Raw genomic sequence first — 114,293 nt, 5'->3', positions numbered from 1 at the left:
AAAAGACCAGCGCTTTGCGGATCTGCGCGTCCGGGAGATCCTGATAGCCGCAGTCATTCTTCAGATAAACGAAGACCGCCGTCAGATCGGCCAGATCTTCCGCTTCGGATTCGCTCAGGGCAAAGCTGGTGGAGGAGAAGCCAAGAAGTCCCGTCAACAGCAGGACCTTGATGCTTTGCTTCATAGTCATTCTCTTCAAGGGATATTGCTCATGACGTTAGCACAGTTGCTGTGAGGTTTTCGATTAATTTGCCGCGCCGGGCGGCGGGGCCGCCTTTTTTCGTCAGATTCTCACGGGGAGACTTGACCTTCCCATAAGGTCAGGGTTTAGGCTGTCTGTTCCGATGCCACAAGGATGACTCCCATGCAACGTCGCCACTTCCTGAAACTCACCGCCGCACTGAGTGCAGCCGGAGCCTTACCGCTCTGGAGCCGTTCGCTGATGGCGGCCAGCCGCCCGCTGTTACCGATTCCCTCGCTGCTGGAACCCGATGCCCGCGGCAGCTACAGCCTGACGGCGATGCAGGGCACGACCCAATGGAATGGCAAAGCGGTGCCGACCTGGGGCTACAACGGCAGCCTGCTGGGGCCGGTGCTGAAGCTGCAGAGTGGCAAACCGGTAACGGTTAACATCCATAACCGCCTGCGTGAAGCGACCACGCTGCACTGGCACGGGCTGGAGATTCCGGGAGCGGTGGATGGCGGCCCGCAGGCGATGATTGCGCCGGGCGGCTCGCGGCAGGTTTCCTTTACCCCCGATCAGCCTGCGGCGACCTGCTGGTATCATCCGCATCTGCATGGCAAAACCGGGCATCAGGTGGCCCAGGGGCTGGCGGGGCTGATCCTGCTGGAGGATAAAGAGAGCGGCACACTGCGGCTGCCCTCGCAGTGGGGCGTGGATGATGTGCCGCTGATCTTTCAGGATAAGCAGCTCACCCGGGATGGCAGCCGAATCGACTATCAGCTCGACGTCATGCGCGCCGCGGTAGGCTGGTTTGGCGACATGATGCTGACCAACGGCGTGCAGTACCCGCAGCATGCGGTGCCGCGCGGCTGGCTGAGGCTGCGCCTGCTCAACGGCTGTAATGCCCGTTCCCTGCAGATCGCCGCCAGCGATCGCCGTCCTCTCTATGTGATCGCCAGCGACGGTGGCCTGCTGGCCGAGCCGGTAAAGCTCGACGCGCTGCCGATCCTGCCGGGTGAACGCTTCGAGGTGATGATCGATACCTCGGACGGTCAGGCCTTCGATCTGGTGACGCTGCCCACAGAGCAGATGGGCATGACGCTGCCGCCCTTTGATCAGCCGCTGCCGCTGGTGCAGATCCTGCCGCTGCGGGTGATGGCGAGCGCCACGCTGCCGGATCGGCTGGCGACGCTGCCCGCGCTGCCGGCCACCGACGGCCTGACCACGCGCTGGCTGCAGCTGATGATGGACCCGCAGCTGGACCAGCAGGGCATGCAGGCGCTGATGCAGCGCTACGGTGAAAAGGCAATGGGCAAGGGCGGGCACGGGCATCACGCGATGCCGCCGAAGCAGGCGAAGGCCGCAGAGCAGCCGATGCCGGCAATGGATCACGGGGATCACAGCATGCATGACATGCCCGGCATGGCGCAGCCCGCCGGGTACGATTTCCGTAACGGCAATAAGATCAACGGCAAGGCCTTCGATATGACGACACCCGCGTTCGCCGTGAAACTGGGTGAGAGTGAGACGTGGACGATTTCAGGCGAAGGCGACGCGATGCTGCATCCGTTCCACATTCACGGTACGCAGTTCCGCATCCTCTCCGAGAACGGCAAACCGCCCGCCGCACACCGGCAGGGCTGGAAAGATATGGTTAACGTCGACGGCGGGCGCAGCGAAGTGCTGGTTCGCTTCAACTATGTCGCCGCCGCCGAACACGCTTACATGGCCCACTGTCATCTGCTGGAGCATGAAGACACCGGCATGATGCTGGGCTTTACCGTGAGCTGATTACGCCTGTTCCAGCGCCAGCTTCACATCCTCGATCAGGTCACCGGCGTTCTCGATGCCAATCGACAGCCGCACCGTGGCATCCGTGATGCCAATGCGCTGACGCACCGCCTGCGGCACGCCGGAGTGGGTGGTGCTGCCAGGGTGGCTGGCCAGGGACTCCGTACCGCCCAGGCTGACCGCCTGCTTAAACAGCGTCAGGGCATTGAGAAAACGGAACGCAGCGGGCTGACCGCCGGTAATATCAAACGAGAAGGTTGACCCGGCGCCGCTGCACTGCTCGTGGTAGGTTTTTCCTTCGGCGCTTTCCGCCTCCAGATAGGGCAGCCAGTGCAGCTTCGCCACCTTCGGGTGATCGCGCAGAAACGCGGCGACCGCCTCCGCATTGTGAAAGGCTTTCTCCATCCGCAGCGACAGCGTTTCCAGCGAGCGGCTGAGCATCCAGCTGGAGTGGGGATCGAGCTGGGTGCCGATGGCGCTGCGCAACGCGCGCACTTTTGCCATCAGCGCCTTGCTGCCCATCGCCGCACCGGCAATCAGGTCAGAGTGGCCACCCACATATTTCGTCAGCGAGTAGAGCGACAGATCCGCGCCCAGCGTCAGTGGCTGCTGGAACAGCGGGCCGAGCAGGGTGTTGTCGCAGGCGATAACGGGACGCGAACCCTGCTGCTGTTCAATCTCATCGGCCACCCGCGCGATCAGGCGGATATTCACCAGGCTGTTAGTCGGGTTCGCCGGGGTTTCAATCAGGATCACCGCCACCCGGCCCCGGCTCATGGCCTGCTGCGCCGCCTCACGGACTTTCGCCTCATCGTTGCCGTCGCTGAAGCCCACGGCGTTGATGTCCAGATTGTGCAGCGTTTTGCTGATCAGCGTCTCGGTGCCGCCATAGAGCGGCTGAGAGTGCAGGATCACCTCACCCGGACGGGCAAACGCCAGCAGGGTGGTGGAGATCGCGGCCATACCGGATGAGAAGAGCGAACAGCTCTCAGCCTGCTCATAGATCGCCAGACGATCTTCGACAATCTCGCTGTTAGGATGGTTAAAGCGGGAGTAGACCAGACCGCCCGATTTGCCTGCCGGGGGTTCACGGCGACCGGAGACGTAATCAAAAAAGTCCCGTCCCTCTTCGGCGCTGTCGAAAACAAAGGTCGAGGTCAGAAAGACCGGCGGCTTCACCGCGCCCTCAGAGAGACGCGGATCATAGCCATAGTTCAGCATCTGAGTTTCGGGGTGCAGCGGTCTGTCGCCGATATGCGTTTTTTTGCCTGATGATGAAGTCATTGTAATCTCCGGCCAGCGGGACGAGTAGGGTAACGATCTGTTGGATAAAGGCTACCACGCAGCGAATCATGCCGGTAAATGCCGGAATGTTCTAAGGTAATGCGCAATCCGGCCAGCGGCGTAAAACGGGCGAGAATTTTTTTGACGTAATCGTTTGCTTCGGGCGTCACCGCGCCGACGCGGCGGCGTCTGTGGTAGACTTCGGGGCTTTCTGACGTAACCGGGCTGAACGCAATGAAACACACTGTTGAAGTGATGATCCCTGAACAGGCAATCGCCACGCGCATCGCTGAACTGGGCAAAGAGATTAACGACCACTACCGCGACAGCGGCAGCGACATGGTACTGGTGGGGCTGCTGCGCGGCTCCTTTATGTTCATGGCGGATCTCTGCCGCGCCATCGACGTGCCGCATGAGGTCGACTTTATGACCGCTTCCAGTTACGGCAGCGGCATGTCCAGCTCGCGCGATGTGAAAATCCTGAAAGATCTGGATGAAGATATCCGGGGCAAAGATGTGCTGATCGTCGAAGACATCATCGACTCCGGCAATACGCTGAGCAAAGTGCGTGAGATCCTGCAGCTGCGTCAGCCAAAATCACTGGCGATCTGCACCCTGCTGGATAAGCCAGAGCGCCGTGAAGTTGAGGTCAGCGTCGAGTACGTCGGCTTTGCCATTCCTGACGAGTTCGTGGTCGGCTTCGGTATCGACTATGCGCAGCACTATCGCCACCTGCCTTACATCGGCAAAGTGGTCCCGCTGGAATCCTGATACTGCCTTAACCGCACATTCTTCCAAGGCCTGCAGCCATTGCCTGGTGTAGGCTATGTCGCGCTTTACGCCGCGTTCGACTCAGGCGTCGCTGTTCATCTGCAGGTTAGCCATGCCGTGACGGTAGCGCTGTTCGAGGATCTCCCGGCTGTTGGCCGTGACATCAAGGTTACGCAGACAGCCATCCTGAATACCGTATACCCAGCCGTGCAGGGAGACAGTCTGTCCGCGTTTCCAGGCCGACTGCAGCACGGTTGAGTGCCCCAGGTTGTAGACTTGTTCAATAACGTTGATTTCGCACAGTTTGTCCAGGCGCTTATCCGGCGGGAGTTCCCCCAGCAACACGCTATGCTTGTACCAGAGGTCGCGGATGTGCAGCAGCCAGTTGTCGATTAAGCCCAGCTCCGGGTTATCCATCGCCGCCTGCACGCCGCCGCAGCCGTAGTGGCCGCACACAATAACGTGTTCCACTTCCAGTACTTCGATGGCGTATTGCACCACCGAAAGACAGTTCAGATCGGTGTGGATCACCAGATTGGCCACGTTGCGGTGAACAAAGAGTTCGCCCGGCTCCAGTCCGGTCAGACGTTCGGCGGGGACGCGGCTGTCCGAGCAGCCAATCCACAGGAAGCGCGGTTTTTGTGCCTGGGCGAGCCGCTCAAAAAAGCCGGGATCTTCTTCAATCAGTAATTTTGACCATTCACGGTTGTTACTGATCAGGGTGTTGATATCTGTCATGGCGTTGAGCGACCGGTTACTGCGCAGAGTGCGCGCGCGTACTATAGGCCAGGGCCTGATAAATTTAAACGGCATTGTAATGCCATCAAAACAGGGTATGGATGCAGAATGACATATGCACTGGAACTTTCCGGGCTGACCAAGACCTATGCCGGCGGCGTTCAGGCGCTGAAGGGCATCGATCTTAACGTCGAAGCCGGTGACTTTTATGCGCTGCTGGGGCCAAACGGCGCCGGTAAATCGACCACCATCGGCATTATCAGTTCGCTGGTGAACAAAACCGGCGGCAGCGTGCGGGTGTTTGGCTACGATCTGGAAAAAGATGTGGTCAACGCCAAACGCCAGCTGGGCCTGGTGCCGCAGGAGTTTAACTTCAACCCGTTTGAGACGGTGATGCAGATCGTCGTCAATCAGGCGGGCTACTACGGCGTCGAGCGTCGTGAGGCCAACCAGCGGGCGGAAAAATACCTGAAGCAGCTCGATCTGTGGGGCAAACGCGGTGAACGTGCGCGGATGCTCTCCGGCGGGATGAAACGCCGCCTGATGATCGCCCGTGCGCTGATGCATGAGCCGAAGGTGCTGATTCTGGATGAGCCGACTGCCGGGGTCGATATCGAACTGCGGCGTTCCATGTGGGTCTTCCTGAAAGATCTCAACGCCAAAGGCACGACGATTATCCTCACCACCCACTATCTGGAAGAGGCGGAGATGCTCTGCCGCAACATCGGCATTATCCAGAGCGGTGAGCTGGTGGAGAACACCTCCATGAAAGCGCTGCTCTCCAAGCTCAAATCAGAAACCTTTATCCTCGATCTGGCCCCGCGCAGTCCGCTGCCGACGCTGGAGGGGTTCCAGTATCGTCTGACCGATACCTCTACGCTGGAAGTGGAAGTGCTGCGTGAGCAGGGGCTGAACAGCGTCTTCAGCCAGCTCAGTGCGCAGGGCGTACAGGTATTGAGTATGCGCAACAAAGCTAACCGTCTGGAAGAGCTGTTTGTGGGTCTGACGACGCAGGGAAAAACAGGAGTTAAAGCATGACACATCTCTACTGGGTGGCGCTGAAAAGCATCTGGGCCAAAGAGGTTAACCGTTTTGCCCGCATCTGGATCCAGACGCTGGTGCCGCCGGTAATTACCATGACGCTCTATTTCATCATCTTTGGCAACCTGATCGGGTCGCGCATCGGTGAAATGCACGGCTTCAGCTATATGCAGTTCATCGTGCCGGGACTGATCATGATGGCGGTCATCACCAACGCCTATGCCAACGTGGCATCCTCGTTCTTCAGCGCTAAGTTCCAGCGCAATATCGAAGAGCTGCTGGTCGCACCGGTTCCCACTCACATTATCATCGCGGGCTATGTCGGCGGCGGCGTGGCGCGGGGCGTCTGCGTGGGCGTTCTGGTCACGGCGATCTCGCTGTTCTTTGTGCCGTTCCATGTCCACTCGTGGGCGATGGTGGCGGTAACCCTGCTGCTGACCGCGATTCTGTTCTCTCTGGCGGGTCTGCTGAACGCCGTCTTTGCGCGCACCTTCGACGATATCAGCCTGATCCCGACCTTTGTGCTGACCCCGCTGACCTATCTGGGCGGCGTATTCTACTCGCTGAGCCTGCTGCCACCGATCTGGCAGGCGATCTCCAAACTTAACCCGATCGTTTATATGATTAGCGGATTCCGTTACGGTTTTCTCGGCATTAATGACGTGCCGCTGGTCTTTACTCTCTCAGTACTGGTGGCCTTTATTGTGGTCTTTTACGGGCTGGTCTATGCGCTGATTCAGCGCGGTCGCGGATTACGCACCTGACGACAGCGAAAATAGCGGGGCCACGCAGCAATAAGCGCGTGGCCTTTTTTTTGTCTGTTTAAACAGCAATCGTTGCGGTTGTCACTGGCCTTAAAAAACACCTCCGCGCCAGGGCCATCTGTTTATTTTTTCCTCTGCAGCCACGCGCTGCCTCGCTTTGCTCCCCGCTGTCAGTGAAATAACCCTAAGTTTTATCTGATATTACACAGGGGGGTGTCGCTATCTTAATGATTCTCAAATGATAAATATTTTTTAAGATTAGCCCTAACGCCAGGCGGTTGTTTATTTTATTTCGAGTGATCAGAATACGATGCGAATAAGCTTATTCCTCCGCTCAGGGAAAAAAGAGTGGGTCCGGGGTGTTTTCAATAATAAAAATGGCTTCCGAATCAGGGCCAGTTTTTAATCAAAGGCAGGATAAGATGAATCGTATAACGTGGATCGACAATCTGCGGGGATTGAGTATTCTCGCAATCATTTTTTTGCACAGTACTATCGCCGTACATAATAACGCCGGACATTTTACCGCCTTCAGCAGCCTGTTAAATGAGATGCTGGCACCGGTCAGGCTGGGACTGATGTTCTTTGTTTCGGGGTTATTTGTCGATGCCGGATTAAGAAAAGGTCTGGGTCCTTTTTTTAATAACAAAGTACGCAGTATTCTCTATCCGTTCATGGTCTGGGTCGCGGTTTATGGCGGGTTAAAAATCCTGTTCAGCTCGATGGCGAATACCCCGCAATCACCGATGAATATTATTCTCTCTCACCTGACCGGTGGCGGCGATATGACCTGGTTCCTGCATTCGCTGTTTATTTTCTTTATTGTGATTATCTTCGCGCGTCATCTGCCGTTTCTGCTGGTGTTTGCCCTCTGCATGGCGCTGAGCTGGGCTCTGCCGGCGCTTGACCCGGAGGGGGTGTTTGCCAGCTTCGACAATACCCATATCAACAAATCGCTCTATCTGTTTGTTTTCTTCTATCTCGGTGATTACGTGGTGAGAAAGCAGGTCGATATTGCGGAAAAAGTTCAGCACGGCCCGACGCTGCTTATTTCGCTGGTCAGTTTTATCGTGCTCTCCTGCCTGAATATCTTTGTGCTGGATCGTCACGCTCAGGCATTATTGTCACCGCTGGCGCTGCTGTCGGTGCCGCTGTTCGTCTGGATTGCGCTGAAGCTGAAGTCGGAACTGGTCTACTACATTGGCGTGAATTCGATTGTCTTTTACCTGTCGCATTATCTGGCGATTCAGTTCTTCAGTAAGATTGTGAAATTTGAAAGCCCGTCAGCCTGGGTGAACGACGTGAAGTTTATTTCGGCGTTTCTGGTGGCACTGGCGTTGCCGTGGACATTGTGTCTGATGAGAAAACGCGGCTGGTTTAATTTCCTCTTCACGATGAAGAAATCATCGAAGCCGATGACGAGCAAGGCGGCGTAATCCGTCGCCATGAAAAAGGCCGGCCGTTTAACGGGCCGGCCTTTTTTTATCAGGCAATCTGCACCGGCACTGCTTTTGCCAGACGCTTCATCTGATTATCACCTTCAAAATAGGCGACTTTGGGCTGCCACTGACGCGCTTCGGCATCGTCAACCTGCACGTAAGAGCAGATAATTAAAATATCACCTTCGCAGGCGCAGCGGGCGGCCGCACCGTTGACCGAAATAATCTTAGAGCCGCGTTCAGCCGCGATAGCGTAGGTAGAAAAACGCTGACCGTTGGTGACGTTATAAATATCGATCGCTTCATATTGCAGAATGCCGGAAGCCTCCAGGAAATCCTGATCGATAGCGCAGGAACCTTCATAATTGAGGTCCGCCTGTGTCACCTTGACGCGGTGCAATTTGCCTTGCAGAACTGTGCGAATCATAGCCAGAAACCTTGTCAGAGAAAGAAAATAACCTGCCGCAGGGGGAATTACTGCGTCAGGTCAACGGTTTGATTATCGATCAGGCGGGCATTACCCAGCCAGGCGGCCATCAGCACCACCGCGCGCTGGCTGTCCACCGTCAGCGGCTGCAGCGTTTCCGCGTCGCAGATCGCCAGGCCATCCGGACGCAAGCCCTGTGCCAGCAGCGCGTCACTGGCCGCCTCGACGATCTCTTCGATGTGACGCTCGCCGTTCTCCAGCCGCGTCGCCATCTGATTCATCACCTGGCTCAGCACCGGAGCCAGCCTGCGCTCTTCAGCCGTCAGGTAGCCGTTGCGTGAACTCAGCGCCAGGCCATCTTTCGCCCGTACGGTTGGCACGCCAACAATCTCAATGTCGAAGCCCATATCGGCCACCATCTTACGAATGATAGCCAGCTGCTGAAAATCCTTTTCGCCGAAACAGGCAATATCGGGCTGGACCAGATTAAAGAGTTTACTGACGATGGTGGCGACGCCGCGGAAATGGCCGGGACGGGTGGCCCCTTCCAGCAGGGAAGAGAGCACCGGCACCTCAACGAAGGTCTGATTCTGCGCGCCCTGCGGATAGACTTCGGCAGGCGAGGGGGCAAAGACCACGTCAACCTGATGACGGTTCAGCTTTTCGCAATCTTCCTGCAGCGTGCGCGGGTAGCGCGCCAGATCGTCGGCACGATCGAACTGCATCGGATTCACAAAGATCGAGACGATGACGATGTCGCCGCGCGCCCGCGCTTCATCCACCAGCGTCAGATGCCCTTCATGCAGATTGCCCATGGTCGGCACCAGCGCAATGCGTTTACCCTGCTGACGCCAGCGACGGACTTCCTGGCGCAGCATCAGCAGCGTTTCAATGATCAACACGATGACTCTCCCGGATTACTGGAAACTGTGCTCGGCCGCCGGATAGATTCCGGCCTCGACGTCGGCGATATAGCGGCGAATGGCTGCGCGAACGTCGCCGGTCTCCGCCAGGAAATTTTTGGCAAACTTAGGGATATGGCCGCCGGTCACGCCGAGCGCATCATGCATCACCAGAATCTGCCCGTCGGTGACGTTACCGGCCCCGATGCCGATCACCGGAATGGTGAGCGCGTCGGTAATGCGCTGCGCCAAGGAGACCGGAACGCACTCCAGCACCATCAGCTGTGCGCCTGCGGCTTCCAGCGCCAGTGCATCCGCCAGCAGCTGCTCGGCGCCTGCGTCGTCCCGGCCCTGTACTTTATAGCCGCCGAAGATATTCACCGACTGCGGCGTCAGGCCGAGATGCCCGCACACCGGCACCGCCCGCTCGGTCAGCATCTGCACGCTTTCCGCCAGCCAGCTGCCGCCTTCCAGCTTCACCATGTTGGCTCCGGCTCGCATCAGCTGCGCGGCGCTGTCGAAGGTCTGCGCTGGGGTGGCGTAACTCATGAACGGCAGATCGGCGAGCAGCAGGGCCTGCGGCGCGCCACGGCGAACCGCGGCGGTGTGATAAGCGATGTCGCTGACCGTCACCGGCAGGGTGGAATCATGCCCCTGCACCGTCATCCCTAACGAATCACCGACCAGCAGAACCTGAATGCCTTCCTCGGCAAACAGACGGGCAAAACTGAAATCGTAGGCGGTCAGCGTGGCGAACTTTTTCCCGCTGGCCCTGGCCTGACGCAGATGTGAAATCGTGGTAGGTTTCATGGCGCTCTCAACTCAGGAATTCGGATGCGCGCAGTTTACTGGATAGCGTGAAAGAGCGGAATCACAGATGTGCGTTTGTCGCGTCAGCCGTGCCACAGCACGATGCTGCGGGTGTCGAGCGCCGTCAGAAAGGGGCGAAGCGGGCGGCCATCCGGCAGGCAGGCATCCGGTGCGATCGCCAGCAGCGGCACCAGCATAAAGGCGCGGTTAAGCAGGTCATAATGCGGCACAGTCAGCCGCGGCGTAGTGATAAGCGCCTCGCCAAACAGCATTACATCGATATCCAGCGTGCGCGGTCCCCAGCGTTCCGCTTTGCGTACCCGGCCATGCTCATGTTCGATGCGCTGGGTATGATCCAGCAGCGCCTCTGCGCTGAGATCGGTCTCCAGCGCCACGGCGGCGTTGAGAAAATCGGGCTGATCGGGCGGGCCATAGGGGGGGGTGCGATAAAACGGAGAGGTTGCGATGCGCTGCGTCTGCGGCAGCGCATCGAGTGCGGTCAGCGCTGCATCAACCTGATGCAGCGGATCGGCCAGATTACTGCCTAGCGCGAGGTAGACCCGTGTCATGAGACGTTGTGGTTGTCGCGACGGGGGGCGGAAGAGCGGCGGCGCGGACGGCGCGAGCGGTTGCGTGGCACCGGATCGTCGCCCAGGTTATTCAGCATGTTTTTCTGCTGGGGCGGAGCCGCCACCTGGAACTCGCCCCACCACTGGCTCAGGCGCAGCAGTTCCGGGTTATTCTCGACCTCTGCGCGCAGCGCCAGCAGATCGTAAGCGGCGCGGAACTTCGGATGCTCCATCAGCTTCCAGGCGCGTTTACCGTGACGACGCGACATGCGCAGCTGCAGCAGCCAGATATCGCGGATCAGCGAGGTGATACGCTTCGGAATCGCCAGCGCGCGGCACGCTTCGTCCAGCGTGTCGTTCATCGCCATTGCAAAGGCTTCGAAGTAGGTCAGGCCGCTCTCCTGCGCGATGCGCTCTGCCGCTTCAAGCTGCGGATACCAGAACATCGCGGCAAACAGGAACGCCGGGTTAACACGCATCTCATTATGAATACGGTTATCGGTGTTCTTCAGCACCTGCGCGACCATCCGCTCCATGTGGCTGTCGCTGTTCTCCGTGAAGTTGCGCGCCAGGGTCGGGAACAGCGGCTGGAACAGCTGATATTCACAGAGTTTGAGATAAGTGCTGTAGCCGTAACCCGCCTGCAGCAGCTTCAGCGACTCTTCAAACAGGCGAGCAGGCGGAATGTCACGCAGCAGCGAGGCGAGACGCGGGATTGGCTCGGCGGTTTCCGGCGCGATGCTCATGTTGAGCTTAGCGGCGAAGCGCGCGACGCGCAGCATGCGGACCGGATCTTCGCGATAGCGGGTTTCCGGATCGCCAATCAGACGGATAATGCCCGCTTCCAGATCGCTGATGCCGCCCACATAGTCACGGACGGTGAAATCGGCCACGCTGTAGTAGAGGCTGTTGATCGTCAGATCGCGGCGCTGGGCGTCATCTTCGATAGAGCCGAAGATGTTGTCGCGCAGCAGCATCCCGCTCTGGGCACGCTGCGAACTGTTGCGATCCTCATCGGGCTCTTCCGCCTGATGGTGACCACGGAAGGTGGCGACTTCGATCACCTCCGGGCCAAACATCACGTGAGCCAGACGGAAACGGCGACCGACCAGGCGGCAGTTGCGGAACAGCTTGCGCATCTGCTCTGGCGTGGCATTGGTCGTGACGTCGAAATCTTTGGGTTTTTGCCCCAGTAGCAAATCGCGCACGCCACCGCCTACCAGATAGGCTTCATAACCGGCTTTATTCAGGCGATAGAGCACTTTGAGGGCATTTTCGCTGATGTCTTTACGTGAGATGGTATGGCTTTCACGAGGGATGATGGTCATAAGACGCTCTGGTTCAACCTCTGCTGGGGCTTCCTCTTCATCTCGCTTCAGGACTTTCCGGCAAAAATTAGCTACTCGGGTAAAAATGGGACACCTCGACAGTGGCAATAAGGGTGTAGGTAAAATCAGCGGCTAATCATAGCCTGTTGAGAACCGTTTGAGAATGCTGTTGTCTGTGCATCCGGTTTCAGGGCGTTCTCCTGCGGCATCAAAGCGATATTCCACTGTGCCACCGCATCAGACAGCAGTTTCTCCTGCGTTAAGTCCTGCCATCCGCAGGAAACCGGCTGCCCGAGGAAGCGTAACGCCGCCACCAGCAGCGGCCGGGCATCGCCATCCGGCAGGGCGGGGGCGTGATTCTGCTTCGATAACTTATTGCCATCGTGATTCAGCGCCAGCGGCAGATGCATCCAGTCGGGCACCGGCCAGCCAAACTGCTGATAGAGCGCAATCTGGCGCACGGTCGGTTCGATTAAATCTGCGCCGCGCACCACTTCGGTGATGCCCTGAAAGTGATCGTCGACCACGACCGCCAGATTATAGGCAAACAGGCCATCCCGGCGATGAATGATAAAATCTTCCTGCGCCAGCGCGCGCTCCGCCGCTGTCCGGCCGCGCAGCCGATCCTCAAACGCCAGAACCGGCGCATGCTGGCGTAAACGCAGCGCGGCATTCTCCGGCCCGCGCTGCCGGTCACGGCAGTAGCCATCATAGAAGCCACCGATCTGCTGGATGCGGCGTCGGGTACAGGTGCAGTAATAGCTCTGCCGATGCGTCCGCAGCCAGGCCAGCGCCTCGCGATAGGCATCATGACGCTGAGACTGCCAGAGCACCTCGCCATCCCACGTTAAGCCATACTGCTCCAGTTGGTGCAGGATACGGCTGGCGGCGCCCGGCACTTCGCGTGGTGGATCGATATCTTCAATCCTCACCCGCCAGAGGCCATTCTGCGCGCGCGCGCTCAGGTAACTGCCCAGCGCAGCAATCAGCGAGCCAAAGTGAAGTTCACCAGAAGGGGAGGGGGCGAAACGGCCGATACAGGAGGATGACATAGGGGTCAGAAGTGACCACGCAGGGAGCGAAACAGCAGATGCTCCGCTGCGTGGTAACAGGCTGGACGCGGCATCAGCCGGCCATTTGTTTCTCACGAATTTCTGCTAACGTCTTGCAGTCGATGCAGAGATCGGCTGTCGGACGCGCTTCGAGACGGCGGATACCGATCTCAACGCCACAGGAATCGCAATAGCCGAAGTCGTCATCTTCAACTTTCTTCAGCGTCTTCTCGATCTTTTTGATCAGTTTACGTTCGCGATCGCGGTTACGCAGTTCCAGGCTGAACTCCTCTTCCTGTGCGGCACGGTCAACCGGGTCCGGGAAGTTGGCAGCTTCATCCTGCATGTGCGATACGGTACGATCGACTTCGTCCCGCAATTGATTACGCCAGGCTTCCAGAATCTTACGAAAATGGGTCAGCTGCGCGTCGTTCATATACTCTTCGCCAGCCTTCACCTGATAAGGTTCGACTCCGGCGATAGCGAGAATACTCAGGGACGATGTTTTACGGTTTTGACCTTCTTGCATGTTGCTTCTCCTGGATAACACGCACTATACCCTTTCACTGACGTCTCGCAGGGGCGTAACTGCCAGCCTGCATCTGACCTCTGCGGGGTACATCGATCCCCCATTGGGGAAAAAAACAGGCCGCTATAAATAACAGAAGCAGTCAGGGTTGGCAATTCTTCATGAACACACCTTGACAAGCCTGTGAGGAACAGCGTATTCAGCGTCTCGCTCAGAACATTCTTAGCACATAAAATTGCAAAAGATATTACAAGGTTACGTTAATCGGCGATTTAAGAAACATCCCCTGCGCCGACAGCGCGGCCTGAAACGCTAAAACCTCTACGCCCTCCTGCTGCGCCTGAGCCAGTTGTTCTGCATACGCCGCATCGATGTGACGTGCCGGGGAAACGTCCTCAATCCCCGAGTGCAGAACGGCAAACAACAAAACGGCCCGATGGCCCTCTGCCGCCACTGTCGCCAGTTCGCGCAGATGCTTTTGGCCTCGAATCGTCACCGCATCCGGAAAATACCCTTTGCCTTCATGTAAAAGAGTGACGGATTTGACCTCAATATAGCAGTTGCGCCGGCCCTCTGCCTTGAGCAGGAAATCAATTCTGCTTTTTTCAGTACCATATTTAACTTCGGCCTGACGCTGGCTGTAGCCGGCCAGTGCAGGCAGCCGGTTCTGATCCAGCGCTTCCGCCACCAGCAGGTTGGCGCGCAGGGTATTGACGCAGATCCAGTGGCCCTGCTGCGTTTCGGTCAGCTCCCAGCTGTGGGGGTATTTGCGCGTCAGGCTGTCGGAGGTGGAGTACCAGACCCGATCGCCCGGCGTCGCGCAGCCGGTCATGGCACCGGTGTTGGCGCAGTGGATCGTCAGCACCTCACCGTCGGGCGTCATGACATCGGCCAGAAAGCGCTTGTAACGGGCGATCAGGCGGGCAGGTTTAAGGGGCGGAGAGAAGTGCATGGGGATCCTGAGAAGAGAGTGGCCAGCTGGCCAGTGCGCGATAGCGGGTCCGGCCCCGGCTGTACTCAGAGGCGAACAGTGAAAAACGGGAAACGCGGAAACGCCAGTGAAAGCCGCGCGGCGGTAACGCTACCGGCTGCGTGGCGTGGCGTAACAGCGTGATGTGCGGATGAAACGGCTGCGGGCTCTGATGACAGCCATGCCGGGCGGCCTGCGCCCGCAGCAGGCTGGCGAGCTGCAACAGACCGCGTGGCGCGCGCTGGCAGCCGAGCCAGACCACGCCGGGGCGCGGCCAGTGTCCGGCATCATCCAGATCGAGATCAAAGCCGGGCTGAACGATGCGCGACGCCAGGGTCTGCAGGCGCTGTGAGGTCTCCGGCGTCACCTCACCCAGAAATGCCAGCGTCAGGTGCAGATTCGCCGCAGCGACCGGCACGCCCGCCCCGGCCGGAAAGGTGTCGGCCCGCCAGCGCACCAGCGCCTGCTGCATATCGTCAGGCAGGCTGAGGGCAAAAAATAAGCGTTGTGTCGCCATGGCGCTCTCCGGCAAATATCACGGATGGATGCTACAATGCGCGCCATCTTAGCACAGGCAGAAGCGGAGTTTGCTGTGAGCGATTTACCGGTCAGCGCGGTGCTGCCTGACCTCCTGGCGGCGCTGAAAGACGCCTCTCAAATCCTGCTGGCCGCCCCCACGGGGGCGGGCAAATCAACCTGGCTGCCGCTGCAGCTGTTACAGCAGGCGGGGCTGCCGGGACGGATCATTATGCTGGAGCCGCGTCGGCTGGCGGCACGTAACGTGGCGCAGCGGCTGGCAGAGCAGCTGGGCGAGCAGCCGGGGGGCACGGTCGGGTTCCGGATGCGTGGCGAAAGCTGCGTCGGGCCCCAGACCCGGCTGGAAGTGGTCACCGAAGGGATGCTCACGCGCCTGCTGCAGCAGGATCCGATGCTGGAGGGCGTGTCGCTGGTGATCCTCGACGAATTTCATGAACGCAGCCTGCAGGCCGATCTGGCGCTGGCGCTGCTGCTCGACGTGCAGCAGGGGCTGCGCGACGATCTGAAGATCCTGCTGATGTCCGCCACGCTGGACAATGCCCGGCTGGCGGCACGGCTGCCCGATGCGCCGCTGATCGTCTCAGAAGGGCGCAGCTATCCGGTCGAGCGGCGCTACGCATCGCTGAATCAGACGGTGCGTTTCGAAGAGGCGGTTGCGCGGGAGGTCGCCCAGCTGTTGCGGGACGAGCGCGGCTCGCTGCTGCTGTTTCTGCCCGGCGTGGCGGAGATCGAGCGGGTGAAGCGCGAGCTGGAATCCCGAATCGGTGACGATGTGGATCTGACTCCGCTCTATGGCGCGCTGCCGCTGGCGGCGCAGCGACAGGCGATTCTGCCCGCTGCCGCCGGACGCCGTAAGGTGGTACTCGCCACCAATATCGCCGAGACGAGCCTGACCATTGAGGGGATCCGTCTGGTGGTCGACAGCGCCCTGGAGCGCAGCGCCCTGTTTGACGCCCGCAGCGGCGTCACGCGCCTGCAGACCCAGCGGATCAGTCAGGCCTCGATGATCCAGCGTGCAGGCCGTGCGGGGCGCCTGATGCCGGGGATCTGCCTGCATTTACTGCCTCAGGAGCAGGCCGCGCGTGCCGCGGCGCAGAGTGAACCGGAGATCGTTAACAGCGATCTCTCGTCGCTGTGGCTGGATCTCCTGCAGTGGGGCTGCACGCAGCCGGAACAACTGCAGTGGCTGGATGCTCCGCCCGTCCGTCATCTGCACGCGGCGCAACAGCAGCTGACCCGGCTGGGCGCGCTGGACAGCCACGGCCTGCTGAATCCGCTGGGACGGCGCATGGCGCAGCTGGGCTGCGATCCCCGCCTGGCGGCGCTGCTCTGTGCCGCAGGAGACGATCCGGATGCGGTCGCCAGCGCCGCGCTGCTGGTGGCGATTCTGGAAGATCCGCCGCGCAGCGGCAGCGCCGATCTGCGTGATGCGCTGCACCGGCCTCAGCCGCAGTGGCAGTGGCGGGCGCAGCAGTGGCAGCAGCGGCTCCGTATCCGGGGCGGTCGGGTCGATGACGATCGCTTTGCCGCCCTGCTGGCGGCAGGATTCGGCGATCGGCTGGCGCGGCGGCGCGATCAGAGCGGACGCTATCAGCTGGCTAACGGGCTGGGCGCCAGGCTTGATGAGCAGGATGGCCTGACGCGCAGTGAATGGCTGATTGTCCCGGCGCTGCTGCAGACCAGCGCTACGCCGGATGCCCGGATGCTGCTGGCGCTGCCGGTCGATATTGACGCCCTGTGCCAGCAGCTACCGGCCCTGGTGGAGCGCCGGACCGAAGTGGAGTGGGATGAAGAGAAAGGCACGCTGCGCGCGTTGAGGCGCGAGCAGATCGGCGCGCTGGTGCTGAAAACGCAGCCGATGGCGCGGCCGGAGCCGGCGGTGCTGCATGCGGCCATGCTGCGCTGGATCGCCGAAAAGGGGCTGTCGGTGCTGGGCTGGACGCCGGAGGCTGAGCAGCTGCGCCTGCGCATCCAGTGCGCGGCGCAGTGGCTGCCGGAAGAGCACTGGCCCGCCACCGATGACAGCACGCTGCTTGAGAGCCTGTCGCAGTGGCTGCTGCCGCAGATGTCAGCCGTACGCGATCTTCGCAGCCTGCAGGCGGTGAACCTGACCACCGCACTCTTACATTTACTCACATGGTCACAGCGCCAGCGGCTGGATAGTGCGCTGCCAACTCATTACACTGTGCCGACCGGAAGCCGGCTGCCCATTCGCTACGATGCGGATAAGCCGCCCGCCCTGGCGGTGCGGATTCAGGAGATGTTTGGCGAAGCGCGTAATCCGGCGGTCGCCGACGGACGCGTTCCGCTGGTGCTGGAGCTGTTATCGCCCGCCCAGCGCCCGCTGCAGATCACCCGCGATCTGGCGGCGTTCTGGCGGGGAGCCTGGCCGGAGGTCAGGAAAGAGATGAAAGGGCGCTATCCTAAACATCTCTGGCCAGAGGATCCGGCCACCGCCTTGCCCACAAGGCGGACCAAAAAAATGTCCCCGCAGGGTTGAGTCCACTGGATCGAATTCAGAGGGTTCTGCCATGCGGCACGCGAGAAAGCAGTTAGAGTAGCGGCGCTGCCGTAAGCACTGCCTGGAGAAGAAAAGTAATGTCTGGGAACGATCGCGAACCAATTGGGCGCAAAGGTAAAGCGTTGCCGCCGCGCAGCAGTACGGGCCGGGGACGACGCAGGGATATCGAACAGGATATCGGTCAGGACGATTTTAATGATGACGAGGAGGAAGCGCCGGTGCCACGTAAAGGTAAAGGTGGAAAACCGCCGCGCGGCAAACGCCGTTGGCTGGGATGGATAATTAAACTGTTCCTGGTGTTTGTGGTGGTGATGGCCGCGTGGGGCATCTACCTCGACTCGGAAATTCGCAGCCGGATCGACGGTAAAGTGTGGCAACTGCCCGCCACCGTCTATGGCCGCATGGTCAGCCTGGAACCGGGCATGGCCTACAACAAAAGTGAAATGGTGGCGCTGCTGGAGGGTACCCAGTATCGCGAAGTCTCCCGGATCACCCGCCCTGGCGAGTTTTCGGTTAAAGGCAACACGATTGAACTGCTGCGTCGTCCGTTTGATTTCCCCGACAGTAAAGAGGGGCAGATCCACGCGCGCATGAGCTTCACGAAGGATGAGCTGAGCGAGATTAAGAACCTCGAAACCGGCCGCGATTTTGGCTTTTTCCGCCTCGATCCGCGCCTGATCACCATGCTGCAGTCACCGAACGGTGAACAGCGACTCTTCGTTCCGCGCAGCGGCTTCCCGGATCTGCTGGTCGATACGCTGATCGCCACCGAAGACCGTCACTTCTACGAGCATGATGGCATCAGCCCCTACTCGATTGGTCGCGCCTTCCTGGCGAACATCACGGCCGGTAAAGCGGTGCAGGGCGGCAGTACCCTGACGCAGCAGCTGGTGAAGAACCTGTTCCTCACCAACGAGCGTTCGCTGTGGCGTAAAGCGCGTGAAGCCTATATGGCGGTGATCATGGATGCGCGCTACAGCAAAGATCGCATTCTGGAGCTTTACCTGAACGAGGTCTATCTCGGTCAGGCGGGCAGCGATCAGATCCGCGGTTTCCCGCTGGCGAGCCTCTACTACTTTGGCCGTCCGGTTGATGAACTGAGTCTGGATCAGCAGGCGATGCTGGTCGGCATGGTGAAAGGGGCGTCACTCTACAATCCGTGGCGCAACCCGAAACTGGCGCTGGAGCGTCGCAACCTGGTGCTGCGTCTGCTGCAGCAGCAGAAAGTGATCGATCAGGAGCTGTATGACATGCTCTCGGCGCGTCCGCTGGGCGTGCAGCCGAAGGGCGGCGTCATCACGCCACAGCCTGCTTTTATGCAGATGGTGCGCAATGAACTGCAGGCGAAGCTGGGCGACAAGGTCAAGGATCTCTCCGGCGTGAAAATCTTCACCACGCTGGATCCGGTCTCCCAGGATGCGGCTGAAAAAGCGGTGATTGATGGCATTCCGACGCTGAAAAAACAGCGTGGCCTGAAAGATCTGGAAACGGCGATGGTGGTGGTCGACCGCTTCAGCGGCGAAGTGCGTGCGATGGTCGGCGGGGCAGATCCGCAGTATGCCGGTTATAACCGTGCGCTGCAGGCGCGCCGCTCTATCGGTTCGCTGGCGAAACCAGCGACCTATCTCACCGCGCTGAGCCAGCCCAACAGCTACCGGCTGAACAGCTGGATTGCGGATGAGCCGATTGCGCTGAAGCAGCCTAACGGCAGCATCTGGAAGCCCATGAACGACGACCGTCGCTTCAGCGGTAAAGTGATGCTGGTGGATGCACTGACCAACTCCATGAACGTTCCGACGGTCAACCTCGGGATGACGCTGGGGCTGGATGCGGTGGTGGAGACATGGAACAAACTGGGCGTGCCGAAAGATCAGCTGCATCCGGTTCCGGCGATGCTGCTGGGTGCCCTGAACCTGACGCCGGTTGAAGTGGCGCAGGCGTTCCAGTCGATCGCCAGCGGCGGCAACCGTGCGTCGCTCTCCGCGGTGCGTTCGGTGATTGCGGAAGATGGCAGCGTGCTCTATCAGAGCTATCCGCAGGCGCAGCGTGTTGAACCGGCGCAGGCCGCTTATCTGACGCTCTACACCATGCAGCAGGTTGCCGATCACGGTACCGCCCGTGCGCTGGGCGCGCGTTTCCCGAATGCGCATCTGGCCGGTAAAACCGGGACCACCAACGACCTGGTCGACAGCTGGTTTGCCGGTATTGATGGCAAAGAAGTGGCGATCACCTGGGTGGGACGCGACAACAACCAGCCGACCAAACTTTACGGCGCCAGCGGGGCGATGCAGCTCTATCGTCGCTACCTGGATATCCAGGCACCAATGCCGTTACAGCTGACGCCGCCGGAAGATGTGTCGATGATGAATGTGGACTCTGCCGGTAACTTCGTCTGCGGCACGGGCAGCAGCACCTGGCGTTCGCTGCCGGTGTGGGCGCTGGATCCAAATGCGCTGTGTCAGCAGCAGCAGCAACAGATTCAGCAGCAGCAACAGCTGTTCGATCAGCAGCAGCAGCAGCAGCAACAACAGCAGCAACAGCAGCCGCAGGAGCAGAAGGATAGCGACGGCGTAGCGGGCTGGATAAAAGATATGTTTGGCAAATAAATCGGTCTGACCGGTTAAAAAGGGCGCTTCGGCGCCCTTTTTTTATGCCTGACGATCCTGCGCGTACTGGCCTGCGCAGGCTGTCACAGCGGGGATTTCCGCTTGCAGTGCCGGAGGCCTTTCGCATATTATCGAAACGTTATAATAATCATTATCGTTTCGATTCGCTTGACTGCGCCTACTGTCCAGAGACACTTTTATGAACGTGCGAACGACTTTTTCTGACAACACCCAAAAAACCTTTTCCCGTCCTCTTCTGGGCATCCTGATCACCCTCAGTCTCAGCGCCAGCCTTCACGCGGCGCAGCCGGAAACCCTGGTCGTCTCGGCCGATGGCGGCAGCGGCGTCGAAGCGGAAAACCCCTGGGGCCCGGCGCCAACGGTAGCGGCCAAACGCAGCGCCACGGGCACCAAAACTGATACGCCGATCGAAAAAAATCCGCAGTCTGTCTCCGTGGTGACCCGCGAAGAGATGGCAATGCGCAACGTCACCAGCGTCAAAGGGGCGTTTAACTACACGCCTGGCGTGCTGACCGGAAACCGTGGCAGCTCAGACGTTTATGATGCCCTGTCGATTCGTGGCTTCAGCGAAACCAATACCAATCAGTATCTCGATGGCCTGAAACTGCAGGGGGATAACTACTCTGAGTTTGCCATTGATCCCTACTTCCTGGAGCGCGCCGAACTGCTGCGCGGTCCGGTTTCGGTGCTGTATGGCAAAAGCAATCCCGGCGGCGTGGTTGCGCTGGTGAGCAAGCGGCCGACGACGGAAACCCTGCGTGAAGTGCAGTTCCAGATGGGCAACGACAATCTCTTCTCGACCGGCTTCGACTTCGGTGGCGCGCTGGATGATGACGGCGTCTACAGCTATCGACTGACCGGCCAGGCGCGCAGTCAGGATGCGCAGCAGGCGATGAACAAAGAGAAGCGCTACACCATCGCTCCCGCGTTCAGCTGGCGTCCCGACGATCGCACCCGCATCGATCTGCTGACCTATTTCCAGAACGAGCCGGAAACCGGCTATTACGGCTGGCTGCCGCGGCAGGGCACCGTCGTGCCTATTACCCGCGCCGACGGCAGCGAGTACAAACTGCCGACTGACTTCGATGAAGGCGAGCAGAGCAACAAAATTTCGCGCACCACCAAAATGGTGGGTTATAACGCTGAGCACAGCCTCAACGACACCTGGACGGTGCGTCAGAATCTGCGTTATGCCGATCTGCGTACCGACTATCGCAGCATCTACGGCAACGGTTTTATCCCGGCTACCCAGGAGATCACCCGTGGCTCCGCGACCTCGCACGAGAAGCTGAACCAGTTCGCGGTGGATAACCAGGCGCAGGCAAAATTTGCTACCGGCCAGGTGGATCATACGCTGCTGCTGGGCGTGGATTATCAGCGAACGCGTAACGATATTGATGCCGCCTTCGGGAGTGCAGCCCCTCTGAATGCCATTAATCCGCAGTACGGCAATGACGCAAATGTCGGGGCACCTTTCCCCTATCAGTATCTGAATAAGCAGGAGCAGACTGGCCTGTATACGCAGGATCAGATGGAGTGGAACCGCTGGGTGCTGACGTTGGGTGGCCGCTACGATTATGCAATGACCTCTGCGCTGAACCGTAATGGTGATTCCGAAATTAAAAACCACGATCAGGCGTTTACCTGGCGCGGGGGTCTTAACTACGTTTTCGACAATGGGATCGCGCCCTATTTCAGCTACAGCGAATCCTTCATTCCTACGGCAGGTACAACATCTGGCGGGCAGCCTTTTGATCCGTCCCGCGCGAAGCAGTATGAAGCGGGGGTGAAATATGTGCCGAAAGATCGTCCGGTGGTGCTTACCGCCGCGCTTTATCAGCTGACGAAAACCAAAAACCTGACTGCCGATCCGAACAATGTGCTTTTCAGCGTGCAGAGCGGTGAAATCCGGTCGCGCGGCGTGGAGCTGGAGGCGAAAGCGGCGCTGAATGCCAACGTTAACCTGACGGCCGCTTACACCTACACCGATGCTGAATACACCAAAGACACGCAGCTGCAGGGCCGGACCCCGGTGAGCGTTCCCGAACACATGGCCTCGCTCTGGAGTGATTATACCTTCCATGAGACCGCCTTGTCGGGCGTGACGGTGGGCGCGGGTGTGCGTTATGTCGGCGAGAGCCAGGGGCTTTACAGCACAGGCGCGCAGCAGAACCAGAACTTTAAGGTAGCCGGTTACACCACGGTGGATGCGGCGCTGAAATATGACCTGGGCCGTTTCGGCCTGCCGGGATCAACCGTCGGCGTCAACGTCAACAATCTGTTCAACCGTGACTACGTCGCCAGCTGCTATCGTGAATACGCCTGCTACTGGGGCGCGGAGCGTAAGATTGTTGGTACCGCGACCTTCAGATTCTGATTTAACCGGGCGCACCAGCGCCCGTTCGTGACAGGGATAACCATGCCGCATCCTCACCCAGAAGAGTCGACCTTTACACTGGACAACGCCGGTTTTGAGGTGCCGGGCCGCACGCTGCTTCAGCCGCTGTCGCTGACCTTTCCGCCGGGCAAAATGACGGCCCTGATCGGTCATAACGGCTCCGGCAAGTCGACGCTGCTGAAGATGCTGGGCCGTCACCATGCGGCCAGCCACGGCGAGGTGCGGCTGAATCAGCAGCCGGTCGGGCTCTGGAGCAGTAAAGCCTTTGCCCGTGAGGTCGCCTATCTGCCACAGCAGTTACCGGCAGCCGAAGGGATGACGGTTCGCGAACTGGTGGCGATTGGCCGCTACCCCTGGCATGGCGCGCTGGGGCGTTTTGGTCAGGAGGATCGCGACAGAGTCGATGAGGCGATTGCGCAGGTCGGGCTGAAGCCCTTTGCCGGACGGCTGGTCGACAGCCTGTCGGGCGGCGAACGTCAGCGCGCCTGGCTGGCAATGATGGTGGCGCAGAACAGCCGCTGTCTGCTGCTGGACGAACCGACGTCGGCGCTGGATATCGCCCATCAGGTCGAGGTGCTGGCGCTGATAAAAACGCTGAGCCAGCAGCGAGGATTAACGGTGATTGCGGTGCTGCACGATATCAATATGGCGGCGCGCTACTGCGATCATCTGGTGGCGCTGCGTCAGGGCGCGATGATCGCCGAGGGTGACGCAGACGCCATTATGCAGGCTGACGTGCTGGCGGCGATTTATGGCATCCCGATGGGCATCCTGCCGCATCCGCAGGGCGGCGCGCCGGTCAGTTTTGTCTGTTAAGGAAGTATGATGCCCGATCTTTATCGCCGCAGGCTGATGCTGGCGCTGGCGGCCTCACCGCTGTTTTGTGCTCTTCCCCTGCGTGCCGCTGCGCCCCAGACCGGTCGTATTATCGCGCTGGAGTGGTTACCCACCGAGCTTCTGCTGGCGCTGGGGATCACGCCATACGGCGTGGCCGATCTGCACAACTACAACATCTGGGTCGGCCAGCCGCCGCTGCCCGCTGGCGTGATCGATGTGGGTCTGCGCACCGAACCGAACCTTGAGCTGATGGCGCAGATGCAGCCGTCGCTGATCCTCTGCTCCAACGGCTACGGCCCCGCGAAAGATAAACTGCAACGCATTGCGCCAGCGATGGGATTCGACCTTCACAGCGGCGACGGTAAGCCCTTGACCGCCGCGCGGGCGTCCCTGCGTCAGCTGGCGGCGCGCCTGGGGATCAGCGACCGCGCGGAGCAGCATCTGCGTGAGGTCGATGCGGAACTGGCGGCGGCGCGTCAGCGGCTGGCACCCTATGCCGGACGCACGATCCTGCTGATGTCGCTGCTCGACAGCCGTCACGCCATCACCTTTGGTAAAAACAGCCTGTTTCTCGAAGTGATGACCCTGCTGGGCCTGAAAAATGGCTGGCACGGCGAAACCAATTTCTGGGGGAGTGCGGTGATCGGCATCGAACAGCTGGCGCAGGTGGGCGACGTCGAGACCCTCTGTTTCGACCATGACAACGACATGGAGATGCAGCAACTGATGCGCAGCCCGCTGTGGCAGGCGCTGCCGTTTGTGCGCAGCGGACGCTTTCAGCGCGTGCCGGCCGTCTGGTATTACGGTGCCACGCTCTCGGCGCTGCACTTTGTTCGCGTGCTGGAACGCGCGCTGGAGAGACACTGATGCGTCATGCTCTGCTTCCCGCTGGCCTCCTGAGCCTGCTGTTTCTGCTGGCGCTGAGCCTCACCCTGACGAATCTGCATCAGGCGCTGCCGCAGGCTGACTGGTGGCAGGCGCTCTGGTCACCGGCCGTCGATAACCTGCCGCAGATGGTGTTTCACTACAGCCTGCTGCCGCGCACGGTGCTGGCGCTGCTGGTGGGCGCCGGTCTGGGCCTGGCCGGTCTGCTGTTTCAGCAGATCCTGCGTAATCCGCTGGCGGAGCCGACCACGCTGGGCGTCTCGTCCGGCGCCCAGCTGGGTATTACTGTCGCCACGCTGTGGCATCTGCCGGGCGGGGTGCTGGCGCAGCAGTTTGCGGCGCTGAGCGGTGCGCTGCTGGTGGGCGCTATGGTCTTTGGCGTCGCCTGGGGCCGACGGCTGTCGCCCGTCACGCTGATCCTGGCCGGGCTGGTGCTGAGCCTCTACAGCGGTGCGGTTAATCAGATCTTTGCGATCTTCAATCACGATCAGCTGCAGAACATGTTTCTCTGGAGCACCGGTGCGCTGAATCAGATGGGCTGGGAGAATGTGCAGCAGCTCTGGCCGCGCCTGCTGCTGGCGTTTGTCGTGGCGCTGGCGCTGCTGCGTCCGCTGACGCTGATGGGGCTGGATGACACGGTGGCGAAAAATCTGGGGCTGTCACTGTCGATCGCGCGGATTGGCGGGCTGGGGCTGGCGATCCTGCTCAGCGCCCAGCTGGTGAACGTCGCCGGGATTATTGGCTTTATCGGGCTGTTTGCGCCGCTGCTGGCGAAGCTGCTGGGCGGACGGCGGCTCATCAGCCGGATGATACTGGCGCCGCTGACGGGGGCGCTGCTGCTCTGGCTGGCGGACAGTTGTGTGCTGTGGCTCAGCCAGCACTGGCGCGACATCCCGACCGGCACGGCCACGGCTCTGCTCGGCGTCCCCCTTCTTCTGTGGCTGCTGCCGCGCCTGCGCACCGGCTCTGTGCCACCCGCGCTGCATCAGGGCGACAGGGTGCCCGCCGAGCGGCAGAACCTGCTGCGCTGGCTGCTGATCGGCCTGATTGTGCTGGGGCTGCTGGTATGGGGCGGGCTGGCGTTCGGGCGTGATGCGCTGGGCTGGCGTGTCTCCGCCGGTGAGCTGCTGCACGCGCTGCTTCCGTGGCGTGCACCACGGGTGCTGGCCGCGCTGGTGACTGGTCTGATGCTGGGCGTGGCCGGGAGTCTGATCCAGCGGCTGACCGGCAATCCTATGGCCAGTCCGGAAGTGCTGGGTATCAGTTCGGGCGCCGCCTGCGGCGTCGTCGTCATGATGTTTTTTGTCCCCGGTGATGCCGTAGCCTGGCTGCTGCCCGCCGGGGCGCTGGGTGCGGCGCTGACGCTGCTGGTGATCATGGCGGTCGCCAGCCGGGGCGGCTTCGCGCCGGAGCGGCTGCTGCTGGCGGGTATGGCGCTCAACAGCGCCTTTGTCACGCTGCTGATGCTGCTGCTGGCCAGCGGCGATCCGCGAATGGGCGGGCTGCTGACCTGGATCTCCGGTTCGACCTATAACATCAGCGGGACGCAGGCGATCCAGAGCGCGTTCTGCGCACTGCTGCTGGTGGGGCTGGCTCCACTGGCCACACGCTGGCTGACGCTGCTGCCGCTGGGCAGCGCGACCGCACGGTCGGCAGGCATGGCGTTAACGCCTGCGCGGCTGAGCCTGCTGCTGCTGGCCGCGGCGCTGACCGCCAGCGCGACCCTGACTATCGGTCCGCTGAGTTTTGTCGGTTTGATGGCGCCGCACATGGCGCGGATGCTGGGCTTCCGGCGAGCCCTGCCGCAGCTGCTGCTGTCGGGGCTGCTGGGTGGTGGTTTGATGGTGCTGGCGGACTGGTGCGGCCGGATGCTGGCGTTCCCGGATCAGATCCCGGCCGGGCTGATGGCGACGTTTTTAGGTGCGCCCTACTTTATCTGGCTGCTCAGGCGTTCGGGTTAAGAGGACAAAGCAGGCCGGTTTCAGAGGGCGGCCCGATCCAGCTCAGGGGGGTCTGACAACAACAGAGACGCTCAATGCGTCGGGTCAGCGTAGAAAAGCGTCGCAGGCACAGCGCGGGACGGATGAAGCGGGGATGACGGCTTGCGCGCCTTTCCGGCGGGACCCTGTCTCCTGTGCTGCCACCCTCACACACCCGAGCGGGGCAAACCTGATCAAAGCAAAAGACCGGCTGCTGCCGGTCTTTGTCTTTTACGCTGATGAAATTACAGCTTCGCGAAACAGCGACGCGCGGCGTCGACGGTGTGCTGAATATCCGCTTCGCTGTGGGCCAGCGACATAAAGCCCGCTTCATAGGCTGAGGGCGCAAAGTAAACGCCTTCTTCCAGCATCAGGTGGAAGAAGGTTTTAAAGCGCTCCACGTCGCAGCGTGTCACATCGGCGTAAGAGGTCACGCTGTCAGCTTCGGTGAAGAACAGGCCGAACATGCCGCCAACGTGGTTAATCACCAGCGGGATATTCTGCTGCCGGGCGGCCTCGCGCAGACCTTCCGCCAGCTGGCGGGTCAGGGCATCCAGTTTCTCATGGGTGCCCGGCTGCGCGATCTGCGACAGGCAGGCGTAGCCCGCAGCCATCGCGATCGGGTTACCGGAGAGCGTGCCCGCCTGATAAACCGGCCCGGTCGGGGCCAGCGCGGCCATCACGTCGCGACGGCCACCGAAGGCGCCGACCGGCATCCCGCCACCGATGATTTTTCCGAGGCAGGTCAGATCGGGACGCACGTGGTAATGCGCCTGGGCACCGCCCAGCGCAACGCGGAAACCGGTCATCACTTCATCGATAATCAGCAGCGCGCCGAACTCATCGCAGATCGCACGCAGGCCCGGCAGGAAGTCCGGCTGTGGCGGAATGCAGTTCATGTTGCCGGCGACCGGCTCCACGATAATAGCCGCGATATCTTCAGGATATTGCGCAAAGGCGCTGCGTACCGAATCGAGATCGTTAAAGGTGCAGGTCAGGGTATGTTTGGCGAAATCGGCCGGAACGCCCGGCGAGTTTGGCTGACCCAGCGTCAGTGCACCGGATCCGGCCTTCACCAGCAGGTGGTCGGCGTGGCCGTGGTAGCAGCCCTCAAACTTGATGATTTTATCGCGCCCGGTAAAGCCACGCGCCAGGCGGATGGCGCTCATGGTTGCTTCGGTGCCGGAGTTCACCATCCGCACCATCTCCATGCTCGGCACCAGCTCGCACACCAGCTGCGCCATCGTCACTTCCATTTCGGTCGGTGCGCCAAAGCTTAGCCCGCGCTGCGCGGCTTCGATCACCGCATCGCGGATTGCGCGGTTGTTATGGCCCAGCACCATCGGGCCCCAGGATCCGACATAGTCGATATAGGCTTTGCCATCGGCGTCATAGAGGTAAGCGCCATCGGCATGTTCAATAAACAGCGGAACGCCGCCCACACCGGTAAATGCGCGTACTGGCGAGTTTACCCCACCCGGGATCAGGCGTTGTGCCTCGGCAAACAGTTGTTCGGACTTACTCATTTTCGGCTCCAGCGGTTCAGAAAAATATCGCCCCATTCTACGGAAGAGGGGCAGCAGACGGAAGGCAGATTCACCCGCAGCGCCCTTTAGCGCGCGGAAAGCGGCACAGAGTGCGAAGGGCAGAGCTTGATTGCGCTGAGGTGCTGACTGATAATAGCGTAATTGAGGTCGTTTTCTGACCTGGGCGTTTACCGGAGTAAAACATGAGTGATGAAGTAGCAGCACTGCCGTTGCAGTTTACCGACGCCGCAGCCACCAAGGTGAAGAACCTGATTGCCGACGAAGAGAACCCGGCGCTGAAACTGCGCGTTTATATCACCGGTGGCGGTTGCAGCGGTTTCCAGTATGGCTTCACCTTTGATGACCAGCTGAACGATGGCGATATGACGATTGAAAAGCAGGGCGTCTCCCTGGTCGTTGACCCGATGAGCCTGCAGTATCTGGTGGGCGGTTCGGTGGATTATACGGAAGGTCTGGAAGGTTCGCGCTTTATCGTGACCAACCCGAATGCCAAAACCACCTGCGGGTGTGGCTCCTCCTTCAGTATCTGATCGTGCAGGCCGTCATCCAGACGGCCTTGCTTACCATTCGATCGTAATCAGCCGATTACGCTGCGTTACGCTTCCCTGCCTCTGAATCTGACTCTCTGTCACGCGCGGCTGCGCATCCGGCTGTCTGCCACAGGCTATCTGCGGCGCGGGCTGGCGCGGAGCCGTGCTGATTTCACAGCGTGAATAGATAACAAGTCTGGCACCGATAGAGCCATTAATCGATCCCGCAATCGCCGTACCGGCGAGCGATAGCCCTATGGCCAGCAGCAGTGCTCTGGTCATATTCAGTTCCTGGTGTCGTAAAGGCGCATAAGCGCTGAAAGGACGGCGAGCATACGTGGCGCGTCCGTCTCTGTTAGTGTTTAACGGCAAAAACTGTAGGGACTTTAATCAATTTGTGGATTTAGTGCTCAGGATGCAGGGCCGCACAGAGCTGCCGGGCCGCCAGCAGCAGACGCGGGCCTGGCCGGCTGAGCCAGTCTTCGTTGATGGCGATCACCGGCACGCTGAGCTGAGGCTGCCAGAATGCGCGGATGTTCTCCGCCTGGCGGGCGCTACCCGCGATCACAATCGCCTGCGGATGGCGCATCAGCACCTGCTCGCGGCTGACCTGCGGCCAGCTGACGCGGCTCTCTGCAAAGATGTTGCTGCCGCCGCATAACCTGATCACCGCATCCTGCAGCGTGGCACCGGAGGCCGTAAACAGCGGCTGCTGACCAAACTGCAGAAAAAGCGGAACGGCGGTGAGGTGACCGTAGCGCTGACGCAGCGCGTCTGCCTGCCCGCGCAGCTGCTGTGCAGCCTGCCTGGCCTGGCCCGGCTCCGGGCTCCAGCGGCCCAGATCGGCCAGCGCCGTGAACATCTCATCCAGCGTCTGCGGATCGATCCATTTCACGGTCACCCCGAGCTGCTGCAGCTGCGCAATCTGACGCTGCGGATTGCCCCCGCGCCAGGCCAGCACCAGATCCGGCTTCAGCTGCAGAATACGTTCGGCCCGGATGCCCTGCCAGTTCGCGACCTGTTCAATCTGTTTCGCCTGCGGCGGATAGTCGGACCAGGCGCTGACCGCAATCGGGGTGATCCCGGCGGCAAAGGCGAGTTCGGTCAGGTGGGGGGCGAGGGTGATCACACGGGGCGGGGAGGCGAGCAGGCTGCCGCTGAACAGCAGCAGCCAGCAGAAGAGCAGCGTTTTAGCCACGCGCCAGATGCGCCAGCAGGTTCTCCACCATCAGCGAAGATTGCTTCGCCGCAACGCTCAAGAACTCATCGAAGCTGAGGTGAGATTCCTGATCGGCGACGTCGGAGATGGCGCGCACCACCACGAACGGCACCTGGAACTGGTGGCAGACGTGGCCGATCGCGGTCGCTTCCATCTCAACGGCAATCGCCTGCGGGAACTGATGACGGATACGCGCCAGCGGCGCTGCACCGTTGATAAAGGCATCACCACTCACCACCAGTCCGCGCACGGCATTCAGGTTCAGCTGTTTGATGCAGGCTTCCGCCGCTGCGACAAGCGTGCTGTCGGCAACAAAGGCGGCCGGACAACCTGCCATCTGGCCTGGCTCATACCCAAACGCGGTAACGTCCGCATCGTGATAGCGCACCTCTTCGGACACCACGATATCGCCAACGCTGAGAGTGGCGGCTAAGCCGCCCGCCGAACCGGTGTTGATCACCACGTCGGGCTTGCAGAGCTGCAGCAGCAGCGTGGTGCCCAGCGCGGCCGAGGTTTTACCAATGCCCGATTTCAGCAGTGCCACCTCAACACCCTGCAGGGTGCCGGTGTAAATTTCGCAACCGGCCAGCGACAGCGTCTGACGGTTTTCAATTTTGTCGCGCAGCAGGGTAACTTCCTGCTCCATCGCGCCGATGATGCCTGCTTTCATAATGAGTTCCGCTAATGTAAAGATTCAAAATTTAGGGCATAGTCTAACATGGCAGTCCGGGGATTAATTCACGAAAAAGTCAGGGGTAATTCATGTCGGCGATCAATTTCAGGAAGAAGATCAGCTTCTCGCGCCCTTATACCAGTCGTAAAGATCCGGAAGGCGAATATTACATTACGCGTCATTTTGAGAGCGACCGCGGACGGATTATCAATTCCGCCGCCATCCGCCGCCTGCAGCAGAAAACGCAGGTCTTTCCGCTGGAGCGCAACGCCGCCGTCCGCTCCCGCCTGACGCACTCGCTGGAGGTGCAGCAGACCGGCCGTTACATCACTAAAGAGATCCTGCAAACCCTGAAGATGCAGGGCGGGCTGGCGCAGTATGGCCTGGATGAGCTGGAAGGGGCGTTTGAAAGCCTGATAGAGATGGCCTGCCTGCTTCACGACGTCGGCAACCCGCCGTTTGGTCATTTTGGCGAGGCGGCCATTAACGACTGGTTCGAAGAGCACCTCGCCGCCGAGCTGGTGGACCCGCTGGTGGCGGGCGTGGAAGGCGAGGAGCAGCGCAGGGCATTCGATCAACTCAATGCGATGATTCGCCAGGATCTCTGCCATTTCGAGGGCAACGCGCAGGCTATCCGCATGGTGCACACGCTGCTGCAACTCAATCTCAGCTATTCGCAGGTCGCCTGCATCCTGAAATATACCGCACCCGCCTGGTGGCAGGGTGAAAAGCCCGCCGAATTTAGCGTATTAATGAAAAAGCCGGGCTTTTATCTCTCCGAGCAGGATTATATTGCTGACCTGCGCGCCGCCACCAATATGGAAGAACATCATCGCTTTCCGCTCACCTATATAATGGAAGCCGCCGATGATATCTCCTACTGTATTGCAGATTTGGATGATGCTGTAGAAAAAGATATCTTTAATGTTGAAAGTTTGTATGAGTTTCTGAATAAAGCCTGGGGACCGGTTAAAAATAATGACGCTTTCAGCCGGACGATTGGCGAAGCCTGGCGTGAAGCCTGCAGTAAAAAACGCCGCAGCCGCAGCGATCAATTTTTTATGTCATTACGCGTAAATGTTCAGAGCGTACTGGTCAGCTACGCCGTGAAACGTTTTGTCGATAATCTGCCGGCCATATTCGCGGGAAGTTTCAATCATGCGCTGCTGGAAGATGAGGGAGAGGAGGGGCGTCTGCTGCAGCTGTTCAAGACCGTCGCGCGCCAGCAGGTGTTTAACCACTCGGAAGTCGAGCAGCTGGAGCTGCAGGGCTATCGGGTGATCAGAGGCTTACTGGAGATCTACGCGCCGCTGATGCGCCTGAATTACGAAGCCTTTACCACGCTGATAAATGAAGATTTCCTGCGCCAGCACCCGATCGAAACCCGGCTTTTCCATAAGCTCTCCGGCAAACATCGCAAAGCGTATCTGCATAAGATGCGTAATCTGGTGGTGGAACATAAATATCAACGGCTGTTGTGGGAGCGTTATTATCGCTTCCGGCTTATTCAGGATTATATCAGCGGAATGACCGACCTCTACGCCTGGGATGAGTACCGCCGACTGATGGCCGTAGAATAAGCCACCGATTGTAAAGAGCGCGAATAAATTTTTACCTTTAGCTTAAACTTTTAAAGGAACTTCGCGCTAAAACATTTATCTCACCTTTCGACCACAGCAATGGTCTGAACAGTAATCTTATTGAGAAACGAAAAAATGAAAACAAAGACCTTAATGTTAAGTGCGCTGGCTCTGAGCCTGAGCATGGCCCTCGCCCCTGTTACTGTTTCTGCTGCACAAACGGCCTCATCCGACAGTCAGCAACAGCCAAGTCTGGCTCCCATGCTGGAGAAGGTCATGCCCTCTGTGGTCAGTATCAGCGTCGAGGGGACCACCACGGTGAAAACCCCGCGTATGCCGCAACAGTTCCAGCAATTCTTTGGCGATAACTCGCCTTTCTGCCAGGACGGTTCACCGTTCCAGGGCTCACCGATGTGCCAGAGCGGTGAGGGCGGCGGCGCGCCTGCGCCAGATACGCAGCAGGAAAAATTCCGGGCGCTGGGTTCGGGCGTCATCATTAATGCCGAAAAAGGCTATGTGGTTACCAACAACCACGTGGTCAACAATGCGACCAAAATTCAGGTACAGCTCAGCGACGGCCGTCGTTACGACGCCAAAGTAATCGGGAAAGACCCCAGCTCAGACATCGCGCTGGTTCAGCTGAAAGATGCTAAAAACCTGACCGCGGTGAAAATTGCCGACTCCGACAACCTGCGCGTGGGCGACTACACCGTGGCGATCGGTAACCCTTATGGCCTGGGCGAAACCGTGACGTCCGGTATCGTCTCGGCGCTGGGCCGCAGCGGCCTGAACGTGGAAAACTACGAAAACTTCATCCAGACGGATGCGGCGATCAACCGGGGTAACTCCGGTGGTGCGCTGGTTAACCTCAACGGTGAGCTGATCGGGATTAACACCGCCATCCTGGCGCCGGACGGCGGCAACATCGGTATCGGCTTTGCGATCCCGAGTAACATGGTGAAAAACCTGACGGCTCAGATGGTTGAGTTTGGTCAGGTGAAACGCGGCGAACTGGGCGTGCAGGGTACGGAGCTGAACTCCGAGCTGGCAAAAGCGATGAAGGTCGATGCACAGCGCGGCGCCTTTGTCAGCCAGGTGCTGCCGGATTCGGCGGCGGCCAAAGCGGGCATCAAAGCGGGTGACGTCATCGTTTCAATGAACGGCAAACCGCTGAGCAGCTTCGCATCCCTGCGCGCCGAAGTGGGTTCACTGCCGGTGGGCACCACGCTGAAGCTGGGCCTGCTGCGTGACGGCAAACCGGTCGATGTCTCCGTTCAGCTGCAGCAGAGCAGCCAGGCGAAAGTGCAGTCCGCCACCATCTATAACGGCATTGAAGGGGCGGATCTCAGCAATGTCGAAACCGGTGACAAGGGCGTCCGCGTGGACAATGTGAAACCGGGCAGCGCCGCAGCGCGCATCGGCCTGAAAAAGGGCGATGTGATCCAGGGCGTTAACCAGCAGGTGGTGACCAACCTGGGTGAACTGCGCAAAGTGCTGGATACCAAACCTTCCGTGCTGGCGCTGAATGTGAAACGCGGTGACAGCAGCATCTATCTGCTGATGCAGTAACGGGTTATCCCTCATACACAGGCGGACTGCGGTCCGCCTTTTTTGTGCCCGCGCTCTACCCCGCCAGAGTGTGATGCTGACCGCAGATTCAGTAAATGCCTCCCCGGCTCTGTGCAATTGCACAATGCTCTGCGCCGGGCGCATGCGTATTCTGTTTCTCCCCCCTCTTTATCAGGAGTTATGGATGGCGACCTATCACCTTGATGCCCGGCTGGCACAGGATATCGTGGCACGCACCATGAAGATTATTGACAGCAACGTCAACGTGATGGATGCGCGCGGCCGGATCATCGGCAGCGGTGACCGGGAGCGCATTGGGGAGTTGCACGAAGGCGCTCTGCTGGTGCTCTCGCAGGGGCGGGTGGTCGATATCGACGAGGCGGTGGCTAAACATCTTCATGGCGTACGGCCCGGCATTAACCTGCCGCTGCGGATCGATGGCGACATCGTCGGCGTGATTGGCCTGACGGGCGAGCCGGTAGCTCTGCGTCACTATGGCGAGCTGGTCTGTATGACGGCGGAGATGATGCTGGAACAGGCGCGGCTGCTGCATATGCTGGCGCAGGATAGCCGTCTGCGTGAGGAGCTGGTGCTGAACCTGATCCGCAGCGATACCCTGTCGCCGCAGCTGACCGAATGGGCGCAGCGCCTGGGTATCGACCTCAATCAGCCGCGGGTGGTGGCGGTACTGGAGATCGACAGCGGTCAGCTCGGCGTCGACAGCGCGATGTCGGAGTTGCAGCAGCTGCAGACCCTGCTGACGACCCCGGAGCGCGATAATCTGATTGCCATCGTGTCGCTGACGGAGATGGTGGTGCTGAAGCCCGCCCTGAATGCGCATGGACGTTATGACCAGGAGGATCACCGTCGTCGCGTCGAGCAGCTGCTGCAGCGCATGAAAGAGAGCGGTCACCTGCGGATGCGCATCGCGCTGGGCAACTTTTTCAGCGGGCCGGGCAGCATCGCGCGCTCCTACCGGACGGCGCGGACGACAATGATGGTCGGTAAGCAGCGGATGCCTGAGGTGCGCAGCTATTTTTATCAGGATCTGGTGCTGCCGGTGCTGCTCGACAGCCTGCGCGGTGGCTGGCAGGCCAATGAACTCGCCCGGCCTCTGGCAAAACTCAGGAGTATGGATAACAACGGCCTGCTGCGCCGGACGCTGATCGCCTGGTTCACCCACAACGTTCAGCCGGGCGCCACGGCGCGCGCGCTGTTTATTCATCGCAACACGCTTGAATACCGGCTGAACCGGATTTCAGAGCTGACCGGGCTTAATCTGGGGCAGTTCGACGACCGGCTGCTGCTCTATGTGGCGTTACAGCTGGATGAACAGGGGTGAGGAGAGCGGACATAAAAAAGGCCAGCAACGCTGGCCTCCGCTGTCGGCGAAAAAATTAACGACCGTTACGGGTCAGTTTTTCCAGATCCGACTCGATTTCAGTGATCTTGTGCGAGACCACACTCTCCAGATGACGCAGGTCATCCAGGATCTTACGTTTCAGATCCACTTCAACCTGGTCACGCTGGCAAATCTGGTCCAGCTCATCGATGACATAACGCAGATTCGGGCTGATTTCCTGCACTTCTTTGTAGCCCTGGGTCGCGTGATCGGCCACAACTGTTTTGCGCTGGCGCGGATATTTGAATTTCACGCTCTTCGCGAAAAACTCGCCTTTATCTTTGCGGAAGTAGATTTTCAGAATGTCGTTGTTGGCTTCCTGACGCAGGCTGTAGCGGTCAATGTCGTCCGGATTGCTGATTCCTAAGCTTTTCAGATTGTCATACATAGCGTTGTTTCCATCAAAAGTGAGAAGCGCGCAGTTTTGTTCATGACGTCAGACAACTGTAGACATAAAGCAGCGGGATGAACATTGCGCGACAGGATTTAACTGGCGCGGATTATGACCTGGATGAAAACTAAACGCACCCGATCATTCGCAACGCGAAGCAGGTGGATTGAGAATGGATGTAAAGAAAAGATGACGGGCTGGTTTCCAGCCCGTCACTGCAATCAGTCGATGGTGCGCAGCAGTTCGTTGATGCCGGTTTTGCTGAGGGTTTTCGCATCCACCTTCTTCACGATCACGGCACAGTAGAGGCTGTAGCTGCCATCTTTGGACGGCAGGTTACCGGAAACCACTACGGAACCGGCAGGAACGCGGCCATAGTGAACTTCGCCGGTTTCGCGGTCATAGATTTTGGTGCTCTGACCGATGTAGACGCCCATGGAGATCACTGAGCCTTCTTCAACGATCACGCCTTCCACGATTTCAGAGCGTGCGCCGATGAAGCAGTTGTCTTCAATGATGGTCGGGTTAGCCTGCAGCGGCTCCAGCACGCCGCCGATACCGACGCCGCCAGAGAGGTGAACGTTCTTACCGATCTGCGCACAGGAGCCCACGGTCGCCCAGGTGTCCACCATGGTGCCTTCATCGACGAAAGCGCCGATGTTGACGTAAGAAGGCATCAGCACCGTGTTGCGGGCGATGAACGCACCCTGACGCACTGCCGCAGGCGGCACCACGCGGAAACCGGCTTCTTTGAAGCGCGCCTCGTCCCAGCCCGCAAATTTCATCGGCACCTTGTCGTAAAAACGGGTCTCAGCGCCTTCCATCACCTGGTTGTCATTGATGCGGAAAGAGAGCAGCACTGCTTTCTTCAGCCACTGATGCGTTACCCACTCGCCGTCGATCTTCTCAGAAACGCGCAGTGCACCGCTGTCCAGCAGAGAGATTACCTGGTTGATGGCATCACGGGTTTCGCTGTCCACGCTGGTCGGGGTGATGTCAGCGCGACGTTCGAAGGCGGATTCAATAACGCTCTGTAACTGTTGCATATTTTTTTCCTGATCTGTCATGTACGATGCCGGGCAATACCCCGGCACAAGTAAAAAGATAAAGGGTTACCAGTCGGGTCGGGTCACACTTTATCGTTTGGATTAAGGGCCTCTGTCAACCGTTGTTGCAACGCTTTACGCATTTCTTCATTCAGCGCCTGCCGTTCGCTGTTGGCCAGAATAAACAAATCCTCAACCCGCTCGCCAATGGTGCTGATGCGGGCGCCGTGCAGTGAAACCCCCAGATCGGCGAAGACTTCCCCGACCCGCGCCAGCAGACCGGGCTGATCCAGCGCCACCAGCTCCAGATAGCTGCGGCGGTCGGTGTGCGTCGGCAGGAAGTTGACCTCGGTATCCACGCTGAAATGTTTGAGCCGGGCCGACGGACGGCGGGTGCGCGGCGGCACCCACTCGGACTGGGTGATCGCCTGCTCCAGCGCCTGAATGATCATCGGATGACGATCCGGCGAGAGCGGGCTGCCATCCGGCTCCAGCACGATAAAGGTATCCATCGCCATGCCGTCGCGGCTGGTGAAGATTTGTGCGTCGTGCACGCTGAGATTGCGGCGGTCCAGCTCTCCGGCGACGGCGGCAAACAGATGTGGCCGATCGGGACTCCAGATGAAAATTTCGGTGCCGCCGCGCGTGGCGTGCGGGCTGACCAGCACCAGCGGTTTTTTCAGATCGTGAACCAGCAGGTGGCGGGCGTGCCAGGCAATCTGATTCGGCGTATGGCGCAGGAAATAGTCGGCGCGACAGCGGTTCCAGATCTGATGCAGCCGCTCCTCATCGATGTTATCCATCCGCAGCAGTGCCAGCGCCTGCAGGCGATGATGACGCACCCGCTCGCGCAGATCCGGGCTGTTCTCCATGCCGCGTCGCAGCTGCTTCTCGGTGGCGAAAAAGAGCTCGCGCAGCAGGCTCTGCTTCCAGCTGTTCCAGAGGCTTTCGTTGGTGGCGCAGATGTCGGCCACGGTCAGGCAGACCAGATAGCGCAGCCGGTTCTCATTCTGCATCACCTCGGCGAACTGCTGGATCACCGTCGGGTCCTGAATGTCGCGCCGCTGCGCCGTGACCGACATCAGCAGATGGTGCCGCACCAGCCAGGCCACCAGCTGCGTCTCCCGCGAGTTCAGGCCGTGCATCTCTGCGAAGTCGAGCGCATCCTGCGCGCCGAGAATCGAGTGATCGCCGTTGCGCCCCTTGGCAATGTCGTGCAGCAGGGCGGCCATCAGCAGCAGCTCCTGCTGCGGCAGACGCGGCCATAACTCCACGCACAGCGGATGCTGCGGCCGGGTCGCTTCGCTGGCAAAGCTCTCCAGCTTCTGCAGAACGCGAATGGTGTGCTCATCGACGGTGTAGGCGTGAAACAGATCGAACTGCATCTGTCCGACGATATGCCCCCACAGCGGCGTATACGCCCACAACACGCTGTGGCGGTGCATCGGCACCAGCGCCCGGCTGACCGCGCCGGGATGGCGCAGGATCGCCATAAAGGTGCGTCGCGCCTCCGGGATCTGACACAGTGGCTGACTGAGATGGCGGCGTGCATGGCGCAGATGGCGCAGGGTCGTGGAGTAGATGCCTTTGATGCTGTCGTTGCGCACCATGACGTAGAACATGCGCAGAATAGCCTGCGGTTCGCGTCTGAACAGCGTTTCGTCACGCAGGTCGATCAGGTCGCCGCGCAGCTGAAAATCGTCATCGATGGGGCGCGGCTTCTCGCTGGTGGAGAGCGCCAGAATCGCCTCATCAAACAGCTGCAGCAGCATCTGATTCAGTTCGCCGATGCGCCGCGTGACCCGATAAAAATCCTTCATCATCCGCTCAACCGGCTCATTGCCTTCGCCCTGATAGTTCAGGCGCTGGGCCACGCTGAGCTGGCGATCGAACAGCAGACGGTTGTCGTAGCGGGGCAGGGAGAGATGCAGGGCAAAGCGGATACGCCAGAGAAACGCCTGACATTCGTTGAGTTCGCTGCGTTCCGCGTCGGTAAGGAAACCAAAGCCGACCATCTCGTCCAGCGTGGTGGCCCCGAAATGGCGTCGGGCGACCCACTGCAGCGTATGGATATCCCGCAGGCCGCCGGGGCTGCTCTTGATATCCGGCTCCAGGTTGTAGCTGGTGCCGTGATAACGCTTGTGGCGCTCCTGCTGCTCCTCAATTTTGGCCGCAAAAAAGGTGGAGGAGGGCCAGAAGCCGTCGCTGAAGATGTTCTTCTGTAACTCCAGAAACAGCGCTACATCGCCGGTAAGCATCCGGGACTCAATCAGGTTGGTGGCCACGGTGAGATCAGAGAGCCCCTCCAGCAGGCACTCCTCCAGCGTGCGGACGCTATGGCCCACCTCCAGCCGGAGATCCCACATCAGCGTCAGCAGCTCGCTGGTGCGCTGTGCGGCCTGTTCGTCCAGCGGCTGACGGCTGAGGATCAGGACATCAATATCTGAGAGCGGATGCAGCTCGGCCCGGCCATAGCCGCCCACGGCGACCAGCGCGATCGCCGGCATCTCCGCAAAGCCAAAAAAGCGCCACAGGCGGCACAGCAGCCGATCGATAAACAGCGTGCGCGCATCAATCAGCGGCTCTACCGCTTCACCCGCATCAAACGCGGCAGCCAGATGCTGCTGAAACTGTTCCAGCCGCAGCTTCAGGCTGTCGCGGGTCAGCTGGTCGTCACTCCATCCGGCCGGGGAATCGGCCAGACCGCTCTTCACATCTTCCGACAGACTCACGCTCATGCAGCTCTTCTCTTTTTTAGCCAAAAAAAAGCCGGCTCAGCGCCGGCTTGATCTGTATTCGGGGAATTACCCTTCGGCGACGAGCACAGCAGGCAGCGTGTCATCGTTACGCAGGGTTAAAATCTCACAGCCGTTTTCCGTCACCACAATAGTATGCTCATACTGCGCGGACAAGCTGCGATCTTTGGTTTTTACCGTCCAGCCATCTTTCATGGTGCGGATGCGGTAATCGCCGGCGTTGACCATCGGCTCGACCGTAAAGGTCATGCCCGCCTGCAGCACCACGCCGCTGTCGTCGGCATCGTAGTGCAGTACCTGAGGCTCTTCGTGGAACCCCTTGCCAATGCCGTGGCCGCAATATTCACGCACCACGGAGAAGTCGTTCGCTTCAACATACTTCTGAATCGCGCGGCCCAGCTCGCGCAGGCGGATGCCGGGCTTAATCAGACGCAGGGAAAGGTAGAGGCTCTCCTGGGTGATGCGGCACAGGCGCTCGCCCTGAATCGTCGGCTTGCCGACGATAAACATCTTAGAGGTGTCGCCGTGATACTCATCTTTAATAACGGTGACATCGATATTGACGATGTCGCCATCTTTTAACGGGCGATCGTCGCTGGGAATACCGTGACAGACCACTTCGTTCACCGAAATGCAGACCGACTTTGGAAAGCCGTGATAGCCCAGACAGGCAGAAACCGCCTGCTGCTTTTGCGTGATGTGCTCGTGGCAGATGCGATCCAGCTCACCGGTTGTTACACCCGGCTGAACGTGGGGTTCGATCATCTCCAGCACTTCGGCGGCCAGGCGGCCCGCGATGCGCATTTTTTCGATTTCTTCAGGGGTTTTGATTGAAATTGCCATTAAATTAATCCGCATTTGTCGATATTTTCGACAATAATGAACTCTGTGCTGTCATGTTAGCAGTCCGTAAATGGGCTGCCAAATAGAGAACGCACTGGCCCCGGGCCGCGATCATTTATTGGCGTCCCCTGGCTGGTTGTGGTATAAAGCGCGCCGACGATTCTCTGTATGGCCGTTCCGGTCAGCAGGAAACGCATAACTCTCATTATGTGTAATAAAACACACATGTATCGACACATACGCCGGGGTGCCTTGAAAGAGGTCGGTCGTATGGGATACATGGAGGCCCAACCCCAATCAAAATTCAGAGGTAATCATGGCAACTGTTTCCATGCGCGACATGCTCCAGGCGGGTGTTCACTTCGGTCACCAGACCCGTTACTGGAACCCAAAAATGAAGCCATTCATCTTTGGTGCGCGCAACAAGGTTCACATCATCAACCTTGAGAAAACTGTCCCTATGTTCAACGAAGCGCTGGCTGAGCTGAACAAGATCGCTTCCCGTAAAGGTAAGATCCTGATCGTAGGTACCAAACGCGCTGCTGCTGAAGCGGTAAAAGAGTCTGCACTGAGCTGCGACCAGTTCTTCGTCAACCACCGCTGGTTAGGTGGCATGCTGACTAACTGGAAAACTGTTCGTCAGTCAATCAAGCGTCTGAAAGATCTGGAGACTCAGTCTCAGGATGGTACTTTCGACAAACTGACCAAAAAAGAAGCGCTGATGCGTGCGCGTGAGCTGGCCAAGCTGGAAAACAGCCTGGGCGGTATCAAAGACATGGGCGGTCTGCCAGACGCACTGTTTGTTGTTGATGCCGATCACGAACACATCGCAATCAAAGAAGCAAACAACCTGGGTATCCCGGTATTTGCTATCGTTGATACCAACTCTGATCCAGATGGCGTTGATTTCGTTATCCCAGGTAACGACGATGCGATCCGTGCTGTAAGCCTGTACCTGACTGCCGTTGCGACTACCGTTCGTGAAGGCCGCTCTCAGGACCTGGCTGAGCAAGCTGAAGAAGCGTCTTTAGAAAACGCTTAATAAGGTTTGCTCTGCATAAGAGCCCTTAGCATTCAGATGTGATCTGTAAGGGGCCTATACTGGCCCCTTTATTTTATCTAAGTCTGTCACGCTCCCAACCGGACGGCGGGACAGAAAAATTTTCCGCAAATAAGTGTCTGCTGGTGCACACGTACACAGGCACGAACCGAGGATTCTGGAATGGCTGACATTACCGCTGCATTGGTAAAAGAACTGCGTGAGCGTACTGGCGCTGGCATGATGGACTGCAAAAAAGCGCTGACTGAAGCGAACGGCGACATTGAGCTGGCGATTGAGAACATGCGTAAGTCTGGCGCAATCAAAGCAGCGAAAAAAGCAGGCAACGTTGCTGCTGATGGCGTAATCAAAACCAAGATCGTTGGCGACTACGGCGTGATTCTGGAAGTAAACTGCCAGACTGACTTCGTGGCTAAAGATGGCGGTTTCCAGGCATTCGCAGACAAAGTTCTGGAAGCAGCTGCTGCCGATCGCGTAACCGACGTTGAAGTTCTGAAAGCGCAGTTCGAAGAAGAGCGCGTTGCACTGGTTGCTAAAATCGGTGAGAACATCAACATCCGTCGCGTTGCTATCCTGGAAGGCGCAGAGCTGGGCAGCTACCTGCACGGCGCACGTATCGGCGTTCTGGTTTCCGCAACCGGCGCGAACGAAGATCTGATCAAACAGATCGCGATGCACGTTGCTGCAAGCAAGCCTGAGTTCGTTAAGCCAGAAGACGTTTCTGCTGACGTGGTTGAGAAAGAGTACCAGGTTCAGCTGGACATCGCGATGCAGTCTGGCAAGCCAAAAGAGATCGCAGAGAAGATGGTTGAAGGCCGTATGAAGAAATTCACCGGCGAAGTCTCTCTGACCGGTCAGGCTTTCGTTATCGACCCAAGCAAAACCGTTGGCCAGGCTCTGAAAGAGCAGGGCGCTGACGTAATCAACTTCATCCGCTTCGAAGTGGGCGAAGGCATCGAGAAAGTTGAGTCTGACTTCGCTGCAGAAGTTGCAGCCATGTCCAAACAGTCTTAATGCTCTGAAAGAACCGCCAGATGGCGGTTCTTTTTTGTCTGTGCACCGCAACAGGCACGTTTTCAGTTTCATCCCAATAGCAATTTCATCGCGTTAAGCGGATGATCGATCAGAATTTACGTCTCTTTTACACCCAATCTTCCAGGAAGAACTGACCATGGCGACCAACGCAAAACCTGTTTATCAACGTATCCTGCTTAAACTCAGCGGTGAAGCCCTGCAAGGCGCTGAAGGTTTTGGTATCGACGCGAGTGTGCTTGACCGTATGGCACAAGAGGTAAAAGAGCTGGTTGAGCTGGGCATCCAGGTTGGCGTTGTGATTGGCGGTGGTAACCTGTTCCGTGGCGCAGGCCTGGCGCAGGCGGGAATGAATCGCGTCGTAGGCGACCACATGGGTATGCTGGCAACCGTCATGAACGGTCTGGCGATGCGTGATGCGCTGCACCGCGCCTATGTGAATGCACGCCTGATGTCAGCGATTCCACTGAATGGCGTCTGTGACAACTACAGCTGGGCAGAGGCGATCAGCCTGCTGCGCAATAACCGCGTGGTAATCTTCTCCGCCGGTACCGGCAACCCGTTCTTCACCACGGACTCTGCGGCGTGTCTGCGCGGCATCGAGATTGAGGCAGACGTGGTGCTGAAGGCGACCAAGGTCGATGGCGTCTACTCTGCTGACCCGGTGAAAAACCCGGACGCAACCCTCTATGAGCAGCTGACCTATGCCGAAGTGCTGGATCAGGAGCTGAAAGTGATGGATCTCGCGGCCTTCACCCTGGCGCGTGACCACAAATTACCTATCCGTGTTTTCAACATGAACAAGCCTGGCGCGCTGCGTCGCGTAGTAATGGGTGAAAAAGAAGGCACCCTGATTACGCATTAATACCCGAGGCGAGATAAAATAAGGTATATTCTGTCAGCGCGATGATAATGCATCGCGCACCAGTCAGGATTATCGATGATTATCGATCCCGCTTCCGGTTACGCCGGAACTGGCCAGGTCAAACCGAATCCAAGGGTTTCAACGTGATTAACGACATCAAAAAAGATGCTGATACGCGCATGGAAAAATGCGTGGAAGCATTCAAAACCACCATCGGCAAAGTGCGCACCGGTCGTGCTTCACCTTCGCTGCTCGACGGCATCGTCGTCGAATATTACGGCACGCCGACGCCACTGCGTCAGCTGGCTTCCGTTACCGTGGAAGATTCACGCACGCTGAAAATCAACGTGTTCGATCGTTCACTGAGTGCGGCAGTCGAAAAAGCGATCATGAAGTCCGATCTCGGCCTGAACCCAAGTTCAGCCGGCACCGACATTCGTGTTCCGCTGCCCGCGCTGACAGAAGAGCGTCGTAAAGATCTGATCAAAATCGTGCGCGGCGAAGCCGAGCAGGGCCGTGTGTCGGTACGTAACGTCCGTCGCGATGCCAACGATAAGATCAAAGCGCTGCTGAAAGATAAAGAGATCAGCGAAGACGACGAACGTCGTGCGCAGGATGAAGTGCAAAAAATGACCGATGCGTACATCAAGAAAGTCGATGCCGCACTGTCAGAAAAAGAGACGGAGCTGATGGATTTCTGATCCCATCACTGCCCGACAAAACGCCGTACAGAGAGGTATTCGTATGAATGCGACATCTGGCGGCGTTTTACATTGTGCCCGCGGGCACGCTGACTTCACACGGATAGCCTCATGAAGCGATTAACTCTGCTGGGATCTACCGGCTCGATCGGCACCAGTACGCTGGCGGTGGTTCGCGCCAATCCGGCGCTTTATCAGATCACGGCGCTGGTCGCCGGTCACAACGTCTCGCTGATGGCCGAACAGTGTGCGACCTTCAGACCCCGCTACGCCTGTATGGCAGACGACGCCTCTGCGGCGGCATTGCGTGAGCGACTGAGAGCAATCAGCGTCGAAACTGAAGTGCTCTCCGGCGTTCAGGCTGCCTGCGAACTGGCCGCGCTGGACGAGGTGGATCAGGTGATGGCGGCGATTGTGGGCGCGTCGGGCCTGCTGCCGACTCTGGCGGCCATTCGCGCGGGCAAAACGGTCCTGCTGGCCAACAAAGAATCGCTTGTCACCTGCGGCCGTTTGTTTATGGAGGCGGTGCGTCATCATCACGCACAGTTACTACCGGTCGACAGCGAGCATAACGCCATTTTTCAGAGTTTACCCGCTACCATCCAGCATCAGTTAGGTTACGCTGACCTGCAGGATAATGGCATTGAGTCGATTATCCTTACGGGATCGGGTGGTCCTTTTCGTGACACAGCGTTAGCGGATCTCAGCGCCATGTCGCCGGATCAGGCCTGTGCACATCCGAACTGGTCGATGGGGCGAAAAATCTCTGTCGATTCGGCCACCATGATGAATAAAGGTCTCGAGTACATTGAAGCCCGTTGGTTGTTTAATGCCAGTGCAGCGCAGATGGAAGTGATCCTTCACCCTCAGTCGGTGATCCACTCCATGGTGCGATACTGCGATGGCAGCGTGCTGGCTCAGTTAGGTTCTCCTGATATGCGTACGCCGATTGCTCACAGCATGGCCTGGCCTTCGCGTATTCATGCAGGCGTGACACCGCTGGATTTTACCCGCATGTCGGCGCTGACCTTTGCAGAACCTGACTTCAGCCGCTATCCCTGCCTGAAACTGGCCATTGATGCCTGTGACGCAGGGCAGGCGGCGACCACCACGCTTAATGCCGCCAACGAGGTTGCCGTCGCGGCTTTCCTGAATCACCAGATCCGCTTCACCGACATTGCCGCCCTGAACAGCGCGGTGATGGCGGCACAGGCGTGTCCGGAACCGGATTCGGTGGACGCTGTCCTTGAAATCGATCGCATCGCACGCGCGCGGGCGACAGAAATGTTGCCGCGCTTCACGTCGTGAGGGCGATCGTTATGAGGCCATTTGTTCGCTTCAGGTGAAAATGGTATAGTCGCTGGCTCGCGTTTCACGGTCTGTCACCGAATTCGGTGTGGCCCGGTACCCAGAGGGTGTCGGGATTTGAATCGGGCGCAATGTATTCAGAAACCACAGCATTTCTGATGAAAGGAATTGGTTAAGCGTTATGTCGTCTAACAATCACAACAACACTGATGACCAGCAGGGAAACGGTCCGCGTCACGTCGCTATCATCATGGATGGCAATGGTCGCTGGGCCAAAAATCAGGGAAAATTGCGGATTTCCGGCCACAAGGCGGGCGTTAAATCGGTACGCCGTGCCGTCAGCTTTGCGGTCAGCAACAATCTTGAAGCCTTGACGCTTTACGCCTTCAGCAGTGAAAACTGGAGTCGGCCGGCGCAGGAAGTCACTGCGTTGATGGAACTGTTTGTCTGGGCGCTGGATAGCGAAGTCAAAAGCCTGCACAAACATAACGTCCGTCTGCGCGTCATCGGCGATACCAGCCGTTTCAGCCCGCGTATTCAGGAACGTATTCGCCGTTCTGAGACGCTGACTGCAAATAATAGTGGCCTGACGCTCAACATTGCTGCCAACTATGGCGGCCGTTGGGATATTATCGAAGGCGTGAAAAAACTGGCTGAACAGGTTCAGGAAGGATTACTGCGACCTGACCAGATTACCGAAGAGAGCCTGACGTCGCAGCTCTGCATGCAGGAGCTGGCGCCAGTGGATTTAGTGATAAGGACCGGGGGAGAGCATCGGATTAGCAACTTCCTGCTGTGGCAGATTGCCTATGCTGAATTCTATTTTACCGATGTGCTCTGGCCGGATTTCGATGAACACGTTTTTGAAGGTGCACTGAATGCATTCTCTCTGCGGGAGCGTCGTTTTGGCGGCGCTGCACCAGGCGGCGCCTGAGCAATCTGGGGGTAACCTTTGCTGAAGTCTCGTCTGATTACCGCGTTGATATTAATTCCGCTGGTAATAGCTGCACTGTTCTGGTTACCGCCCGTAGGTTTCGCACTGACAACGATTGTTATCTGCATGCTGGCCGCCTGGGAATGGGGGCAGTTTGCAGGGATGGCATCACGCCAGCAGCGCGTCTGGCTGGCTGTACTTTGTGGTCTGCTGCTGGCGCTGATGCAGTTTACGCTGCCACCCTATCAGCACTCGGTGCATCTGCCCCAGATCGCGACATCGCTTTGGGCGTCGCTGGTGTGGTGGGTCGTTGCCCTGCTGCTGGTGCTCTCCTATCCCGCTTCTGCGGCCTTCTGGCGTCATTCGCGTCCGCTCCGTTTACTCTTTGGCGTCTTAACGCTGGTGCCCTTTTTCTGGGGCATGGTGGCGCTGCGTCAGTATCACTATGAAACCGATCACTTCGCCGGAGCCTGGTGGCTGCTGTTTGTGCTGCTGCTGGTATGGGGCGCGGATTCAGGTGCCTACATGTTTGGCAAGATGTTCGGCAAACACAAGCTGGCCCCAAAGGTCTCACCGGGGAAAACCTGGGAAGGGTTTCTGGGCGGCCTCGCCTCTTCTGCGCTGATTGCGCTGCTGTTTGCCTCGCTGGCACCGCTTACGGTTTCGGTGGGCACGCTGGTGATCTGTGCGGTGATTTCGACGCTGGCCTCGGTGCTGGGCGATCTCACGGAGAGCATGTTTAAACGTGAAGCGGGCATCAAGGACAGCGGCAATCTGATCCCGGGTCACGGTGGCATTCTTGACCGCATCGATAGTCTGACTGCGGCGGTGCCGGTGTTTGCCTGTTTACTGCTTCTGGTGTTCCGCACCCTCTAAGGACAGGCAAAGATGTTGAGCATACTCTGGAGTTTTGTCGCCTTTATCGTTGCGCTGGGCGTACTGATTACGGTTCATGAGTTTGGCCACTTCTGGGTCGCTCGTCGCTGTGGCGTGAAAGTTGAGCGCTTTTCCATCGGCTTCGGCAAGGCGCTCTGGCAGCGCCGTGACCGCCACGGCACCGAATATGTCATCGCGCTGATTCCGCTCGGTGGCTACGTCAAAATGCTCGACGAACGCGTTGAAAGCGTACCGGCCGAGCTGCGCCATCAGGCTTTTAACAACAAAGCCGTCTGGCAACGCGCCTCCATCATCGCGGCGGGTCCCGTCGCGAACTTCATCTTCGCCATCTTCGCCTACTGGGTTGTGTTCATTCACGGCGTGCCCGGCGTGCGCCCGGTAATCGGTGAAATTTTAAACGGTTCGGTGGCTGCGGAAGCTCAAATTACGCCCGGCATGGAACTTAAGGCGGTTGACGGTATCGAAACGCCTGACTGGGATGCTGTGCGTATGGCGCTGGTCGGTAAAATCGGGGACAGCACCACCACCCTGACCGTGGCCCGATTTGGCGAAGAGGCGACACAGCAGAAGCAGCTGGATTTGCGTAACTGGCAGTTTGAGCCGGACAAGCAGGATCCGGTTGTTGCGCTGGGGATTCAGCCGCGCGGTCCGCAGATTGAGACCACGCTGGCCGAAGTGCAGGCGAACTCGCCAGCCAGTGAAGCCGGTTTGCAAGCGGGCGACAGGATCGTTAAAGTCGATGGTCAGCCATTATCGCAGTGGCAGTCCTTTGTCACCCAGGTCCGGGATAATCCGGGCAAAAGCATGGCGCTTGAGGTGGATCGCGGCGGCGACTCGATTGCGCTGACGATGACGCCGGAAGCGAAAGCGGGCAGTAAGGCGGGATTTGCGGGTGTCATTCCGCGCGTTATCCCGCTGCCGGAAGAGTACAAAACGGTAAGGCAGTATGGCGCGTTTGCCGCTATCGGTGAGGCCAGTGTAAAAACCTGGCAGCTGATGAAGCTCACCGTGTCCATGCTGGGCAAGTTAATAACCGGCGATGTGAAGCTGAACAACCTGAGCGGGCCGATTTCGATTGCGCAGGGTGCAGGGTTGTCAGCAGAGTACGGGTTGATTTACTACCTGATGTTCCTGGCGCTGATTAGCGTCAACCTGGGCATCATCAACCTGTTCCCTCTGCCGGTTTTAGATGGTGGGCATCTGCTCTTCCTGGCGATCGAAAAGATCAAAGGTGGACCGGTGTCCGAGCGAGTTCAGGACTTTAGTTATCGCATCGGCTCAATTCTGCTGGTGCTGTTAATGGGGCTTGCACTTTTCAATGATTTCTCACGTTTGTAACCGCTGGAACGCGAACATTCGAGGGATGTGTTAGGAAAACGCATAACAACGATGGCGATGAAAAAGTTGCTCATAGCGTCGCTGCTGTTTAGCAGCGCCACCGTTTACGGTGCAGACGATTTCGTGGTGAAGGATATTCATTTCGAAGGGCTGCAGCGAGTCGCCGTCGGCGCGGCTCTGCTGAGCATGCCAGTACGGGTTGGCGATACGGTGAATGACGATGACGTCAGAAACACCATTCGCTCGCTGTTCGCGACTGGCAACTTTGAGGATGTTCAGGTCCTGCGAGACGGTACAACACTGATTGTCCAGGTCAAAGAACGTCCTACCATTGCCAGCATTACCTTCACCGGTAACAAAGCGGTGAAAGAGGATCAGCTCAAACAGAATCTGGAAGCCTCTGGTGTGCGTGTCGGCGAAGCGCTGGACCGTACCACCATCTCCTCTATCGAGAAGGGCCTGGAAGATTTCTACTACAGCGTCGGGAAATATACCGCGAACGTGAAAGCCGTGGTCACGCCGCTGCCGCGTAACCGTGTCGACCTGAAGCTGGTCTTTACCGAAGGTGTCTCTGCCAAGATTCAGCAGATCAACATCGTCGGTAACAAAGCCTTTAGCTCCGACGAGCTGATCTCCCGTTTCCAGCTGCGCGACGAAGTGCCGTGGTGGAACGTGGTGGGCGATCGTAAATACCAGAAACAGAAGCTGGCGGGCGACCTCGAAACCCTGCGCAGCTTCTACCTGGATCGCGGTTATGCACGCTTCAACATCGATTCTACTCAGGTCAGCCTGACGCCCGATAAAAAAGGCATCTACATCACGGTGAACATCACCGAAGGCGACCAGTACAAAATCGCGGGCGTGATCGTCAATGGCAGCATGGCAGGCCACTCAGCAGAAATTGAACATCTGACCAAGATTCCGTCAGGCGAGCTCTATAACGGCGCCAAAGTGACGAAGATGGAAGATGACATCAAGAAACTGCTGGGCCGCTACGGCTATGCCTATCCGCGCGTGGCGACACAGCCGGAAATCAACGACGCCGATAAGACCGTAAAACTGCATATCAACGTGGATGCGGGTAACCGCTACTACGTGCGCAACGTCCGCTTCGAAGGCAACGACACCTCGAAAGATTCGGTGCTGCGTCGCGAAATGCGCCAGATGGAAGGCGCATGGCTGGGCAGCGACCTGGTTGAGCAGGGTAAAGAGCGTCTGAACCGTACCGGTTACTTCGAAACTGTGGATGTGGACACCCAGCGCGTGCCAGGCTCGCCGGACCAGGTGGATGTTGTCTACAAGGTGAAAGAGCGTAACACCGGGACCTTTAACTTCGGCGTCGGCTACGGCACCGAAAGTGGCGTGAGCTTCCAGGTCGGGGTGACGCAGGATAACTGGCTGGGCACCGGTAATACCGTCGGCATCAGCGGCACCAAGAACGACTACCAGACCTACGCGGAATTCTCACTGACCGACCCGTACTTCACCGTTGACGGTGTCAGTCTGGGTGGCCGTCTGTTCTATAACGACTTTAAAGCGGACAACGCGGACCTCTCTGACTATACCAACAAAAGTTATGGTCTGGATGGTACGCTCGGCTTCCCGGTTAACGAAAACAACACTCTGCGTGTCGGTCTGGGCTATGTCCACAATGACCTCTCTAACATGCAGCCGCAGGTGGCGATGTGGCGTTATCTTGACTCGGTTGGCAAGCCGCAGCAGCTTAACGACAAAGGCGAATTCTCTGCGGATGACTTCACCTTTAACTACGGCTGGACGTACAACACCCTGGACCGCGGCTTCTTCCCGACGTCGGGTAACCGCACCAACCTGAACGGTAAGGTGACGATTCCAGGCTCAGACAACAGCTTCTATAAGGCGACGCTGGATACCCAGCAATATATGCCGATTAACCAGGATCGTACCTGGGTGCTGCTGGGCCGTGGCCGCGTGGGCTATGGTGATGGACTCGGCGGCAAAGAGATGCCGTTCTATGAGAACTTCTATGCCGGTGGTTCAAGCACCGTACGTGGCTTCCAGTCCAACACCATTGGTCCTAAAGCCGCCTACTACAATAACAACTCGTCCAACTGCCGGATTGCCGATCCAAATGGCGTCTGTAAGTCTGACGATGCGGTCGGGGGTAACGCGATGGCGATCGCCAGCCTTGAGCTGATTACGCCAACGCCGTTCCTGAGCGAGAAGTATGCTAACTCGGTACGTACGTCGGTGTTTGTCGACGCCGGTACCGCGTGGGATACCCATTGGGAAAATACCGCCGAAACGCGTGCTGCGGGCATTCCTGATTACAGCGATCCAAACAACATCCGTGTTTCAAGCGGTGTAGCGCTGCAGTGGATGTCACCGCTTGGCCCGCTGGTGTTCTCATACGCCCAGCCGATGAAGAAAGTCGAGGGAGACAAATCAGAGCAGTTCCAGTTTAACATTGGTAAAACCTGGTAATGTTCTGAGCATGGATGCAAGCTGAAGTCTTGCTGCCGGACAGCACCCGCTGCTGTTCCGGTGCAAACACTGTGTCGCTGACACAAACGTTGATGGTAAGGAGTTTATAGTGAAAAAGTTGTTGTGTGCCGCAGGTCTGGGTCTTGCTTTAGCGGTTTCCGCTGGTGTTCAGGCTGCTGACAAAATTGCAGTGGTAAACGTGTCCAGCATTTTCCAACAGTTACCGCAACGTGCGACTGTTGCTAAACAGCTGGAAAACGAGTTCAAAGGCCGTGCAACTGAGCTGCAGAGCCAGGAACGCGATCTGCAAACCAAAATGCAGCGTCTGCAGCGTGACGGTTCGACCATGAAGGCCAGCGAGCGCAGCCGCATGGAGAAAGATGTCATGTCACAGCGTGAAGCTTTCTCTTCAAAAGCACAGGCGTTTGAGCAGGATAACCGCCGTCGTCAGATGGAAGAGCGTAACAAGCTGCTGAGCCGTATTCAGGATGCCGTGAAGAAAGTCGCGGACAGCGATGGCTATGACGTGGTGATCGACGCGAACGCGGTGGCTTATGCATCAAACGCAAAAGACATCACGGCTGACGTGCTGAAACAGGTTAAATAATTCATGTCATCTATTCGACTGGCTGATTTAGCCCAGCAGTTGGATGCAGAATTGCACGGAGATGGCGATATCGTCATCTCCGGCATTGCTTCTATGCAATCCGCCACAACTGGCCAAATCACTTTTCTTGCAAACAGCCGTTACCGCGAGCAACTCGCCCTGATTAAGGCCTCAGCCGTGGTGCTGACGGAAGCGGATCTGGCGTGGTGCAACACCGCGGCGCTGGTAGTGAAAAATCCCTACCTGACCTACGCGCGTATGGCACAGATACTCGACACCACCCCTCAGCCGGCGCAGAACATTGCGCCCAGCGCGGTGATCGACCCCTCAGCCCGTCTCGGCAGCAATGTCGCGATCGGCGCAAACGCCGTGATCGAAGCGGACGTTGAGCTGGGCGATAACGTGGTAATTGGGGCGGGATGCTTTATCGGCAAAAAAACCCGTATCGGCAGCGGAACCCGTCTCTGGGCCAACGTTTCCGTCTATCACGAGATCGTCATCGGCCAGGATTGTCTGATTCAGTCAGGCACGGTCATTGGTTCTGATGGATTTGGATATGCCAACGATCGCGGTAACTGGGTGAAAATCCCGCAGTTAGGCGCGGTTATTATCGGCGATCGCGTGGAAATAGGTGCCTGCACAACCATCGATCGCGGTGCGCTGGATAACACTCTGATCGGCAATGGTGTTATCATAGACAACCAGTGCCAGATCGCCCACAACGTAGTTATTGGCGACAATACTGCGGTTGCAGGCGGTGTGATCATGGCGGGTAGTTTGAAAATTGGGCGTTACTGTATGATTGGCGGTGCCAGCGTCATTAACGGCCATATGGAAATCTGTGACAAAGTAACGGTGACCGGTATGGGTATGGTCATGCGTCCTATCACAGAGCCGGGTGTTTACTCATCCGGCATTCCGCTGCAACCCAACAAAACCTGGCGCAAAACTGCAGCGCTGGTGATGAACATCGATGACATGAGCAAACGCTTAAAAGCCATCGAGCGCAAGGTCGGCAAAGACGACTAACCGCCATCCCCAAACTGACCGGCTTTCATAATAAAAATGTTAAGCAGGGAAGCCCGGCGCCACAGAACCTATTTGCGGCCTGCGGAAGATCATTTGATCTGTGCAGGCCGTGTTATTGATGTCATCAGATTTTTAGGACAGGAAGAGTATTTTGACTACTGAAACTCATACTCTGAAAATTGAAGAGATTTTAGAGCTGCTGCCGCACCGCTATCCGTTTCTGCTGGTAGACCGTGTGCTTGAATTCGAAGAGCACAAATACCTGCGTGCAGTGAAGAACGTTTCTGTTAATGAACCGTTTTTCCAGGGGCACTTCCCTGGTAAACCGATTTTTCCTGGCGTTCTGATCCTGGAAGCGATGGCGCAGGCTACCGGTATTCTGGCGTTTAAAAGCGTGGGTAAACTGGAGCCAGGCGAACTCTATTACTTTGCCGGTATCGACAGTGCCCGTTTCAAACGCCCTGTGGTACCAGGCGACCAAATGATCATGGAAGTGACTTTCGAGAAAACCCGCCGTGGTCTGACCCGCTTCAAAGGCGTGGCGACTGTCGACGGTAAAATCGTTTGTGAAGCGACCATGATGTGTGCCCGCAGCCGGGAGGCATAATTCGTGATTGATCCAACCGCCACTATCCATCCCAGTTCTGTCATCGAAGAGGGCGCTGTCATTGGCGCCCGTGTTCACATTGGCCCGTTTTGCTTTATTGGCGCGAATGTTGAGATCGGTGAAGGAACGGTACTGAAGTCACACGTTGTGGTGAACGGCCACACGCGTATCGGCAAAGATAACCAGATCTATCAGTTCGCCTCGATCGGTGAAGTGAATCAGGATCTGAAATATGCCGGTGAGCCAACACGGGTTGAGATCGGCGATCGCAACCGCATCCGTGAAAGCGTGACGATTCATCGTGGCACCACCCAGGGTGGCCATGTCACCACGGTGGGCAGCGATAATCTGCTGATGGTAAACGTCCACATCGCGCATGACTGCGTGATTGGCAACCGCTGCATCTTCGCGAACAACGCCACCCTGGGTGGTCACGTCACGGTCGATGATTTCGCCATTATTGGCGGCATGACAGCGGTCCATCAGTGGTGCACCATCGGTGCGCATGTGATGGTTGGCGGCTGTTCCGGCGTGGCACAGGATGTCCCGCCTTACGTGATTGCGCAGGGCAACCACGCGACGCCGTTCGGGATCAATATCGAAGGTCTCAAGCGCCGTGGCTTCAGCAAAGAGTCGTTGCACGCTATCCGCAACGCCTACAAGCTGCTCTACCGCAGCGGCAGAACGCTGGAGGAAGTGAAGCCAGAGATCGAAGCCATCGCGCAGCAGCACAGCGAAGTGCAGCCTTTCTACGACTTCTTCAGCCGTTCTACCCGTGGATTAATCCGTTAATCCATGTCAGCGCGTCCTTTAACGATTGCCCTGGTCGCCGGAGAAACCTCCGGCGATATTCTTGGTGCCGGTCTGATCCGTGCCCTGAAAGCCCGTCATCCGGATGCACGCTTCGTGGGTGTGGCGGGGCCGCTGATGCAGGCGGAAGGGTGCGAAGCCTGGTATGAGATGGAAGAGCTGGCGGTGATGGGGATCGTCGAGGTGCTGGGCCGCCTGCGGCGGCTGCTGAACATCCGCCGCGATCTGACGCAGCGTTTCACCGCACTCCGGCCCGACGTCTTTGTCGGGATTGATGCGCCCGATTTTAATATCACGCTGGAAGGCAACCTCAAACGCGCGGGCATCTGCACCATCCACTATGTCAGCCCTTCGGTGTGGGCATGGCGGCAAAAGCGCGTCTTCAAGATCGGCCGCAATACCGATCTGGTGCTGGCATTCCTGCCGTTTGAAAAAGCCTTCTACGATCGTTTTAACGTTCCCTGCCGCTTTATCGGTCATACGATGGCGGATGCGATGCCGCTGCAGCCCGATAAGCTGGCCGCCCGGCGCCATCTGGGGATCGCCGACGATGCGCTCTGTCTAGCCCTGTTGCCGGGCAGCCGCGGCGCGGAAGTGGAGATGCTCAGCGCGGACTTCCTGAAAACGGCCCGCCTGCTGCGTCGTCACTATCCGGCGCTGGAGATCGTGGTGCCGCTGGTGAATGCCCGCCGTCGCGAACAGTTTGAGAAGATCAAGGCCGTAACGGCACCGGAGCTGCCAATGCATCTGCTGGATGGGCAGGGCCGGGAGGCGATGATCGCGAGCGATGCCGCACTGCTGGCATCCGGCACTGCCGCTCTGGAGTGCATGCTGGCAAAATGTCCGATGGTGGTGGGGTATCGTATGAAGCCTGCCACGTTCTGGCTGGCGAAACGGCTGGTCAAAACGCCTTACGTCTCGCTGCCGAATCTGCTGGCCGGGCGTGAGCTGGTCAAAGAGTTACTGCAGGATGCGTGTCAGCCTGAAGCGCTGGCGGCGGCGTTAGATCCGCTGCTGCACGCCGGGCCTGAACGCGAAACGCTGCTGCAGACGTTTCATGAATTACATCAACAGATCCGCTGGAACGCCGATGAGCAGGCAGCGGATGCGGTACTGGAGCTGGTGAATGCCTGATTTTATCTACCCTGTTGCCAGCCTGATTGCGGGTGTGGACGAAGTGGGGCGTGGGCCGCTGGTGGGTGCGGTCGTCACCGCGGCCGTGATCCTCGACCCGGCGAATCCGATTGCCGGGCTGGCCGACTCGAAGAAACTGTCGGAAAAGCGCCGTCTGGCGCTGTATGACGAGATCAAAGAGAAGGCGCTGGCCTGGAGCCTGGGCCGTGCAGAGCCTGAGGAGATCGACCAGCTCAATATTCTGCATGCCACTATGCTGGCGATGCAGCGCGCCGTGGCGGGCCTGTCGATCCAGCCGGACTATGTGCTGATCGATGGAAATCGCTGCCCGGCGCTGCCGATGCCTTCCCAGGCGGTGGTGAAAGGGGATAGTCTGGTGGCCGAAATCAGCGCGGCGTCGATCATCGCCAAAGTGTCGCGCGACCGCGAAATGGCCGAACTCGATCGGCTGTTCCCGGAGTATGGTTTTGCGCAGCACAAAGGTTATCCGACCGCGCTGCATATGGAAAAACTGACGCAACATGGCGCCACGCCGCATCACCGTCGCAGTTTTGCGCCCGTTCGCAATGCACTGCTCGATGCTGAAGTCCTGGCTGCGCGCCAGCCCCTGACGCTGTAATAGCCTGACGCTGTTTTAACCGGAAACTGATATGGCTGAACCCCGTTTTATACATCTGCGTGTCCACAGTGACTATTCAATGGTTGATGGCCTGGCGAAAACCGGGCCGCTGATCAAGAAGGCGGCTGCGCTTGGCATGCCCGCTATCGCCATTACCGACTTCACCAACCTCTGTGGGCTGGTCAAATTTTACGGTGGCGCACACGGCGCAGGGATAAAACCGGTCATCGGTGCCGACTTCAACGTCGCCAGCGAGCTGATGGGGGATGAACTTACCCAGCTCACCGTACTGGCGGCGAACAATACCGGCTATCAGAATCTGACGCTGCTGATCTCCCGCGCCTATCAGCGCGGCTACGGCGTGGACGGGCCGGTTATCGATCGCGACTGGCTGATTGAGCTGCAGGAAGGGCTGATTCTGCTCTCAGGTGGGCGACGTGGCGACGTGGGCCGCAGCCTGCTGCGGGGCAACAGCGCTCTGGTGTCACAATGCCTGGCCTTCTATCAGCAGCACTTCCCCGATCGCTACTACCTGGAACTGATCCGCACCGGCCGTCAGGATGAAGAAAGTTATCTGCACGCGGCCGTGGAACTGGCGATTGCTGAAGGCATCCCGGTGGTCGCCACCAACGAAGTCTGCTTTATCAACGCCGAAGACTTTGATGCGCATGAGATCCGCGTCGCCATCCACGACGGCTATACGCTGGACGATCCCAAACGTCCGCGCAACTACAGTCCTCAGCAATATATGCGCAGCGAAGCGGAGATGTGCGAGCTTTTCTCGGACATCCCGGAAGCGCTGGAAAACAGCGTAGAGATTGCTAAGCGTTGTAACGTCACGGTCCGGCTGGGCGAGTACTTCCTGCCGCAGTTCCCGACCGGTGACATGACCACCGAAGATTATCTGGTGGTGAAATCCCGCGAGGGGCTGGAAGAGCGTCTTGAGTTCCTGTTCCCGGACGAAGCCGAGCGCGCGGCAAAACGCCCGGAATATGATGAACGTCTGGAGGTTGAGCTTAACGTTATCAACCAGATGGGATTCCCCGGCTACTTCCTGATCGTAATGGAGTTTATCCAGTGGTCGAAGGATAACGGCGTGCCGGTCGGACCGGGCCGTGGTTCCGGTGCCGGTTCACTGGTGGCCTATGCGCTGAAAATCACCGATATCGATCCGCTGGAATTTGACCTGCTGTTCGAACGTTTCCTGAACCCGGAACGTGTATCAATGCCCGACTTCGACGTCGACTTCTGTATGGAGAAGCGTGACCAGGTCATTGAGCACGTCGCCGATATGTACGGACGTGAAGCGGTTTCTCAGATCATCACCTTCGGTACCATGGCGGCGAAAGCGGTTATCCGCGACGTCGGCCGCGTGCTGGGGCACCCCTACGGCTTTGTGGATCGCATCTCAAAACTGATCCCGCCCGATCCCGGCATGACGCTGGAAAAAGCCTTTATTGCGGAACCGCAGCTGCCTGCGATGTATGACGCAGACGAAGAGGTGAAGGCGCTGATCGACATGGCGCGCAAGCTGGAAGGGGTCACGCGTAACGCCGGGAAACATGCGGGCGGCGTGGTGATTGCGCCCACAAAGATTACCGATTTTGCGCCGCTCTACTGCGATGAGCATGGCCAGTTCCCGGTGACCCAGTTCGATAAAAACGATGTGGAATATGCCGGCCTGGTGAAGTTTGACTTCCTGGGGCTGCGTACGCTGACCATCATCGACTGGGCGCTGAAGATGATCAACCCGCGCCGGGAAAAGCAGGGGCTGGAGCCGATCGACATCGCCTCTATCCCGCTGGATGATAAGAAAAGCTTCGATATGCTGCAGCGCTCGGAAACCACGGCGGTGTTCCAGCTTGAATCGCGCGGCATGAAAGATCTGATCAAACGTCTGAAGCCCGACTGCTTCGAAGATATGATCGCCCTGGTGGCGCTGTTCCGTCCTGGCCCGCTGCAGTCCGGCATGGTAGATAACTTTATCGACCGTAAGCATGGCCGGGAGGCGATCTCCTATCCCGATATCCAGTGGCAGCATGAAAGCCTGAAACCGGTTCTGGAACCGACCTACGGCATCATCCTCTATCAGGAGCAGGTGATGCAGATCGCGCAGGTGCTCTCCGGGTATACCCTGGGCGGCGCAGATATGCTGCGTCGCGCCATGGGGAAAAAGAAACCCGAGGAGATGGCCAAGCAGCGATCGGTGTTCCGCGACGGTGCCGAAAGCATGGGGATCGACGGCGAACTGTCGATGAAGATCTTCGATCTGGTAGAAAAATTTGCAGGTTACGGCTTTAACAAGTCACACTCTGCGGCTTACGCCCTGGTCTCCTATCAGACGCTGTGGCTGAAGGCGCACTATCCGGCCGAGTTCATGGCCGCCGTGATGACCGCAGATATGGACAACACCGAGAAAGTGGTGGGGCTGGTGGATGAGTGCTGGCGTATGGGGCTGAAGGTCCTGCCGCCCGATATCAACTCCGGTCTTTACCCCTTCCATGTCAACGACGCGGGCGAAATCGTTTACGGCATCGGTGCGATCAAGGGCGTGGGTGAAGGTCCGATCGAGGCGATCATCGACGCACGAAACGAAGGCGGTTACTTCCGGGAGCTGTTTGATCTCTGCGCCCGCACCGACACCAAAAAGATTAACCGCCGGGTGATGGAAAAACTGATTATGTCCGGGGCCTTTGACCGCCTCGGACCGCACCGCGCGGCGCTGATGAGTTCGCTCGGCGACGCACTGAAAGCGGCCGATCAGCACGCGAAAGCGGAAGCGATCGGTCAGGCAGACATGTTTGGCGTGCTGGCTGAAGAGCCGGAGCAGATCGAGAAATCCTACGCCAGCGTGACGCCGTGGCCCGAACAGGTGCAGCTGGATGGTGAGCGGGAAACGCTGGGACTCTATCTCACCGGCCATCCGATCAACCAGTATCTGAAAGAAATTGAGCGTTACGTTGGCGGGGTGCGGCTGAAAGATATGCATCCTACCGATCGGGGTAAAATTACCGTGGCGGCCGGTCTGGTGATCGCGGCGCGGGTAATGGTGACCAAACGCGGCAACCGAATTGGTATCTGTACTCTGGACGATCGTTCCGGTCGTCTTGAGGTGATGTTATTTACCGATGCGTTAGATAAATACCAGCAGCTGCTGGAGAAAGACCGAATCCTGATCGTCAGCGGACAGGTCAGCTTTGATGACTTCAGCGGTGGCCTTAAAATGACCGCCCGTGAAGTCATGGACATCGACGAAGCGCGCGAAAAATACGCGCGCGGACTTGCTATCTCGCTGACGGACAGGCAAATTGATGACCAGCTATTAAACCGACTCCGTCAGTCCCTGGAACCTCATCGCTCAGGGACTATTCCGGTGCATCTCTATTATCAGAGAGCCGACGCGCGAGCGAAGCTGCGCTTTGGTGCAGCGTGGCGAATTTCGCCCAGCGATCGTTTACTTAACGATCTGCGCTCGCTGATTGGATCGGAGCAGGTGGAACTGGAGTTTGACTAGAACAGGAACATTATGAGTCTTAATTACCTGGATTTTGAACAGCCAATTGCAGAACTGGAAGCGAAGATCGATTCGCTGACGTCGATTGGTCGTCAGGATGATAAACACGTTAATCTGGATGAAGAAGTTCAGCGTCTGCGCGAGAAAAGCGTTGAGCTGACCCGTAAAATCTTCGCCGATTTAGGCGCATGGCAGATCGCTCAACTGGCGCGCCACCCTCTGCGTCCTTATACCTTTGACTACGTCCGCAATGCGTTTGACGATTTCGATGAGCTGGCGGGTGACCGCGCTTATGCGGATGACAAAGCGATTGTGGGCGGCATTGCGCGCCTTGATGGCCGTCCGGTGATGATCATCGGCCACCAGAAAGGGCGCGAGACCAAAGAGAAAATCCGCCGTAACTTCGGCATGCCCGCACCGGAAGGCTATCGCAAAGCGCTGCGCCTGATGGAGATGGCTGAGCGTTTCAACATGCCGGTTATCACCTTCATCGACACCCCGGGTGCGTATCCGGGCGTGGGCGCGGAAGAGCGTGGACAGTCTGAAGCGATTGCCCGCAACCTGCGTGAAATGTCTGGCCTGAAAGTGCCGGTGATCTGTACGGTCATCGGTGAGGGCGGTTCAGGCGGTGCGCTGGCGATCGGCGTGGGCGATAAAGTGAATATGCTGCAGTACAGCACCTATTCCGTTATCTCGCCGGAAGGCTGTGCCTCAATTCTATGGAAGAGCGCGGACAAAGCCCCGCTGGCCGCAGAAGCGATGGGCATCACCGCTAACCGTCTGAAAGAGCTGAAGCTGATTGACGCCGTGATCCCGGAGCCTCTGGGTGGCGCGCACCGTCGTCCGGTCGATATGGCGCAGTCGCTGAAACAGCAGCTGCTGGCCGATCTGGCCGAACTCGACGAACTCAGCACGGAAGAGCTGCTGGATCGTCGTTATCAGCGACTGATGAGCTACGGCTACGCCTGATTTCTCGTCGCCTTAAAAGCGGACTCCGGTCCGCTTTTTTTATGCCTCCGGTTTACCGCCACATCTGATCCCCCCTTTTTCAGCGCCATCCGATCGCCCTCTGGCTACACCTTCCGCGGGTTAGCGGTTATGCTTGATCGGTTCCATCACAATCAGGGAGAGGGCTTTGAATATTCTGGCGATCATGGGCGCGCACGGCGTGTTTTATAAAGATGAACCGTTACGCGAACTCGACGCGGCGTTAAATCTGCAAGGCTTCCAGCTGCTATACCCAAAGAACAGTGACGACCTGCTGAAACTGATCGAGCACAATCCGCGTATCAGTGGCGTCATCTTCGACTGGGATGCGCACAACAGTCCGGAACTGTGCGGCGAGATCAATCAGCTCAACGAATACCTGCCACTCTACGCATTTATTAACACCCACTCGCAGATGGACATCAGTATCAATGAGATCCGCATGCCGCTGCACTTCTTCGAGTATGCGCTGAATGCCGCCGACGATATCGCGCTGCATATCCGCCAGTACACGGATGATTACATCGAACACATTACGCCACCGCTGACCCGGGCGCTGTTCACCTATGTGAAAGAGGGGAAATATACCTTCTGTACGCCGGGACATATGGCGGGGACGGCCTTTCAGAAGAGCCCGGTTGGCTGTCTGTTCTACGATTTCTTTGGGGCGAACACCCTGAAGTCAGACATCTCCATTTCCGTCACCGAGCTGGGATCGCTGCTGGATCACACCGGCCCGCATCTGGAAGCCGAAGAGTATATCGCCCGCACCTTTGGCGCCGAGCAGAGCTACATGGTGACCAACGGCACCTCCACGTCGAATAAGATCGTCGGGATGTATGCCGCCTCTGCCGGCAGCACGGTGCTGATCGACCGCAACTGCCATAAGTCGCTGACTCATTTGCTGATGATGAGCGATCTGATCCCTGTCTGGCTGAAACCAACCCGCAATGCGCTGGGGATCCTGGGCGGCATTCCAAAACAGGAGTTCACCCGCGAGAGCATCGCCAGGAAAGTGGCCGCCACCGATCGCGCCAGCTGGCCGGTGCATGCGGTGATCACTAACTCGACCTATGACGGGCTGCTCTATAACACGCAGTACATCAAGGAGACGCTCGATGTGCCGTCGATTCATTTCGATTCGGCTTGGGTGCCTTACACCAATTTCCATCCGATCTATACCGGTAAAAGCGGCATGAGCGGCGATCGCATTCCGGGTAAAGTGGTCTATGAAACGCAGTCGACCCATAAACTGCTGGCCGCGTTTTCGCAGGCTTCGCTGATTCACATTAAAGGCGATTACGACGAACAGACCTTTAACGAAGCCTATATGATGCACACCACCACCTCGCCCAATTACGCCATCGTCTCGTCGATTGAAACGGCCGCCGCAATGCTGCGTGGTAATCCCGGCAGACGGCTGATCAATCGTTCGGTGGAGCGGGCGCTGCACTTCCGTCGTGAGATCCAGCGCCTGCGCGAAGAGTCCGACAGCTGGTTCTTCGATATCTGGCAGCCGGAAGAGATCGATGAAGCTCAGTGCTGGCCGATCCAGCCGGGCGACGAAGCGTGGCACGGCTTCACGCAGGCCGATCGCGATCATATGTATCTCGATCCGATCAAGGTGACGATCCTGACGCCGGGCATGAGCGAGCTGGGTGAGATGGCGGAAGAGGGGATCCCGGCGGCGCTGGTGGCGAAGTTCCTCGACGAGCGCGGCATCGTGGTGGAGAAAACCGGTCCCTATAACCTGCTGTTCCTGTTCAGCATCGGCATCGATAAAACCAAGGCGATGAGCGTGCTGCGTGGCCTGACCGAGTTCAAGCGCGCCTACGATCTCAATCTGCGGGTCAAAAACATGCTGCCGGATCTCTACGCGGAAGATCCCGATTTCTATCGCAACATGCGGATTCAGACGCTGGCGCAGGGGATCCATCAGCTGATCCGCCATCACGATCTGCCCCGGCTGATGCTACAGGCTTTTGATGTGCTGCCCGAAATGAAGATGACGCCGCACCAGGCTTTCCAGCAGCAGGTCAGAGGCAATATCGAAACGGTGGATCTCAGCGCGCTGGTGGGCCGGGTCTCGGCCAACATGATTCTGCCTTACCCGCCAGGCGTGCCGCTGGTGATGCCGGGAGAGATGATCACCGAAAAAAGCCGCGCGGTGCTCGATTTCCTGCTGATGCTGTGCAGCATCGGTCGGCACTATCCGGGCTTCGAAACCGATATTCACGGCGCGACCCTGACGGAAGAGGGTGAGTATCGCGTCCGTGTGCTGAAAAATAACCCCGAATAATCGTCAGATGACGCTCAGCGGCAGGCGGTCTGCGGATCGCCTGCCCGTATCAGGATATTAACCATGTTGCAGTTAACCGCTATTCACCACATCGCTATCATTGCCTCCGATTACGCACGCAGCAAAGCCTTCTACTGTGACGTGCTGGGATTTCGCCTGATGGGCGAGCATTACCGAGAAGCACGCGACTCCTGGAAGGGCGATCTGGCCCTGCAGGATCGCTATACCATTGAGCTGTTCTCGTTTCCTGAACCCCCGGCCCGCGTCTCACATCCTGAAGCGTGCGGGCTGCGGCACCTGGCCTTCACCGTGCCGGATGTCGCCGCCGCCGTTGCGGCCCTGGCCGACAAAGGGGTGATCTGCGAACCCATCCGCATCGACGAACTGACGGGTAAAGCGTGCACGTTCTTTGCCGATCCGGACGGTTTGCCGCTGGAGCTTTATCAGGCGTAAAATAGCGCGCTCAGCGGGCCACATCCGGTGGCCCGATCGTCTGGATTCTGTCATGTCTGCTCCCGCTTTTGATGCCCTGTTGCCATCCGATGCCGCGCTGGTGGTCGCCTTCAGCGGTGGACTCGACTCCACCGTGCTGCTGCACCAGCTTCGCGCCTGGCAGCAGCAGCATCCCGAGTCGTCTCTGCGGGCACTGCATGTGCATCATGGACTCAGCCCGAATGCCGATCGCTGGGCGGCCCACTGTCAGGCGCGCTGTGCGGAGTGGCAGCTGCCGTGTGACGTTCTGCGCGTCAGCGTGGATGGCCGCGACAGCGGCATCGAAGCGGCGGCCCGTGCTGCGCGCTATCAGGCGCTGAGTGCGGCACTGCAACCGGGCGAGATACTACTCACCGCGCAGCATCTCGATGACCAGTGCGAAACCTTTCTGCTGGCGCTGAAGCGTGGCAGCGGGCCGGCCGGACTGGCGGCGATGCCCGCAAGGCGCATGCTGGGATCGCATCCGCTGGTTCGTCCGCTGCTGAATCAGTCGCGACAGGTGCTTGAAGCCTACGCCGATCGTCATCAGCTGGTCTGGATCGAGGATGAGAGCAATCAGGATCTTCGCTACGACCGCAATTTCCTGCGGCAGCAGCTGCTGCCTGCACTCCATCAGCGCTGGCCACATTTTGCCGCCGCCGCCGCCCGAAGTGCGGCGTTGTGCAGCGAGCAGGAGCAGTTGCTGGATGAGCTGCTGGCCGACGCGCTGTCCGCGCTGATCCAGCCAGACGGCAGCCTCTGTTTTACGCCGCTGCTGCGCATGAGTGAGCCGCGGGCGAATGCCTTATTACGCCGCTGGATCGCCGGGCAGGGCGGGGCGATGCCCTCCCGCGATGCGCTGAAACGTATCCAGGAGGAAGTGATGGCGAGCCGGGAAGATGCGCAGCCGCGGCTAAGGCTGGGCCAGGCTGAAGTGCGGCGTTACCGCCAGCAGCTCTACTGGCTGCCGTTGCAGGCGTCACTGCGCGACCGCGTGCTGGCATGGCCCGATCTCAGCCAGCCGCTGACGCTACCGCAGCACCTCGGCTCGCTGCGCGCCAGCCAGGCGGTGGGCCAGTTGCGCTTTCCGCGGCCGGATGAGCAGGTCAGCGTGCGGTTTCATGCTCAGGGCCACGTCCATCTGGCGGGACGCCATGGCGGCAGGGAGATGAAAAAGGTGTGGCAGGCGTTACAGATACCGCCGTGGCAGCGCGACCGGCTGCCGTTAATTTTTTACAACCAGACGCTGATCTCCGCCCCGGGCCTCTTCGTTACCCGGGAGGGCGCGGCCATTGATGCGCCGGGCTGGCAGGTGGTGTGGGATCGGGCGTCCGGTCCGGGAGAAGAAGAATGAAACAGTGGCTTATCGTTTCTCTGGTCGCCATCACCCTGCCGGTGTGGGCGGCGGGTGACGCTCAGCGCGGCGCAGAGAAAGCGGGCAGTTGCCTGGCCTGTCATGGCGCACAAGGAAAAGCCGCGGCGCCGATCTATCCGAATCTGGCCGGGCAGAATGCCGCCTATCTGGAACTGGCGTTGCAGGCTTACAAAAAGGGCGAGCGCAATGGTGGTCAGGCTGAGGTGATGAAAGCGTTTGTGGCGGGATTGAGCGACAGCGACATGGCGGATCTGGCGGCGTACTACGGGTCATTACAGCCCGGAGATTAACCGGGCGGGAAGCTCCCGCCCGAGGTGCGTGGATTACTCGGCGCTGACAACCACCGTACCCAGCTCAGGGTGGGTGAAGCTGGCGATATGGTCGAGACGTAAATCACGATGTTCACTGGCCAGATCGATAGAGAGATATTCGACGTTCTTGCGCGAGAAGATCTCTCTGGCTTTCGCCTTCAGCTGCTCGCCATCTTTCATTTCCAGCGACAGCATCCAGTTGTTCTGGCAGGCGAGCTCCAGATTATCGTAATCATCGCAATTGATGGGTTGGTACGCTTCATTTATCAACATAGTCGCTCACCAATAAGTTAGCAGCGGCCCAGGCCGCCTGTTCCCTGACAGAAGAGTTTAGCTCACTATTTGCGGCAATATCATTAAGCGCCTTCAATGCGCAGCCAATCGCATCCGGTATGTAACCTAAATCCCCGCTGCCGATTTCGGCATATTTCCGGCGAACTAACTCACAATAATTTTGCACATGGCCCTCCTCATCAGAGCGTAAATACCCTGGTTAACTGGCGACTATATCATAGCCATTCGGAGGAAATCAGCCCGTGTAAAGCAGGAAGCGTGCGCAAATCACTGCTAAAGTGACAGATTCCGCTGGCTGAGGCGGAAAGCGCCGGAGCACAAAAGGTTAAGTTGATGAACAGGTTATCAGAGGTTGATGTCATGAAGCAGTGGGGAGGGGATCGATGATTATGCTGTCCCGTCTGGTTGAGATCCCGGACAGTGAGATTGAGCTGACGGCGATACGTGCGCAGGGCGCGGGTGGGCAACATGTCAATAAAGCGAGCACGGCTATCCATCTGCGTTTTGACATTGCTGCCTCTTCGCTGCCCGCCTTCTATAAAGAGCGGCTGCTCTCCGCCAGCCATCATCTGATTACCGGTGAGGGGGTGGTGGTGATCAAGGCGCAGGAGTATCGCAGTCAGGAGATGAATCGCGAAGCGGCGCTGCAGCGTCTGGTCAATCTGATCCGCGAACTGAGCACGGTGGAAAAAGCGCGTCGCGCCACGCGGCCAACCCGCGCGTCGAAAGATCGTCGTCTGGAAGGCAAAGCGCGTCGCAGCACGACCAAAGCGATGCGCGGCAAAGTGCAATAAAAAACGCCCCACAGAGGGGGCGTCAGAGAACGTATCACGGCAGGGACGAGCCACGAAGAGATCCCCTCAGGTAGCGGGGTCAGATCCGAACGTGGCTGAAACTCTCTATGGCCACTTTCCTCTTCTGATCCCATGCCCTTCGCGTTGAACGCATCCGTTGCGGCCGGGTTCAGCCCGCGCTGACCCGGGCCAGGAACTTACTTATTCAGCGCCTTCAGCAGGAACGCAACGATTTCATCCTGCTTGATCATCTGCTTCTCGCCGCCACGACGGGATTTATATTCAATCTCCTGGTTGTCGAGATTGCGATCGCCGATGACGATGGTGTGGGGCACACCGATCAGTTCCATATCTGCGAACATCACGCCCGGACGCTCTTTACGGTCATCCAGGATCACCTCAACGCCTTTAGCGCGCAGAGTGGCATACAGCTCTTCCGCCAGCTCTTTTACGCGGAACGATTTCTGCATATTCATTGGCAGAATAGCAACCTCGAAAGGTGCCAGCGCGTCCGGCCAGATGATGCCGCGCTCGTCGTGGTTCTGCTCAATCGCAGCCGCGACTACGCGGGTGATGCCGATGCCGTAGCAGCCCATGCTCATCACCTGGTTACGGCCATCTTCGCCCTGTACAGAGGCTTTCAGCGCGTCAGAATATTTGGTGCCGAGCTGGAAAATATGACCCACTTCGATGCCGCGTTTGATCTGCAGCGTGCCTTTGCCATCCGGGCTTAAATCGCCTTCAACCACGTTACGGATATCGGCAACGCTGGCCAGCGGCAGATCGCGCTCCCAGTTGATGCCGAAGTAGTGCTTACCGTCGACGTTAGCACCGGCACTGAAATCACTCATCTTCGCCACGGTACGGTCAGCGATGATTGGCATCTGCAGGCCTACCGGGCCGATTGAGCCAGGTCCGGCACCCACGGCGGCGCGAATCTCTTCTTCTGTCGCGAACACCAGCGGTGACGCGACGATAGCCGACTTCTCCGCTTTGATTTCGTTGAGCTGATGATCGCCGCGAACCAGCAGGGCAACCAGCGCATGACCGCTCTCTTCGGCGCCTTTCACAATCAGCGTTTTTACGGTTTTTTCTACCGGCACACTGAACTGCTCGACCAGTTCCGCGATGGTTTTTGCGTCTGGCGTCTCGACCAGGGTCATCGCCTGTGAAGGGGCTGCACGTTCACCCGCTGGCGCAACGGCTTCGGCCAGCTCGATGTTGGCGGCGTAGTCTGACTCGGTAGAGAAGATCACATCATCTTCACCGCTCTGGGCCAGAACCTGGAACTCATGCGAAGCGCTGCCGCCGATTGAGCCGGTGTCGGCCTGCACGGCGCGGAAATCCAGCCCCATCCGGCTGAAGATCTGGCTATAGGCACGGTACATCGCATCGTAGGTTTCCTGCAGCGATTCCTGCGAAACGTGGAAGGAGTAAGCGTCTTTCATGGTGAATTCGCGTGAGCGCATCACACCGAAACGCGGGCGCACTTCATCGCGGAATTTGGTCTGAATCTGATACAGATTGAGGGGCAGCTGCTTATAAGAGCTTAGCTCATTGCGGATCAGGTCAGTGACCACCTCTTCATGCGTCGGACCCAGCACGAACGGACGCTCGTGGCGATCCGCGATGCGCAACAGTTCCGGGCCATACTCCTCCCAGCGACCGCTCTCCTGCCACAGGTCGGCGGGCTGCACAACCGGCATTAAAATCTCAACCGCGCCCGCGTTGTTCATCTCTTCGCGAACGATATTTTCAACTTTTTTCAGTACGCGGACCCCGGTCGGTAACCAGGTGTAGAGGCCGGAAGCCAGTTTGCGGATCATACCGGCGCGCAGCATCAGCTGGTGGCTGATCACTTCAGCGTCGGAAGGCGTCTCTTTCTGAGTAGAGAGCAGATATTGAGTAGTGCGCATTGATTACGGTTCCAGTTAATCGGAAAGTCACAGACAGAATTTTGCTGGCGGCTAGTGTACCAGTGAGATCACCGGCTCAAAAGCGGGTTTTAACGCGGGTCGATAGCGATCACTTCCGTGCCGGCATCATCAACACGCCAGCGGACATTAAAATCCATCAGCCAGGCCGCATATTCCCGATCCAGGGTTTCGCCCTTGCGATAAGCGGGACGGGGATCCTGAGCCAGCACCTCACGGATAAAACGGGCCAGCTCGGGATAGCGCGACTGCTGCTGAAGCTGCTGCTGCGCCTGCGCGGAAAAACGCACCGGCATATCCGCCGCCGGGGCCGTCGGGGCAAAACCCGCACGGGCATCGGGCACGGCTTCGGCAAAGGGCAGGTAGGGCTTGATATCCACTACCGGGGTGCCGTCGACCAGATCCAGACTGCCCAGCTGCAGGATCACCTGCTGTTTTTCAAGCCTGATCCCCTTAAGCTCGACCAGCGACATGCCGATGGGATTCGGACGGAACGTCGAGCGGGTGGCAAACACCCCCATCCGCGCATTGCCGCCCAGCCGCGGAGGACGAACGGTCGGACGCCAGCCGCCCGCCATCGTCTGATGGAAGACAAACAGCAGCCAGAGATGGCTGAAATCTTCCAGCCCGCGCACCGCCTCCGGCTGATTGTAGGGCGCCTGCAGGTGGAGTTCGCCGACGCCATCCTGAACCAGGCCGGGCTGGCGCGGAACGGCAAACTTCTCCTTCCAGGGGGAACGGATCACCCCAATCTGCGCGAAGGCAAATTCACTCATTGATTGCTGACTTTGAGTGCAGAGCCCTGACATACCGCCTGGCGATAGCAGCCTGGCGTGCCGGTCACGATTTCACACTTATGGAGCAGCACCGCATTCGCTTTCATCTGTGACGCTTTGATCTGCAGGCGTTTACGGGCAGTGGCGATATTGGCTGGCGAGTTCTGGTTGCTGAGCTGGCAATCTTCAGCGGAGACTTCGCCGAGATCGCGGAAGGGTTTGCTGACCAGATCGGCGGCGTCGGTATAGAGCTTAACCGGAGCCGGACGTGCCGCAGGTTTGCGGGTCGGTTCACTGGATGGCTGCGGCCGGGACGGTGCGCTGCTTATCGGGTGATACTCATGAACACACCCTGTCAGCATCAATGCTAACAAGCAGAGCGGTAAAAAACGCATGGCAACATCCTCAGGTTTCAAAAAAGTGGCGTTATTGAAACAAGGACAAGAATAAATAACAAGTCGGGGAGGGGGGGCAGTAACAGAAAGGGCGACATCGCGCCGCCCTCAGGGAGATGAATCGCTGAATTACCAGCCTTTCACGGCGCCGCCGTTGAAGACTTTGTTCGCGGCTTCGTTGACTTCGTCAGACTGGTAAGCCTGCACGAATTTCTTCACGTTTTCCGCATCTTTGTTATCTTCGCGCGCCACGATCAGGTTCACGTAAGGGGAATCTTTATCTTCAACGAAGATACCATCTTTGGCAGGCGTCAGGCCGATCTGGCTGGCGTAAGTGGTGTTGATCACCGCCAGTGCGATTTGCTGATCGTCCAGTGAGCGTGGCAGCTGAGGCGCTTCCAGCTCAACAATTTTCAGATGCTTTGGATTCTCGGTGATGTCCAGCGCCGTCGGCAGCAGGCCAGTACCCTCTTTCAGTTTGATCAGACCCACTTTCTGCAGCAGCAGCAGGGTACGTCCCAGGTTGGTCGGATCGTTGGGAATCGCGATCTGTGCGCCATCCTGCAGCTCGTCCAGAGATTTGATCTTCTTGGAGTAGCCTGCAATCGGGTAAACGAAGGAGTTACCAACGGACACCAGTTTGTAGCCACGATCCTTGATCTGCTGATCCAGATAAGGCTTATGCTGGAAGGCGTTAACGTCGATGTCGCCTTTGCTCAGCGCTTCGTTCGGCAGGACATAGTCGTTGAAGGTCACCAGCTCAACGTCCAGACCATACTTATCTTTAGCGACTTTCTGCGCGGCTTCAGCAACCTGCTGCTCAGCGCCGACAATCACGCCGACTTTGATATGGTTAGGATCTTTCTCTTTTTGATCGCATCCTGCCAGCGCAATCGCGCCAATCAGTGCACCCACAGCGGCAATTTTCTTGAATCTGAAAGACATATCCTTTCCTTAATATTGTGATATTGCTGGCTTACTTATGGGACACAGCACGTACGATGCGGTCGCCACAGAACTGAATGAGATACACCAAAACCACTAACAACACCAATACTGTATTCATCACGGTCGCGTTGTATCCGATATAACCATACTGATAGCCGATCTGGCCCAGACCACCGGCTCCGACCGCGCCACCCATGGCGGAGTAACCGACCAGGGTAATCAGGGTAATGGTCGCCGCATTCACCAGGCCCGGCATCGCTTCCGGCAGCAGGACTTTACGGATGATCTGCATCGGCGTGGCACCCATGGCGCGTGACGCTTCAATCAGGCCGGTGGGCAGTTCCAGCAGGGCGTTCTCTACCATACGCGCGATAAAGGGCGCGGCACCGACGGTTAAAGGCACGATGGCCGCCTGAAGTCCGATTGAGGTGCCCACAATGACGCGCGTGAAGGGGATCATCCACACCAGTAAGATAATGAAAGGAATGGAGCGGAAGATATTCACCAGCGCGGAGAGCACACGGTAAAGCCCCTGATTCTGCAGAATCTGTCCCGGACGGGTGACATAGAGCAGAACCCCGACCGGCAGACCCAGTACGAAACCGAAAAAGCCTGAGACGAAGGTCATCATCAGCGTTTCCCACACGCCCCGTCCCAGCAACCAAATCATCGCTTCAGACATAACCTAACACCTCTACTTTCACATGATTCTCCTGCAGCCAGGCGATGGCCTGGCGGGTATCGCGCTCTGTACCGTGCATCTCGGCGAGCATAATGCCGAACTTCACGCCACCGGCGTAATCCATCTGAGCACTGATAATGTTGTTGTTGACGTTATAACGGCGCGCCGCTTCGGAAAGCAGGGGAGCATCCACCGATTTACCGGTGAACTCCAGTCGCAGCAGCGGCACGGTGCCCTCAGCGGCGGTGGCCGACAAACGCTGCTGATAATCGTCCGGGATATCCAGATGCAGCGTGGACTGAATAAACTGCTGCGCCAGTGGCGTTTTAGGATGTGAGAAGACCTCGCTGACGCTATCTTTCTCAATCAGCTCACCCTGGCTGATGACCGCAACCTGATCACAGATGCGTTTCACCACATCCATCTCATGGGTGATCAGCAGAATGGTCAGCCCCAGACGACGGTTAATGTCTTTCAGCAGCTCCAGGATAGCGCGGGTGGTCGCCGGGTCCAGTGCGCTGGTGGCTTCATCACACAGCAGCACTTTCGGGTTACTCGCCAGCGCACGGGCAATGGCGACACGCTGCTTCTGTCCGCCCGACAGGTTAGCGGGCCAGGCATCATGCTTATCTGACAATCCCACCAGTTCCAGCAGCTCAGCGACGCGGGCATTGATCTGCGCGCGGGAGAGATTGCCGAGTTCCAGGGGCAGCGACACGTTACCCGCAACGGTACGGGAGTTCATCAGGTTGAAGTGCTGGAAGATCATGCCAATCTGACGACGCGCCTGGGTAAGCTGACGCTCATTCAGCGCCGTCAGATCGGTGCCATCAACCAGTACGCGGCCCGAGGTCGGGCGCTCCAGCAGATTGACGCAGCGAATCAGCGTACTTTTACCGGCACCGGATGCCCCGATGACGCCATAAATTTGTCCGGCAGGCACATGCAGGCTGACGTCATTTAACGCCGCTATCGTGCGCGTGCCCTGCTGGAAGACCTTGGTAATATTTTCGAGTTTAATCATTGTGTTATTTATTATCGTGTTGCGTGGTCCGTGGTGTGGGAAACCTCGTCGCTTTTAATCGATATAAAGCTGAATGGATGTTAAGGCATCCAGACGTCTAAATCAATCGAAGTGATACAATCTGGCATTCTCCCTTTTATCGCAATCATGCGATACTGATCGGCAATATCTACAGCAGGAGTTTCTACGTGGCGAATAAAGTCCCCGCTATTTTTCTTGATCGTGATGGCACCCTTAATGTCGACAATGGCTATGTCCATGAGATCGACAACTTTCAGTTTATTGATGGCACGATTGAAGCGCTGCAACAGCTGAAAGGCATGGGCTTTGCGCTGGTGGTGGTCACCAACCAGTCTGGCATCGCCCGCGGTATGTTTACCGAAGAGACCTTTATGCAGCTGACCGAATGGATGGACTGGTCGCTGGCCGATCGCGATGTGGATCTCGACGGCATCTATTTCTGTCCTCATCATCCCGACGCAACAGTAGAAGAGTTCCGTCAGGCGTGTGACTGCCGTAAACCTCAGCCAGGCATGCTGCTGATGGCACAGGAGGAGCTGAACATCGATATGGCGGCTTCTTATATGGTGGGCGACAAACTGGAAGATATGCTGGCAGGGCAGGCCGCTGGCGTCGGAACGAAAGTGCTGGTGCGCAGCGGGAAGCCGGTCACGGCCGAGGGCGAAGCCGCGGCAGATTGGGTATTAAACAGTCTGGCAGAGCTGCCAGGGCGCATTAAAAAGGGTTAAAACGGCGCTTTTGTGCAAATTTCAGGCGAACAGAAAAAAAGTCTCAATTTGCACTTGCGCTATCTGAACCGTTCCCTATAATGCGCCTCCATCAACACGGCACACCGGCAACGGGAAACGGATTGAGAGGCACAGGAGACTGCGCCGCCGGAGAAAACTTCTGAAAAAAGAGGTTGACTCTGAAGGAGGAAAGCGTAATATACGCCACCTCGCGACAGGACGCTAACGCACTGTTCGCACTGCTCTTTAACAATTTATCAGACAATCTGTGTGGGCACTCGCAGGATTGATATCAGCGTCTCCGGACGCAAAAAATATTAAGCCTCACGAGTGAACACATAATGAAATTCATTATGACGTTTTACAGATGAGCATCGCTGGACTTGTTCCGGCAAATCAAACTTTAAATTGAAGAGTTTGATCATGGCTCAGATTGAACGCTGGCGGCAGGCCTAACACATGCAAGTCGGACGGTAGCACAGAGAGCTTGCTCTCGGGTGACGAGTGGCGGACGGGTGAGTAATGTCTGGGGATCTGCCCGATAGAGGGGGATAACCACTGGAAACGGTGGCTAATACCGCATAACGTCGCAAGACCAAAGAGGGGGACCTTCGGGCCTCTCACTATCGGATGAACCCAGATGGGATTAGCTAGTAGGCGGGGTAATGGCCCACCTAGGCGACGATCCCTAGCTGGTCTGAGAGGATGACCAGCCACACTGGAACTGAGACACGGTCCAGACTCCTACGGGAGGCAGCAGTGGGGAATATTGCACAATGGGCGCAAGCCTGATGCAGCCATGCCGCGTGTATGAAGAAGGCCTTCGGGTTGTAAAGTACTTTCAGCGGGGAGGAAGGCGGTGCGGTTAATAACCGCGCCGATTGACGTTACCCGCAGAAGAAGCACCGGCTAACTCCGTGCCAGCAGCCGCGGTAATACGGAGGGTGCAAGCGTTAATCGGAATTACTGGGCGTAAAGCGCACGCAGGCGGTCTGTTAAGTCAGATGTGAAATCCCCGGGCTTAACCTGGGAACTGCATTTGAAACTGGCAGGCTTGAGTCTCGTAGAGGGGGGTAGAATTCCAGGTGTAGCGGTGAAATGCGTAGAGATCTGGAGGAATACCGGTGGCGAAGGCGGCCCCCTGGACGAAGACTGACGCTCAGGTGCGAAAGCGTGGGGAGCAAACAGGATTAGATACCCTGGTAGTCCACGCCGTAAACGATGTCGACTTGGAGGTTGTTCCCTTGAGGAGTGGCTTCCGGAGCTAACGCGTTAAGTCGACCGCCTGGGGAGTACGGCCGCAAGGTTAAAACTCAAATGAATTGACGGGGGCCCGCACAAGCGGTGGAGCATGTGGTTTAATTCGATGCAACGCGAAGAACCTTACCTACTCTTGACATCCAGCGAACGGGGCAGAGATGCCCCGGTGCCTTCGGGAACGCTGAGACAGGTGCTGCATGGCTGTCGTCAGCTCGTGTTGTGAAATGTTGGGTTAAGTCCCGCAACGAGCGCAACCCTTATCCTTTGTTGCCAGCGATTCGGTCGGGAACTCAAAGGAGACTGCCGGTGATAAACCGGAGGAAGGTGGGGATGACGTCAAGTCATCATGGCCCTTACGAGTAGGGCTACACACGTGCTACAATGGCGCATACAAAGAGAAGCGACCTCGCGAGAGCAAGCGGACCTCACAAAGTGCGTCGTAGTCCGGATCGGAGTCTGCAACTCGACTCCGTGAAGTCGGAATCGCTAGTAATCGTGGATCAGAATGCCACGGTGAATACGTTCCCGGGCCTTGTACACACCGCCCGTCACACCATGGGAGTGGGTTGCAAAAGAAGTAGGTAGCTTAACCTTCGGGAGGGCGCTTACCACTTTGTGATTCATGACTGGGGTGAAGTCGTAACAAGGTAACCGTAGGGGAACCTGCGGTTGGATCACCTCCTTACCTTAAGATACCTTCCCGCGCAGTGCTCACACAGATTGTCTGATAAAAAGTAATGAGCAGGACGGCTGCGAAGTCGTGACACTATCGTGTCCCCTTCGTCTAGCGGTTAGGACTCCGCCCTTTCACGGCGGCAACAGGGGTTCGAATCCCCTAGGGGACGCCACCTGCTTGGTGACAGGTGAAAGGTGTCTCCACAGTATCTCAAAACCGGTTCGGCTGCGTAAGCGGCGGAGACGCGTTTGAGATATTTGCTCTTTAACAATCCGGAACAAGCTGAAAATTGAAACGACGTAGCGCGTCATCCCTCCGTAATAAGGGATGGCAGAGCGATACGGTCGGGTCTCTCAATGCTTGCAGTCCGCAGCGTGAAAACGCCTGTGGGTTGTGAGGTTAAGCGACTAAGCGTACACGGTGGATGCCCAGGCAGTCAGAGGCGATGAAGGACGTGCTAATCTGCGTAAAGCGACGGTAAGGTGATATGAACCGCTACAGCCGTCGATGTCCGAATGGGGAAACCCGGTGCACTCTGTGCATCATTGCAGCATGAATACATAGTGCTGCAAGGCGAACCGGGGGAACTGAAACATCTAAGTACCCCGAGGAAAAGAAATCAACCGAGATTCCCCCAGTAGCGGCGAGCGAACGGGGAGCAGCCCAGAGCCTGAATCAGCCTGTGTGTTAGTGGAAGCGTCTGGAAAGTCGCAGGGTACAGGGTGATACTCCCGTACACAAAAACACACGGTCTGTGAGCTCGATGAGTAAGGCGGGACACGTGGTATCCTGTCTGAATATGGGGGGACCATCCTCCAAGGCTAAATACTCCTGACTGACCGATAGTGAACCAGTACCGTGAGGGAAAGGCGAAAAGAACCCCGGCGAGGGGAGTGAAACAGAACCTGAAACCGTGTACGTACAAGCAGTGGGAGCCTCTTTTATGGGGTGACTGCGTACCTTTTGTATAATGGGTCAGCGACTTATATTCTGTAGCAAGGTTAACCGTATAGGGGAGCCGCAGGGAAACCGAGTCTTAACTGGGCGTTAAGTTGCAGGGTATAGACCCGAAACCCGGTGATCTAGCCATGGGCAGGTTGAAGGTTGGGTAACACTAACTGGAGGACCGAACCGACTAATGTTGAAAAATTAGCGGATGACCTGTGGCTGGGGGTGAAAGGCCAATCAAACCGGGAGATAGCTGGTTCTCCCCGAAAGCTATTTAGGTAGCGCCTCGTGAACTCATCTCCGGGGGTAGAGCACTGTTTCGGCTAGGGGGCCATCCCGGCTTACCAACCCGATGCAAACTGCGAATACCGGAGAATGTTATCACGGGAGACACACGGCGGGTGCTAACGTCCGTCGTGAAGAGGGAAACAACCCAGACCGCCAGCTAAGGTCCCAAAGTCATGGTTAAGTGGGAAACGATGTGGGAAGGCACAGACAGCCAGGATGTTGGCTTAGAAGCAGCCATCATTTAAAGAAAGCGTAATAGCTCACTGGTCGAGTCGGCCTGCGCGGAAGATGTAACGGGGCTAAACCATGCACCGAAGCTGCGGCAGCGGCGCGTATGCGTTGCTGGGTAGGGGAGCGTTCTGTAAGCCGTCGAAGGTGTGCTGTGAGGCATGCTGGAGGTATCAGAAGTGCGAATGCTGACATAAGTAACGATAAAGCGGGTGAAAAGCCCGCTCGCCGGAAGACCAAGGGTTCCTGTTCAACGTTAATCGGAGCAGGGTGAGTCGACCCCTAAGGCGAGGCCGAAAGGCGTAGTCGATGGGAAACAGGTTAATATTCCTGTACTCGGTGTTACTGCGAAGGGGGGACGGAGAAGGCTATATCAGCCGGGCGACGGTTGTCCCGGTTTAAGCGTGTAGGCGGAGGGTCCAGGTAAATCCGGACTCTTTTAACGCTGAGGCGTGACGACGAGGCACTACGGTGCTGAAGTGATAAATGCCCTGCTTCCAGGAAAAGCCTCTAAGCATCAGGTAACACAGAATCGTACCCCAAACCGACACAGGTGGTCAGGTAGAGAATACCAAGGCGCTTGAGAGAACTCGGGTGAAGGAACTAGGCAAAATGGTGCCGTAACTTCGGGAGAAGGCACGCTGGCGCGTAGGTGAAGGGACTTGCTCCCGGAGCTGAAGCCAGTCGAAGATACCAGCTGGCTGCAACTGTTTATTAAAAACACAGCACTGTGCAAACACGAAAGTGGACGTATACGGTGTGACGCCTGCCCGGTGCCGGAAGGTTAATTGATGGGGTTATCCGTAAGGAGAAGCTCTTGATCGAAGCCCCGGTAAACGGCGGCCGTAACTATAACGGTCCTAAGGTAGCGAAATTCCTTGTCGGGTAAGTTCCGACCTGCACGAATGGCGTAATGATGGCCAGGCTGTCTCCACCCGAGACTCAGTGAAATTGAACTCGCTGTGAAGATGCAGTGTACCCGCGGCAAGACGGAAAGACCCCGTGAACCTTTACTACAGCTTGACACTGAACATTGAGCCTTGATGTGTAGGATAGGTGGGAGGCTTTGAAGCGCGGACGCCAGTCTGCGTGGAGCCATCCTTGAAATACCACCCTTTAATGTTTGATGTTCTAACGTGGCCCCGTAATCCGGGGTGCGGACAGTGTCTGGTGGGTAGTTTGACTGGGGCGGTCTCCTCCTAAAGAGTAACGGAGGAGCACGAAGGTCAGCTAATCACGGTCGGACATCGTGAGGTTAGTGCAATGGCATAAGCTGGCTTGACTGCGAGAGTGACGGCTCGAGCAGGTGCGAAAGCAGGTCATAGTGATCCGGTGGTTCTGAATGGAAGGGCCATCGCTCAACGGATAAAAGGTACTCCGGGGATAACAGGCTGATACCGCCCAAGAGTTCATATCGACGGCGGTGTTTGGCACCTCGATGTCGGCTCATCACATCCTGGGGCTGAAGTAGGTCCCAAGGGTACGGCTGTTCGCCGTTTAAAGTGGTACGCGAGCTGGGTTTAGAACGTCGTGAGACAGTTCGGTCCCTATCTGCCGTGGGCGCTGGAGAATTGAGGGGGGTTGCTCCTAGTACGAGAGGACCGGAGTGAACGCACCACTGGTGTTCGGGTTGTCATGCCAATGGCACTGCCCGGTAGCTAAGTGCGGAAAAGATAAGTGCTGAAAGCATCTAAGCACGAAACTTGCCCCGAGATGAGTTCTCCCTGACTCCTTGAGAGTCCTGAAGGGACGTTGAAGACGACGACGTTGATAGGCCGGGTGTGTAAGCGCAGCGATGCGTTGAGCTAACCGGTACTAATGACCCGTGAGGCTTAACCTTACAACGCCAGAGGCGTTTTTGAGAGACAATTTTCAGCCTGAACCGGATAATCTGCGCGGCCCCAGGGCGGCGCGGAAGACAGAATCTGCCTGGCGGCTTTAGCGCGGTGGTCCCACCTGACCCCATGCCGAACTCAGAAGTGAAACGCCGTAGCGCCGATGGTAGTGTGGGGCCTCCCCATGCGAGAGTAGGGAACTGCCAGGCATCAAACACGTTCCTTTTTCCTCTGACAGGGAAAAACAGAAGGAACAGACAGGCATCAGCGAGGCGCTGATGGCTGTGAAAGAACCGGTGGAGCGGTAGTTCAGTTGGTTAGAATACCTGCCTGTCACGCAGGGGGTCGCGGGTTCGAGCCCCGTCCGTTCCGCCACTTAATTGGAAAGCCCTGACTTAACGGTCAGGGCTTTTTCCATTGGATCGCATTCTGCCCGGGAGTGTCGTTCTGACAGAATCCTGCCCCGACCCGCGCAGTAGTGGCCGGATCGCCTGAGGCTCAACGCCCGCGCGATCCGTTCGTTCGTTCAGCACTGTCTGCCCGCAGACACTGTGAAGATCATCGATCTCAGCTGCGCCACGGCTGCTCTGCCGTCCACTCACTGACAAAGTCGATAAAGGCGCGTACACGCTGGCTCACGCCGGTATCGCTGTAGTAAACCGCATTAAACGGCATCTCGACCGGCAGACGCTGATCGGCCAGTACCTCCACCAGTTTCCCTTCTGCAATCTCACGATCGATCATATAGTCCGACAGGCAGGCAAGACCATTGCCGGTCAGGCAGAGTTGCTTAATCGTCTCTCCGCTGTTTGAGGAGATAACCCAGTTTATGTCGCAGAGTTCGCCATTCGCGCGGCTGACCGGCCAGCGATTCAGGCGCGGCGAGTCATCGAAGCCCAGACAGGCGTGATTATCCAGATCCGTCACCTGCTGCGGTGTGCCATGCTCACGCAGATAAGCGGGCGAAGCCACGATCCTGCGAAAACTGTTAAACAGCAGGCGGGCACGCAGGGTAGAGTCGGTCAGATTACCGGCACGGATCGCGACATCCACTTTCCGCTCGATCAGATTGATGAAACTCTCTGAGGAGATCAGCGAAAGAGTGATACCGGGATAGCGCTGTCGGAAGGGTTTAATCATCGGCATCAGCAGGTGGAGAATGACCGGTGTGGCGGCATCCACGCGCAGCAATCCTTTCGGCTCCTGCAGACTTTCGATGAGATCGTTCTCTGCCGTCGTCATCTCCTGCAAAAAACGCTGAACGTGACGGAAATAGCGCTCGCCTTCCTGCGTCAGCGCCAGCTGCCGCGTCGTACGGGTCAGCAGGGCGATACCCAGCTTGTTCTCCAGCTTTTTAATGGCTCTGCTGACGGCTGAGTTAGCCATCTGCAGTTGCTCCGCCGCCCGGCTGAAACTCCCGCTTTCGACTACGCTGACAAACACCTGTAGTTCGTCAGAAGATGCCTTCATTCTTCCTCCCTGTCATGGCCCGTTGATGTCCGATAATGCGATCCTGACCAGTATAGATGTTTGCAGGGATGAGCCGCCCGGACTTGCCCCGATTTGCTTAACAACCTTAATGAGGTGGTTTTATGCTGGAAAAGGGTGATGAATTCTGACATTCACCTGCATCCATTGAAACGCCGGTCTAAAATCCCTATAACAGACAGGTGTTAACTGTAATCTGAATCATCAGCCAGGCGGGAAAGTGCGCAAAAAAACTTATGCAATGCGATATGTAGCAGGACAACCAGTGGAACAGATCTTTCCACCTGGCGCGATGCTCCATCTCGGTCAGGCACTGCCTCCCGGCGCGCCATTGCCTGCGCATCCCACTCTCAAAGTTCTGGTATGGAATATCTTCAAGCAGCAGCGTGCAGACTGGATGTCGGTTCTGGAGGGGTTCGGTAAAGATGCTCACCTGGTGTTACTGCAGGAAGCCCAGACCACACCTGAACTGGTGCAGTTTGCGACCACCAATTATCTGGCTGCCGATCAGGTACCCGCCTTTGTGCTGCCTCAGCATCCCTCTGGGGTGATGACGCTGGCCTCAGCCCATCCGGTCTACTGTTGTCCGTTACGCGAGCGTGAGCCGCTGCTGAGGCTCGCTAAGTCGGCCCTGGTAACGGCTTATCCTCTGCCAGCCGGTGAAATGCTGATGGTGGTTAACATCCACGCAGTCAATTTCAGTCTGGGTGTGGACGTCTACAGTAAGCAGCTGGGGCCGATCGGCGAACAGATTATGCATCACCAGGGGCCGGTAATTATGGCCGGCGATTTCAACGCCTGGAGCCGTCAGCGCATCAACGCCCTCTACCGGTTTGCCCAGCGAATGAAGCTGGAAGAGGTGATGTTTACAGCCGATCACCGACGTAAAGCCTTTGGCCGCCCGCTGGACTTCGTGTTCTATCGCGATCTCAGCGTCAGTGAGGCTTCTGTGCTGGTGACGCGCGCTTCCGACCATAACCCGTTACTGGTGGAGTTCAGTTCAGGACGCTAGTACGGCACAGGCCATCTTTCTGCCAGAAAGGGGAAGGGGAGTCGGTGAGGATTGCGGAATTAAAAAAAAGGCTGACATTTGTCAGCCTTTTCAACGTATCAGGTATCTGGCGTTGCGTTATTATTCACAAACAGCGTGAGGTTATCGCCGGGTTGAATATCTTTCGCACTGTCGAGCACACTGTTCCAGCGCATCACGTCTTTGATATTGACGCCGTGATGACGGGCAATACTGTCAAGAGAATCACCCTTACGAACACGGTAGGTGATGCTGTTGCCGTTATCAGCCAGTCGGGTGCCGTTCGAACCAATGGTCAGCGTCTGACCCGGTCGGATATCAGCACCGCGCAGGTTGTTCTCCTGCTTCAGTGTAGAGACACTCACGCCCAGTTTTGAGGCGATGCCCGAAAGCGTATCACCCCGTCGCACCTTGTACCCGCCGCCTGCACTGGCTTTTGCCAGCTGGGTCGGCTGTACCGCTGCGATGTCACCGGAGGCCAGTGAGTTGCGCAGTTTCGCGACATTCGACTTCGGCACCATGATGTAGTGCGGGCCGTTTGGCGCGGTTGCACCGCCTTTATAGCCGGTATTGAAGCTCTTCAGTTTTGTGAGCGACATACCTGCCATCTCGGCAGCCTGCGTCAACTGTATCTGCTGACCCACTTCCACACGTGCCAGTGCACGGCTTTCGTTAGGTGTCGGCAGTTTGATACCGTAACGCTTGTTGTTTTTCAGCAGTTCACTCAGCGCTAACATTTTAGGGACATACACAGTCGTTTCGCGTGGCAGCGACAGATGCCAGAAGTCAGTCGGCTTACCGCGCGCCTTATTCTGCTTAATCGCTTTGAGTACCCGTCCCTCACCACTGTTGTACGCTGCGATGGTTAATAACCAGTCACCGTCAAACATGGTGTTGAGACGCTGCATCATATCCAGCGCAACTTTTGTGGATGCCACCACATCACGTCGCCCATCGTAATACTGATTCTGTTTGAGACCATAGTTCCGACCCGTTGCAGCAACGATTTGCCAGATGCCAGCGGCATTGGCAGATGAGGTTGCCCGGGGGTCAAAAGCGCTCTCCACTATGGGTAGCAGTACCAGTTCCATCGGCATTTTACGTTTCTGTATCTGCTCGACTATCCAGTACATGTACGGCTCTGCCCGTAATGTTACATCGTGGAGATAGCTCTTATTTTTTAAAAATTTACTTTTTTGTTCGCGGATTGCCGGGTTTTCCGGAATCCCCATCTTCAACTCGTCACTAATGAAACTCCAGAGATCTGCGTCTGCTGCGAGGCCAGTTCCATCTTCCTGCCATCGCGGCGACAAAAACTCATCTCCGTACTTTCCATTTTCACCTTGACCAGCTGAAGACAGGCTCTGTGCATGCTGTTCGGGGATATTGGCATCGTTCCTGGACGCCTGACATCCCACCAGCAAGACTGAGGCGAGTAAGATCGCTTTAGCCTTCATGTGTGTGTCAATAGTTCGCTTAAAAGACGAGCAACTATACGTGACGCCTTTTCACAACACAACCCGAAAAATCAAAAAGCGTCTTTCTTCTCGCGTAGAACGGCAAATGTCTGCCATACAGGTACATCAGTCACGTTAACGTTTAATGCTCTTTGTAAATCAACATCTTGCGTGCGGAGAAATAAATTAATTGACCGTTCGTGCGCCAGTTTTGTTGGCAGACTAATGCCATTTTCAGCGCGTAAGTCCTTAATTTTCTGATATTCGGCCATTATCTGCGGGTCATGGGGCAGAATGGCCGCAGAAAACTTCAGGTTAGATAAAGTATATTCATGCGCGCAGCAGACTAATGTCTCACCAGGAAGCTGATTAAGCTTTTGAAAAGAATCATACATCTGCCTGGCGGTGCCCTCAAAAAGACGGCCGCAGCCGCCGGAAAAGAGCGTGTCGCCACAGAAAAGATAAGGCTGACTGTAATATGAGATATGTCCTAAAGTGTGCCCGGGGGTATGGATGACGTCGAAGGTGAGGCCCAGTACGCTGACCTTATCGCCTTCGCTGACCACCGTCGTGGTCCCTTTTTCCGCCGTCTCCTGAGGGCCGTACACCTCCAGCTGAGGGAAATGTTCGCGCAGGGTTTTGACGCCGCCCGTGTGATCGTTGTGGTGGTGGGTCAGCAGGATCGCCACCGGCTGCCAGCCATTGGACGCCATTTTTTCTAACACCGGCTGCGCTTCGCCAGGGTCTACAATCAGGCACTTACCTTCATCGTCAGTCAGTGTCCAGATGTAGTTGTCCTGCAACGCAGGAATACTGTTAAGATTCATCATCACCTCTCGCAGGTCGCAGGAAAAGGAAGAGCGTAAAGCATGAAGCCCGCTAAATCACGCCAGGTTCTGAACGCACCGCTGTCGTGGCGCGATATGCCGTGGGGAGATTATTTCCGCGATGCGCTGACGCAGCAGCTTCAGCCTTACCTCGGAAAGCTTTATGGCTTTCATATGCTTAAGCTTGGCAACCTCAGCGCAGAAATCAATACGGAAAATTGTGCTATTTCACATCAGGTAAATGTGGGCCGGGAGGGCGAACTGCTTCAGGTGCGCGCCGACCCGATGCAACTGCCGTTCGAGTCGAAGTCGATCGACGCCTGTCTGATGGCGCATACCCTTGCCTGGAGTCAGGATCCGCATCGGGTGCTACGGGAAGTTGACCGGGTACTGATTGACGATGGCTGGATGATCATCAGCGGTTTTAATCCCTTCAGCCTGCTCGGCGTGAGTAAGATGGTGCCGGGATTAGCGCGTAAAGCGCCCTGGAGCGGGCGGATGTTCAGTCAGATGCGGTTGCTCGACTGGCTGGGGCTGCTGAACTATGAGGTGGTCTACCGCACCCGGTTTCAGGTACTGCCCTGGCATCGGCAGGGCGGGAAAGTCATCAGCGCCCACTTACCGGCGCTGGGCTGTCTGAACATTGTGGTGGCCCGTAAGCGTACCTTCCCGCTGCTGCCGACCCGGACAAAGAAGAGCCTCAGCACCAGCAAAATCCGTCAGACGGTCAATGCCACGCGCCAGTTCCGGCAGGCGGACGATCAGGATTCGGTTTTGTAACCGATATCGTCAAAGGCGGGATGTTCTGCCGCGCTGCGGGCCAGGACGTCGCAGCGCTCATTCTCCGGATGACCGGCGTGGCCTTTGACCCACTCCCACTGAATCTTATGCGTGCTGAGTGCGGCGTCGAGACGCTGCCAGAGGTCGACATTCTTCACCGGCTTTTTGTCGGCCGTTTTCCAGCCGCGTTTTTTCCAGTTGTGGATCCAGCTGGTGATCCCCTGACGCACATACTGACTGTCGGTGCTGAGCACCACGTCGCACGGCTGGGTGAGCGCCTCAAGCGAGACGATGGCCGCCATCAGCTCCATCCGGTTATTGGTCGTGAGACGATAGCCCGCGCTGAAGGTTTTTTCATGCTGGCCGTAGCGTAAAATCGCCCCATAACCGCCGGGGCCGGGATTCCCCAGGCAGGATCCATCGGTGAATATTTCTACCTGTTTGCGCATCTCTGGTAGACTTCCTTCTGACAAAAACGCCAAGTCTGACATAAAACGGGTCTTATGAGCACTGCAAATAACCGCCAGATCGTTCTCGATACTGAAACCACCGGCATGAACATGATCGGGGCACATTATGAGGGGCATCGCATCATCGAGATTGGTGCGGTGGAGGTGATCAACCGTCGCCTGACCGGTAACAATTTCCACATGTACCTCAAGCCCGATCGGCTGGTGGATCCGGAAGCTTTTGGCGTTCACGGTATTGCAGATGAGTTCCTGGCTGACAAGCCCGCCTTCAGCGAAATTGCGGATGAGTTCCTGGACTATATCCGGGGCGCGGAACTTGTGATCCACAACGCGCCGTTTGATATCGGCTTTATGGACTATGAGTTTTCAAAGCTGAACCGCGGCATAGAGAAAACCGAAGCCTTTTGTAAGATCACTGACAGCCTCGCCCTGGCGCGTCGCATGTTCCCCGGCAAGCGTAACAGCCTCGATGCGCTCTGCTCACGCTACGAGATAGATAACAGCAAGCGTACCCTGCACGGCGCACTGCTCGATGCCGAGATTCTGGCGGAAGTCTTCCTGACCATGACCGGCGGGCAGACGTCGCTCTCCTTCCTGTCAGAAAGTGAAAGCGCCCGTCAGGCGCAGGGTGAAAGCATCCAGCGCATCGTGCGCCCGGCCTCTGCACTGCGGGTGGTGACGGCCAGCGACGAAGAGGTGGTTGCCCATGAGTCCCGTCTGGATCTGGTGATGAAAAAGGGCGGCAGCTGCCTGTGGCGGGGCTGAACCCTGTGATTTTGCGGATAAAAACAGCGACAAGTTGAAAAAAACAGCAAACGATTTATTCGCCAGGAAAAAGCGTTGACGCCGTACCAGCCTGCTATTACTATGCGCCTCGTTCTCGACGGGGAACAAAGCGCGGAGCGGTAGTTCAGTTGGTTAGAATACCTGCCTGTCACGCAGGGGGTCGCGGGTTCGAGCCCCGTCCGTTCCGCCAATCTTTTAAAAAAGCCGATTCAGAAATGAATCGGCTTTTTGCTGTCTGCTATTCCACGGCAGCCTGTTTCTTCGGCGTCATGCCTTCATGATGCCAGCGCGCGTCATCTCCCGCCTCACGCTCTTCACGGGCGATAAAGCGATAACAGCCTGCGGCCAGGGCGGCACCGATAAACCAGCTGAAGTTTGCCACCTCATGCAGGGAAGGAATAAAGCTGATCACCAGGCAGATCGCCACCGACGGCAGCAGCGCGGCAATCGCTTTGGGATTGAAGCCACCGCGATACCAGTAGCGGCCCGACGGCGTGTCGTTAAACAGATCGTCGACCGAGATACGTCCACGTTTAATCAGATAGAAGTCGGTCAGCAGGATCCCGAACAGCGGCCCGATAAAGGAGCCCAGCACGTCGAGGGTATAGTGGATCAGCTCGGGTGACTGGAAGAGGTTCCACGGCGTCAGCAGCACCGATCCTACCGCGGCGATCATGCCACCAGTGCGGAAGCTGATTTTCTGCGGTGAACAGTTGGAGAAGTCAAACGCGGGCGAGACAAAGTTCGCCACGATATTGATGCCGATGGTGGCGGTAATCATGGTCAGTAATCCAATCGCCACGGCCAGATCGTTGCCGACCATGCTGACCGTTTCGATCGGATCGGTAATCATCTTGCCAAACAGCGACTGCGTGCCGGAGACGATCACTACCGTCACGACCGAGAAGAGCAGGAAGTTAAACGGCAGGCCCCAGCGGTTACCGCGCCGGATCTCTGACATGTTTTTACCGTAGCGTGAAAAGTCACCGAAGTTCAGCAGCGGCCCGGAGAAGTAGGAGACGACCAGCGCCGTCGCCGTGATCATCTGCCACGTCTGTTCACCCGGTGACAGTGATTTGCTGGCGAGGGTAAAGGAGATCCCATCAAAACCGGTCTGGTATACAATCCAGCCCGCCAGCGCCACCATCACCACATAGACCGCTGGTCCGGCCACGTCGATAAACCGTTTAATGGCGTTCATGCCGTGCCAGAACACCATCGCCTGCAGCAACCACATGACCCCGAAACAGCACCAGCCCAGCAGCGACAGCCCCAGCCAGTGCGGCTCCGTCATTGTGTTCAGCGACGGCGCGAACTTCAGCAGCACCAGCATCAGCGCATTCGCCGCCAGATAGGTCTGGATGCCATACCAGGCAAACGCAATTAATCCGCGGATCACCGCCGGGATGTTCGCGCCAAACACGCCAAATGCCTGACGACAGATTACCGCATAGGGCACGCCTGCCATCTGGCTCGGTTTCGCCACCAGGTTGGCACAGATCTGCACAATGCAGATCCCGGCCAGCAGGCAGAGCAGCACCTGCCAGCTGGCGAGGCCCAGCGTAAAGAAGCTGGCGGCCACCACATAGCCGCCCATGCTGTGCACGTCCGACATCCAGAAGGAGAAAATGTTGTACCACGACCAGTTCTGATCGCGCGTGGGGGCCAGGTCCTCGTTACAGAGCCGTGGGCTGTAACGGGTACTGGTTTCAGAGGCCGTGCTGGCCACCGTGGAATGTTCTGGCATAAAACCTGCTCCTCTACCCGAGAGTGAAATGAATAATCTGGTAAAGGGGTATTGCAGGATTCAGGCCAGATTGCTTTTCCTGTATACAATATTTTCTTTTCGCGTATACGATAGGCGACAGACAGAGAGCGACCGGAGCATGTAATGACGAATAAAACAGGCCAGCATGACGCGGCCAGGCTGCAGGATAAAGATGAAAGGATTTACCAGGCGCTGATGACCGCCATCGTTGAGCACCAGCTGCCGCCGGGCAGCAAGCTGCCGGAAGAGGCCCTTTCCGGCGTCTTTGGCGTCAGCCGCACCGGCATCCGCAAAGTGTTGCAACGCCTCGCGGCGGTGCAGATGGTGACCCTGACGCCCAAACGTGGTGCGCAGGTCGCGACGCCGGGCGTCGACGAGGCACGGGAGATCTTCACCACCCGCAGCCTGATCGAGTGCGGCAATCTGCCCGCCGTGCTGGCGCATCTTCAGCCGCCGCATCTGGTGGCGCTGGAGCAGCTCATCGCGCAGGAGAATCAGGCGCACGCCAGTCATGATGGCCCGGCCGCCATCCGGCTTTCGGCGGCGTTTCATATTCAGTTGCAGGCGATCTCCGGCAATCAGGTGCTGACCGGCATGGTCACCAGCCTGACGCAGCGCTCATCGCTGGTGATTGCCGCGTATGGCGCGCCCTGGCAGCGGGGCTGTCGCTGCGACGACCACGCCACGCTGCTGCAACGGCTGCGTGCGCGTGCGCTCGAGCCGCTGACTGAGGCGCTGCAGCACCATTTTGACCACATCGTTTCCAGCCTGCATTTTGAGCGCAGCGGCGAAACCCTTCCCGATTTTTCCCGGCTGTTTGCCGCAGACTTCGGAGCGGCCTCATGAGCATCATTCAGGTCATCAACCCCAACACCAGCCTGGCGATGACCGAAACCATCGGTCAGGCCGCACGGGCCGTCGCCGCGCCGGGTACGGAGATTCTGGCCGTTTCACCCTCGCAGGGCGTCCCCTCCATTGAAGGACATTTCGACGAGGCGATCGCCGCCATCGGCGTGCTGGAGCAGGTTAAGCTGGGCAGGGCGCAGGGCGTCAGTGGCCACGTCATCGCCTGCTTCGGCGATCCGGGATTGCTGGCGGCGCGCGAGCTGGCCAGCGGCCCGGTGATTGGCATTGCGGAAGCGGCGATGCACACCGCCACGCTGCTGGCGACCCGGTTCTCTATCGTCACCACGCTGCCGCGCACCCTGATCATCGCGCGTCATCTGTTACAGCAGTATGGTTTTATCCATCATTGTGCCGCACTGCATGCGATCGATTTACCGGTGCTGGCGCTGGAGGATGGCAGCGGTCTGGCTCAGGAGAAAGTGCGGCAGCGTTGTATACAGGCGAAACGTGAAGATGGCAGCGGCGCGATCGTGCTGGGCTGCGGCGGCATGGCGACGCTGGCGGCTTCGCTGACCCGGGAACTTGATATGCCGGTGATCGATGGCGTCAGTGCGGCGGTGAAAATGGTGGAGTCGCTGGTGGCGCTGGGCTTTGGCACCAGCAAACAGGGCGATCTGGCCTGGCCTTTGCAGAAACCTCTCTCAGGTGCCTTTGAGCATCTAAACTAACGGAACGTTCAGACTTAAGACAGGAAGCGAGTGATGACTGACGCTGCAGAGAAGAAAGAGTACAGTTTTAACAAAAACTATCCGCGCGATTTAATCGGTTATGGTGCTCATCCACCGCACGCCGCCTGGCCAGGCAACGCCCGCGTGGCGGTGCAGTTTGTCCTGAACTACGAAGAGGGCGCTGAAAACAGCGTACTGCACGGCGACGCCGGTTCAGAGCAATTCCTCTCCGACATCATCGGCGCCGCCAGCTATAGCGATCGGCACATGTCGATGGAGTCGCTGTATGAGTATGGATCCCGCGCCGGATTCTGGCGCATCCACAACGAGTTTCAGACGCGCGGCCTGCCGCTGACGGTGTTTGGCGTCGCGATGGCGCTGGCGCGTCATCCGGAGATCGTGGAGGCGATTAAGCAGGCCGATTACGATGTGGTCAGCCACGGCTGGCGCTGGATCCACTATCAGGGCATGGATGCAAAAACCGAACGTCAGCACATGCAGCAGGCGGTCGATGTGCTGGTGGATCTCTTTGGCAAAGCGCCCACCGGCTGGTACACCGGACGCGACAGCCCGAATACCCGTCGTCTGGTGGTGGAGCAGGGGGGCTTCAGCTATGACAGCGATTACTACGGCGACGATCTGCCTTTCTGGACGCAGGTCACCTGTCAGGATGGCACGGTGAAACCACACCTGATCATCCCCTACACCCTGGAGTGCAACGACATGCGCTTTGCCACGCCGCAGGGCTTTAACACGGCCGACCAGTTCTTCACCTATCTGCGTGACAGTTTCGATGTGCTCTATGAAGAGGGGAAAACCGCGCCGAAGATGATGTCGATCGGCATGCACTGCCGCCTGCTGGGGCGACCGGGCAAATTCCGTGCGCTGCAGAAGTTTCTCGATCACATCCAGCAGCACGACGATGTCTGGATTTGTACCCGCCAGCAGATCGCCGATCACTGGATCGCGACACACCCGGCGCCCTGACGCGGCGATGACGCCCGGCCCTTTGCGGGGTCAGGCGTCAGAAGGCTCAGCTCATCAGGCTGACCTGCGCAGCCACGATGCACCAGCCGTGCGGCATCCGCACCCAGGTCTGCTGCTGGCGGCCCGTTTTCTCGCTGCCGTCGCGGGTAAATTCGGTGCTGCAGACCGCATAATCCTCGCCAAAGGTGGTGATGACGGTATTTCGCAGCGTCCGGTTCAGCCCGGCTGACGGGCGCGCGGCGCGGAACGCGCGGATCTCATCAATGCCATACAGGTTTTCACCCGCCCCCAGTCGCACGGTGCGCGCGTCATGCCAGAACAGCGCATCCAGTTCAGCAACATCATTACTGACCAGCGCCTGCTCGTAGCGATAAAACTGCGCCGTCACCTCGTTCACCACCTGCGGTAAATTAATCTCTCTGTTCATCAGGCTCCAGCCATCGTGATTTGCGGCAGGGTGATACCGCGTTGTTCCAGTGTCCAGGCAGCACGTAAAACCGCCTCTTCATCAAAAGGTCGGCCGATAAGCTGTAAGCCAATCGGCAGGCCACTCCGGGTCGCCAGCGGCACGGTACAGACCGGCAGACCCAGGAAGGAGATCGGCTGCGTCAGCATGCCCATACTCGCTTTAGCCGGCAGCGACTCGCCCTGAATCGACAGCGTCTGCTGACCGATCGCGATCGCGCTGCAGGGCGTCGCCGGGGCGATCAGCACATCGAAATGGTCGAACAGCGGTAACACCTGCTGCCGGAAATGGCGACGGAAACGCTGCGCCTGCACATACCAGGCTCCTGGCATCATCGCACCGGCCAGCAGACGCTCGCGTGAGTTCGGTTCAAACTGCTCAGGCACCTGGCGCAGGGCGGGCAGATAGTGATTGCCGCCCTCTGCGGCGGTCATGATAAACGCCGCCGAGCGTGCCAGCTCCGCCTCCGGCATCAGGACCTCTTCATGCGCGTTCAGCGCGGCCGCACCCGCCGCGACGGCGGCGCGGGCATCCTCATCGCACCAGCGGGCAAAAAAGCCGCCGAGCACGCCGCAGCGTAAGCCTTCGCTGCCCTGAGCCAGCGAAGGCAGCGTGGCGGCCTGCGGATGATTCGCCTGAAACGCATCAGCGGGATCGGCACCCTGCAACTGGTCATAGACCAGCGCGAGGTCATCCACCCGGCGGGCCAGAGGGCCGATATGGTCCAGGCTGGCGACAAAAGGATGGCTGCCGCTGCGCGAGAGGCGGCCAAAGGTGGGCTTAAGGCCAAAAATGCCGCACAGCGACGCGGGCACCCGAATCGAGCCGTTGGTGTCGGTGCCCAGCGAAAAATGCACCAGCCCGGCGGCCACGGCGGCCGCGGAGCCACCGGACGAGCCGCCCGCCACGCGGCTGAGATCGCGGGGATTGCGCGTCGCACCATAGTGGCTGTTCTCGGTGGTAAAGCCGTAGGCATAGGCATCCATATTCAGCATGCCCGACAGCAGTGCGCCTGCGTCCCGCAGTTTCCCGACAGCAAAGGCATCCGCCTGCGCGGCCGGGCGATCGCGGAACAGGCTGGCCCCGGCCAGCGTGCTGTGCCCCGCCACGTCAAACAGGTTTTTCACGGCATAGGGGATGCCCGCTAGCGGCGGCAGGGGCTCACCACGCTGCCGCTGTGCATCCACGGCGCGGGCTTCCTGCAGCATGCGCGGCCCGGTGACCGCCGTCCAGGCGTTCAGCGCCGGATTGTGCTGCTCAATCGCCTGCAGCGTCAGCTGCGCCACCTCATGCGCACTGATCTCACCCTGGCGGATCGCCCGCTGCAGGGTCTGAATCGAAACGTCACTTAGATTCATGCCTGATAGACTCCTGCCACTTCCAGCCGGTCATCCAGCGGAAACGCCATCAGCGGCGCCGCCATCTCCGCAATGCGCGCAAGCTGGGTCAGCAGCTCGGCGCGCCGGGCCTCATCCAGTTCCAGCTGCAGTATCTGCTCCATATGGCCGATATAGCTGGCCCAGTCGTGTTGATTCATGATTCGCTCCTGTTAAAAACCGGCGGCGCTGCCGTTACTGCGCGGATCGCTGGCGCCTTCGAACATGCCGTTGCTGTGCCGCACGATGGCACCTGCATGGCCCACGGATTCGCTGAAGTCCGGCAGCAGTTCCACCTCGTGTCCCCACTGGCGCAGCCGCGAGACCGTTTCAGCGTCAAAGCGACCTTCCAGTTTCAGCGAGTCGGACGACTGTCCCCAGGTGCGGCCCAGCAGCCAGCGCGGCGCACTCACCGCCTGCTGAAGCGGCAGGCCCTGAATGACATGGCGGGTAAAGATCGCCGCCTGGGTCTGCGGCTGCCCGTCACCGCCCATCGCGCCGTAGACCAGCGTACGGCCATCTTTCAGGCGGGCGGCGGCGGGGTTCAGGGTATGAAACGGCTGCTTACCGGGCGCCAGCGCCAGCAGATGATCCGGGTCGAGGCTGAACGCCGCCCCGCGATTCTGCCAGGTGATCCCGGTGCCGGGCAGCACGACACCGCTGCCAAATTCGTGATAGATGCTCTGAATGAATGAGACTGCCAGACCGCTGCTGTCCATAACGCCCATCCAGACGGTATCGCCCGGACCGCGTCCCTGGCCCCAGGCAGCGGCTTCCCCATCCGCAATCTGGCTGGCCAGCGTGGCAAGGTGGTCGCTGTCCAGCAGCGCCTGCAGATCTTCTTTGACGTGACGCGGATCTGTGATGTGCTGATCGCGCAGCGCAAAGGCTTTTTTGGTGGCCTCCACGATGCGGTGCACCGTCTGCGCGTCATCCGCGCCGGCCATCTCCAGACGATCGGTGATGCCGAGGATCGCCAGCGACACCATGCCCTGGGTGGGCGGGGTGATATTCCAGATGTCGCCTTCGCTGTGACTGAGATGCAGCGGCGTTGTGCGGCGGGCACGATGCTGCTGAAGGTCCGCCAGCGTAACGGGCATACCCAGCGTGGCCATCTCATCGGCCATATGGTGCGCCAGCGCGCCGCGATAGAAGCTGTCGAGCCCCTGTTCGCTCAGCAGACTCAGCGTCTGCGCCAGGGCGGGCTGGGTGAAACGGCTGCCCGGCGGCGGGACGTGGCCGTCGGGCATAAATGTCGCGCTGAAGCCGGGCTGATGCTGCAGCTCATGACAGAATGTGGTGGTCGCGGCGGTCTGCGACGCCGTGACCGGAATACCGTCGGCGGCGTAGCGGATGGCATCCCGCAGCAGGCGCGCCAGCGGCAGCATCGGGCTGCCCATCTCTTCAGAGATCGCCAGCGCCTCCTGCCAGCCACTGACCGTACCGGCGACGGTCAGCGCCGCCTTCGGCCCGCGATGGGGGATCGTCGGGTGATCCGCATAGAAGTCACAGTGGGCCAGCGCACCGGCTGCGCCGCTGGCGTCGATAGCCACCGGCTCGCCATTGGGCGGCAGAATCAGCCAGAAGCCGTCGCCGCCCAGTCCGTTCATATGCGGATAGACCACGGCGATGGTCGCCGCCGCCGCCACCATCGCCTCAATGGCGTTGCCGCCATCACGCAGCACCGCCAGCGCACTTTCACTCGCCAGATGGTGCGGCGTCACCGCCATCCCCTGCGGGGCCATATTGCTCTGAATCATCGTTCACTCGTTCTTCGGGTAACAGAATCTCTGATGAAGCAAGAGCTGTTCCAGTTTTCATCCCGGACAGAGATTGCGGCGGTTAACCTGGCGTAAATTGTGCTAGCTTCTGCTGAAACAAAAGTTACAGGACGGGTTATGAAACAGCTTGATGAACGACTCAGAAGTCACTATCCCCAGCTTTCGCCGCAGGAGCAGCGTATTGCCGACTTCGTTTTTGACCACTTCGACGATCTGATCAGCTACAACAGCGCCGAGCTGGCGCGGCTCAGCGGCGTGTCGAAAGCCACGGTCAGTCGGCTGTTTAAGCGTCTGGGCTATGAAAAATATAAGGATATGCGTGATGAGCTGCGCATCCTGCGTCAGAGCGGCATGCCGCTGACCGATAACCGCGATGCCGTGCAGGGCAACACGCTGCTGGCGCGCCACTACAAGCAGGAGATGGCCAACCTGACGCAGTGGGTCAACAGTCTGGATGCCCGCCAGTTCAGTGAGGTGGTCGGGCAGATGGCGCAGGCGAAGCGCGTCTTTATCATCGGCATGCGCAACGCCTATCCGGTAGCGCTGCACCTGCGTCAGCAGCTGGTGCAGGCGCGTTCCCAGGTGCATATCCTGCCGCAGCCGGGCCAGACGCTGGCTGAGGAGCTGGTGGATATCACCCCGGAAGATATGGTGGTGGTGATGGCGTTTCGTCGTCGTCCCCGCATTATCCGGCCGCTGATGCAGCAGCTTCAGGCCGCTGCGGTGCCGGTGCTGGTGCTGTGTGAGCCGCAGGCGCAGACGGTGATGGCGCTGGCGCGCTGGCAGCTCTGTACGCCGCTGGACAGCGTCTCCGCCTTTGACAGCTACAGCGCCGCCATGAGCCTGGTCAACCTGCTGGCAAACGCGCTGCTGCATGAAACCCTGGCCCAGGGACGTCAGCGTATTCATCAGATCGCGGATCTTTATCAGCAGTTTGACGAGCTGGAGCACCGTTAACAGGCACCCTTTTGGTGCTTTGCCCCATTTCAGTACATCCCCGCACCGGCGTAACTGCCCCGGTTACGCCCGCTTTCCACCCTGAGCCGCCGCGTTTATCGTTTTTTTTCGTGTCAGCCGGGTTGGCACATTAGTTGCAGATTTCAGTTCAAAGAATCTTTTGTTTCACGTTAATCTCACCGGGGTGCATAATGAAAAAAGTTTTGATGGCGGTTGCCGCAGCGGCATTACTGATGGCTCAGGCGGGAAGCGCACTGGCCGATCAACTGCAGGATATTCAGAAGCGCGGGGTCATCCGCGTTGCCGTGCCGCAGGATTTCCCGCCGTTTGGTTCGGTCGGGACCGATCTGCAGCCGCAGGGGTATGACATCGATATGGCGAAATACCTGGCAAAGCAGATGAAACTTAAGTTGCAGCTGGTGCCGGTCAGCAGTGCCAACCGCGTGCCTTACCTGCAGACCGACAAGGTCGATCTGGTGATCTCCAGCATGGGCAAAAACGCCGAGCGGGAAAAAGTGATCGACTTTACCCGCGCCTATGCGCCGTTCTTCCTGGGCGTATTCGGGCCGAAAGGCGATGAAATCAAGGCGGCGTCGGCCCTGAGCGGCAAGTCGATCGGCGTCACGCGCGGGGCGGTCGAGGATATGGTGCTGAGCGACGTGGCGCCAAAAGATGCACAGGTGAAACGTTACGAAGATAACAACACCACGCTCTCTGCGTATCTCTCCGGTCAGGTGCAGTATGTGGCCACCGGCAACCTCGTGGTCGCCGCGATTGCGCGTCAGAATCCGGCCAAAGCGCCCGTCGCGCAGTTTATGCTGAAAGATTCACCCTGCTTTATCGGCCTGAAGAAAGATCAGCCTGCGCTGAAAGCGAAAGTAAACGAACTGATTGAGCAGGGCATTAAAGATGGCACCCTGAATAAACTCTCTGAAGAGTGGCTGAAAGCGCCGCTGCCCGCGAACCTCGGCGCCTGAGGAACGATTCATGACCGGGCAACTTAACTTTCCCGCCCTGTGGCCTTACTGGCCGGAGCTGCTCTCCGGCCTCTGGGTCACCATTCAGCTCACGGTGCTGGCGACGACCGGCGGTGTGGCGATTGGGATTGCGGGCGCGGCGCTGCGCAGCGGCAAACCGGGCTGGATGAGCCGCCTCTGGGGCATCTATGTCGAGCTGATCCGCAATACGCCGTTTGTCGTGCAGCTGTTCTTTATCGTGTTTGGTCTGCCGGCGCTGGGGCTGAAGCTCACGGCGGGTGAGGCGGCGCTGCTGGCGATGCTGATCAACCTCGGGGCCTACAGCACTGAGATTATCCGGGCCGGGATCCAGGTGACGCCGAAAGGGCAGTGGGAAGCGGGGCGGGTGCTGGGCTTAACCCGCAGCCAGACCTTTCTGCGGGTCGTGCTGCCCCCGGCGCTGCAGCGCATTTATCCGGCGCTGGTGAGCCAGTGCATCATCGTCATGCTGGGCTCGTCGGTGGTGTCGCAGGTCTCCTATGAGGAGCTGACCTTCGCCGCTAACCTGATCCAGTCGCGCACCTTCTTAAGTTTTGAGGTCTATCTGGTGACCACGCTGATCTACCTGGCGTGGTCGATTGCGATGCGCCATCTGCTGCTGGCGATTGGCCGTAAATGGTTTGGAGTGCAGCCATCATGATGACGACCTTTTCTGACTGGGACATTCTGCGCAACCTGTTGCTGGCGGCGCGCTGGACCCTGTTACTGTCGCTGGTGGCCTTTGCGGGCGGCACGCTGGTGACGCTGCCGCTGCTGTTTATGCGTCTGCTGCAGCGCCGCTGGCTGACGCGCATCATTCGCGGCTACACCGCGCTGTTTCAGGGCACGCCGCTGCTGATGCAGCTGTTCCTGGCCTTTTTCGGTGTCGGCCTGTTCGGTATTGATGTGGCGCCCTGGACCGCGGCGTCGCTGGCGCTGACCTTCTACACCAGCGCGTTTCTGGTCGATATCTGGTACGGCAGCATCCGCGCCCTGCCGAAAGGGCAGTGGGAAGCGTCGCGCTGCCTCGGCCTGACCTTTGGTCAGACGCTGTGGCGGGTGATTGCCCCACAGGCGATCCGCATCGGTATCGCGCCGACGGTGGGGTTTGCCGTTCAGGTGATCAAGGGCACCGCGCTGGCGTCGATTATCGGTTTTATCGAGCTGACCAAAGCGGGCACCATTCTGAACAACGTGACCTATCAGCCGTTCAAGGTCTTCGGGCTGGTAGCGCTGGGCTACTTCCTGATGTGTTATCCGCTGTCCCGTTACAGCCAGTATCTGGAGAAAAAATTCAATGCCGCTCATCACCATTAATCAGGTGCAAAAATATTACGGCGACAACCATGTGTTGAAAGGCGTGGATCTGGATATCGACATGGGCGAGGTGATCTCGATCATCGGTCGCAGCGGATCGGGCAAAAGTACGCTGCTGCGCTGCATGAACGGGCTGGAGGGTTACCAGGAGGGCAGCATCAAGCTCGGCGGGATGACCATTACCGATCGCGACTCGCAGGCGCGTGAAATCAGCCGCTCGGTCGGGATGGTGTTTCAGAACTTCAACCTGTTCCCGCACATGACGGCGCTGGAGAACGTGATGCTGGCACCACGCCGGGTGCTGAAAAAGAGTGACGCCGAATGCCGGGCGCTGGCGACGCAGATGCTGGAAAAAGTCGGGCTGGGCGAACGGCTTAACTACTATCCGGGCAGCCTCTCCGGCGGTCAGCAGCAGCGGGTGGCGATCGCCCGGGCGCTGGCGATGACGCCAAAAGTTTTACTCTGTGATGAGATCACCTCCGCGCTCGATCCCGAACTGGTGGGCGAAGTCCTCAAGGTACTGGAGCAGCTGGCGGCAGAGGGGATGACGCTGATCCTCGTCACCCATGAAATGAACTTCGCCCGCGACGTGGGCGATCGTGTGGTCTTTATGCATCAGGGGCGCGTCTGGGAACAGGGCGACAGCAAAACGCTGTTCGCTCAGCCGCAGTCGCCGGAGCTGAAGCAGTTTATCTCTTCGGTGCGTCTCTGATTGACTGGTCTGGCAGGCCGCCTGGTTACAGCCTGTCTGGTCACGGAGCGCGCGGAACAGCCGCCGCGTAAATGCCGTACGTGAGCATGGCGAGCCGCGCCCGGAACCGACGGGCCTGTAAAACAGACGGCCATGCGTCATAAAAGGAAAAGATGATGGATATGACTAAATTCCCGCAACTGAATCCGCCACAGCGTCTGCTGATGGGGCCGGGACCGATCAACGCCGATCCCCGCGTGCTGCGCGCCATGTCGAGTCAGCTGCTGGGGCAGTACGATCCGGCCATGACCCACTACATGAACGAAGTGATGGCGCTCTATCGCGGCGTGTTCCGCACGGAGAACCGCTGGACGCTGCTGATCGATGGCACGTCCCGCGCCGGTATCGAGTCGATTCTGCTCTCCGCTATCCGGCCGGGTGACAGAGTGCTGGTGCCGGTATTTGGCCGCTTCGGTCATCTGCTGTGCGAAATCGCCCGTCGCTGCCGCGCCGAGGTGCACACCATCGAAGTGCCGTGGGGCGAGGTCTTCACGCCCGACCAGGTAGAAGAGGCGATCAAAAAAGTACGGCCGCGTCTGCTGCTCACGGTGCAGGGCGACACCTCCACAACCATGCTACAGCCGCTGGAGCAGCTGGGAGCGATCTGCAAACGCTATGGCGTGCTGTTCTACACCGATGCTACCGCGTCGCTGGCGGGTAACCCGCTGGAAACGGACGCCTGGGGGCTGGATGCGGTGTCGGCAGGGATGCAGAAGTGTCTGGGCGGGCCATCGGGCACCTCGCCGATCACCCTGAGCGCAGAGATGGAAGCGGTGATCCGCAAACGCAAATGCGTCGAGCAGGGGATCCGCACCGAGGCGCATCAGGATGGCGAAGAGGAGATGATCTACTCCAACTATTTCGATCTCGGCATGATCATGGATTACTGGGGGCCGGAGCGGCTTAACCACCATACCGAAGCGACCAGCGCCCTGTTTGGTGCGCGCGAGTGCGCCCGTCTGATCCTGCAGGAGGGGCTGGATAACGGCATCGCCCGTCACAAACTGCACGGCGACGCGATGCTGAAAGGCATTCAGGGAATGGGGCTGGAAACCTTCGGCGACCTGAAACATAAAATGAATAACGTGCTGGGCGTGATGATCCCGTCCGGCGTGAATGGCGACCAGGTACGCAAGCTGATGCTGGAGGATTTCGGCATTGAGATCGGCACCTCGTTTGGCCCGCTGCATGGCAGGGTCTGGCGCATCGGCACCATGGGCTACAACGCACGCAAAGATTGCGTGATGCAGACCCTGTCGGCGCTGGAGACGGTGCTGACCCACGTCGGCTATCGCACGCCGCAGGGTGCGGGCGCGCAGGCTGCGTGGGATCACTACGGGAGTCACGCATGATGATGAGCGCCAGCGAAGCCCGGGTCGCTGCAGAGCGCGTCATGGCGCGCTGCGATGCGCTGGCGGCGATCAGCGAAACGGCAGAGGGGCTGACCCGCGTCTACCTCTCCCCCGAGCATCTGCGCGCCAACGCCTGCGTCGGCGAGTGGATGCAGGCGGCGGGCATGCGGGTCTGGCAGGATGCGGTCGGCAATATCTGTGGTCGCTACGAAGCGGCTGACGCGGGCGCGCCGGCGCTGCTGCTGGGCTCGCATCTCGACACCGTGCGCAACGCGGGACGGTATGACGGGATGCTGGGCGTGCTCAGCGCCATCGAAACCGTACAGTGGCTGCATGAACATCAGTGCCGCCTGCCGCTGGCGATTGAGGTGATCGGCTTCGGTGACGAAGAGGGCACGCGCTTCGGTATCACGCTGCTGGGCAGTCGCGGCATTACCGGCAGCTGGCCGCAGAGCTGGATCACGCATCCGGACGGCAACGGCATCACGGTGTCGCAGGCGATGGCCGATGTCGGTCTCGACAGCAGTCAGATTGCCGCCGCCGCGCGGCGGGTTGAGGATATCGTCGGCTATCTTGAACTGCATATCGAACAGGGGCCCTGCCTGGAGCAGGCGGACCTGGCGCTGGGCGTCGTCACGGCGATCAACGGTGCGCGCCGCCTTAACTGCCGGTTTACCGGGGAGGCAGGGCATGCGGGCACGGTGCCCATGACCCATCGCAAAGATGCGCTGGCTGCCGCCGCAGAGTGGATGGTCTTTATTGAGCAGGCTACCCGTGAGCAGGATCCGCAACTGGTGGCGACCGTCGGCACCCTGAACTGCGCGCCGGGCGCGGTGAACGTGATCCCTGGCGAAGTGTCGCTGTCGCTGGATGTGCGCGGCCCGCAGGATACGCCGCTGGAGACACTGCTCTCCAGCCTGTTAACCCAGGCGGAGGCGATTGCGCTACGGCGCGGGCTGCGTTTTGCGTCGAACGAATATTACCGCATCGGGGCCACAGCCTGCGACTCCGCGCTGCAACAGGCGCTGAGTCACTCGGTGGAAACGGTGCAGGGGCGTACGCTTTCGCTGCCGAGCGGGGCCGGACACGACGCCATCGCTATCGCCGAACGCTGGCCGGTTGGGATGTTATTTGTGCGTAACCATCGCGGCATCAGTCACCATCCGGCGGAGTCGGTGGCGGTGGACGATGTGGCACCTGCACTGCAGGCTTACCTGCAGGCGGTCTTGCTGATTGCCGGACGGAGCGGAACATGGAATTAGCCGTATTTAACCAGCTCGCCGCCGACGAGGCCCGGGCCACCATCCGGCACTGTGTGGCGATCCCCCGCTGGCAGGAGGCGCTGGTGGCCGCCCGGCCTTTTTACAGCAGAGAGGCGCTGCTGGCAGTGGCCGATACGCTGGCCCGTCAGTGGCAGCAGCCTGAGTTACAGGCCGCGCTCACGGCCCATCCCCGCATCGGCGAGCGCGCAGAGGGCACGGATAAAGAGGCGACCCTGTCGCGTGGCGAGCAGTCCGCGATGCAGCAGGCCGGTCACGCCCTGCAGCAGGCGATGCAGCAAGGTAATCAGGCGTATGAAGCGCGTTTTGGCCGGGTATTTCTGATCCGCGCGAAAGGGCGCAGTGGCGAAGAGATGCTGGCGGCGCTGCAGCGCCGGTTGCAGAATAGCGAGGCTGACGAACAGCAGGAGACGCTGGATCAGCTGCGTGAAATCACCCTGTTACGCCTGAAGGAGACAATCCGATGAGCACCATCACTACCCACATTCTGGACACGGCGCTGGGCAAACCCGCCTGTGGCGTTGCGATCTCCCTGGAGCAGAACAGCCCCGAGGGGTGGTTTCCGGTTGCGGAGGGGGTGACCGACAACGACGGGCGGCTGAAAGATCTGACGCCTGAACCGCTGTCGCCGGGTCACTACCGGTTAACCGCAGAAATCGGCGACTATTTCGCCGTCGCCGGTCGGGATGCGCTCTACGTCAGCGCGCAGATCGATTTCGTGATTGCCGAAGCGGGCAGCCATTTCCACCTGCCGTTTCTGATCTCGCCCTGGTCCTGGTCGACCTATCGCGGCAGCTGAGGCGCTGACTGCCGCGCCAGGGTTCTACAGCGAAAAGCGATCCGCATCCTGCCAGGCCGGGAAGCGCTCGCGGTAGGCGTTGAGCGTCTCCAGCGACAGGTCGGCATCCAGCCGGGCGCGCTGATGCGGCTCGGCCGCGCTGAGGATCTCGCCCTGCGGAGAGATAATCTGGCTGTCGCCGCTGTAGTGATGCTGATTGCCGTCGCTGCCGACGCGGTTGCAGCCTGCCACATAAGCCTGATTTTCAATGGCCCGCGCTAACAGCAGCGCCTGCCAGTGCTGCGCACGCGGCGCTGGCCAGTTGGCGACGTAGAGCGCCAGATCGTAATCGTTGCGGTTGCGTGAGAAGACCGGGAAGCGGAGGTCATAGCAGATCTGCGGCAGGATACGCCAGCCGCGCCACGCAAACACCTGGCGCTGTTCGCCGGGCAGATAGTGATGATGCTCATCCGCCATCCGGAACAGGTGGCGCTTATCATACTGATGCACCGTACCGTCGGGGGCGACCAGCAGGAAACGGTTTACCGCGCCGTTGTCGGTCTGGATCGCCGCGCTGCCGCCAATCAGGGCATCGGTACGCCGGGCATGCTGATGCAGCCACGCAATTACCTGCGCCTCGGGCAGTGAGCTTTTCGCGGCCTCCATCGCAAAACCGGTGGTAAACATTTCCGGCAGGATAATCAGATCGCGGCCGGTGAGGCCAGCCAGCTGCGCGTCAAAATGGCGCAGATTGGCCTCGCCATCCATCCAGCTCAGCGTCTCCTGCAATAGCGTGATTTTTAAAGCTGACATAAGCGCTCCGCGGCAGCATCTAAGGTCGCCGGCTGTTTGGCAAAACAGAGGCGAATCAGTTTATGAGGAAAAGGATCGGCGCAGAACACCGAGAGCGGGATCGCCGCGACGCCCACTTCGCGGGTCAGCCACTGGCAGAAGCTCACATCATCCAGGTCGGAGAGGGCGCTGTAATCCACCAGCAGGAAATAGGTGCCCTGGCAGGGTAAAACTTTAAAGCGGCTGGCGGTCAGCGCCGTTGCCAGCCGGTCGCGGCGGTCGCGATAAAACGCTGGCAACTCATAATAATGTTCCGGATGTTCACGCAGCATATCCGCAATTGCCAGCTGCGCCGGGGTATTGACCGAGAAGGTCAGATACTGATGCACCTTGCGCAGCTCAGCGCTGATCGCCGCAGGCGCAATGCAGTAACCCACTTTCCAGCCGGTCATATGAAAGGTCTTGCCAAATGAGGAGACCGCGACGGCCCGCTGACGCAGCCCAGGATGGGCCAGCACGCTGGCGTGGCCCGCCTCATCGAAGCAGATATGCTCATAGACCTCGTCGCTCAGCACATAGACTGGCCGGTCGGCAATCGCCTGCCAGAGCGCGGCGAAATCCTGCTGCTGCCAGACGGTGGCCGACGGATTGTGCGGCGTGTTCAGGATCACCAGCCGGGTTTTGTCACTCAGCAACTCAGCAAAGGCCGCCCAGTCGACGCGGAAAGCGGGCGGCTGCAGCGCAATGCGTTTCATGATGCCGCCCGACAGCGCCACCGCAGGCGCATAGCTGTCGTAGCTGGGATCAAAGCAGATCACCTCATCGCCCGGCCGCACCAGTGCGGTAATCGCCGCATAGAGCGCCTCGGTGGCACCCGCCGTCACCGTCACCTCGGTTTCAGCATCGGGCCGGTAGTCATAAAGCCGCGCGGTTTTCTCAGCAATCGCCTCACGCAGCGGCAGCACACCGGTCATCGGCGCATACTGGTTCGCGCCCTGGCTGACGTGAAACGCCAGCCGCTGCTGCAGATAGTCGGGACCGCTGAAATCAGGAAAGCCCTGCGAGAGGTTGATGGCGTTGTGCTGCTGAGCCAGTGCACTCATCTGGCTGAAAATCGTGGTGCCGAGTAATGGAAGCTTACTCTCGGGGATCAGGTTGTGCTGCGTCATGGTGTCAGGCCTTAAGCGCGAAGATTGATGCGGTGTCACCCGGGGTTTGTGCCACTATAAACAGGATGATAGTATTTGGCAATCAAGACGCTTAGACGGCTAAATGCATCATGCTCCGCCCCTCAGCGGCGCGGGCGGCAGGTGCTGACCCCGGTCCGGGGGATGCACGCCCTTGCCGCCCGACTGACACGCGAATCATCGGGCAGGACCCGGATCACAGGAGTTAAACGTGGGATGCTCAGGCTAAAAAGTTCACCACAACGGCGGGGGCTTCTGTCGCCTTTACCCATAGTTACGCCACCCGGTATCACATTTCACCGCAAGGAACCGTTATGTCGCAGACTCTTCCGTTAGATCAGCTGGTCGCTGCCTGTCACTGGATTGGGGCGAAAGGCTGGGCGCCGGCCACCGGCGGAAATATGTCCGTGCGTCGCGATGCGCATGTCTGCCTGCTGAGCGAATCGGGCAAAGACAAAGGCACGCTGACGCGGGATGATTTCATCGAGGTCGATATCGCCACCAGCCAGTCACTGTCGGGCCGTAAGCCGTCGGCAGAAACCGGGCTGCACACGATGATCTATCGCCTCTTTCCCGAAGCGGGCGCGGTGCTGCACACCCACACGGTCAATTCGACCGTGCTGTCGCGGGTAGAGCAGGGGGCGGCGCTGCTGCTGCACGGCTATGAGATGCAAAAATCGCTAAGCGGACAGCAGACCCATCTGGATACCGTGGCGATCCCGGTGTTCGACAACAGTCAGGATATCGCGGCGCTGGCGTCGGAAATTGAGGATTACGCCGCCCGGTTTTCGCTGCGCTATGGCTTCCTGCTGCGCGGCCACGGCTTAACCTGCTGGGGCCGGGACGTCAGCGAAGCACGCCGTCATCTGGAAGGTCTGGAGTTTTTATTTGAATGCGAACGTCAACGTCGCCTGCTGGAGAGAGCATGATTCACGCGATTGTCACCGATATTGAAGGCACCACCAGCGATATCCGCTTTGTACACAACATCCTGTTTCCCTTTGCGCGTCAGCATCTGCCCGCGTTCGTGCGCGACCATGCCGATCAGCCTGAGGTTGCCGCGGCGCTGCAGTCGGTGCGTGACGAGGCCGGTCAGCCAGAGGCCGGCCTGGCGGCGGTGATGACGATCCTGCTGGATTTCATGGATCAGGATCGCAAATCCACCGGCCTGAAAGCTCTGCAGGGCATGATCTGGCGCGACGGCTATCTCAACGGCAGTTTCACCGGCCATCTCTATCCTGATGTTGTGCCTGCGCTGCGCGGCTGGAAGGCGCAGGGCATTGAACTCTATGTATATTCCTCCGGCTCGGTGGCGGCGCAGAAATTGTTATTTGGCTACAGCGACGAAGGTGATATTACTGGCCTGTTCAGCGGCTACTTTGACACGCACGTCGGGGCCAAACGTGAGGTCGCCGCCTATCGGGCGATTGCTGCTGAGATCGGCCAGCCAGCGGAGCAGCTGCTGTTTCTTTCCGACATTCATCAGGAGCTGGATGCGGCCGCGGAGGCGGGCTGGCAGACGCGGCAACTCCTGCGTGGTGAGGCAGATCCTGAGAGCCGCCACCGGCAGGTCACCGATTTTTCCCAGATTAACCCGGAGTCGATTTAGGATGAGTGCACTGACTATTTTTACCGATCGTGATGCCGCACAGCCGGTGTGGCATAGCACCGATGCAGAGGCGATCCGCGATCGCCTGAACACCCGAGGCGTCCGTTTTGAACGCTGGGAAGCGGATCGCAACCTGGGTGATAACCCGGACGCCGAAACCGTTATCCGGGCTTATCAGCACGCCATCGATCGGCTGGTGGCGGAGAAGGGCTATCAGAGCTGGGATGTCATCAGCATGCGCGCCGACAATCCGCAGAAAACCGTGCTGCGCGAGAAGTTTCTCAACGAGCATACGCACGGCGAAGATGAGGTGCGCTTCTTTGTCGAGGGTGCCGGACTCTTCTGTCTGCATCTGGATGGCGAGATCCTGCAGATCCTCTGCGAAAAGAACGATCTGATTTCGGTGCCGGCGGGCACGCCTCACTGGTTTGACATGGGGTCGTCACCGCACTTCACCGCGATCCGTATTTTCGATAATCAGGAAGGCTGGGTGGCGAACTTCACCGGCGATAAGATCGCGGATGCCTATCCGCGTCTGGCGTAATCGGTCAGACTGCGATCGAGGCGTCGGGCAGCGCTGCCCGCGCCTCAGTGCGCCTTATTGGGGCTGAAAGAGGCCGTTCTGCACCTGCCCGGGCGTCACCACGCCGGTGTCCAGTATCCAGCCGCTGATCAGGGCGGCAGGCGTGACATCGAACGCCGGATTAAAGACCTTCGCCGTCTCCGGCGCCCACTGAACGCTGCCAAAGCTGCCCGCAACGCCTGTGACTTCGCTGGCGGCACGCTGCTCGATCGGAATCGCGGCGCCATCAGGACAGTGGCGATCCAGCGTGGTATGCGGAGCCGCGACGTAAAACGGGATCTGATGATAGTGGGCCAGCACCGCCAGGCTGTAGGTGCCGATTTTGTTCGCCACATCGCCGTTGGCAGCAATGCGGTCCGCGCCGACCCAGACCGCATCCACCTCGCCGCGCGCCATCAGGCTGGCGGCCATGGAGTCGGTAATCAGGGTGTAAGGCACCTCCAGCTCACCCAGCTCCCAGGCCGTTAAGCGTCCCCCCTGAAGCAGCGGGCGGGTCTCATCCACCCAGACATTTTTCACCCGACCCTGCTGATGCGCCCGGGCGATGACGCCCAGCGCGGTGCCGACACCCGCCGTGGCCAGGCCGCCGGTATTACAGTGGGTGAGGAGCTGACTGCCGGGTTTGACCTGCGTGCAGCCCGCCTCCGCGATGGCATCACACAACTGCTTATCTTCCTGCACCAGCCGCCAGGCTTCCTCCGCCAGCGCGGAGGCAAAGTCCGGCTGCGCCAGCGCCACTTTCATCCGATCCAGATTGTTCATCAGATTGACCGCAGTCGGGCGGGCGGCGCGCAGGGTCTCCAGCGCCTGCGCCAGCTCAGCCCGTCCCTCTCCCTGACCGGCCAGCAGCGCCAGCAGCAGCGAGGCGGAAAGGCCGATCAGCGGCGCACCTCGCACCCGCAACGCATGAATATGCTCAACCAACTGCGGCACGCTATGCGCGGGCAGCCAGTTTTTCTGCTGCGGCAGCGCCTGCTGGTCGAGGATCCAGAGCTGATTGTCACGAACCTGTAAACTGGTAGTTTTAAGTGTCTGCATTGTGGGTGAAATCCATGTTGCGTTAATGACAGGTATTGTGCCAACATGCTGAACGGATGTATAGACGTCTGAACGGCTTATTATACCCGGTCATCCCCCTTCGATTGATGAGGAACAGGCAATGTCGCAATACCATACCTTTACTGCTGCTGATGCTGTGGACTATGCCCGGCAATTTGGCGGTGTGGACAATCCTGCTGCACTGAGCCGGGCAGAAGAGATTGGTGATGGCAACCTCAACCTGGTGTTTAAGATCTATGACGACCAGGGCATCAGCCGGGTGGTGGTCAAGCAGGCGCTGCCCTATGTGCGCTGCGTGGGCGAGTCGTGGCCGCTGACGCTGGACAGGGCGCGGCTGGAAGCGCAGACGCTGGTCGAGCACTACAAACATTGTCCGCAGCACACGGTGCAGATTACCCATTACGATGCGGACCTGGCGGTGATGGTGATGGAGGATCTCTCCAGCCATCGCATCTGGCGCGGCGAGCTGGTGAAGGGGGTTTACTACCCGGAAGCGGCCCGGCAGTTAGGCGTCTATCTGGCCGACACCCTGTTCCATACCTCCGATTTCATCCTGCATCCGCACCAGAAAAAAGCGGAAGTGGCGCGTTTCATCAATCCGGAAATGTGTGAAATCACCGAGGATCTCTTTTTTAACGATCCCTACACCCAGCATGAGCGCAACAGCTATCCCGCCGCGCTGGAACCGCTGGTCGCCAGCCTGCGCGATGACGCCGCGCTGCGCATTGCGGTAGGCGGCCTGAAACATCGCTTCTTCGCCCACGCCGAAGCGCTGCTGCACGGGGATATCCACAGCGGCTCGATCTTCGTGGCAGATGGCAGCCTTAAGGCGATCGATGCGGAATTTGGCTATTTTGGCCCCATCGGTTTTGACGTCGGTACCGCTATCGGGAATCTGCTGATTAACTACTGCGGCCTGCCGGGACTGCTGGCGCCGCGCGAAGCGGCCGATGCACGCGAACAGCGCCTCAGCGATATACATACGCTCTGGTCGACCTTTGCCTCACGCTTCCTGGCGCTGGCGGAAGCGAAAACCCGCGATCAGGCGCTGGCCTGGCCGGGCTACGCGGCGGCGTTTCTGCGCAAAGTGTGGGCCGATACCATTGGCTACTGCGGAACCGAACTGATTCGCCGCACGGTGGGGATGTCCCACGTTGCAGATATGAAGCTGATTGCCGATCCGGCAATGCGCACCGACTGCATCCGCAATGCGATCAACCTGGGCCGCACGCTGATACTGGCGGCCGACCACGTTGAAGATGCGGATGCGCTGATTGCCCGCATCCGTCAGGCGGGATAAAAAAAAGCCGACAGGATGTCGGCTTTCAGGTAACGCAAAGGCGGGCGATAAAGGAGGCCCGCGCCGGAACAGGGCCAGACTGGAACGTCGCGAAAGCCATCCCTGGCTCGCATCGCTGTACGTTCAGTCCCCGGTGCCGGCGTCACATCGGCTCCAAGCTATGCCGCCTCGCTGGTCCGTGAGGCGGGCTGAGGCGCTTTCTCAGGCACCGGCACCGCCAGTGCGTCCGGCTCAAACTCATCGACGTTAATCGACCGCAGACGACTCACTTCGGCACGCTGCAGAATCTCAGCCTCTTTCGCATCGATCCAGCCCTGCTCCAGCCCGCGCTTCGCCAGCGCATCCAGCCGGGTAAAGGAGAGCGGCTGTTTCGTCTGTTTGCACAGCCGGTCATGAATCACCTCGGCGGCCATGACATCCTGCAGCGCCTGTTCCAGCTGACCGGCAGGGTTATGTTCGCTCGGCGTCAGGTACATGCCACGGCCCAGGCGACTGCGGGTCGCGGAGGGCTGCTGCAGCATTTTCGCCAGCTGATGATCCAGACGGTCAGACGGAGCCGGGCAGTGGTGTCCGCCTGCGAACAGCATCATCCGCAGGGCGCCCGCCACCAGCCGGTTCGGGAAGTTACGCAGCAGATCGTCCATCGCCTCTTCAGCCTGATGCAGCGCATCCTGCACGCCCCAGTGCACCAGCGGCAGATCGGCTTCGTTGCGGCCCTCATCGTCATAACGTTTCAGCGTCGCCGAGGCGAGATAGAGCTGACTCAGCACATCACCCAGACGCGCCGAGATGCGCTCACGCCGCTTCAGGCTGCCGCCCAGTACGGCCATCGACACATCAGAGAGCAACGCCAGGTTCGCGCTGATGCGGTTCAGGTGCTGATAGTAACGGCGGGTGCTGTCGCGGGTCGGGCTGGCGCTGGTGCGTCCGGCGGTGATCCCCAGCCACAGGCTGCGCATGGCGCTGCTGCCGACATGGCCGATGTGGCTGAACAGCGCCCGGTCGAACGCGTTAACGTCGTTGCTGGCCGCCGCCGCCATCTCCTGCAGGACATAAGGATGACAGCGGATAGCCCCCTGACCGAAGATAATCATGCTGCGGGTCAGGATGTTCGCGCCTTCCACCGTGATAGCGATGGGCGCACCCTGATAGGCGCGAGCCAGGAAGTTGCTGTTGCCGAGCATAATGCCTTTACCCCCGGCAATATCCATGGCGTCGATGATGGCGCGCTGACCGCGATGGGTGCAGTGATATTTCACAATCGCCGACAGCACCGCCGGTTTTTCACCCTGCATAATCCCGGCGGTAATCAGCGTGGCTGCGGCGTCCATCACGTAAGCGTTACCGGCGATGCGCGCCAGCGGCTCCTCGATCCCTTCCATCTTGCCGATAGAGAGACGGAACTGACGGCGGATGTGAGCGTAGGCTCCGGTCGCCAGCGCCACCGTTTTCAGGCTGCCGGTGGAGTTAGACGGCAGCGTAATGCCGCGACCCACCGACAGACACTCGACCAGCATCCGCCAGCCCTGACCGGCCATTTCCGGCCCGCCAATAATGTAGTCAATCGGCACAAAGATATCTTTGCCGCGGGTCGGGCCGTTCTGGAAGGGCACGTTCAGCGGGAAGTGGCGATGACCAATCTCTACGCCCGGCGTATGTGTCGGGATCAGCGCACAGGTGATGCCTGGGTTTTCGTTGTCGCTGAGCAGATGATCCGGGTCGGAGAGTTTGAAGGCCAGGCCCAGCACGGTCGCGATCGGCGCCAGCGTAATGTAGCGCTTGTTCCAGGTCAGGCGCATACCCAGCACCTGTTTGCCCTGCCATTCGCCCATGCAGACCACGCCGGTATCGGGGATCGCCCCGGCATCAGAACCCGCTTCCGGGCTGGTCAGCGCAAAGCAGGGGATCTCATCGCCGCGCGCCAGGCGCGGTAAATAGTGATTTTTCTGCTCGTCGGTGCCGTAGTGCTGCAGCAGTTCGCCCGGGCCGAGTGAGTTAGGCACGCCCACGGTGATCGCCAGTATGCCGGACACTCCCGCCAGTTTTTGCAGCACGCAGGCCTGCGCATAGGCGGAGAAATCGAGTCCGCCATACTCTTTCTTGATGATCATCGCGAAGAAACGATGCTCTTTCAGATAGGCCCAGAGTTCCGGCGGCATATCGGCCAGCTCATGCGTGATCTGGAAATCGTTGGCCATACGGCACGCTTCCTCAACCGGGCCGTCGAGAAACGCCTGCTCCTCGGCGGTCAGACGCGGCTGCGGATAGTTGTGCAGCTTCTGCCAGTCCGGTTTGCCCTGGAACAGATCGCCTTCCCACCAGGTGGTGCCCGCATCGATCGCCTCTTTTTCGGTGCGTGACATCGGCGGCATTACCTTACGGAAACGCTGAAAAACTGGCGCTGAGAAGAGGCTGCGACGCAGCGACGGCAGGTTAAACGGCAGCAGAATGATCGCCAGCGGCAGCAGCAGCCACGGCGTCCAGAGATGAGCAACAGCCATCGCGGCGGTCCAGAGCAGCAGGATCACGCTGCTCAGCCGAAGCGACAGGCGGTGATAGAACAGGGCGCCAATCAGCGCCACTGTGGCAAGTATCGAAACAACCATCATAGTGAACCGCTCCAAGTAGTAAGAGGTCTGACCTGTTATGTAGAGAGGTTTAGAGCAGTTGGCGCTATTTATCAATTTGTTTACATCGCAATTACAACCTGCCTCACAAAATCCCTGCCCTGTGCGTTTTTTCATCAGTGGCTGCGGTCAGAATCGCCGCCGTGGCCCGGCATGACGCTTTGCGCTGACGGGCCATTCCGTTAAACTTGCTGCGATTAACCTCTCCTACAAAAGGACACCCCTATGTACCAGGACATCATCCGCGCTGAGCTTAATGAAGCTGCTGATACGCTGAACACCTTCCTCAGTGACGATGCCAATATCCATGCGATCCAGCGTGCTGCGGTGCTGCTGGCTGACAGCTTCAAGGCGGGCGGCAAGGTGCTTTCCTGCGGTAACGGCGGCTCACATTGCGATGCGATGCACTTCGCCGAAGAGCTGACCGGCCGTTACCGTGAAAACCGTCCTGGTTATCCGGCGATTGCCATCTCTGACGTCAGCCATCTCTCCTGCGTCAGTAACGACTTTGGCTACGACTACGTCTTTTCACGCTACGTGGAAGCGGTAGGGCGGCCGGGCGATGTGCTGCTGGGGCTTTCCACCTCCGGCAACTCCGCCAACATCATCAGGGCGATTGAGGCGGCACGTGCGCAGGGGATGAAAGTGATCACCCTGACCGGTAAAGATGGCGGTAAGATGGCGGGCAGTGCCGACATTGAAATCCGGGTGCCACACTTTGGTTATGCCGATCGCATCCAGGAGATCCACATCAAAGTGATCCATATCCTGATGCTGCTGATCGAAAAAGAGATGGTGAAGTAATTGCGCCGGCCTCCCGCTCACGGGGGGCCGCTTAATCTAAGGCGGTGGCTATGTGCGAATTGCTCGGGATGAGCGCCAATGTTCCCACGGATATTTGTTTCAGCTTTACCGGACTGGTTCAGCGTGGTGGTGGAACCGGGCCTCACAAAGATGGCTGGGGCATTACCTTTTACGAAGACAAAGGCTGCCGTACGTTTAAAGATCCGCTGCCAAGCTTTAACTCGCCGATTGCGCGTCTGGTGCAGGAGTACCCCATCAAATCGCATTCGGTGGTGGCGCACATCCGTCAGGCCAACCGCGGCCAGGTGTCGCTGGAAAATACGCACCCGTTTACCCGCGAGCTGTGGGGTCGCAACTGGACCTATGCGCACAACGGCCAGCTCAAAGGCTATCGTCAGCTGGAAACCGGCACCTTCCGGCCGGTCGGTGAAACGGACAGCGAAAAGGCGTTCTGCTGGATCCTGCATCAGCTGGCCACGCGCTACCCGCGCACGCCGGGCAACTGGCCTGCGGTGTTTCGTTTTATCGGGGAGCTGGCGGGAATCTTGCGGCAGAAGGGCGTGTTTAACATGCTGCTGTCAGATGGCCGTTACCTGATGGCCTTCTGCTCGACCAACCTCTTCTGGATCACCCGCCGCGCACCCTTTGGCCGGGCGCAGCTGCTGGATCAGGATGTGGAGGTCGATTTTCAGCAGCACACCACGCCGCATGACGTGGTGACGGTGATCGCGACGCAGCCGCTGACGGCCAATGAAACCTGGCAGCGGATTGCGCCAGGTGAATGGGCCTTATTCTGCCTTGGAGAGCGCCAGGAATGAGCGTGAAGCGGCTTCGGGACTGGCTAAAACCGGTGCCGGGCTGCTGTTCATCACATATTTCCCGCTGGCGACGTTCACCACCGGCGGCTGATGATACTTCGCAAACCAGGCATATCCCGGCTGCAGCTGCTGCCAGAAACTGGCGTAGGTGGAGTAGCGGTGACGCTGCATGTTGCTGTCGGTCATGCGGAACGGATAGATGCTGATGCTGATCTCCTGCTGACCGTTACGCAGCGCGGCATTCACATAGGTAAAAATCTCATCCATATAGGCGTTGGTCATGGCATAGCAGCCAATCGATTTGCAGTCGCCATGGATCATCAGGTAGTTGCCGCTGTAGCCCTGATTGCGGTCATACTGATTCGGAAAGCCGATGTTGATCGCGCGATAAAACCGGCTGTCCGGCTTCAGCTGATTCAGCTTCACGTTGTAAAAACCTTCCGGGCTTTTGAAATCGCCTTCGCGGCGTTTCGGGCCGAGGCCTCCCGAAAAGTTACAGATGCGGTAGGTATCCAGCAGGCGGTATTCGTTACCAATTTTGCCGTAAAGTTCGAGTGTGCGTTCTTCCTTGAAGATCTGGATATAAACCGGGGTGCCAAGTAACTGTTTCTTTAACTCTTTGCTGACCGGTGCCGCCGTCTGAACGGGTTCGGGAGTCATTGCCATGCTGAGGGCTGGCAGTAAAATCATCGCAAACAGGAGTGCGATTTTGCCCATGCTGTGTGTACCTTGAGGTGAAGAGAACATGACGCAAATTGTGCGTCTCTGCTTGCATTATCGGAACTGTCCGCTACCGCAGCGCAACATTAAACATTGTCTGTTTTTTTAGCAAGACGGTCTCAGCCAAATTCGCGAATTACTGGCAGTTATTCGGTCAGAAATTTGTAAACTTTAATCCTTAACGCGACAGAGATTGCAGTTACTTCCGCCAACTGTATACTTATCCAGTGTCGGAGGGGGTATGCGTAAAATCATTCATGTCGATATGGACTGCTTCTATGCCGCGGTGGAGATGCGTGACAATCCCCAGCTGCGCGATATCCCGATCGCCATTGGTGGCAGCCGCGAACGCCGCGGCGTGATCAGCACCGCCAACTATCCGGCCCGCAAATATGGCGTGCGCAGTGCGATGCCCACCGGCATGGCGCTCAAACTCTGCCCTCATCTGCGTCTGCTGCCGGGCCGCTTCGATGCCTACAAAGAAGCCTCTGCGCAGATCCGCGACATCTTTAGCCGTTACACGCCGCTGATTGAACCGCTCTCGCTGGACGAAGCCTATCTGGATGTGACCGACAGCCCGCACTGTCACGGCTCGGCGACGCTGATGGCCCAGGCGATCCGCGCCACCATTTTCCGTGAAACCGGCCTCACCGCCTCGGCCGGGATCGCCCCGATTAAGTTTCTGGCGAAGATCGCCTCTGACCTCAACAAGCCGGACGGCCAGTATGTGATCACGCCGCCGGAGATGGCGGATTTTCTGCTGACCCTGCCGCTGGCAAAAATTCCCGGTGTCGGCAAAGTGTCGGCCAAAAAGCTGGAGGAGATGGGGCTGGTCACCTGCGGCGACGTGCAGAAGGCGGATCTGGCGCTGCTGCTGAAACGCTTTGGAAAGTTTGGCCGGGTGCTGTGGGAGCGCAGCCACGGCATCGATGAGCGGGGCGTAATCGTAGAGCGTGAGCGTAAATCGCTGGGCGTTGAGCGCACGCTGGCGGAGGATATCAGCGACTGGGAAGCCTGCCTGGAGATTATCGATTTTCTCTATGCCGAGCTGGATCGCCGTCTGACGCAGATCCGGCCCGATAAGCAGGTGGCGCGTCAGGGCGTCAAACTGAAGTTCAGCGACTTTCAGCAGACGACTCAGGAGCATATCTGGCCGGTGCTGAATAAAGAGGACATGATAGCCATCGCCCGCAAGACCTGGGATGAGCGTCGTGCCGGGCGTGGCGTGCGGCTGGTGGGGTTACATGTGACGATGGTCGATCCCCAGCTTGAGCGTCAGCTGCTGCTGGGGCTGTAACGGCCCGCGCTTTACTGGCTGTTTTTCGCCGCCAGGGTGGCGAACCACGGCGCAACGAAATCCTGATTATCGCCCCAGCCCGGAATGATTTTGTTCAGCGATGCGACGTTCACCGCGCCCGGCTGGCTGCTCAGCTGCTGCTGCGAAATCGACGCGGCTTTAAACTGGTAGGTGGCTGGCGTCTCTTCACCGGCAATCTTCTTCGCCACCAGACGCATGTTCACCGCGCCGATGGTTTTCGGATCCACCGCCACCGTCTGCACCCACGGGCTGTTTTTCTCGCGCATCAGCTGCAGATCCTGGTTTGACACGTCGATGCTGTAGAGCTTGATCTCGGTGCGGCCATTCTCCTGCAACGCTTTATATGCGCCCTGGCTGAAGGCATCCCACGCCCCCCAGATGGCGTCGATCTGACCTTTCGGGTATTTCGCCAGAATCGCGCCGATCTTGTTCGCCGTGTCACCCTGAACGTCGGTCGAAACCGCACCGATCGACTCAAGCTGCCGGATGCCCGGATTCTCTTTCAGCAGTTTTTCATAGACCACCTGACGGCGTTCCATTGGCGGGAAGCCGGCGACCCACAGTTTGACGATCTTCGCCTTGCCGTGGAAGTCACTGATGAGCTGGCCCAGCGACAGCTGTGCCAGCGAGGCGTCATCCTGGGCGGTCACGGTGACGCCCGGAATCGGGCTGTCTACCGGCGTATCGAACACCGCCAGCTTAATGCCCGCATCGGCAATCCGCCTGACCAGACCGCTGGCGTAAGGCGCTTTACCGTGTGACAGCACGATGCCGTCATACTTCTGGCTGATCGCCTGATTCACAAAGTCCTGAAAGCGCGCATCATCGCCGTTGCTCAGGAAGGTACTGACCTTAAAGCCCAGCTGACGACCCTGCTGGATCGCGCCAGCCACAAACTGGGTGGTGTTGTCATCGGAACCCAGGTTGCGGATCACGGCGATGCGAATCGGGCCATCATGGCTGGCGATAGCGGCAGGCACCGGCGTAACGGTGTCCGCGAAGGCGGCGCTGGCGTTCAGCAGGCTCAGAGCCAGCAGCGAGAGTGTGATTTTTTTCATTGTGATGAACTCCGGTAAACGCGCCTCAGCGGCGCTGGATATAGGTGATCGCCAGCGCTAAGGCCAGCACCAGTCCTTTAATAATGTCCATGGCATAGTAGGGAACGGAGAGCATCACCAGCCCGTTCTGCAGCACGCCGAGGATCACCGCGCCGACCAGCGTGCCGAGCGCATTGGGTTTGCCGGAACCGGCCAGCGAGAAGCCGATCCACGCCGCCGCGACCGCATCCATCAGATAGCCGCTTCCGGCGTTGACCTGAGAAGAGCCGATGCGCGAGGCGAGCAGGATGCCGCCCAGACCCGCCAGCAGCGAGGCGATCACATACGCCAGCACCCGGTAGCGGGTGGTGCGGATGCCCGACAGGCGCGCCGCTTCCGGATTGCCGCCCAGCGCATACATCCGGCGGCCATGTTTGGTCAGCGACAGCGCCAGCTGCGCCGCGACGGTCACCACCAGCATAATGATCACGATGGTCGGCACCTGACCGAGCAGGCCAAAGGCGGCCGGAATGGTGCCTTCGGCCATATCGCCGCTCGGCAGGACCATATTCTCAGTGATTGAGCCGCCGAAACTGTAGGTCATCGCCACCCCCTGGATGACAAACAGCGTCGCCAGCGTCGCCAGCATGTCGGGGATACGCAGGATCACAATCAGAAAGGCGTTGAACAGCCCAACCAGCGTACAGAGCGCCAGGGTGATCAGGATCGCGCTGGTGGTGCCAAAGCCGTACCAGACAAAGAGGGAGATCACCAGCGCATTGGCCAGCGAGGCGGTCGAGCCGACCGAGAGATCAAAGCCGCCCACGGTCAGCGAGATCGAAACGCCGATCGCGATCACCGTCACGATGGCAATCGAGCGCAGGATATTGATGATGTTATTCGGCTCCAGGAAGCTATCGGAAGCCAGGCCAAAAGCGGCGATCAGGATCACCACCGTCAGCAACATCCCCCATTTATAGAGGAAGTCGAAAAGCTGGTGACGCCACGGCGTGGCGGTCAGATTCAGATGGGTCTCTTTGCTGCTCACGCAGGGGTTCCTCCGGTGGAATAGAGCAAAAGCGTCTCTT

General features: G+C 58.7%; 105 protein-coding genes, 3 tRNA genes and 3 rRNA genes (2 of these 111 cut by a window edge). 66 read left to right on the top strand and 45 right to left on the bottom strand.

The features are described 5' to 3' along the window. Positions 1-184, bottom strand: partial view of a YacC family pilotin-like protein gene (locus tag J1C59_RS15220; protein ID WP_111140856.1) — the 5' portion only. 164 nt of this gene lie to the left of the window's left edge; 184 of the gene's 348 nt are visible here — the first part of the coding sequence; the start codon lies at positions 182-184; its stop codon lies beyond the left edge, outside the window. 180 nt (positions 185-364) lie between these two features. On the opposite strand from J1C59_RS15220, the gene cueO reads away from it, so the two are divergent. Continuing rightward, the gene (gene cueO, locus J1C59_RS15215) at positions 365-1,975 is read left to right on the top strand and encodes a multicopper oxidase CueO (RefSeq protein WP_140917018.1); all 1,611 of its coding nucleotides are present in this window, start codon (positions 365-367) and stop codon (positions 1,973-1,975) included. Here cueO and J1C59_RS15210 read toward each other — a convergent pair whose 3' ends face one another. Then, positions 1,976-3,259, bottom strand: a complete 1,284-nt coding sequence (locus tag J1C59_RS15210; RefSeq protein WP_128086424.1) for a cystathionine gamma-synthase family protein — start codon at positions 3,257-3,259, stop codon at positions 1,976-1,978. Positions 3,260-3,493: 234 nt separating this feature from the next. On the opposite strand from J1C59_RS15210, the gene hpt reads away from it, so the two are divergent. Then, entirely contained in the window at positions 3,494-4,030 is a 537-nt protein-coding gene (gene hpt, locus J1C59_RS15205; RefSeq protein ID WP_128086425.1) for a hypoxanthine phosphoribosyltransferase, read from the top strand. A gap of 81 nt (positions 4,031-4,111) precedes the next feature. On the opposite strand, the gene can is transcribed toward hpt, so the two are convergent. Beyond that, positions 4,112-4,768, bottom strand: a complete 657-nt coding sequence (gene can / locus J1C59_RS15200) for a carbonate dehydratase (RefSeq protein ID WP_128086426.1) — start codon at positions 4,766-4,768, stop codon at positions 4,112-4,114. 108 nt (positions 4,769-4,876) lie between these two features. Between can and J1C59_RS15195 the strand changes: the two genes are divergently transcribed. From J1C59_RS15195 to J1C59_RS15185, 3 genes are all read left to right on the top strand, one after another. Beyond that, complete coding sequence (locus J1C59_RS15195) at positions 4,877-5,806, top strand: ABC transporter ATP-binding protein (protein WP_128086427.1); 930 nt, start codon at positions 4,877-4,879, stop codon at positions 5,804-5,806. Then, a complete protein-coding gene (locus J1C59_RS15190; RefSeq protein ID WP_128086428.1) occupies positions 5,803-6,573 on the top strand; it encodes an ABC transporter permease in 771 nt (256 codons plus the stop codon). Before J1C59_RS15195 ends, J1C59_RS15190 begins: the two co-directional genes overlap by 4 nt. Positions 6,574-6,995: 422 nt before the next feature. Continuing rightward, on the top strand, positions 6,996-8,009 hold the full coding sequence (locus J1C59_RS15185) for an acyltransferase family protein (protein ID WP_128086429.1): 1,014 nt from the start codon (positions 6,996-6,998) through the stop codon (positions 8,007-8,009). 49 nt (positions 8,010-8,058) lie between these two features. Here J1C59_RS15185 and panD read toward each other — a convergent pair whose 3' ends face one another. The 9 genes from panD to thpR form a co-directional block, all read right to left on the bottom strand. After that, positions 8,059-8,439 (bottom strand): aspartate 1-decarboxylase, encoded by a 381-nt coding sequence (gene panD, locus J1C59_RS15180; RefSeq protein ID WP_128086430.1) that lies wholly within the window; start codon positions 8,437-8,439, stop codon positions 8,059-8,061. Positions 8,440-8,486: 47 nt separating this feature from the next. Next, positions 8,487-9,341, bottom strand: a complete 855-nt coding sequence (gene panC / locus J1C59_RS15175; protein WP_128086431.1) for a pantoate--beta-alanine ligase — start codon at positions 9,339-9,341, stop codon at positions 8,487-8,489. 15 nt (positions 9,342-9,356) lie between these two features. Beyond that, positions 9,357-10,151, bottom strand: coding sequence for a 3-methyl-2-oxobutanoate hydroxymethyltransferase (panB, locus tag J1C59_RS15170; RefSeq protein WP_128086432.1), 795 nt, complete (start codon positions 10,149-10,151; stop codon positions 9,357-9,359). 83 nt (positions 10,152-10,234) lie between these two features. After that, positions 10,235-10,720 (bottom strand): 2-amino-4-hydroxy-6-hydroxymethyldihydropteridine diphosphokinase, encoded by a 486-nt coding sequence (folK, locus tag J1C59_RS15165; protein ID WP_128086433.1) that lies wholly within the window; start codon positions 10,718-10,720, stop codon positions 10,235-10,237. Beyond that, positions 10,717-12,135: a polynucleotide adenylyltransferase PcnB gene (pcnB, locus tag J1C59_RS15160; RefSeq protein WP_208721860.1), complete on the bottom strand. Its 1,419-nt coding sequence runs from the start codon at positions 12,133-12,135 to the stop codon at positions 10,717-10,719. The genes folK and pcnB overlap by 4 nt, the downstream gene beginning before the upstream one ends. 38 nt (positions 12,136-12,173) lie before the next feature. Further along, the gene (gene gluQRS, locus J1C59_RS15155; RefSeq protein WP_140917017.1) at positions 12,174-13,100 is read right to left on the bottom strand and encodes a tRNA glutamyl-Q(34) synthetase GluQRS; all 927 of its coding nucleotides are present in this window, start codon (positions 13,098-13,100) and stop codon (positions 12,174-12,176) included. 73 nt (positions 13,101-13,173) lie between these two features. After that, a complete protein-coding gene (gene dksA, locus J1C59_RS15150; protein WP_111140281.1) occupies positions 13,174-13,629 on the bottom strand; it encodes an RNA polymerase-binding protein DksA in 456 nt (151 codons plus the stop codon). 247 nt (positions 13,630-13,876) lie between these two features. Beyond that, on the bottom strand, positions 13,877-14,581 hold the full coding sequence (gene sfsA / locus J1C59_RS15145; protein WP_128086957.1) for a DNA/RNA nuclease SfsA: 705 nt from the start codon (positions 14,579-14,581) through the stop codon (positions 13,877-13,879). Further along, on the bottom strand, positions 14,559-15,116 hold the full coding sequence (thpR, locus tag J1C59_RS15140) for an RNA 2',3'-cyclic phosphodiesterase (RefSeq protein ID WP_140917016.1): 558 nt from the start codon (positions 15,114-15,116) through the stop codon (positions 14,559-14,561). The genes sfsA and thpR overlap by 23 nt, the downstream gene beginning before the upstream one ends. A gap of 36 nt (positions 15,117-15,152) precedes the next feature. Here thpR and hrpB point away from each other — a divergent pair, with 36 nt between their 5' ends. From hrpB to fhuB, 6 genes are all read left to right on the top strand, one after another. Next, complete coding sequence (gene hrpB / locus J1C59_RS15135) at positions 15,153-17,636, top strand: ATP-dependent helicase HrpB (RefSeq protein ID WP_140917015.1); 2,484 nt, start codon at positions 15,153-15,155, stop codon at positions 17,634-17,636. 98 nt (positions 17,637-17,734) lie between these two features. Then, positions 17,735-20,263: a bifunctional glycosyl transferase/transpeptidase gene (mrcB, locus tag J1C59_RS15130; RefSeq protein ID WP_128086706.1), complete on the top strand. Its 2,529-nt coding sequence runs from the start codon at positions 17,735-17,737 to the stop codon at positions 20,261-20,263. Positions 20,264-20,462: 199 nt separating this feature from the next. After that, positions 20,463-22,661 (top strand): ferrichrome porin FhuA, encoded by a 2,199-nt coding sequence (fhuA, locus tag J1C59_RS15125; RefSeq protein WP_140917014.1) that lies wholly within the window; start codon positions 20,463-20,465, stop codon positions 22,659-22,661. A gap of 42 nt (positions 22,662-22,703) precedes the next feature. Continuing rightward, complete coding sequence (gene fhuC / locus J1C59_RS15120; RefSeq protein ID WP_128086707.1) at positions 22,704-23,498, top strand: Fe3+-hydroxamate ABC transporter ATP-binding protein FhuC; 795 nt, start codon at positions 22,704-22,706, stop codon at positions 23,496-23,498. A gap of 9 nt (positions 23,499-23,507) precedes the next feature. Then, entirely contained in the window at positions 23,508-24,386 is an 879-nt protein-coding gene (gene fhuD, locus J1C59_RS15115) for a Fe(3+)-hydroxamate ABC transporter substrate-binding protein FhuD (protein ID WP_140917043.1), read from the top strand. Next, positions 24,386-26,365, top strand: coding sequence for a Fe(3+)-hydroxamate ABC transporter permease FhuB (gene fhuB / locus J1C59_RS15110; RefSeq protein ID WP_140917013.1), 1,980 nt, complete (start codon positions 24,386-24,388; stop codon positions 26,363-26,365). The genes fhuD and fhuB overlap by 1 nt, the downstream gene beginning before the upstream one ends. Before the next feature lie 263 nt (positions 26,366-26,628). Here fhuB and hemL read toward each other — a convergent pair whose 3' ends face one another. Next, entirely contained in the window at positions 26,629-27,909 is a 1,281-nt protein-coding gene (gene hemL, locus J1C59_RS15105) for a glutamate-1-semialdehyde 2,1-aminomutase (protein ID WP_140917012.1), read from the bottom strand. 203 nt (positions 27,910-28,112) lie between these two features. Between hemL and erpA the strand changes: the two genes are divergently transcribed. Beyond that, positions 28,113-28,460 carry an iron-sulfur cluster insertion protein ErpA gene (gene erpA / locus J1C59_RS15100; protein ID WP_111140272.1) on the top strand — a complete coding sequence of 116 codons (348 nt, stop codon included), beginning with the start codon at positions 28,113-28,115 and terminating at the stop codon, positions 28,458-28,460. A gap of 30 nt (positions 28,461-28,490) precedes the next feature. Here erpA and J1C59_RS15095 read toward each other — a convergent pair whose 3' ends face one another. The 3 genes from J1C59_RS15095 to mtnN form a co-directional block, all read right to left on the bottom strand. Next, entirely contained in the window at positions 28,491-28,742 is a 252-nt protein-coding gene (locus J1C59_RS15095) for a hypothetical protein (protein WP_128084911.1), read from the bottom strand. Positions 28,743-28,863: 121 nt separating this feature from the next. Continuing rightward, positions 28,864-29,658 carry a vitamin B12 ABC transporter substrate-binding protein BtuF gene (btuF, locus tag J1C59_RS15090; RefSeq protein ID WP_128084912.1) on the bottom strand — a complete coding sequence of 265 codons (795 nt, stop codon included), beginning with the start codon at positions 29,656-29,658 and terminating at the stop codon, positions 28,864-28,866. After that, positions 29,651-30,349 (bottom strand): 5'-methylthioadenosine/S-adenosylhomocysteine nucleosidase, encoded by a 699-nt coding sequence (gene mtnN, locus J1C59_RS15085; RefSeq protein WP_128084913.1) that lies wholly within the window; start codon positions 30,347-30,349, stop codon positions 29,651-29,653. The genes btuF and mtnN overlap by 8 nt, the downstream gene beginning before the upstream one ends. A 92-nt stretch (positions 30,350-30,441) precedes the next feature. Here mtnN and dgt point away from each other — a divergent pair, with 92 nt between their 5' ends. From dgt to J1C59_RS15070, 3 genes are all read left to right on the top strand, one after another. Beyond that, a complete protein-coding gene (dgt, locus tag J1C59_RS15080) occupies positions 30,442-31,932 on the top strand; it encodes a dGTPase (RefSeq protein ID WP_128084914.1) in 1,491 nt (496 codons plus the stop codon). A gap of 135 nt (positions 31,933-32,067) precedes the next feature. Next, complete coding sequence (degP, locus tag J1C59_RS15075; protein WP_128084915.1) at positions 32,068-33,501, top strand: serine endoprotease DegP; 1,434 nt, start codon at positions 32,068-32,070, stop codon at positions 33,499-33,501. Between the two features lie 184 nt (positions 33,502-33,685). Next, a complete protein-coding gene (locus J1C59_RS15070; protein ID WP_128084916.1) occupies positions 33,686-34,843 on the top strand; it encodes a CdaR family transcriptional regulator in 1,158 nt (385 codons plus the stop codon). 55 nt (positions 34,844-34,898) lie between these two features. Here J1C59_RS15070 and J1C59_RS15065 read toward each other — a convergent pair whose 3' ends face one another. The 4 genes from J1C59_RS15065 to map form a co-directional block, all read right to left on the bottom strand. Further along, entirely contained in the window at positions 34,899-35,291 is a 393-nt protein-coding gene (locus J1C59_RS15065) for a DUF3461 family protein (protein WP_010254085.1), read from the bottom strand. Positions 35,292-35,515: 224 nt separating this feature from the next. Next, entirely contained in the window at positions 35,516-36,340 is an 825-nt protein-coding gene (gene dapD / locus J1C59_RS15060) for a 2,3,4,5-tetrahydropyridine-2,6-dicarboxylate N-succinyltransferase (protein WP_128084917.1), read from the bottom strand. 83 nt (positions 36,341-36,423) lie between these two features. After that, entirely contained in the window at positions 36,424-39,078 is a 2,655-nt protein-coding gene (gene glnD / locus J1C59_RS15055; protein ID WP_140917011.1) for a bifunctional uridylyltransferase/uridylyl-removing protein GlnD, read from the bottom strand. Positions 39,079-39,144: 66 nt separating this feature from the next. After that, positions 39,145-39,939 (bottom strand): type I methionyl aminopeptidase, encoded by a 795-nt coding sequence (gene map, locus J1C59_RS15050; RefSeq protein ID WP_128084918.1) that lies wholly within the window; start codon positions 39,937-39,939, stop codon positions 39,145-39,147. A gap of 316 nt (positions 39,940-40,255) precedes the next feature. On the opposite strand from map, the gene rpsB reads away from it, so the two are divergent. The 21 genes from rpsB (at position 40,256) to J1C59_RS14945 (ending at position 64,279) form a co-directional block, all read left to right on the top strand. Then, positions 40,256-40,981, top strand: coding sequence for a 30S ribosomal protein S2 (gene rpsB, locus J1C59_RS15045; protein ID WP_139805878.1), 726 nt, complete (start codon positions 40,256-40,258; stop codon positions 40,979-40,981). Positions 40,982-41,161: 180 nt separating this feature from the next. Continuing rightward, on the top strand, positions 41,162-42,013 hold the full coding sequence (gene tsf / locus J1C59_RS15040; RefSeq protein WP_128084919.1) for a translation elongation factor Ts: 852 nt from the start codon (positions 41,162-41,164) through the stop codon (positions 42,011-42,013). A 157-nt stretch (positions 42,014-42,170) separates the two neighbouring features. Beyond that, positions 42,171-42,896: a UMP kinase gene (gene pyrH / locus J1C59_RS15035; RefSeq protein ID WP_128084920.1), complete on the top strand. Its 726-nt coding sequence runs from the start codon at positions 42,171-42,173 to the stop codon at positions 42,894-42,896. A 143-nt stretch (positions 42,897-43,039) separates the two neighbouring features. Beyond that, on the top strand, positions 43,040-43,597 hold the full coding sequence (gene frr / locus J1C59_RS15030; RefSeq protein WP_111140582.1) for a ribosome recycling factor: 558 nt from the start codon (positions 43,040-43,042) through the stop codon (positions 43,595-43,597). Between the two features lie 111 nt (positions 43,598-43,708). Further along, positions 43,709-44,905 (top strand): 1-deoxy-D-xylulose-5-phosphate reductoisomerase, encoded by a 1,197-nt coding sequence (ispC, locus tag J1C59_RS15025; RefSeq protein ID WP_140917010.1) that lies wholly within the window; start codon positions 43,709-43,711, stop codon positions 44,903-44,905. Positions 44,906-45,086: 181 nt separating this feature from the next. Next, a complete protein-coding gene (gene ispU, locus J1C59_RS15020; protein WP_009091989.1) occupies positions 45,087-45,839 on the top strand; it encodes a (2E,6E)-farnesyl-diphosphate-specific ditrans,polycis-undecaprenyl-diphosphate synthase in 753 nt (250 codons plus the stop codon). A gap of 18 nt (positions 45,840-45,857) precedes the next feature. Then, positions 45,858-46,715, top strand: a complete 858-nt coding sequence (gene cdsA, locus J1C59_RS15015) for a phosphatidate cytidylyltransferase (protein ID WP_128084921.1) — start codon at positions 45,858-45,860, stop codon at positions 46,713-46,715. Positions 46,716-46,727: 12 nt separating this feature from the next. Next, the gene (gene rseP / locus J1C59_RS15010; protein WP_128084922.1) at positions 46,728-48,074 is read left to right on the top strand and encodes a sigma E protease regulator RseP; all 1,347 of its coding nucleotides are present in this window, start codon (positions 46,728-46,730) and stop codon (positions 48,072-48,074) included. Positions 48,075-48,125: 51 nt separating this feature from the next. Beyond that, complete coding sequence (gene bamA, locus J1C59_RS15005) at positions 48,126-50,537, top strand: outer membrane protein assembly factor BamA (RefSeq protein WP_128084923.1); 2,412 nt, start codon at positions 48,126-48,128, stop codon at positions 50,535-50,537. A 109-nt stretch (positions 50,538-50,646) separates the two neighbouring features. After that, positions 50,647-51,144 carry a molecular chaperone Skp gene (gene skp, locus J1C59_RS15000; RefSeq protein ID WP_003852644.1) on the top strand — a complete coding sequence of 166 codons (498 nt, stop codon included), beginning with the start codon at positions 50,647-50,649 and terminating at the stop codon, positions 51,142-51,144. A gap of 3 nt (positions 51,145-51,147) precedes the next feature. Next, complete coding sequence (gene lpxD / locus J1C59_RS14995; RefSeq protein WP_128084924.1) at positions 51,148-52,173, top strand: UDP-3-O-(3-hydroxymyristoyl)glucosamine N-acyltransferase; 1,026 nt, start codon at positions 51,148-51,150, stop codon at positions 52,171-52,173. Between the two features lie 151 nt (positions 52,174-52,324). Continuing rightward, the gene (gene fabZ / locus J1C59_RS14990) at positions 52,325-52,780 is read left to right on the top strand and encodes a 3-hydroxyacyl-ACP dehydratase FabZ (RefSeq protein WP_003852639.1); all 456 of its coding nucleotides are present in this window, start codon (positions 52,325-52,327) and stop codon (positions 52,778-52,780) included. A gap of 3 nt (positions 52,781-52,783) precedes the next feature. Continuing rightward, positions 52,784-53,572 carry an acyl-ACP--UDP-N-acetylglucosamine O-acyltransferase gene (gene lpxA / locus J1C59_RS14985; protein WP_111140588.1) on the top strand — a complete coding sequence of 263 codons (789 nt, stop codon included), beginning with the start codon at positions 52,784-52,786 and terminating at the stop codon, positions 53,570-53,572. A gap of 3 nt (positions 53,573-53,575) precedes the next feature. After that, the gene (gene lpxB, locus J1C59_RS14980; RefSeq protein WP_128084925.1) at positions 53,576-54,724 is read left to right on the top strand and encodes a lipid-A-disaccharide synthase; all 1,149 of its coding nucleotides are present in this window, start codon (positions 53,576-53,578) and stop codon (positions 54,722-54,724) included. Beyond that, a complete protein-coding gene (rnhB, locus tag J1C59_RS14975) occupies positions 54,717-55,343 on the top strand; it encodes a ribonuclease HII (RefSeq protein ID WP_128084926.1) in 627 nt (208 codons plus the stop codon). Before lpxB ends, rnhB begins: the two co-directional genes overlap by 8 nt. A gap of 31 nt (positions 55,344-55,374) precedes the next feature. Next, positions 55,375-58,857, top strand: a complete 3,483-nt coding sequence (dnaE, locus tag J1C59_RS14970; protein WP_140917009.1) for a DNA polymerase III subunit alpha — start codon at positions 55,375-55,377, stop codon at positions 58,855-58,857. Positions 58,858-58,869: 12 nt separating this feature from the next. Further along, a complete protein-coding gene (accA, locus tag J1C59_RS14965; protein WP_128084927.1) occupies positions 58,870-59,826 on the top strand; it encodes an acetyl-CoA carboxylase carboxyl transferase subunit alpha in 957 nt (318 codons plus the stop codon). Between the two features lie 166 nt (positions 59,827-59,992). After that, positions 59,993-62,143 (top strand): lysine decarboxylase LdcC, encoded by a 2,151-nt coding sequence (locus J1C59_RS14960; protein ID WP_128084928.1) that lies wholly within the window; start codon positions 59,993-59,995, stop codon positions 62,141-62,143. Positions 62,144-62,206: 63 nt separating this feature from the next. After that, complete coding sequence (locus J1C59_RS14955) at positions 62,207-62,596, top strand: VOC family protein (RefSeq protein ID WP_128084929.1); 390 nt, start codon at positions 62,207-62,209, stop codon at positions 62,594-62,596. A gap of 52 nt (positions 62,597-62,648) precedes the next feature. Continuing rightward, complete coding sequence (gene tilS / locus J1C59_RS14950) at positions 62,649-63,968, top strand: tRNA lysidine(34) synthetase TilS (RefSeq protein WP_128084930.1); 1,320 nt, start codon at positions 62,649-62,651, stop codon at positions 63,966-63,968. Continuing rightward, a complete protein-coding gene (locus J1C59_RS14945; protein ID WP_128084931.1) occupies positions 63,965-64,279 on the top strand; it encodes a c-type cytochrome in 315 nt (104 codons plus the stop codon). Before tilS ends, J1C59_RS14945 begins: the two co-directional genes overlap by 4 nt. Positions 64,280-64,312: 33 nt before the next feature. Here J1C59_RS14945 and rof read toward each other — a convergent pair whose 3' ends face one another. Further along, a complete protein-coding gene (rof, locus tag J1C59_RS14940) occupies positions 64,313-64,573 on the bottom strand; it encodes a Rho-binding antiterminator (protein ID WP_111140597.1) in 261 nt (86 codons plus the stop codon). Further along, entirely contained in the window at positions 64,560-64,760 is a 201-nt protein-coding gene (locus tag J1C59_RS14935; RefSeq protein WP_111140598.1) for a YaeP family protein, read from the bottom strand. The genes rof and J1C59_RS14935 overlap by 14 nt, the downstream gene beginning before the upstream one ends. 217 nt (positions 64,761-64,977) lie before the next feature. On the opposite strand from J1C59_RS14935, the gene arfB reads away from it, so the two are divergent. After that, complete coding sequence (gene arfB, locus J1C59_RS14930) at positions 64,978-65,388, top strand: alternative ribosome rescue aminoacyl-tRNA hydrolase ArfB (protein WP_128084932.1); 411 nt, start codon at positions 64,978-64,980, stop codon at positions 65,386-65,388. Positions 65,389-65,585: 197 nt separating this feature from the next. Here the strand turns inward: arfB and proS are convergent, their stop codons facing one another. The 6 genes from proS to metN all read right to left on the bottom strand — a co-directional run bounded on the left by proS (position 65,586) and on the right by metN (position 71,147). Then, the gene (gene proS, locus J1C59_RS14925) at positions 65,586-67,304 is read right to left on the bottom strand and encodes a proline--tRNA ligase (RefSeq protein ID WP_140917008.1); all 1,719 of its coding nucleotides are present in this window, start codon (positions 67,302-67,304) and stop codon (positions 65,586-65,588) included. 89 nt (positions 67,305-67,393) lie between these two features. Next, positions 67,394-68,098 (bottom strand): tRNA (N6-threonylcarbamoyladenosine(37)-N6)-methyltransferase TrmO, encoded by a 705-nt coding sequence (gene tsaA / locus J1C59_RS14920; RefSeq protein ID WP_128084933.1) that lies wholly within the window; start codon positions 68,096-68,098, stop codon positions 67,394-67,396. Beyond that, entirely contained in the window at positions 68,095-68,493 is a 399-nt protein-coding gene (gene rcsF, locus J1C59_RS14915; RefSeq protein ID WP_128084934.1) for an Rcs stress response system protein RcsF, read from the bottom strand. The genes tsaA and rcsF overlap by 4 nt, the downstream gene beginning before the upstream one ends. A 129-nt stretch (positions 68,494-68,622) precedes the next feature. Further along, positions 68,623-69,438, bottom strand: coding sequence for a MetQ/NlpA family lipoprotein (locus J1C59_RS14910; protein WP_111140603.1), 816 nt, complete (start codon positions 69,436-69,438; stop codon positions 68,623-68,625). Between the two features lie 31 nt (positions 69,439-69,469). Next, entirely contained in the window at positions 69,470-70,123 is a 654-nt protein-coding gene (locus tag J1C59_RS14905) for a methionine ABC transporter permease MetI (RefSeq protein ID WP_140917007.1), read from the bottom strand. Beyond that, complete coding sequence (metN, locus tag J1C59_RS14900) at positions 70,116-71,147, bottom strand: methionine ABC transporter ATP-binding protein MetN (RefSeq protein ID WP_128084935.1); 1,032 nt, start codon at positions 71,145-71,147, stop codon at positions 70,116-70,118. The genes J1C59_RS14905 and metN overlap by 8 nt, the downstream gene beginning before the upstream one ends. 188 nt (positions 71,148-71,335) lie before the next feature. Here metN and gmhB point away from each other — a divergent pair, with 188 nt between their 5' ends. The 6 genes from gmhB to J1C59_RS14870 all read left to right on the top strand — a co-directional run bounded on the left by gmhB (position 71,336) and on the right by J1C59_RS14870 (position 77,506). After that, positions 71,336-71,896 carry a D-glycero-beta-D-manno-heptose 1,7-bisphosphate 7-phosphatase gene (gene gmhB, locus J1C59_RS14895; protein ID WP_128084936.1) on the top strand — a complete coding sequence of 187 codons (561 nt, stop codon included), beginning with the start codon at positions 71,336-71,338 and terminating at the stop codon, positions 71,894-71,896. Between the two features lie 405 nt (positions 71,897-72,301). Beyond that, a 16S ribosomal RNA gene (locus J1C59_RS14890) occupies positions 72,302-73,841 on the top strand. A gap of 88 nt (positions 73,842-73,929) precedes the next feature. Beyond that, positions 73,930-74,004 (top strand) — tRNA-Glu (locus J1C59_RS14885). Positions 74,005-74,229: 225 nt separating this feature from the next. After that, positions 74,230-77,136 (top strand): 23S ribosomal RNA (locus J1C59_RS14880). 88 nt (positions 77,137-77,224) lie between these two features. Continuing rightward, positions 77,225-77,340: ribosomal RNA gene (rrf, locus tag J1C59_RS14875) — 5S ribosomal RNA — on the top strand. The 16S, 23S and 5S rRNA genes sit together here with 2 tRNA genes alongside, the layout of an rRNA operon. Before the next feature lie 89 nt (positions 77,341-77,429). Then, positions 77,430-77,506: transfer RNA gene (locus J1C59_RS14870), tRNA-Asp, on the top strand. 192 nt (positions 77,507-77,698) lie between these two features. Here J1C59_RS14870 and yafC read toward each other — a convergent pair. Then, positions 77,699-78,601, bottom strand: a complete 903-nt coding sequence (gene yafC / locus J1C59_RS14865) for a DNA-binding transcriptional regulator YafC (RefSeq protein ID WP_128086384.1) — start codon at positions 78,599-78,601, stop codon at positions 77,699-77,701. Between the two features lie 238 nt (positions 78,602-78,839). On the opposite strand from yafC, the gene J1C59_RS14860 reads away from it, so the two are divergent. After that, a complete protein-coding gene (locus tag J1C59_RS14860; protein ID WP_111140117.1) occupies positions 78,840-79,631 on the top strand; it encodes an endonuclease/exonuclease/phosphatase family protein in 792 nt (263 codons plus the stop codon). Between the two features lie 98 nt (positions 79,632-79,729). On the opposite strand, the gene mltD is transcribed toward J1C59_RS14860, so the two are convergent. Continuing rightward, the gene (gene mltD / locus J1C59_RS14855; protein ID WP_128086382.1) at positions 79,730-81,106 is read right to left on the bottom strand and encodes a murein transglycosylase D; all 1,377 of its coding nucleotides are present in this window, start codon (positions 81,104-81,106) and stop codon (positions 79,730-79,732) included. A gap of 71 nt (positions 81,107-81,177) precedes the next feature. After that, positions 81,178-81,933 carry a hydroxyacylglutathione hydrolase gene (gene gloB / locus J1C59_RS14850; RefSeq protein ID WP_128086385.1) on the bottom strand — a complete coding sequence of 252 codons (756 nt, stop codon included), beginning with the start codon at positions 81,931-81,933 and terminating at the stop codon, positions 81,178-81,180. Between the two features lie 42 nt (positions 81,934-81,975). Between gloB and J1C59_RS14845 the strand changes: the two genes are divergently transcribed. Beyond that, positions 81,976-82,713 carry a class I SAM-dependent methyltransferase gene (locus J1C59_RS14845; protein WP_128086381.1) on the top strand — a complete coding sequence of 246 codons (738 nt, stop codon included), beginning with the start codon at positions 81,976-81,978 and terminating at the stop codon, positions 82,711-82,713. Here the strand turns inward: J1C59_RS14845 and rnhA are convergent. Continuing rightward, positions 82,695-83,162, bottom strand: a complete 468-nt coding sequence (gene rnhA, locus J1C59_RS14840) for a ribonuclease HI (RefSeq protein ID WP_128086380.1) — start codon at positions 83,160-83,162, stop codon at positions 82,695-82,697. The two genes, J1C59_RS14845 and rnhA, sit on opposite strands and share 19 nt — an antisense overlap. A gap of 54 nt (positions 83,163-83,216) precedes the next feature. On the opposite strand from rnhA, the gene dnaQ reads away from it, so the two are divergent. After that, a complete protein-coding gene (dnaQ, locus tag J1C59_RS14835) occupies positions 83,217-83,948 on the top strand; it encodes a DNA polymerase III subunit epsilon (protein ID WP_140917107.1) in 732 nt (243 codons plus the stop codon). Between the two features lie 134 nt (positions 83,949-84,082). Then, positions 84,083-84,159: transfer RNA gene (locus J1C59_RS14830), tRNA-Asp, on the top strand. Positions 84,160-84,207: 48 nt separating this feature from the next. Here the strand turns inward: J1C59_RS14830 and J1C59_RS14825 are convergent. Next, positions 84,208-85,716 carry an NCS1 family nucleobase:cation symporter-1 gene (locus J1C59_RS14825; protein ID WP_128086379.1) on the bottom strand — a complete coding sequence of 503 codons (1,509 nt, stop codon included), beginning with the start codon at positions 85,714-85,716 and terminating at the stop codon, positions 84,208-84,210. Positions 85,717-85,860: 144 nt separating this feature from the next. Between J1C59_RS14825 and J1C59_RS14820 the strand changes: the two genes are divergently transcribed. From J1C59_RS14820 to puuE, 3 genes are read left to right on the top strand one after another with little or no spacing between them, the layout of a single operon-like run. Further along, positions 85,861-86,583, top strand: coding sequence for a GntR family transcriptional regulator (locus J1C59_RS14820; protein ID WP_128086378.1), 723 nt, complete (start codon positions 85,861-85,863; stop codon positions 86,581-86,583). Further along, on the top strand, positions 86,580-87,311 hold the full coding sequence (hpxA, locus tag J1C59_RS14815; RefSeq protein WP_128086377.1) for an allantoin racemase: 732 nt from the start codon (positions 86,580-86,582) through the stop codon (positions 87,309-87,311). The genes J1C59_RS14820 and hpxA overlap by 4 nt, the downstream gene beginning before the upstream one ends. Positions 87,312-87,344: 33 nt before the next feature. Next, complete coding sequence (gene puuE, locus J1C59_RS14810) at positions 87,345-88,298, top strand: allantoinase PuuE (RefSeq protein WP_111140125.1); 954 nt, start codon at positions 87,345-87,347, stop codon at positions 88,296-88,298. 46 nt (positions 88,299-88,344) lie between these two features. Here the strand turns inward: puuE and hpxZ are convergent, their stop codons facing one another. From hpxZ to J1C59_RS14790, 4 genes are read right to left on the bottom strand one after another with little or no spacing between them, the layout of a single operon-like run. Beyond that, positions 88,345-88,725, bottom strand: coding sequence for an oxalurate catabolism protein HpxZ (hpxZ, locus tag J1C59_RS14805; protein ID WP_111140126.1), 381 nt, complete (start codon positions 88,723-88,725; stop codon positions 88,345-88,347). After that, a complete protein-coding gene (locus tag J1C59_RS14800) occupies positions 88,725-90,122 on the bottom strand; it encodes an AtzE family amidohydrolase (RefSeq protein ID WP_140917108.1) in 1,398 nt (465 codons plus the stop codon). Before J1C59_RS14800 ends, hpxZ begins: the two co-directional genes overlap by 1 nt. Beyond that, positions 90,119-90,301 (bottom strand): oxalurate catabolism protein HpxX, encoded by a 183-nt coding sequence (hpxX, locus tag J1C59_RS14795; protein WP_128086595.1) that lies wholly within the window; start codon positions 90,299-90,301, stop codon positions 90,119-90,121. The genes J1C59_RS14800 and hpxX overlap by 4 nt, the downstream gene beginning before the upstream one ends. 12 nt (positions 90,302-90,313) lie before the next feature. Then, positions 90,314-91,900 (bottom strand): gamma-glutamyltransferase family protein, encoded by a 1,587-nt coding sequence (locus tag J1C59_RS14790; RefSeq protein ID WP_128086596.1) that lies wholly within the window; start codon positions 91,898-91,900, stop codon positions 90,314-90,316. A 138-nt stretch (positions 91,901-92,038) separates the two neighbouring features. On the opposite strand from J1C59_RS14790, the gene hpxU reads away from it, so the two are divergent. The 9 genes from hpxU to uraH all read left to right on the top strand — a co-directional run bounded on the left by hpxU (position 92,039) and on the right by uraH (position 99,372). Further along, on the top strand, positions 92,039-92,878 hold the full coding sequence (gene hpxU / locus J1C59_RS14785; protein ID WP_128086597.1) for a MurR/RpiR family transcriptional regulator HpxU: 840 nt from the start codon (positions 92,039-92,041) through the stop codon (positions 92,876-92,878). 191 nt (positions 92,879-93,069) lie between these two features. Next, positions 93,070-93,855 (top strand): transporter substrate-binding domain-containing protein, encoded by a 786-nt coding sequence (locus J1C59_RS14780; protein ID WP_128086598.1) that lies wholly within the window; start codon positions 93,070-93,072, stop codon positions 93,853-93,855. 10 nt (positions 93,856-93,865) lie between these two features. Next, the gene (locus J1C59_RS14775; RefSeq protein ID WP_242281334.1) at positions 93,866-94,534 is read left to right on the top strand and encodes an amino acid ABC transporter permease; all 669 of its coding nucleotides are present in this window, start codon (positions 93,866-93,868) and stop codon (positions 94,532-94,534) included. After that, entirely contained in the window at positions 94,534-95,190 is a 657-nt protein-coding gene (locus tag J1C59_RS14770; protein ID WP_162287381.1) for an amino acid ABC transporter permease, read from the top strand. Before J1C59_RS14775 ends, J1C59_RS14770 begins: the two co-directional genes overlap by 1 nt. Then, positions 95,171-95,902, top strand: a complete 732-nt coding sequence (locus tag J1C59_RS14765) for an amino acid ABC transporter ATP-binding protein (RefSeq protein WP_128086601.1) — start codon at positions 95,171-95,173, stop codon at positions 95,900-95,902. The genes J1C59_RS14770 and J1C59_RS14765 overlap by 20 nt, the downstream gene beginning before the upstream one ends. 155 nt (positions 95,903-96,057) lie before the next feature. Continuing rightward, entirely contained in the window at positions 96,058-97,293 is a 1,236-nt protein-coding gene (locus J1C59_RS14760; protein ID WP_128086602.1) for a pyridoxal-phosphate-dependent aminotransferase family protein, read from the top strand. Continuing rightward, complete coding sequence (gene hpxK, locus J1C59_RS14755) at positions 97,290-98,555, top strand: allantoate amidohydrolase (protein ID WP_140917109.1); 1,266 nt, start codon at positions 97,290-97,292, stop codon at positions 98,553-98,555. The genes J1C59_RS14760 and hpxK overlap by 4 nt, the downstream gene beginning before the upstream one ends. Further along, a complete protein-coding gene (gene uraD, locus J1C59_RS14750) occupies positions 98,546-99,040 on the top strand; it encodes a 2-oxo-4-hydroxy-4-carboxy-5-ureidoimidazoline decarboxylase (RefSeq protein ID WP_140917110.1) in 495 nt (164 codons plus the stop codon). The genes hpxK and uraD overlap by 10 nt, the downstream gene beginning before the upstream one ends. Continuing rightward, entirely contained in the window at positions 99,037-99,372 is a 336-nt protein-coding gene (gene uraH / locus J1C59_RS14745; RefSeq protein ID WP_128086753.1) for a hydroxyisourate hydrolase, read from the top strand. The genes uraD and uraH overlap by 4 nt, the downstream gene beginning before the upstream one ends. A 24-nt stretch (positions 99,373-99,396) precedes the next feature. Here uraH and J1C59_RS14740 read toward each other — a convergent pair whose 3' ends face one another. Together J1C59_RS14740 and J1C59_RS14735 are read right to left on the bottom strand one after the other, a co-directional pair. After that, positions 99,397-100,164, bottom strand: a complete 768-nt coding sequence (locus tag J1C59_RS14740; protein ID WP_128086752.1) for an amidohydrolase — start codon at positions 100,162-100,164, stop codon at positions 99,397-99,399. Beyond that, positions 100,152-101,312, bottom strand: a complete 1,161-nt coding sequence (locus J1C59_RS14735) for a pyridoxal phosphate-dependent aminotransferase (protein ID WP_128086751.1) — start codon at positions 101,310-101,312, stop codon at positions 100,152-100,154. The genes J1C59_RS14740 and J1C59_RS14735 overlap by 13 nt, the downstream gene beginning before the upstream one ends. A 332-nt stretch (positions 101,313-101,644) precedes the next feature. Here J1C59_RS14735 and J1C59_RS14730 point away from each other — a divergent pair, with 332 nt between their 5' ends. From J1C59_RS14730 to J1C59_RS14720, 3 genes are read left to right on the top strand one after another with little or no spacing between them, the layout of a single operon-like run. Beyond that, positions 101,645-102,259, top strand: a complete 615-nt coding sequence (locus J1C59_RS14730) for a methylthioribulose 1-phosphate dehydratase (protein WP_128086750.1) — start codon at positions 101,645-101,647, stop codon at positions 102,257-102,259. After that, on the top strand, positions 102,256-102,939 hold the full coding sequence (gene mtnC / locus J1C59_RS14725; protein ID WP_128086749.1) for an acireductone synthase: 684 nt from the start codon (positions 102,256-102,258) through the stop codon (positions 102,937-102,939). The genes J1C59_RS14730 and mtnC overlap by 4 nt, the downstream gene beginning before the upstream one ends. Before the next feature lies 1 nt (position 102,940). After that, a complete protein-coding gene (locus tag J1C59_RS14720; protein WP_128086748.1) occupies positions 102,941-103,483 on the top strand; it encodes a 1,2-dihydroxy-3-keto-5-methylthiopentene dioxygenase in 543 nt (180 codons plus the stop codon). Positions 103,484-103,537: 54 nt separating this feature from the next. On the opposite strand, the gene mtnA is transcribed toward J1C59_RS14720, so the two are convergent. Next, positions 103,538-104,560: an S-methyl-5-thioribose-1-phosphate isomerase gene (mtnA, locus tag J1C59_RS14715; protein WP_140917111.1), complete on the bottom strand. Its 1,023-nt coding sequence runs from the start codon at positions 104,558-104,560 to the stop codon at positions 103,538-103,540. Between the two features lie 121 nt (positions 104,561-104,681). Between mtnA and mtnK the strand changes: the two genes are divergently transcribed. Next, entirely contained in the window at positions 104,682-105,881 is a 1,200-nt protein-coding gene (mtnK, locus tag J1C59_RS14710) for an S-methyl-5-thioribose kinase (RefSeq protein WP_128086053.1), read from the top strand. Between the two features lie 158 nt (positions 105,882-106,039). Here the strand turns inward: mtnK and fadE are convergent, their stop codons facing one another. Beyond that, complete coding sequence (fadE, locus tag J1C59_RS14705; protein WP_128086052.1) at positions 106,040-108,490, bottom strand: acyl-CoA dehydrogenase FadE; 2,451 nt, start codon at positions 108,488-108,490, stop codon at positions 106,040-106,042. Between the two features lie 243 nt (positions 108,491-108,733). On the opposite strand from fadE, the gene lpcA reads away from it, so the two are divergent. Both lpcA and J1C59_RS14695 read left to right on the top strand, forming a co-directional pair. Further along, complete coding sequence (gene lpcA / locus J1C59_RS14700; protein WP_128086051.1) at positions 108,734-109,312, top strand: D-sedoheptulose 7-phosphate isomerase; 579 nt, start codon at positions 108,734-108,736, stop codon at positions 109,310-109,312. Positions 109,313-109,362: 50 nt separating this feature from the next. Further along, positions 109,363-110,130, top strand: a complete 768-nt coding sequence (locus tag J1C59_RS14695) for a class II glutamine amidotransferase (RefSeq protein WP_128086050.1) — start codon at positions 109,363-109,365, stop codon at positions 110,128-110,130. On the opposite strand, the gene dpaA is transcribed toward J1C59_RS14695, so the two are convergent. Next, positions 110,101-110,847: a peptidoglycan meso-diaminopimelic acid protein amidase gene (gene dpaA, locus J1C59_RS14690; RefSeq protein WP_140917112.1), complete on the bottom strand. Its 747-nt coding sequence runs from the start codon at positions 110,845-110,847 to the stop codon at positions 110,101-110,103. The genes J1C59_RS14695 and dpaA overlap by 30 nt on opposite strands. 244 nt (positions 110,848-111,091) lie before the next feature. Between dpaA and dinB the strand changes: the two genes are divergently transcribed. Beyond that, on the top strand, positions 111,092-112,147 hold the full coding sequence (gene dinB / locus J1C59_RS14685; protein WP_128086049.1) for a DNA polymerase IV: 1,056 nt from the start codon (positions 111,092-111,094) through the stop codon (positions 112,145-112,147). An 11-nt stretch (positions 112,148-112,158) separates the two neighbouring features. Here the strand turns inward: dinB and J1C59_RS14680 are convergent, their stop codons facing one another. The 3 genes in view from J1C59_RS14680 to J1C59_RS14670 are tightly spaced (at most 25 nt apart) and all read right to left on the bottom strand, a layout consistent with a single transcriptional unit that may run on beyond the window. Then, entirely contained in the window at positions 112,159-113,226 is a 1,068-nt protein-coding gene (locus tag J1C59_RS14680; protein ID WP_128086048.1) for a sugar ABC transporter substrate-binding protein, read from the bottom strand. A 25-nt stretch (positions 113,227-113,251) separates the two neighbouring features. Continuing rightward, complete coding sequence (locus J1C59_RS14675; RefSeq protein ID WP_128086047.1) at positions 113,252-114,253, bottom strand: ABC transporter permease; 1,002 nt, start codon at positions 114,251-114,253, stop codon at positions 113,252-113,254. After that, positions 114,250-114,293, bottom strand: the 3' end of a protein-coding gene (locus J1C59_RS14670) for a sugar ABC transporter ATP-binding protein (protein WP_128086046.1). The gene runs 1,462 nt beyond the window's last position; the window shows 44 of its 1,506 coding nt (coding positions 1,463-1,506); the start codon falls outside the window, past its right edge; the stop codon is at positions 114,250-114,252. The genes J1C59_RS14675 and J1C59_RS14670 overlap by 4 nt, the downstream gene beginning before the upstream one ends.

It is taken from the genome of Pantoea deleyi, assembly GCF_022647325.1.
GTDB lineage: Bacteria > Pseudomonadota > Gammaproteobacteria > Enterobacterales > Enterobacteriaceae > Pantoea > Pantoea deleyi.
This window is presented reverse-complemented; position numbering and strand designations above follow the sequence as displayed.

Bases quoted from the DNA above. Each gene is read 5' to 3' on its own strand.
- J1C59_RS14760 (WP_128086602.1), top strand. From the start codon at position 96,058: ATGGATATGACTAAATTCCCGCAACTGAATCCGCCACAGCGTCTGCTG.
- gloB (WP_128086385.1), bottom strand. From the start codon at position 81,933: ATGAATCTTAACAGTATTCCTGCGTTGCAGGACAACTACATCTGGACA.
- hpxK (WP_140917109.1), top strand. From the start codon at position 97,290: ATGATGATGAGCGCCAGCGAAGCCCGGGTCGCTGCAGAGCGCGTCATG.
- dpaA (WP_140917112.1), bottom strand. From the start codon at position 110,847: ATGGGCAAAATCGCACTCCTGTTTGCGATGATTTTACTGCCAGCCCTC.
- J1C59_RS15185 (WP_128086429.1), top strand. From the start codon at position 6,996: ATGAATCGTATAACGTGGATCGACAATCTGCGGGGATTGAGTATTCTC.
- rnhA (WP_128086380.1), bottom strand. From the start codon at position 83,162: ATGCGCAAACAGGTAGAAATATTCACCGATGGATCCTGCCTGGGGAAT.
- tsf (WP_128084919.1), top strand. From the start codon at position 41,162: ATGGCTGACATTACCGCTGCATTGGTAAAAGAACTGCGTGAGCGTACT.
- fhuB (WP_140917013.1), top strand. From the start codon at position 24,386: ATGCGTCATGCTCTGCTTCCCGCTGGCCTCCTGAGCCTGCTGTTTCTG.
- J1C59_RS15190 (WP_128086428.1), top strand. From the start codon at position 5,803: ATGACACATCTCTACTGGGTGGCGCTGAAAAGCATCTGGGCCAAAGAG.
- lpcA (WP_128086051.1), top strand. From the start codon at position 108,734: ATGTACCAGGACATCATCCGCGCTGAGCTTAATGAAGCTGCTGATACG.
- dapD (WP_128084917.1), bottom strand. From the start codon at position 36,340: ATGCAACAGTTACAGAGCGTTATTGAATCCGCCTTCGAACGTCGCGCT.
- J1C59_RS14680 (WP_128086048.1), bottom strand. From the start codon at position 113,226: ATGAAAAAAATCACACTCTCGCTGCTGGCTCTGAGCCTGCTGAACGCC.
- J1C59_RS14790 (WP_128086596.1), bottom strand. From the start codon at position 91,900: ATGATTCAGAGCAATATGGCCCCGCAGGGGATGGCGGTGACGCCGCAC.
- mtnK (WP_128086053.1), top strand. From the start codon at position 104,682: ATGTCGCAATACCATACCTTTACTGCTGCTGATGCTGTGGACTATGCC.
- dksA (WP_111140281.1), bottom strand. From the start codon at position 13,629: ATGCAAGAAGGTCAAAACCGTAAAACATCGTCCCTGAGTATTCTCGCT.
- hpt (WP_128086425.1), top strand. From the start codon at position 3,494: ATGAAACACACTGTTGAAGTGATGATCCCTGAACAGGCAATCGCCACG.
- J1C59_RS15070 (WP_128084916.1), top strand. From the start codon at position 33,686: ATGGCGACCTATCACCTTGATGCCCGGCTGGCACAGGATATCGTGGCA.
- thpR (WP_140917016.1), bottom strand. From the start codon at position 15,116: ATGGCGACACAACGCTTATTTTTTGCCCTCAGCCTGCCTGACGATATG.
- mtnA (WP_140917111.1), bottom strand. From the start codon at position 104,560: ATGCAGACACTTAAAACTACCAGTTTACAGGTTCGTGACAATCAGCTC.
- yafC (WP_128086384.1), bottom strand. From the start codon at position 78,601: ATGAAGGCATCTTCTGACGAACTACAGGTGTTTGTCAGCGTAGTCGAA.
- J1C59_RS14910 (WP_111140603.1), bottom strand. From the start codon at position 69,438: ATGTCTTTCAGATTCAAGAAAATTGCCGCTGTGGGTGCACTGATTGGC.
- fadE (WP_128086052.1), bottom strand. From the start codon at position 108,490: ATGATGGTTGTTTCGATACTTGCCACAGTGGCGCTGATTGGCGCCCTG.
- J1C59_RS15095 (WP_128084911.1), bottom strand. From the start codon at position 28,742: ATGACCAGAGCACTGCTGCTGGCCATAGGGCTATCGCTCGCCGGTACG.
- J1C59_RS14845 (WP_128086381.1), top strand. From the start codon at position 81,976: ATGAAGCCCGCTAAATCACGCCAGGTTCTGAACGCACCGCTGTCGTGG.
- metN (WP_128084935.1), bottom strand. From the start codon at position 71,147: ATGATTAAACTCGAAAATATTACCAAGGTCTTCCAGCAGGGCACGCGC.
- J1C59_RS14770 (WP_162287381.1), top strand. From the start codon at position 94,534: ATGACGACCTTTTCTGACTGGGACATTCTGCGCAACCTGTTGCTGGCG.
- accA (WP_128084927.1), top strand. From the start codon at position 58,870: ATGAGTCTTAATTACCTGGATTTTGAACAGCCAATTGCAGAACTGGAA.
- hpxA (WP_128086377.1), top strand. From the start codon at position 86,580: ATGAGCATCATTCAGGTCATCAACCCCAACACCAGCCTGGCGATGACC.
- proS (WP_140917008.1), bottom strand. From the start codon at position 67,304: ATGCGCACTACTCAATATCTGCTCTCTACTCAGAAAGAGACGCCTTCC.
- ispU (WP_009091989.1), top strand. From the start codon at position 45,087: ATGTCGTCTAACAATCACAACAACACTGATGACCAGCAGGGAAACGGT.
- ispC (WP_140917010.1), top strand. From the start codon at position 43,709: ATGAAGCGATTAACTCTGCTGGGATCTACCGGCTCGATCGGCACCAGT.
- panB (WP_128086432.1), bottom strand. From the start codon at position 10,151: ATGAAACCTACCACGATTTCACATCTGCGTCAGGCCAGGGCCAGCGGG.
- hrpB (WP_140917015.1), top strand. From the start codon at position 15,153: ATGCGCGCCATCTTAGCACAGGCAGAAGCGGAGTTTGCTGTGAGCGAT.
- rpsB (WP_139805878.1), top strand. From the start codon at position 40,256: ATGGCAACTGTTTCCATGCGCGACATGCTCCAGGCGGGTGTTCACTTC.
- J1C59_RS14905 (WP_140917007.1), bottom strand. From the start codon at position 70,123: ATGTCTGAAGCGATGATTTGGTTGCTGGGACGGGGCGTGTGGGAAACG.
- dgt (WP_128084914.1), top strand. From the start codon at position 30,442: ATGTCGGCGATCAATTTCAGGAAGAAGATCAGCTTCTCGCGCCCTTAT.
- J1C59_RS14820 (WP_128086378.1), top strand. From the start codon at position 85,861: ATGACGAATAAAACAGGCCAGCATGACGCGGCCAGGCTGCAGGATAAA.
- J1C59_RS15210 (WP_128086424.1), bottom strand. From the start codon at position 3,259: ATGACTTCATCATCAGGCAAAAAAACGCATATCGGCGACAGACCGCTG.
- tilS (WP_128084930.1), top strand. From the start codon at position 62,649: ATGTCTGCTCCCGCTTTTGATGCCCTGTTGCCATCCGATGCCGCGCTG.
- J1C59_RS14720 (WP_128086748.1), top strand. From the start codon at position 102,941: ATGAGTGCACTGACTATTTTTACCGATCGTGATGCCGCACAGCCGGTG.
- lpxD (WP_128084924.1), top strand. From the start codon at position 51,148: ATGTCATCTATTCGACTGGCTGATTTAGCCCAGCAGTTGGATGCAGAA.
- rseP (WP_128084922.1), top strand. From the start codon at position 46,728: ATGTTGAGCATACTCTGGAGTTTTGTCGCCTTTATCGTTGCGCTGGGC.
- arfB (WP_128084932.1), top strand. From the start codon at position 64,978: ATGATTATGCTGTCCCGTCTGGTTGAGATCCCGGACAGTGAGATTGAG.
- hpxZ (WP_111140126.1), bottom strand. From the start codon at position 88,725: ATGAACAGAGAGATTAATTTACCGCAGGTGGTGAACGAGGTGACGGCG.
- J1C59_RS14695 (WP_128086050.1), top strand. From the start codon at position 109,363: ATGTGCGAATTGCTCGGGATGAGCGCCAATGTTCCCACGGATATTTGT.
- sfsA (WP_128086957.1), bottom strand. From the start codon at position 14,581: ATGCACTTCTCTCCGCCCCTTAAACCTGCCCGCCTGATCGCCCGTTAC.
- pyrH (WP_128084920.1), top strand. From the start codon at position 42,171: ATGGCGACCAACGCAAAACCTGTTTATCAACGTATCCTGCTTAAACTC.
- glnD (WP_140917011.1), bottom strand. From the start codon at position 39,078: ATGAGCGTGAGTCTGTCGGAAGATGTGAAGAGCGGTCTGGCCGATTCC.
- uraD (WP_140917110.1), top strand. From the start codon at position 98,546: ATGGAATTAGCCGTATTTAACCAGCTCGCCGCCGACGAGGCCCGGGCC.
- J1C59_RS15195 (WP_128086427.1), top strand. From the start codon at position 4,877: ATGACATATGCACTGGAACTTTCCGGGCTGACCAAGACCTATGCCGGC.
- J1C59_RS14775 (WP_242281334.1), top strand. From the start codon at position 93,866: ATGACCGGGCAACTTAACTTTCCCGCCCTGTGGCCTTACTGGCCGGAG.
- fhuA (WP_140917014.1), top strand. From the start codon at position 20,463: ATGAACGTGCGAACGACTTTTTCTGACAACACCCAAAAAACCTTTTCC.
- hpxX (WP_128086595.1), bottom strand. From the start codon at position 90,301: ATGAATCAACACGACTGGGCCAGCTATATCGGCCATATGGAGCAGATA.
- mtnN (WP_128084913.1), bottom strand. From the start codon at position 30,349: ATGAAAGCAGGCATCATCGGCGCGATGGAGCAGGAAGTTACCCTGCTG.
- mtnC (WP_128086749.1), top strand. From the start codon at position 102,256: ATGATTCACGCGATTGTCACCGATATTGAAGGCACCACCAGCGATATC.
- J1C59_RS15065 (WP_010254085.1), bottom strand. From the start codon at position 35,291: ATGTATGACAATCTGAAAAGCTTAGGAATCAGCAATCCGGACGACATT.
- tsaA (WP_128084933.1), bottom strand. From the start codon at position 68,098: ATGAGTGAATTTGCCTTCGCGCAGATTGGGGTGATCCGTTCCCCCTGG.
- J1C59_RS14800 (WP_140917108.1), bottom strand. From the start codon at position 90,122: ATGAATCTAAGTGACGTTTCGATTCAGACCCTGCAGCGGGCGATCCGC.
- cueO (WP_140917018.1), top strand. From the start codon at position 365: ATGCAACGTCGCCACTTCCTGAAACTCACCGCCGCACTGAGTGCAGCC.
- hpxU (WP_128086597.1), top strand. From the start codon at position 92,039: ATGAAACAGCTTGATGAACGACTCAGAAGTCACTATCCCCAGCTTTCG.
- dnaE (WP_140917009.1), top strand. From the start codon at position 55,375: ATGGCTGAACCCCGTTTTATACATCTGCGTGTCCACAGTGACTATTCA.
- bamA (WP_128084923.1), top strand. From the start codon at position 48,126: ATGGCGATGAAAAAGTTGCTCATAGCGTCGCTGCTGTTTAGCAGCGCC.
- J1C59_RS14765 (WP_128086601.1), top strand. From the start codon at position 95,171: ATGCCGCTCATCACCATTAATCAGGTGCAAAAATATTACGGCGACAAC.
- hemL (WP_140917012.1), bottom strand. From the start codon at position 27,909: ATGAGTAAGTCCGAACAACTGTTTGCCGAGGCACAACGCCTGATCCCG.
- fhuC (WP_128086707.1), top strand. From the start codon at position 22,704: ATGCCGCATCCTCACCCAGAAGAGTCGACCTTTACACTGGACAACGCC.
- lpxB (WP_128084925.1), top strand. From the start codon at position 53,576: ATGTCAGCGCGTCCTTTAACGATTGCCCTGGTCGCCGGAGAAACCTCC.
- erpA (WP_111140272.1), top strand. From the start codon at position 28,113: ATGAGTGATGAAGTAGCAGCACTGCCGTTGCAGTTTACCGACGCCGCA.
- degP (WP_128084915.1), top strand. From the start codon at position 32,068: ATGAAAACAAAGACCTTAATGTTAAGTGCGCTGGCTCTGAGCCTGAGC.
- mrcB (WP_128086706.1), top strand. From the start codon at position 17,735: ATGTCTGGGAACGATCGCGAACCAATTGGGCGCAAAGGTAAAGCGTTG.
- gluQRS (WP_140917017.1), bottom strand. From the start codon at position 13,100: ATGTCATCCTCCTGTATCGGCCGTTTCGCCCCCTCCCCTTCTGGTGAA.
- can (WP_128086426.1), bottom strand. From the start codon at position 4,768: ATGACAGATATCAACACCCTGATCAGTAACAACCGTGAATGGTCAAAA.
- dnaQ (WP_140917107.1), top strand. From the start codon at position 83,217: ATGAGCACTGCAAATAACCGCCAGATCGTTCTCGATACTGAAACCACC.
- J1C59_RS14780 (WP_128086598.1), top strand. From the start codon at position 93,070: ATGAAAAAAGTTTTGATGGCGGTTGCCGCAGCGGCATTACTGATGGCT.
- dinB (WP_128086049.1), top strand. From the start codon at position 111,092: ATGCGTAAAATCATTCATGTCGATATGGACTGCTTCTATGCCGCGGTG.
- J1C59_RS14735 (WP_128086751.1), bottom strand. From the start codon at position 101,312: ATGACGCAGCACAACCTGATCCCCGAGAGTAAGCTTCCATTACTCGGC.
- folK (WP_128086433.1), bottom strand. From the start codon at position 10,720: ATGACACGGGTCTACCTCGCGCTAGGCAGTAATCTGGCCGATCCGCTG.
- J1C59_RS14945 (WP_128084931.1), top strand. From the start codon at position 63,965: ATGAAACAGTGGCTTATCGTTTCTCTGGTCGCCATCACCCTGCCGGTG.
- panD (WP_128086430.1), bottom strand. From the start codon at position 8,439: ATGATTCGCACAGTTCTGCAAGGCAAATTGCACCGCGTCAAGGTGACA.
- map (WP_128084918.1), bottom strand. From the start codon at position 39,939: ATGGCAATTTCAATCAAAACCCCTGAAGAAATCGAAAAAATGCGCATC.
- puuE (WP_111140125.1), top strand. From the start codon at position 87,345: ATGACTGACGCTGCAGAGAAGAAAGAGTACAGTTTTAACAAAAACTAT.
- rcsF (WP_128084934.1), bottom strand. From the start codon at position 68,493: ATGCGTTTTTTACCGCTCTGCTTGTTAGCATTGATGCTGACAGGGTGT.
- J1C59_RS14955 (WP_128084929.1), top strand. From the start codon at position 62,207: ATGTTGCAGTTAACCGCTATTCACCACATCGCTATCATTGCCTCCGAT.
- J1C59_RS14740 (WP_128086752.1), bottom strand. From the start codon at position 100,164: ATGTCAGCTTTAAAAATCACGCTATTGCAGGAGACGCTGAGCTGGATG.
- uraH (WP_128086753.1), top strand. From the start codon at position 99,037: ATGAGCACCATCACTACCCACATTCTGGACACGGCGCTGGGCAAACCC.
- rof (WP_111140597.1), bottom strand. From the start codon at position 64,573: ATGTTGATAAATGAAGCGTACCAACCCATCAATTGCGATGATTACGAT.
- rnhB (WP_128084926.1), top strand. From the start codon at position 54,717: ATGCCTGATTTTATCTACCCTGTTGCCAGCCTGATTGCGGGTGTGGAC.
- fhuD (WP_140917043.1), top strand. From the start codon at position 23,508: ATGCCCGATCTTTATCGCCGCAGGCTGATGCTGGCGCTGGCGGCCTCA.
- J1C59_RS14825 (WP_128086379.1), bottom strand. From the start codon at position 85,716: ATGCCAGAACATTCCACGGTGGCCAGCACGGCCTCTGAAACCAGTACC.
- mltD (WP_128086382.1), bottom strand. From the start codon at position 81,106: ATGAAGGCTAAAGCGATCTTACTCGCCTCAGTCTTGCTGGTGGGATGT.
- J1C59_RS14730 (WP_128086750.1), top strand. From the start codon at position 101,645: ATGTCGCAGACTCTTCCGTTAGATCAGCTGGTCGCTGCCTGTCACTGG.